Source organism: Janthinobacterium fluminis, from assembly GCF_028595325.1.
Classification (GTDB): domain Bacteria; phylum Pseudomonadota; class Gammaproteobacteria; order Burkholderiales; family Burkholderiaceae_D; genus Janthinobacterium; species Janthinobacterium fluminis.
This window is the reverse complement of sequence record NZ_JAQQXR010000009.1, coordinates 114,858-202,451: the sequence shown is the minus strand read 5'-3', so window position 1 is coordinate 202,451 and position 87,594 is coordinate 114,858. Positions and strand designations below refer to the sequence as shown.

Genomic DNA, 87,594 nt, shown 5'->3' with positions numbered 1-87,594 from the left:
GCGGCCGACGGCGCGGCCGCGCCTGCCGCCGAGGCGGGCGCGCCGGCGCCCGGCGCCGCCGTCGGCCGTCCGCGCGTCGCCAGCGGCCGCCCGCCCGAGGTCGCCCCCCTGTTCGAGCAGCCGGGCGTGCTGACGCCGAAGGGGAAATATGTGCTGGAGCCGTCCGCCCAGTTCGGCTACTCGTCGAGCAACCGGGTGGCGCTGGTCGGCTACACCATCATCCCGGCCCTGCTGATCGGCCTGGTCGACGTGCGCGAAGTCAAGCGCAACACCTTTACGGCGGCCCTGACGGGACGTTTCGGCGTCAGCGGGCGCCTGGAGATCGAGGCGAAACTGCCGTATGTCTACCGCTCCGACGCCACCGTCAGCCGGGAAATCTTCACCGGCACCGCCGTCGAGCGCGTCTTCGACACCAGTGGCAAAGCGCTCGGCGACGTCGAGCTGGCGGCGCGCTATCAGCTCAACAACGGCGGCGCCGACCAATCGTATTATGTGGCCGGCCTGCGCTTCAAGTCGCGCACCGGGCGCGACCCCTTCGATGTCGTCACCGACTGCGCCCGCCGCTGCATCGGCGAAAACGCCACCGGCACCGGCTTGCCGCTGTCCTTGCCGACCGGTTCCGGCTTCTACTCGCTGCAGCCCAGTCTGACCTGGTTATACCCGTCCGATCCGGCCGTCTTCTTCGGCAGCGTCAGCTATTTGTACAATTTCAAGCGCCGCAACGTCAGCCGCACCGTGCTGAACGGCGAAACGGAGGCGCTGGGCACGGTCGAACCGGGCGCGGTGCTGGGCTTTAACTTCGGCATGGGCCTGGCGCTGAACGAAAAAGCCTCACTCAGCATAGGCTACGACCACAACACGATAGGGCGCACCAGGCAGAATGGCGCCGTCGTGCCCGGTTCCGTCCGCACGCAACTGGGCACGCTGCTGATCGGCTATTCCTACCGCCTGAGCAACAACAAGACACTGAACATTGCCGTGGGCGCCGGCCTGACGCGGGACACGCCCGACGTCACGCTGTCCGTGCGCCTGCCGATGACCTTTTAACCGCAATCATCCACGGAGTGCCAACTATGCAGATACACAGCACAGCATCGCGATTCGACGGGAGCAACGCCAGAAGCGACACGGCCACGGCCGAACTGGTCGAACGCGGCGTCGAATTCCACAAAACCTTGGGCAAGACGGTCGCCACCGCCTATTTCAAGAAGCAAAACCTGCCCGTGTCCGTCATCGAACGCATCCTCAATGTGTCGGCGCCGCGGCGGGCGGCGCAGGCGGGGCCGCCCGCCAGCGGCCCCGGGCCGGCGCCGCGGCCGTTTTCCTGAGTGAAAAAGTGCGGCGCTGCACGGCGGCGGATTCGGCGATATAGTGTCATTTCTTTCAATAATTCAGATAAGGAAAAAAATGAGCGCATTCATCTACAGGCCGGCGCGCACCGCCGCCTTCCTTGCCGCCCTTGTCGCCGCCACGCTGACGGCAACGCCCGTGCTGGCCGCCGCCCCCATGGCAAAAACCAATGCGCCCGGCTATTTCCGCCTCATGCTGGGCGATGTCGAGGTGACGGCGCTCAGCGACGGCACCGTTGTCTTGCCGGTGAATAAGCTGTTGACCCACACGACGACGGCGCATGTGGACCAGAAGCTGGCGCAATCCTTCCTGGCCAGCCCGCTGGAAACGTCCGTCAACGCCTACCTGATCAACACCGGCGACAAGCTGGTGCTCATCGACGGCGGCGCCGGCACGCTGTTCGGGCCGACGCTGGGCAAGCTGGTGGCGAATCTGAAGGCTTCCGGCTACCAGCCCGAGCAAGTCGATGAAATCTACGTCACCCATATGCATTCCGACCACGTGGGCGGCTTGGCCGCGGGCGAGCAGCGCGCCTTCCCGAACGCCGTCGTGCGCGCCGACAAGCGCGAATCGGACTACTGGCTCGACCCGGCGAATCTGGCCAAGGCCAGCGCCGACAAGAAGGGATTTTTCCAGGGCGCCGTGGCGTCGCTGGGGCCGTATGTGAAGGCGGGTAAATACCTGCCCTTCGAGGGGAATGTCGAGCTGGTGCCGGGCGTGCGCGCGTATGCCAGCAAAGGCCACACGGTCGGGCACAGTAGTTATATGGTTGAGAGCAAGGGACAGAAGTTGCTGCTGATCGGCGACCTGATCCACGTCGGCGCCGTGCAATTCGACGAGCCGGACGTCACCATCAGCTTCGACGGCGACGAACAAGCCGCCGCCGCCGAGCGTAATAAAACCTTTGCGGCCGCCGCCGGCGCGGGCTACCTGCTGGGCGCGACGCACCTGTCTTTCCCCGGCATCGGCCATGTGCGGGCGCAGGGCAAGTCTTACCGCTGGGTGCCGCTCAACTACACGCAACTGCCCTGAAGCGGGCGCCGCCGCCCGGAGCGGGCATCCGGGTCGGCGGCCCGGCCTAGGCCAGCGCGGGGTAGTCGGTGTAGCCCTCGGCCGTCGGATGGTAGAACGTGGCCGGGTTCGGCTGGTTCAGCGGCGCATCCGTTTCCAGCCGGCGCGGCAAGTCCGGATTGGCGATGAACAAGAGCCCGAACGCGATGGCGTCCGCCTCGCCGGCCGCCAGCACCTGCTCGGCGGTGCGCTTGTCCATTTTCTCGTTGGCGATGTAGACGCCGCCGAATTCCCGTTTCAGCAGCGGACCGAGGCGGTTGTCGCCGACGGCTTCGCGGGCGCAGATGAAGGCGATGCCGCGCTTGCCCAACTCGCGCGCGACGTAGCCGAAGGTGGCCAGGGGGTCGGAGTCGCCCATGTCGTGGTCGTCGCGGCGCGGCGCCAGGTGCATGCCGACGCGCTCGGCGCCCCAGACTTCGATGCAGGCATCGGTTACTTCCAGCATCAGGCGGGCGCGGTTTTCAAGCGAGCCGCCGTAGGCGTCCGTGCGCAGGTTCGTGCTGTCCTGCAGGAACTGGTCGAGCAGGTAGCCGTTGGCGCCGTGGATCTCGACGCCGTCGAAGCCGGCCTTCTTGGCGTTTTCCGCGCCCTTGCGGAAGGCGGCGACGATGCCCGGCACTTCCTCCGTGTCCAGTGCGCGCGGCGTCACATAGGCGCGCCGCGGACGCACCAGGCTGACGTGGCCGCGCGGACCGATCGCGCTGGGCGCCACGGGCAGGGCGCCGTCGAGGAAGATCGGGTCGGACACGCGGCCGACGTGCCACAGTTGCAGGAAGATCAGGCCGCCTTCCTCATGCACGGCCTGCGTCACCGCCTTCCAGCCCTCGACCTGCGCGTCGGACCAGATGCCCGGCGTGTCCGCGTAGCCGACACCTTGCGGGGTGACGGAGGTGGCCTCGCTGAGGATCAGGCCGGCCGAGGCGCGCTGGCGGTAATACTGCGCCATCAGCGCGTTCGGCACGCGGCCGGCGCCGGTGGCGCGCGAGCGCGTCAGCGGCGCCATGATCACGCGGTTTTTCAGTTGCAGGTCGCCCACGGCGATCGGATCGAATAAGTTTGCCATCATGTTCCCTTTTTAAGATGCTACAGCCCGTTGTTCATATGTGCGAGGAAGGCCTGGATGGTTTCCTCGTTGCGCTTGAAAAAATTCCATTGCCCGACCTTGCGCGACGTCACCAGGCCGGCTTTTTGCAAAATCGCCAGATGGGCCGACACGGTCGATTGCGACAGCCCGACGCGCTTGTCGAGCAGGCCGGCGCACACGCCGAACTCCAGCGGGTGGTCCTGCTCGGCAAAATACCGCTCCGGCTCCTTCAGCCATTGCAACACCTGGCGCCGGACCGGATTGGCCAGGGCTTTGTGGATTGCATCAATTTCCATTTGGTTTAGCTCAATTCGTCGTTTGACGATGTATTTATCGGGTTTGTTCAATTTCAGTATCGTCATATTACGATATAAATGGAAGGCGTGCACGGGCTGGCGATTTCTTGAAGGAGGCGCGGGGGGCGGACTTATCAAATATGGAATTACTTATTGACAAACATTTGCACATTGGTAATATTGCGGGTGTCGGCGGAAGCGCACTGATGGCCGCCGCCGACGTCAATCCATGCATCATTAACCATTATAGAAGAGACAATATATGCACCCATTTTCCTTGAATGAAGAGCAAGTAAAACAAGTTAGCGGCGGCGGCTTGCATGGCCAAACGTCGGCCATGGTCGGCGAAGAGGGCGGCACCAGCAGTCTGATGCACGAAGGCGGCGGCATCAGCAATCTGATGCTCGAAGGCGGACAATTGCCACCGGGCCACGCTGGCGGCCCCGACCTGCCGGTGACAGAGTGCCCGGCACCGCCGCTGCCGCAAACCATGTAAGACGCCGTCCTGGATCGCATCGCCAAGCCGCTGTCGCGCTTGGCGATGTCCGCAACTGTCCCGCCAGCTTCCCGCCAGCTAGGCCAGTTGCCGCAGGGCCAGCGCCAGCGCGGCCGGCACGGTCTGGATGAACAAGATGCTTTTCTTCACGGTGATTGCGCCCCACAGCCCGGCGACGGCGACGCAGACGAGGCCGAACAGGCTGAACGCGTCGGCGATGACGGCGTCGGGGTGGAACAGGCCCAGCGCCAGCGCCGCCACCAGAAAGCCGTTGTAGCACCCTTGGTTCGACATGGCCGGACGGACGATCTCGGCCTTTTCCGCCGTCAGTCCGAAGACGCGGCGCCCGCGGCTGTCGAACAGCAGCGTTTCCAGCAAGACGATGTAGACGTGGACCAGCAAGACCAGTCCGGTGACGATTTGTGCCAGCAGTAACATCCAATGCTCCCCTGAGATGAGATAACGATCGTTCGCCGCTGCCAGCTTAGCGCATCGCTGGCGGGCTGGGCGGGATTTTCTTGCCGGTGCTATACTCGGGGCTCTTTTGCTCCTGTGGGGACGACCCCGCTTGATTCGGGGGCCGGGTAGGGACGACCTTGCCATAAAGGGAGCATCCTATGACCTGGGGAATTTTGTTTTTAGCCGGCTTGCTGGAAATCGGCTGGGCCATCGGCCTCAAATACAGCGCCGGCTTCACCCGCCTCGTGCCCTCCGTGCTGACGGCCGCCTCCATGCTGGGCAGCGTCGTCATGCTGGGCCTGGCGCTGCGCACCTTGCCGCTGGGTACGGCCTATGCGATCTGGACCGGCATCGGCACCATCGGCACGGCCATCTTCGGCATCATGGTGCTGGGCGAACCGGCCGGCGTCGCGCGGCTGCTGTGCATCGCCGTCATCGTCGCCGGCATCCTCGGCTTGAAAATACTCTCGCCCCATTGAGGCCGGCGCGGCCTCAGCGGCCGCCGGCCCAGTGCCGGTAGATGCGCGCCAGTTCGCCGTTGGCGTGCAGGCGGTCGATGGCGCGGCCGACGATGGCCGCCGCGGCCGGATCGGTATGCTTGCTGATCCAGAAATAGATCGGCTCCTCCTTCAGCACGCCCGGCAACAGCCGCACCTTGCCGGCGACGGATTCGGAACGCAGCAACCATGTCATGCTCAGCTCGTTCATATAGAAGAAGCGGCCATGTCCGGCGGCCACCTTCTTCAAATTGACGAGGTTGTCGCCGGTGCTGTCGTCCACTTCCAGGCCCAGCACCCGCAATTGCTCGGAATAACTGGCGCCGCGCGCCGTGTTGATCAGCGGCTTGAGCTTGAGCAGCTCGTCGAAGTTGCGCGGCATGGCCTTGTCGCCGATGGCGGCGGCCAGGCGGTGCCGCACCGTATACAGGGGCTGGCCGACGAGGCGGGCGATGTTCCGCCGCCGCGGCGTGTCCAGCAGCGCGCAGGCGGCGTCGATGACGCCGTTTTCCAGCGACTGTTCGATCACCGGCAGCGAGCGGTAGTCGGTGTGGCCGGTGAAGCGCAGGCGCGGCTCGGTTTTTTCGATGGCCGCCAGAATGTCCGGGCACAGGCCGTCCATGCGGCCGTTGCGTATCACCCATTTCGGCGGAATGCTTTCCTGGGCCAGCACGCGCAGCAGCAGGGGCGCGGGGGCGGCCACGGCGATGCCCGCCAGCGCCAGGGACGCGAGAAAGAGGTTCGCCAGCTTGTTCATATTATTGTCTCCTGGTAGTGATTGTAGCCCCCGGGAACGCGCCGCGCCAGCGCACCCTTTTATCGAGAGAAAGGAAACACCATGACCGCCGCAATGAGCTACCTCTACCTTGGCGTCGCCATCGTCGCCGAAGTCATCGCCACCAGCGCCCTGAAAGCGTCCGACGGATTCAGCCGCCCGCTGCCGAGTATTGTTACAATCGGCGGCTATGCGCTTGCGTTCTGGTGCCTGTCGCTGACGATGCGGACGTTGCCCACTGGAATCGTGTACGCGATCTGGTCCGGCGTCGGCATCGTGCTGATCTCGGCGGTCGGCTGGATCTGGTTCAAGCAGACGCTGGACCTGGCGGCCCTGCTCGGCATGGGCTTGATCATCGCCGGCGTCCTCGTCATCAACCTGTTTTCCGGCTCGGCCGGCCATTAAGAAATATGAAACTCTATCCCCTGTTCGTCCTCATGGCCACGGCCACCGTCTTCAGCCCCGGCCCGGGCGTCGTGATGACGCTCACCAACGCGCTGCGCTACGGCTTGCGCGGCAGCATAGGCGGCATCCTCGGCATCGCCTGCGGCGCGCTGCTCGTCGCGCTGATCTCGGCCACCAGCCTGGGCGTCGTGCTGGCCACCTCGGCGCTGGCCTTCACGGCCCTTAAATTCGCCGGCGCCGCCTACCTGGTCTACCTCGGCATCCGCCTGTGGCGCGCGCCGGCGTTCCAGTTCGCCGAGCAGCTGGCGCAGCCGGCCGGCTTCGGCCGCCGCTTCGCCGAGGGCATCTCCCTGCAACTGACCAACCCGAAGGCCATCTTCTTTTTCCTCTCCGTGTTCCCGCAGTTTATCGACGCTTCGGCGCACTACGCCGCCCAGTTCAGCGCCCTCGTGCTGACCTACGCCGCGCTGGTCGTGTTGATCCACTGCCTGTACGCCCTGTTCGCCCAGCGCGCCCGGGGTTGGCTCGTGTCGGAGCGGGGCGGGCGCCTCTTCAACCGGGCCGGCGGCGCCACCTTCGTCTGCTTCGGCGCGCTGCTGGCCACGGCCAGGCGCTGACGCGGCCCGGCGGCCGGCTACCGCGCCGGATTCGCCCGCGCCAGATAAAACCACTCGGCGCCGGCCGCCGCCGCGCTGTCGGGGAACAGGATGCGGCCGTCCGCCTCGGCCAGCACGGCCGTGCCGTCGGCGCGCCGGCCGATCAGCTGGCCCCGGCGCAACGCGTCGAAACTGCGCCAGTCGCGGCAAAACGCGTCGCCCGCGTCCACCTTGTCATACACGGCGACCATGCTCAGCGCCTCGATGGCGGCGGCATCGACCGGCGGCGCCGCCGTCTCCCCGAGCAAGCCGAGAAAGGCCAGGGCGTTCCTGAGCGCCCGGTACGCCACCTGCGGCGCGGCCGGGTCGGCGTGCTGGCCGCACTCCAGCGTCAGCGCGTAACCGCCGCTCGCACGCATATACTCGGTCGTGCCGACGCCGTGGCGCAGCGCCAGGCCGACATCGGCGCCCGCGCCGGCGCGGCGCCGCACGCCGGCGCCGTAGGTGGCCAGCCAGCCGTCGACAAAGCGGCGCACGCCGAGCCGGCGCGCCAGCGCGCGCTCCTGCGCCGCCTGCGCGAACGGCTCGTCCGGGCCGGCGTTGTCGGGCGGGCCGAGCATGACGAAAGGCTCGCCCGGCGCGTTAAACGAATGCAGATCGAGCAGCACATCGTGGCGCGCCAGCAAGGGGCACAGCCAGTTGGCGACGCGGTCCTCGAAATCGCCGGGCGCTTCGGAGGGAAACAGATTGCGGTTCAGGTTGCGCTCGCCAATGCGCTCGCCCCTGGCATAGGCCAGCGGGTTGGCGACCGGCACCAGCGTCAGACTGCCGGCGGCGATACTGAGCGCGCCGCCGTCGAGCTCCGCCATCAAACGCCGTATCGCCTGCGTGCCGCAGGTTTCGTTGCCGTGCACGGCGCCCAGCACAATCAGGCGCGGACCCTGGCCCTGGCCGGAATAATTGACTGAGGTGAAATGCAAGGCGCTGCTGGCTGACATAGGGGCGATCGGAACAGGGGAGGGGATGAGAGAACATTTTAGCGGCAATGCGCGCGGCGCATGAAACAACTGGCCAAGCCGGCGCCGTCGTGGCATCATCGGCCTCCGCCGACCCGGCATGGCGACAGCGCCCGAACCCGACATGACAGACAGCAGCGCCACCCGCCCCCGCATCCACGGACTCGACACACTGCGCGCGTTGGCCATCGTGCTGGTCTTCCTGAACCACTACCAGCTCTTCGTCAGCGCCGCCGCCTTCGGTCCGCTGGGTGCCGTCGGCTGGATGGGCGTCGACCTGTTCTTCGGCCTCAGCGGCTACCTGATCGGCGACCAGATCCTCGCCGCGCTGCGCGGCGGCCGGCCGTTCTCGCTGACGCACTTCTACGCCCGCCGCCTGCTGCGCACGCTGCCCAATTTCTACTGCGTGCTGGCGCTGTACGCCTGCTGGCCCGCCTTCCGCGGCGACGCCGCCATGCTGCCGCTGTGGAAATACCTGACCTTCACGCAAAACATCAACCTGAGCCCCGGCACCGCCTTCTCGCACGCCTGGTCGCTGTGCGTCGAAGAACAATTCTACATGCTGCTGCCGGCCCTGGCGCTCCTGATCGCCGCGCGCCGACGCTCGCTGCGCTGGGCCTGGGGTGCCATCGCCGCCGGCATCGTCGCCGGCATGCTGGCGCGCGCCTACCTCTGGGACGAGCAGGTCGGCCACGCCCGCGGCGGCCTGAGCTACTACAAATACATCTACTACTCGACGCTGTGCCGCTTCGACGAACTGCTGGCCGGCGTCGCGCTGGCCCTGCTGAAAAACCACCACGCGCGCCTGTGGAGCCGCCTGAGCGCGCACGGCAACGCCGCGCTGCTGGCGGGCGCGGCCGGCGCGGCGCTGAGCGCCTGGCTATTCCACGCCGACCGGTACGGCTACGCCGTCACCGTCTTCGGCTACCCGCTGCTGGCGGCCAGCGTGAGCCTGGTGATTGCCGCCGCGCTCAGCCCCGCGACTGTGCTGTGCGCCGCCCGCGTACCGGGGGCGGCGCAACTGGCGGCGTGGTCCTACGCCATCTACCTGACGCACAAACAACTGTGCATCCTGCTGAAACCGCAATTGCTGGCATTGGGCGTGGCGCCGGACACGGCGGCGGCCCAACTGATCTCGGCGGCGGCCAGCGTCGGCGCCGGCTGCCTGCTCTACCGGCTCATCGAAACCCCGTTCATGCGCCTGCGCCGGCGCTACCTGCCGGGGCGCGGCGCGGCGCCGGCGCTGCCGGCCTAGGACGGCAACTCAATCACATCGAAGGGCGACTGCATCTGCGCCAGGAAAACGAGCAGACTGCGCGCCCGCTCGGCGCCATCCTCATCCTGCGTGCTATCGATGGCGGCGCGCAGACCGGGCAGCGCCTCCTGCGTATGCGGGCTGCGGAAAGCGGCGACCAACAACAGCGCCAACTCGGCGGCGTTGCCGTTGCGGCGCACACGCTCCTCCAGCACAGCGAACAGCGCGCGCTGCATGCGCGGCGTCGGATGGCGGATAAAGGCAAACACCGTCGGCGTATTCGCGATGGCCGCGCACAGGCGGCGCTCCACCTCGTCCGGCTTAACGTCCGAAGCGATATCAAAATAAGCGGCGTTCCAGCGCGTGCGCGCATACGGATGGCCGGGCGGAAACGAGTCAACGGTATCGAAACCGCACACCCGGCTCAAATGCTTGAGCCACGCAAAAAGAGAAGAAGGCATAGCGAGATTCTAGCCGCAAACCAACAATGGGGTCAGGTCTAGACATGGCGGTTTTACTGTGGTTTTTTTGGTAAAACCGCCATGTCTAGACCTGACCCCAGGGGGTGAAGCAATTTATTCGCCGAGGCGGCCGGCGCGGTAGTCGTCGATCGCTTCGAGTAGTTGCGCTTCGGTGTTCATGACGAAGGGGCCGTGCTGGGCGATCGCTTCGTTCAGCGGCCGCCCCGCTATCAGGATCAGCCGGCTCGCTTCGTCGGCGTGGATGTGCACGCCGTCCGCCCCCGCCGTGTTGGCCAGGATCGCCATGCGCGCCGCCGGCACCGCCTTGTCGCCGACGCGGACGCTGCCCCGGTAGGTGTAGAAGAAGGCGTTGTGGCCTTCCGGCAGCGCCTGGCTGAAGCTGGCGCCCGCCGGCAGTTCGATGTCGAGGTAGAGCGGCTCCGTGACGTCGCGCTGCACGGCGCCGGCCACGCCGTGGCTGTTGCCGGCGATGACTTGCACGGTGACGCCCTCGGCGCTGGTGTAGCGCGGCAGTTCCGCGTTCGGGAAGTCGCGGTACCAGGGTTGGCACATTTTGTCGCGCGCCGGCAGGTTGAGCCACAGTTGGAAGCCTTCCATCGCGCCTTCTTCCTGTTCCGGCATTTCCGAGTGGATCACGCCGCGCCCCGCCGTCATCCATTGCACGCCGCCGCTGCTGAGCAGGCCCTCGTGGCCGGCGCTGTCTTTGTGGCGCATGCGCCCGGCGATCATGTAGGAGACGGTTTCGAAGCCGCGGTGCGGGTGGGCGGGGAAGCCGGCCAGGTAGTCGTTCGGTTTGTCGCTGGCGAAGGCGTCGAGCATCAGGAAGGGGTCGAGGCGGCGTTGCAGCGCTTGCGTCAGCACCCGGTTGATTTTGACGCCGGCGCCGTCCATGACGGCTTGGCCGGCGACGACGCGTTCGATGCCGCGCCCGTGTTGCACGTGTTCTCTTGTCTGTGTCAGTTGTGTCATGCCGTTCTCCAGTGTGTTGAGCCGCGCAGCGCCCGTCCCCCGCAGGGGTTTATACGAGCACGGCGTTGATGTCGGCGTCCGCCTGCGCCTGGGCGCGCGCCACCGCTTCCGGTCCCATGCCCATGCCTTCGGCGTAGATGAATTGCACGTCGTCGAGGCCGACGAAGCTGAGGAAGGCTTTCAGGTGCGGCACCTGGGCGTCGCGGGCGGCGTCGCGGTGCATGCCGCCGCGGGCCAGGGCGACGTAGACTTTTTTGCCCGTCAGCAGGCCGACCGGGCCGTTTTCCGTGTATCGGAAGGTGACGTTGGCGCGGGCGATGGCGTCGAACCAGCTTTTCAGTTGCACGGTGATGCCGAAGTTGTACATCGGCGAGCCGATGACGATGGCGTCGGCCGCCTGCACCTGGGCGATCAGGGCGTCGTCGAGGGCGACGCGGGCCGCCTGCTCGGCGTTGCGCTGGGCGGCCGGCGTGAACAGGGCTTGCAGCGTCGCCTCGTCGATGACCGGATGGGGCTGGGCGGCCAGGTCGCGCCGCGTCACGCTGGCGCCGGGCGCCGCGGCGCCAAGGCGGGCGACGATGGCGTCGGCCAGGCGGGTCGATTCGGAACCGTTGCTGCGGGCGCTGGAATTGATTTGCAGGATGTTCATGGTGTGTTCTCCGTCGTTGGGGGTGTGGATTCGATGGGAGAACTTTAACAGTTCCAAATTCCATGGGGAAGCCGTTAAAATGGATAACATTAAACCGTATATGGAACAATGTGATGGATCTGGACCCCAGTGATTTGTTGTTATTCGCCCGTATCGTCGAGTGCGGCAGTTTCAGCCGCGCCGCCGTCCGCGTCGATTTGCCGAAGTCGACGGTGTCGCGCCGCATCGCGCTGCTGGAGGCGAAGCTGGGCGAGCGCCTGCTGCAGCGCACCACGCGCAAGCTGGTGTTGACGGAGTTCGGCGCCAGCCTGCTGGAGCACGCCAGCAAGGTGGCCGAGGAGACTGAGGCGGCCGTCGCGCTGGCGCGGCACCGCCAGCTGGCGCCCAGCGGCCGCCTGCGCATCTCGATGCCGGCCGATTTCGCCAATTTGTCGATGGGCCAGGTGCTGGCCGCGTTCATCAGCCGCTATCCGGCCATTTCGCTGGAGCTGGACTTGTCGCCGCGGCGCGTCGATCTATTGGCGGAAAATTTCGACCTGGCGATACGCATGGGCGAGCTGCCCGACGACGCCAGCCTGGCGGCGCGGCGCGTCGCCTTCAGCACGCTGGGCCTGTACGCGGCGCCGTCCTACCTCGGCGTGCGCGGCTTGCCGGAGCATCCGGACGAGTTGTTCCGCCATGATCTGTTGAGTTTGCCGCCGACGACGAACGGCCTGTCGCGCTGGGTTTTATTGCGCGGTAAGACGCGCTGGACGCGCGATTTGCCAACCCGCCTGCTGGCCAATTCGCCCGAGCTGCTGGTGCGCATGGCGTGCACCGGCGTCGGCATCGCCGCCAGCACCGAGCGTTTCGCCGCCGCCTACCTGGCCAGCGGCGAGCTGGTGCGGGTCTTGCCCGAATGGTGTTTTCCGACCGTTAACGGCTGGGCCGTCTTTCCCGGGCGCCGGCTGATGCCGGCCAAGACCCGCGCCTTCCTCGACATCATGGAAGAAATGTACGACGCCGGCGCCGGCGCCTGAGGCCCCGGCCGGCGCCGGGATCAGCCCAGCGCCGCCATCGCCTCGCCCAGGCGCACCGGCCCGGCCGGCTGCCAGGCCGGGTTGAAGCGCAGCGTGTCCTTGGGGAACAGCATGACGACGGTCGAGCCCAGCAGGAAGCGGCCCATCTCCTCGCCTTGCTTGAGGGTGATATTGCGCTCCGCGTAGCTCCAGCTTTGGATGGCCGGCGCGCGCGGCGGGTTGACGACGCCGTGCCAGACGGTGGCCATGCTGCCGACGATGGTCGCGCCGACCAGCGTCATGACGAAGGGGCCGGCGGCCGTGTCGAAGACGCAGACGACGCGCTCGTTGCGGGCGAACAGGCCGGGGATGCCGCGCGCCGTCGTCGGGTTCACCGAGAACAGCTCGCCGGGAATGTAGATCATGCGCGTCAGGCGGCCGTCGCAGGGCATGTGGATGCGGTGGTAGTCGCGCGGGCTCAGGTAGAGGTTGGCGAAGCTGCCGTGCTGGAACTGGGCGGCCAGCGCGCTGTCGCCGCCGAGCAGCGCCGTGGTCGTGAAATCGTGGCCCTTGGCCTGGAAAATCTGCTCGTCGCGGATGGCGCCGAACTGGCTGATGCGCCCGTCCACGGGGCACAGGTAGTCGGCGCGGGCCAGCGGGCGGGCGTCCGGGCGCAGCGCGCGCGTGAAGAAGTCGTTGAAGCTGGCGTAGTTGGCGATGTCCGGATCGAGCGCCTCGTCCATGTTGACGTCGTAGCGGCCGACGAACCAGCGGATCAGCCGGGTCGTCATGGCGCCGCCCTTGGCGCCGGCGATGCGGCCGGCGAAGCGGGTCAACGCCCCTTTGGGGAGCAGGTACTGGGGCAGAACGGCAAGACGGTCGGACACGATAGGGGGCCTTAGACATGGACGAAGCCGAATTATAACGGCGCCGGCGGGGGCCTGGATGAAATCGCTGCCGGCGCGGCGTTTCATTTTTACGAATATTTCCCCGATAGCAAGACAAAGCGGGAAAACTCAAGCACAATACGGCCCTTTCTCTTTTGCCTCCCTTGCCCCCATGCCTTATCGCTATTTTTCCGCCCGTTTGACGCTCGCCGCCGCAGCCGTCCTGACCGCCTGGAGTGCCCAGGCCCAGCAGGCGCCGGGCGCGATCCAGCCCGAGGCGCCGGCGGTGCCGCTGGCACCGCAGCCGGCGCCGCAGCCGGCCGCCGCGCCGGCCATGCAGCAGGTCGAGGTCAGGGGCAGCAGCGCCAGTTACGACCCGCGCCGCGACGACACGGCCAGCAAGATCGTCGTCGGCAGCGAGGAAATCCTGCGCTACGGCGACACCTCGGTGATGGACGTGTTCAAGCGCTTGCCGGGCGTGACCGTGGCCGGCGGCGCCATCCGCATGCGCGGCCTGGGCAGCTACACGCAGATCCTGCTCAACGGCGAACGGGCGCCGGCCGGTTTTTCCATCGACACGCTGGCGCCCGACCTCATCGAGCGCATCGAGATCATGCGCGCGGCCAGCGCCGAATTCAGCACCCAGGCCATCGCCGGCACGATCAACATCGTGCTCAAGAAGGCCGTCAAGGCGCGCCAGCGCGAAGCGAAGCTGTCCTTGGCCGAGGGCGGCGTCTACCAGACCGCCTACGGCAACGTGCAACTGTCCGACCGCGACGGCGGCTTTTCCTATTCGCTGTCCGGCGGCGGCTACCGCAACCACTACGACCAGACCAGCCGGACCGTCGAGTCGGGCGATGCGCCGGACGGCACGCCCACGCTGCTGCGCCGTGACACGGGGCGCGGCGTCGGCCGCAACGACGGCATCAACGTGGCGCCGCGGCTGAACTGGGCGCTGGCGAACGGCGACACGCTGACCTGGCAAAGCTTCCTCAACGTCAACCGCTCGCAGGGCCGCTCCGACGACCAGGCCGATACCGTGCTGGGCCGGGCCGCCACCTACGGCCGCGAGGAACAGCGGCGCCACAACCACAGCGGCTTCGGCCGCAGCGACCTGAGCTGGGTGCACAAGCTGGCCGGCGGCGCCAGGCTCGACCTCAAAATTGGCGGCCAGCTCAGCCGCAGCACCGTCGACACGCACAATCTCGGCTGGCACGACGACGGCGGCGCCGTCACGCTGGAGCGCCGCGTCGCCACCGTCTCGACGGAAAAAGGCTTCAGCAGCACCGGCAAGTACGCCACGCCGCTGGCCGAGGGGCACGCGCTGGCCCTCGGCTGGGACGGCGGCAGCAGCACGCGCGACGACACCCGGCGCCAGCGCGAGCGCGACCTGCCGGGCAGCACGCCCGTCAACAGCGACGAAGGCTTCACGGCGACGGTGCGGCGGCTGGCGCTGTACGGCCAGGACGAATGGACCATCACGCCGCGCTGGTCGGTCTACGCCGGGCTGCGCTGGGAGGGGCTGGACACGCGCAGCGACAGCCAGGCCTACGACAGCGTGCAGCAGCGCAGCAGCGTCTGGAGCCCCCTGCTGCAAACGCTGCTGAAACTACCCAACGGCAAAGACCAACTGCGCTTCGCGCTGACGCGCACCTACAAGGCGCCGTCGACGTCCAGCCTGATCCCGCGCCGCTTCACCTCGAACAACAACAGCCAGAACGAACCCGACCGCCGCGGCAATCCCAACCTCAAGCCGGAACTGGCGCTGGGGCTGGACGGCTCCTACGAGCACTACTGGGCCGACGGCGCGCTGCTCAGCGCGAGCGCGTCCGTGCGCCGCATCGACGGCTACACGCGCCAGGGCCTGGTGCTGGAAAACGGCCGCTGGCTGTCGTTGCCCGTCAACGACGGCCGCGCCCTCAGCCGCAGCATCGAACTGGAAGCCAAATTTCCCCTGAGCGCGCTCGTCGCCGGCGCGCCGGCCGTCGACCTGCGCGCCAGCGTCAGCCGCAACTGGTCGCGCGTCGACGCGGTGCCGGGGCCGGACAACCGGCTCGACCAGCAAACCCCGCTCAGCGTCGTCGCCGGCCTCGACTACAAAGGGGCGGGCGGCGTCTTCAGCGCCGGCGGCAGCTTCATCTTCAAAAACGGCGGGCCGGTGCGCATTGGCGAACACGAGCGCGCCTACGCCCAGGTGCGGCGCGACCTCGACATCTACGCGCTATGGAAATTCGACGCCAAACAGCAACTGCGCGTGGCGCTGCTGAACCTGCTGGGCCAGGACGACTACAGCCGAAGCAGTTACACGGACGTCGACGGCACACAGACGCGCGCGACGGCGACGCCGGGCCGGACCCAAGTGCGCGCCACGCTGGAAATCAAGTTCTAAACAGGGGAGGGGGCTCGCCCGCCGCAAACCGCCATGTCTAGACCTGACCCCAGCATCAGGACAAACTGGGGTCAGGTCTAGACATGACGGTTTTGCCGTCGGCTGCGCGGGCTGCGTCGTCGGCGATGGTGGTTTTTTTGCCACAAACCGCCATGTCTAGACCTGACCCCAGGGGTGGGGCAACTATTGGCTGGCGCCTTGGCCGCTGTGTTGCCGCTGCGCCCACGCCTGGACGATCATGTCGGCCGCTTTTTCGGCGATCATGACGGTCGCCGCTTGGGTGTTGCCGCCGATGAGGGTCGGCATGATCGAGGCGTCGCCCACGCGCAGTCCGTCCAGCCCGTGTACTTTGAGTTGCGCGTCGACGACGGCTTGCCCGTCTTGCCCCATTTTGCAGGTGCCCGCCGGCTGGTGCAGGGTGTCGGCTTTGGCGCGGATGAAGGCGCGCAGGGCGTCGTCGCTTTGGACTTCGGCCCCGGGGTAGAGTTCGCCGCCGCGGAAGCGCTCAAACGCTTTTTGCGCCAGGATGCGGCGCGCCGCCTTGACGCCGTGCAGCAGCGTGTCGAGGTCGTCGGGGTGGGAGAAGTAGTTCGGGTCGATCAGCGCCGCGCCGCCGGGATCGGCGCTGTTGAGGTCGATGTGGCCGCGGCTTTTCGGCCGCAGCCCGGACACGTGCAGGGCGTAGCCGTGGCCGAACAGCAGGAAGGCGGCGCGCGCCAGTGCGCGCCCTTGCTCGTCCGGCTGGGCCGGCGTGAAGTGTAGTTGTAGGTCGGGCAGGGCCTGGCCGGCTGCGCTTTTGATGAAGCCGCCGGCTTCGGCGCCGTGGGCGGTTAGCGGGCCGTTGCGAAACAGGAGGTAGTTCAGCAGGTGTTTGCCTTGCATTAGCGCCTTGCGCAGCGCGCCGCCCAGCGATTGCGCCGCCGCGCAGTGGTGCACGATGAGGATGTCGAGGCGGTCTTGCAGGTTTTGCCCGACGCCGGGCAGTTCGTGCCGCGGCGCGATGCCGTGGCGCCGCAGTTGCGCCGCCGCGCCTATCCCCGAGAGCATCAGTAGTTGCGGCGAGTGGACCGCGCCGCCGCACAGGATCACTTCGCGCGCGGCGCCGAGGTCGCGGCGCTTGCCCCCCTGGATGTAGGCGACGCCGCTGGCGCGCTTGCCGTCGAGTAGCACCTGGCTGGCGCGCGCCCCCGTCAGCACCGTCAGGTTGGCGCGCCCGCGCACCGGTTCCAGGTAGGCGCGCGCGACGCCGCAGCGCGCGCCGTTTTTCTGCGTCACCTGGTACAGGCCGGCGCCTTCCTGGCAGGCGCCGTTGAAGTCCTTGTTGCGCGCGTAGCCGGCGTCGGCCGCGGCCTGCAGGTAGACGGCCGATAACAGGCTGGGCAGGCGAAGGTCGGCGACGCCGAGGGGGCCGCCGACGCCGTGGTAGTCGCCGCCGCCCCGTTCCTGGTGCTGGGCGCGCTTGAACAGGGGCAGCACGTCGGCGTAGCCCCAGCCGGCGTTGCCCAGCGCGGCCCAGTGGTCGTAGTCGTGGGCGTGGCCGCGCGTGTAGACGGCGGCGTTGCTGGCGCCGCCGCCGCCCAGGCTCTGGCCGCGCGGCCAGTACAGGCGGCGCCGGTTCAGCTGGGCCTGCGGCTGCGTGTAGTGGCGCCAACTGAATACTTTGCTGAGCAGCATGAACATCAGGCCGACCGGCGTGCGGATGACGGGATTGCGGTCGGCCGGGCCGGCTTCCAGCAGGCAGACCGACACCGCCGGGTCCGCCGACAGGCGGTTGGCCAGCACGCAGCCGGCAGAGCCTGCGCCAACGATAATGTAGTCATATCTTGTCATGCGCGTCGCCTCCATTGGTGTGCGCTGTTCGTTCGATTGCATGGCTTTGTAGTTAATAATACAAGCTTTTCGCGCCCGCGCCTGGCATGTAGTGGTATTGGCCGGCCCGGCCGTGCCGGAGGGGCGCGGCGGGCATCGCTTATAATCGCGCTAGAGCGGCGCCGCGGCGTCGCGCCAGTTCCCACACCGCAGTTTTGTTTTCAAGGTAGTCCCATTCAATGACGTTTCTCTCCCTCGGCCTGATCGATCCCCTGCTGCGCACCCTGGACGAACTCGCTTACAGCACGCCGACGCCGGTGCAGGCCAAGGCCATTCCGGCCGTGCTGGCCGGCCGCGACCTGATGGCCGCCGCCCAGACCGGCACGGGCAAGACGGCCGGCTTCGCCTTGCCTTTGCTGCAAAGCCTGACCTTGGCCGGCCAGGTGGCGCCGCAGTCGGTGCGCGTGCTGGTGCTGGTGCCCACGCGCGAGTTGGCCGAGCAAGTCTATGACAGCTTCCGCCGCTATGGCAGCAAGCTGCCGCTGCGCTCCTATGTCGCCTATGGCGGCGTGCCCATCGAGCCGCAGTTGAGTAAATTGCGCAAGGGTTTGGATGTGCTCGTCGCCACGCCCGGCCGCCTGCTCGACCTGTATGGCCAGAATGCCGTCAAGTTCGACCAGGTGCAGACGCTGGTGCTCGACGAGGCCGACCGTATGCTCGACCTGGGCTTCGCGCGCGAGCTCGACGTCGTCTTCGCGGCGCTGCCGGCGCAGCGCCAGACCCTGTTGTTCTCGGCCACGTTCTCGGCGCCGATCCGCGCCTTGGCCGGCAAGCTGCTGCGCGATCCGCTCAGCATCGAGGTCAGTCCGCGCAACAGCACCGTCAAGAGCGTCAAGCAGTGGGCCATCCCGTGCGACAAGAAGCGCAAGCCGGAATTGTTTTGCCATCTGCTCAAGAGCCGGCGCTGGGGCCAGGTGCTGGTCTTCGTGAAAACCCGCAAGGGCGTCGAGCATCTGCTGGCCCATCTGCTGGAGCAGGGCGTGCGCGCCGATGCCATCCACGGCGACAAATCGCAGCCGCAGCGTCTGCGCGCGCTGGCCCGCTTCAAGGCGGCCGAGGTGCAGGTGCTGGTGGCCACCGACGTCGCTGCGCGCGGCCTCGACATCGACGCTTTGCCGCAGGTCGTCAATTTCGATTTGCCGACCGTCGCCGAGGACTATATCCACCGCATCGGCCGCACCGGCCGCGCCGGCGCCAGCGGCGAGGCCGTTTCGCTGCTGTGCGCCGACGAGGTCGACTTGCTGGCCGCCGTCGAGGCCCTGACCCGGCAGACCCTGCGCCGCGTCGAGGAGCCGGACTTCGAGGCCGAGCACCGGGTGCCGGCGACGGCCGCCGGCGGCGCCGTCGTCAAAAAGGCTGTCAAGGTGCAGACGCCGAAGGCGGCGGAGCGCGCCAGCAAGCGCCGCTTCTACCGCTAAGCAAGCGTGCCGCATAGCGCCGCGCTACGCGGCACGCTATGCGACACGTTCGTTAACGCCAACGGCGCACAGGCGGGATGGACCCGCATGTGCGCCGAAGTTGGTGTGGCGTGGGAAGGGTGCGGCGCGGCCGCCGCGTTCAGGCGGCGCGGATGTGCTGCACCTTGCCTGCGTCGGGCGTCGACGCCGCTTCCACGGTGCTGCCCGGATGGGCCAGTTCGCGTTGCAGTTGTTCCTTGTCGAGCTCGTTTTCCCACTTCGACACGACCACCGTCGCCACGCCGTTGCCGATGAAGTTGGTGATGGCGCGGCATTCGCTCATGAAGCGGTCGATGCCGAGGATCAGCGCCATGCCCGCCACGGGTATCGTCGGCACCACGGCCAGCGTCGCCGCCAGCGTGATGAAGCCGGCCCCGGTGATGCCGGAGGCGCCCTTCGACGTCAGCATCGCCACGCCGAGTATGGTCAGTTGCTGCGTCAAGCTCAGGTCGGTATTGGTGGCCTGGGCGACGAACAGGGCCGCCATCGTCATATAGATATTGGTGCCGTCCAGGTTGAAGGAGTAGCCGGTGGGCACGACGAGGCCGACGACCGATTTCGAGCAACCGAGTTTTTCCAGTTTGCGCATCAGCGCCGGCAGCGCGCTTTCCGAGGAGCTGGTGCCCAGCACGATCAGCAACTCTTCTTTAATGTAGAGCAGGAAGCGGCCGATCGAGAAGCCGGTCAGTTTGGCGATCAAGCCCAGCACGACGAAGACGAAGAGGAAGCAGGTCAGGTAGAAGGAACCCATCAGCTTGGCCAGCGGCAGCAGCGAGGCCAGGCCGTATTTGCCGATGGTGAAGGCCATCGCGCCGAACGCGCCTATCGGGGCCGCCTTCATGATGATGTTGACGATGGCGAAGAAGGCGTGGGCCACGTCGTCGATCAGTTTTGCGACGGGGCGGCCTTTTTCGCCGAGCACCGACAGCGCGAAGCCGAACAGCACGGAGATGAGCAGCACTTGCAGGATGTCGCCCTTGGCGAAGGCATCGACGACGGTGTTCGGGATGATGTTCATCACGAATTCGGTGCTGCTCTGGGATTTGGCTTTCTCGGTGAACTGGGCGATGGCCTTGGTGTCGAGCGTGGCCGGGTCGGCGTTGAAGCCGGCGCCCGGTTGCAGCAGGTTGGCGACGATCAGGCCGATGGCCAGCGCGAAGGTCGACACGACCTCGAAGTAGAGCAGGGCCTTGCCGCCGACGCGGCCGATTTTTTTGACGTCTTGCATGCCGGCGATGCCGGAGACGACGGTGCAGAAAATCACCGGCGCGATGATCATCTTGATCAGTTTGATGAAACCGTCGCCGAGCGGCTTCATGTCGACTGCGTTGGCGGGGTAGAACACGCCCAGCAGCGCACCGCAGACGATGGCGAACAGAACTTGGATGTAGAGGATTTTATAGAATGGTTTTTTCATGATGTCTCCCGGCTAGAGACGCCATGATCACGCCGCGCGCGCGGCGGCACAATTGTGGATAACCGCAGCGTTGCGGCGCGGCCGGCACCCCCCGGGGGCCGGCGGCCGGCCCTTCAGTGCCCGGGGTCTGCCGCCGGCTGCGCGTTTACTGCGCCACCCAGCCGCCGTCCATATTCCACGCCACGCCGCGCACCTGCTGGGCGGCGTCGCTGCACATGAACACGGCCAGCGCGCCCAATTCCTCCGGCGACACGAACTCGCCCGACGGCTGCTTCTCCGACAGCAGCGCCTTCTTCGCCGCGTCGTTGCTGATGCCGTCCTTGGCGGCGCGCTCGTCGATCTGCTTCTGCACCAGCGGCGTCAGCACGAAGCCGGGGCAGATCGCGTTCACCGTCACGCCGCTCTGCGCCGTTTCCAGCGCCGTGACCTTGGTCAGGCCGACCAAGCCGTGCTTGGCGGCCACATAGGCGGCCTTCTGCACGGACGCCACCAAGCCGTGCGTCGAGGCCAGATTGATGATGCGGCCCCAGTTGCGCGCCTTCATCTGCGGCAGCAGCAGGCGCGAGGTGTGGAAGGCCGAGCTCAGGTTGATGGCGAGAATCGCGTCCCATTTCTCGACGGGGAAATCCTCGACGTTGGCGACGAACTGGATGCCGGCGTTGTTGACCAGCACGTCGACGCCGCCGAAGGTGCTGTCGGCGAACTTGACCAGGGCCTCGATCTCCGCCGGCTTCGACATGTCGGCGTTGTGGTAGGCGGTGCGCACGCCGAATTCCTTGGCGACGGCCGCCTGCAGGCGCTCGATCTCGGCGGCGTCGCCGAAACCGTTGAACAAGATGTTGGCGCCCTGGCCGGCCAGGGCGCGGGCGATGCCCAGTCCGATGCCGGAAGTCGAGCCGGTTACCAGTGCGGTCTTGCCGCTTAACATAGTGCTTGTCATAAAGTCCTCGGTGAGTGGAAGATGTTGGATTGCAACCCAAAGTCACGCTGCCCTATGATTTTAAGGGCAACGCCCGGTAAAATGCTGTGCGTGGCCCGCAAGGAACCGACTAACCTGCATTATCTGGTGATTAATACGAATCTCACAAGGAAGCGGCATGATCGAAGCGAAAATAAAGTCTGTCCAATGCCTGTCCCCGTCCGGACTGCACCACATGGCCTACAAGGAATGGGGCGCGGCGGACAACCCTGATGTGCTCGTGTGCGTGCACGGCGTCACCCGCGTGTCGGACGATTTCGACAATCTGGCGCGGGCGCTGGCCGCCGACTACCGCGTGATCTGCCCCGACGTGGTCGGGCGCGGCCGCTCCGGCTGGCTGCGCAATCCGCAACTGTACCGGATTCCCCAATACGTCGGCGACATGGTGACCTTGCTGGCGCGCGTGCTGGCCGACAGCGAGCGCCAGAGCGTGGCCTGGTTCGGCACCTCGATGGGCGGCTTGATCGGCCTGGGCCTGGCGGCGCTGCCCGACTCGCCAATAAACAAGTTGATTTTGAACGACATCGGCCCCACCTTGGCCCCAGAGGCCCTGCAGCGCATCGGCGACTACATCGGCCAGGACCTGCGCTTCCCCAGCTTCGAGGCGGCGGCCCAGTTCATCCGCGATGTCTCGCTGACCTTCGGCCCGCACACGGAGCAGGAGTGGCACAAACTGGCCAGCGACGTATTGCGCCAGGATAAGGACGGCCAGTGGATACGGCACTACGATATGGGGCTGGCGCTGCCGTTCCGTTCGGCAACACCGGAGTCGGTGGCGGCCGACGAGGCGACGCTGTGGGCCGCCTACGACGCCGTGCGCTGCCCGACCTTGCTGGTGCGCGGCGCCGACTCCGACCTGCTGTCGCGCGAAACGGCGGCCGTCATGGCCGGGCGCGGGCCGAAGGCGGCCCTGGTCGAAATCGCCGGCGTCGGCCACGCGCCGACGTTCACGCACGCCGACCAGATCGCCATCGCCAGGGCGTTTTTGCTGGGCCGATAAGCAGCACCGCTTTAAAACCGTAACAATGAAGAGAAATGAATAGCATGGAAATCAAACGACTGTATGTAGGCAAACGCTTGTCCGAAGTGGCAATCCACAACAACACGGTGTACCTGGCCGGCCAGATCGCCGAGGACACGGCCCAGGACATCGTCGGCCAGACCGGCGAAGTGCTGGGCCACGTCGACCGCCTGCTGGCCGAGGCGGGCAGCGACAAGACCTGCATCCTCAGCTGCCAGATCTACATCGCCGACATGGCCCACTTCGCCGGCATGAACGCCGTGTGGGACGACTGGGTGGCGTCCGGCCACACGCCGCCGCGCGCGACGGTGGAGGCGAAACTGGCCGATCCGGCCTGCCTGGTCGAAATCGTCGTCGTCGCCGCGCAGCGTTAGGGCCGGCATGGTTTCCATCGCGGCACTCAATAGCGCCACCACCGAACAACTGGTGCAGGGCTTGGGCGAGGCCGACAGCGCGCGCGTGCTGGCGGCCTTCGACTACGCCACCGAGGTGTATGGCAAGCGCATCGGCGACAGCGGCCAGGCGGCGCTGGAGTTTTCCGCCGGCGTCGCCAACACGCTGGCCTTCCTGCGCAGCGACGCCGAAACCCGCATCGCCGGGCTGATGTTCGAGCTGACCCTGCTCGACCCGGCGCACGCGGCGTCCATCGCGCCGCGCTTCGGCCAGCAGGTGTGCGACCTGGTCACCGGCGTGCGCCAGCTGATACGGCTGCGCGCGCTGACCCAGGGCCAGCAGGGCGCGGGCGGGCGCGGCAAGAACGCCGCGCTGCTGGCCGTGGCCCAGGTGGAAACCCTGCGCAAGATGCTGCTGGCGATGGCCACCGACATGCGCGTCGTGCTGGTGCGCCTGGCCTCGTGCGTGACGACCCTGCGCTATTACGCCGACATCAAGCAGTTCGACGACGTCACGCGCGCCTACGGCAAGGAGACGCTGGACCTGTACGCGCCGCTGGCGAACCGCCTCGGCATCTGGCAGCTGAAGTGGGAGCTGGAAGACCTGTCGTTCCGCTTCATCGAACCGGACGCCTACAAGCGCATCGCCAAGATGCTGGAGGAAAAGCGCATGATGCGCGAGGGCTTTGTCTCCTCGGCCATCCTGCGCCTGCAGACGGAACTGGCCGGCGCCGGCATCCAGGCCGAGGTGTTCGGCCGGCCCAAGCACATCTACAGCATCTGGAACAAGATGCGCGGCAAGGAGCTCGACTTCACCGAGCTGTACGACGTGCGCGCCTTCCGCGTCATCGTCGCCGACGTCAAGACCTGCTACACGGTGCTGGGCGTGGTGCACAACATCTGGACGCCGATCCCGAAAGAATTCGACGACTATATCTCGCGGCCCAAGCCGAACGGCTACCAGTCGCTGCACACGGTGGTGACGGCGGACGACGGCCGGCCGCTCGAGGTGCAGATACGCACCAACGAAATGCACAGCTTCGCCGAGTACGGCGTGGCGGCGCACTGGCGCTACAAGGAAGAGGGCGGCTCGAACTTCGCCGGCCAGAAGTACGACGAAAAAATCGCCTGGCTGCGGCAACTGCTGGCGTGGAAGTCCGACGTCGCCGACGCCGTCGTCGGCCAGGAGGATATCCAGCGCGAATGGGTCGAGAAGCTCAAGTCGGCCACGCTGGACGACCGCATCTTCGTGCTGACGCCGCAGGCGCGCGTCCTCGAACTGCCGGTGGGCGCCACGCCGATCGACTTCGCCTACCACCTGCACAGCGACGTCGGCCACCGCTGCCGCGGCGCGCGCGTCGACGGCGTCATGGTGCCGCTGAACACCCAGCTGAAAAACGGCCAGACCTGCGAAATCATCACCGCCAAGGGCGCGCCCGGCAGCGCCGGCCCGTCGCGCGACTGGCTCGGCGCCGGCTACTGCGCCAGCAGCCGCACGCGCTCCAAGGTGCGCGCCTGGTTCCACGCCATCGACATGCAGGAAACGCTGGCGCACGGCCGCGCGCTGGTGGAGAAATCCCTGCAGCGCGAGGGCAAGACGGCCGTCAACCTGGAGGCGCTGGCGCAAAAACTGGGCTTCGCCAAGGTCGACGAGTTGTTCCTGTCGGTCGGCAAGGAGGAGTTCAGCCTGCGCCACGTCGAGCAGGCGCTGCACGACACGGGCGAGGCGGCCGAGCCGGAAGACGCGGTGGTGCTGGGCAAGAGCCGCGCCTCCAGCGTCGAGCAGGGCGCCAAATCGGGCGTGCTGGTGGTCGGCACCGAGGGCTTGATGACGGCGCTGGCGAAATGCTGCAAACCGGCGCCGCCGGACGGCATCGTCGGCTTCGTCACGCGCGGCAAGGGCGTCTCCATCCACCGCGCCACCTGCAAGAACTTCGCCGAAATGCGCGCCCAGGCGCCGGAGCGCGTCATCGTCACCGAATGGGGAAGCGCCGGGCGCGACACCGTCTACCCGGTCGACATTTTCGTGCTGGCGGGCGACCGCCAGGGACTGCTGCGCGACATCTCGGAGATATTCTCGCGCGAGAAAATCAACGTCATCGGCGTCAACACGCAAAGCGCGAAAGGGCAGGCGCGCATGACCTTCACGGCCGAAATCGGCTCCACGGCGCAGTTGCAGAAGGCGCTGACGGTGATCCGCGACGTCAGCGGCGTGCTGGAGGCGCGCCGCAACTAGCGGCGCCGGGGTCGGCCCCGCTCTTGGGGTCCGACCCCGGCTTTTTTTCGCGCCGCCGGCTCAGGCAAACCCGGCCGCGCCAAGACCGCGGTAAAACGCGCCCATCCTGGCGGCGTCGGCGGCGAACCACGCCGCCAGCCAGTCGCGGTAGGCCAGCGCCGTCTGCGCCGCCGGCGCCTGCCCGGCCAGCACGGCCGCACCCAGATGCGCCGCCGCCATGCCCGACATCAAAGCCTTCATCACGCCGCGCGCCGAGCTGGGGTCGAGCAGGGCCGCCGCGTCGCCCACCATGAACCAGCCCGGCCCGGCCGGCTGCGCCGCCAAACGCCACGTCACGTCGGCGCCGCGGGCGCGGCCCAGCGGCAGCAGGCCGCGCAACTCCTCGGGCAGCCAGTCCGCGGCGGGCTTGCCGCCGTCCAGCGCCAGATGGGTCCACTGGTAGGTGTCGGGCCGCACCAGCGCCGTCCAGGTCCAGCCCGCGGCGTCGCCCGCCATCAGCGGCGCGCCGTCGCGCTGCGGGCAGCTTCCCCGCACATAGCCGTAGCGCGCCAGCAGCGGCGGCGAGCTGGCCGGGCTGTCTATGCCCAGCGCCCGGCCCAGCCAGCGGCTGCGCCCGGTGGCGTCGATCACCAGGCGCGCCGGTACCGGCCCGGCGTCCGTCTCCAGGCCGCAGACGGCGCCGTCGCGCAGCAGCGGCGGCCCGACCGCGACGGGCTGGCGCAGCACCACGCCCAGCGCCTGGGCGCGGCTGCGCAGCATCGCGTCGAACTCGCCGCGCTTGACCTGAAAGCCGCGCCACGGCCCGCCGGCGTCGGCGCCGAAGGGCTCGAACTTGCGCGGCCCGCCCCACTCGGTCCAGATGCCGGGGTGGCGGGCGCCGGTGACGGCGGCCAGGCCGGCGCCGACGCCGAGCTGGGCCAGCAGCGGCTCGATGCCCGGGTGTAGCGTCTCGCCGGGGCTGTCGCGGCCGCTCGCGCCGCGCTCGAACAGCGTCACGCGCAGGCCGCGCAGCGCGCAGGCGATCGCGGCGGCGGCCCCGGCCGGGCCGCCGCCAACGACGGCTACGTCGGCAGCGCTGTGCCGGGCACCCATCGGCCGTCTCCCTTATGCGTCCAGACTTGCGTGCCGACGATGCGGAAGTAGACTTCTTCGAGCATCGTGACGAGAACCTTGTCCAGGTCGGTGGGATGGGGCAGCTCGGGATTCAAGGGGTCCCAGCGAAACACGTGGAAATGGTAAGTGCGCGGCGTGCCGGCCTTGCCGCCCCGGCCCGGCTTCGCCGCCGCGCGCGCGCCCTGGTGGCCGGCCTCGAAGGACAGCACGGCCCAGGCGGCCTTGCAGCGCAGGATGCGGTTCACCTGGTCCTGCTGGGCGCTGAGCTTTCTCCGCCGCGGCTTGCGCGACACCTGTTCGCCGACGTGGCAGGACAGGCCGATGGCGTCGTCCCGTATGCCCAGGTTCCAGTACACCGTTTCCATCGCCAGCACGCGGGCCTTGTATTCGTCGCCGTCGATTTGCGCGGTCAGCGCGGCCGTCATCGTGCCGATCAGGTCGATGTAATCGGTGCGGAAAATATTCGGGTAAACGGCCGTCCTGACGCCCTTGATCGTCTGCAGCGTCGGCCCGCGCACGCCGTCCCACGGCATGTAGTTGCCGTTGGCCAGAGGCGCGCTGCCGATTTCCTGGTCCGTCAGCGGCACCACGGTCGGCCACGGGTAGGGCTTGCCGCCGATGCGCTTGCCCGGCTGGAAGGTGCGCGTCGCGTCGGGGGCGACGCCGGGCCAGTAACTGCCCAGGGCCGCACACAGCTTGGCGTCCTCGATGAAGGGCGAGCCCAGCGAATAGCCGGCAAGGAATTTTTCCAGCGTCGATGCCGGACTGGCCGGGTCGCCCATCACCGTGTACTGGATGCCCTGGCTGGTATCCCAGCCCGGGTCGAACAGGCCGGGCGAGCCGTCCGGCAAGCCGACCTTGCCGCGCATCAGCGGGCCGTTGGGCGTCTGCACGGGGCCGGCGGCGGCGCTGCCGAACTGGCCGACGATGGCGGTGATGGTCACGTCCTTGATGCTGAAGCCGACCGGCAGCGTGACGTTGGCGGCGATGCGGGTTTGCGACAGCGTCAGCGGGCGTATCACCCACAGGGCCTTGCTCACTTGCGGCGGCAGCGAGCGCTCCGACCACAGCATCAGGTCGCGCTGGGTGATGTTGGGGAAGAAGTCCGGCAAGCCGACCATGCAATAGGCCGGCTGCTGGTGCTGGATCAGCCCCTGCAGTTGCGGACAGTGCGCGGCGACCCAGCCGTCGCCGGTGAAGTCGATGTAGTGCAGCGCCTGGTAACCGCCCTTGTGGATGATCTCCGTCATGTCCTCCAGGAGATTCAGATTGTCGACCGTGCCGTTGTCGTTGACGCGGTGGCGCACATTCGTGTATTCCGGCTGCTGGCGCTGCGCCTCCTGCTCGGCGTCATCCTCGTAGGCCGGCACGTTGGGAATCGTCACGCCGGGTATCACGAACAGCGAGGACATCTGCAAGTCCTTGGCCTGGTTCGGATAGACGGGGAAGGTCAGCAGATTGTCCTGGTAGCGGGCCACCTCGGTCATGGCCGTGTGGCGCGGCGCCAGCACGACGGGGCCGTGTTCGCCGCGCTCTTGCAGCGAGCCTATCTTTTCATTCTTGATCGTGAACGGGAATTGCTCCAGATGTTCGCCGCGCCAGTTGTTCTGGTGGCCCTGCAGGTCGAGGAATTTGTGGAACTGCGCCAGCTCCTCGTTTTGCAGGCCGCGCGAGTAGTTCAAGTCGAGGTTCATGCCCATCAGGCATTCCGCGCCGCTGAACAGCTTGTGCAGCGGCACCCAGAACTGCAACTGCTCGTCGCCGGGCAGGGCATCCTGCGGGCCGAAGCCGGCCGGCTCGCCCGGCATCCGCACCGCCAGGTAGGCGGCGAAGCGCTGCGGCGTCACGCGGAACTCGAAGGGGCGGATCGGGTCGACGTTGACGAACATGCGCTTGCGCGCGTCATACAGGGGCTCGATCGAGCCGACGCGGGCCACGCCCGAGCGGGCGAAGCACAGTTCGGCATGGCGGCCGTGCACGGAATCGGGCGTGTTGCGGTAATGCAGGGCGAAGACGACCAGGCCCAGGGGCTTGCCGTTGGCGCGCTGGCGCAGCTCGTCCAGCGTCGGCGCGGCCACGCCATAAATGAAATTTTCCAGCGACTCGATCTCGGCCAGCGTGGGGAAGCCGCCCAGCTCGCGGGCGTCGGGGCGGGCCACCACGGTGGCGGAGGCGAAAGCATGGTAGAGCAGACTCAGATCGGGCTGGCCCGGCGTGACGGCGCGCGTGCCGGCGGTGGAAAAATCGCCGAAGCCGGCCAGGCCGCGCTGGATCGCCGTGAGCGGTTTCAGCAGTTCCTGGCGCAGATCGGCGGCGCCGATATCGAGCTCGCCGCCCGTCGCCGCCAGCAGCAGATCGCGCCAGCCCAGGGGCGCCAGCCGCGCGCAACTGGCCTTGACGGCGTCCAGCAGCGGCAGCGCGTTGGCGCCATACGCCTCTCGACCCAGACTGCCGATGAAGGCGGCGCCGACGCCGGCCGTGGCATACCTGAGAAAGGTTCTGCGTGCAATGTTCTGGCTCATGTGCTCTCGCTTGTGGAAGTGTGGTTCGGAATGTCCTTGGCGTGAAAGTGAAGACAGAGACTACGTCAAAACAAGCCGCGGTGCGGCTTGATAGGTATCAAAAAGATAAGTAAGTAAATCATATGCCGGACGATGTTGCAACAAAAAAAACTCCCGTCATTTTTAATGATGACGGGAGCTGATCCTGGCTGCGCGTGGCGCTTCGGGGCGGCGGGGCGCGCGTCAGTGCGGCGGGGCGGCGTCGTGGGGGGCGGCCATGCCCGCCACCTCGGCCTGCAAGGTCACATGGTCGATGCCGTGGCGCGCCAGCAGCATCGCCTTCACCGCCCGCAGCACCTGCGGCCACTGGCGCAAATCGCCGATTTCCAGGTGGCCGATCAAGGCCGGCTGGCCGGGCGACATATCCCAGACATGCAAATCGTGCACCGACAACACGCCGTCGACCTTGGCCAAATCGGCGCCGACGGCCAGATAATCGATCTGGTGCGGCACACCCTCCATGAGGAAATGATAAGACTCGCGCAACACGCCGAGCGTCGACTTCAAAATCAATAGCGACACCAGAATCGACAACAGCGGATCGATCTGCATCCAGCCCGTCAGATAAATGACGGCGCCGGCGGCCAGCGCCGCCAGCGAGCCGAGCAAATCGCCCATCACATGCACCAGGGCGGCGCGCGTATTCAGGCTCTCCTTATCCTTCGACAAGACCCAGGCGACCAGCAAATTGATCGCCAGGCCGATCGCGGCGACGACAAACACCGTGCCGCCTTGCACCGCCTGCGGCTTGGCGAAGCGCTGCGTCGCCTCAAACACGATCCAGGCCACCACGGCCAGCATCGCCAGGCCGTTAACGAAAGCGGCCAGGGCCTCGGCGCGGCCGAAGCCGAAAGAATGCTTGGCCGACGGCGGGCGCTTGGCGATCAACTGCGCCAGCAAAGCCAGACCGAGCGCGGCGGCGTCGGTGACCATATGCCCGGCGTCCGAAATCAGCGCCAAGGAATTCGACAAAAAGCCGGCGGCCACCTCGACGCCGGCGAAACTGAGCGTCAAACAGAGGGCCCAGGCCAGCACCTTCTGGCTGCGATTCTCAAAAAAATGGGCGTGCTGGGCGTCGCCGGCGAGATGGGCGTGCAAATGGGCGGAAGACGAAGATTTTACTGGCATCAGAAAGTTCAATGAAACAATAGTGACGCCAGTGTAAAGGAAGTGCGCCGCCCGCGCAGCGAAGCAACATTGGGGTCAGGTCTAGACATGGCGGTTTACGGGCCAAAAACCGCCATGTCTAGACCTGACCCCATTTGGGATTTGCAACAAAACCGTCATGTCTAGACCTGACCCCAGCGGTGTTTGGTTTCACATTGTAAGTTCCGTTGACGCTGCTTGGGGCCGGGGCAATGATGGTAGTGGCAGCGTCGTCGCTTTGCTGCCTGGTGTCGCAAGTATAATGTTTTGCAAATTTTTTTGGTTTTTTGCCCGCTTATGTTTTCAAGGATTCCATTTTGTTGATTCCGCGCCCTTTGTCCTTCTTTTTGTTGCTGGCCCCGCTGTGGGCCCAGGCGGCATCGACGCTGGAAAATGCTTTGTGGCGCGTCGAGGTGGAGCCGGCCACGCTGGCTTTGCGCGTGCAGCCGGCCGGCGGCCCGGTCGTCGCCTTGTCCGGCGGCGTCGCCAAGCGGACGGTGAGTGTGTTGCAGCAGAGTGCATCGCGTTTGCAGTGGCAGTGGAATGCCGGCGCTTATCGCCTTGAGTTGGAGTTGAAGGAGCGCGATCTGTTGTTGTCGGTGCATGCCAAGGCGGCCGGCGAGTTGCAGTTGTTGCGTCAGCCCGCCGCGGCCTTGGGCCGGGGGATGATTTTGCCGCTCGCGGAGGGCCATTATGTGCCGGCCGGCGATGCGGTCTGGCGCAAGTTTTTGCTCGATCTCGATGAGTTTAATACGTCGCAGGATATGAGTTTGCCGATGTGGGGCCTGGATCATGGCGCTTTTTCGCTGTCCTGGCTGATGGTGAATCCGTTTAATAACCGGGTGAAGGTGGCGCGCGACGGTGACGGCGTCGGCTTGACCCTTAGCCATGAGTTCGTCAGTCTGGCGCCGGCCACGCCGATGTCGCTGATTTTGCATCTGGGCGGCGCCGATCCGCTGGCCGGCGCCAAGCGCTATCGTGACTGGCTGGTGGCAGAAGGCCGCTTCGAGTCGCTCAAGGAGAAGATCGCCCGCTCGCCCGAGGGGGCCAAGTTGCTCGGCGCCTCGCATGCGTATTTGTGGGGCGGCGGTTTGCTGGCGCCCGCCGATGTCAAGGATTGGCCCGGTTTTCTCGCCGTGCTGCGCGGCGACGGCGCGCTGCCGGCGCGGCTGCGCGGCTATTTCGACCGCGAGGCGGGCGCCGCGCTGGCCGATGTCCGCGCCGTGCCGGAGCGTTATCAGCAGCGTTTGCTGGTCGACGCCGTGAATGCCGCCTTGACGGCCGTCGCCCGCGAGAGTTGGCAGACGGCGGCGCCCGACGCCGTCGTGATGGCCGGCCGCTATGGCGAGTTGCGCGGCGAGGTGGCGCGCACTTTCGGGCGCAGCTTGACGCCGGAGCCGGGCGCCTGGGGCGGCGGGGTGTCGGTGGCGACGATGAAGAAGATCCGCAAGGCCGGGCTGCCGCGCCTGTGGCTCGGCCTGGGCGAGGGCTGGGAGGGCGGCTTGTGGCATCCGGAGGCCGTGGGCGCCGGTGTCGAGGCCGGTTATCTGGTGGCGCCCTACGATTCGTACGAGACGGCGCTCAAGCCGGGCAGTAATCCGGACTGGGCCACGGCGCATTTGGGCGAGAAGGTGTACCGCGATTGCGCCATTGTGCTCAAGGGCGGTTTGTTCAAGGCCGGGTTCCAGAAGTCGGGCCGGTATACGGACCCGCATTGCGTGCGTCCGGTGTTGCAGGCGCGCGTGCGCGCGGTCGCGGCGAAGGCGGGTTTCAATAGCTGGTTCCTGGATGCGTATGCGACCGGCATGGTGTACGACAGTTATCGCGCCGAGGCGCCGCTGACGCAGTCGCAGAACGCGGCCGGCAGCATGGAGGCGTCGCGCTGGATTTCGGACGCGCTGAAGTTGCCGACCGGTTCGGAGGATGGCAATGGTCCGACCGCGCAGGGTATTCTGTTCGCGCACGGCATGCAGACGCCCGTGGTCGGCTGGGGCGACAAGGATATGCAGAAGGATAAGAACTCGCCGTACTTCCTCGGCAGTTGGTTCCCCGCCCCGCAGCCGACGGTGTTCTTCAGGCAGGTGCCGCTGAAGGAGGCGCTGCGCGCCATCCATTTCAATCCGGCCACGCGGCTGCCCTTGTATCAGGCCGTGTTCCACGGTTCCGTGGTGACGACGAACCACTGGCTGTTCGATAGTTTGAAGTTCGCCAATGTGCGCGGCGACAGCGAGCTGGCCCAGTTGCTCTACAACGTGCCGCCGCTGTATCACTTGAGCGGCGATACGCTGGAGCAGCGCCTGCCGATCATGAAGCGCCAGGATGCGTTTTTCCGCCCGCTGCACCAGCGCCTGGCGACCGAGCCGATGACGGCCTTCAATTGGCTGTCGTCCGACCGCCTGTTGCAGGAGACGCGCTTCGGCGACGGCACGCGGCTGATTGCGAACTTCGGTGACAAGGATCAACAACTGGATGGACGGCGTTTGTTGAAGCGCAGTGTGACGGCGATCAACGGCGACGGTTCCAGCACGGTATATGTGGCGGCGGGGGAGTGAATTGCTGCTTTGCCGGCATTTTTTCACATAGGTAAAAGTTTCCTGCAAACGGCTCTTGTGTTTGCGGAAAAGCCTCTCTATAATGCTGGTCTTCGGGCGGTTAGTTCAGCTGGTTAGAATACTTGGTCGACATCCAAGGGGTCGGGGATTCGAATTCCTCACCGCCCACCAGGACATGGCAGTACAATGTAAGGCAAGTCGGTTTACGCCGCGAACGACTGAGGTTAGTTGTTGATGTAAAAGTTTTTCGGGCGGTTAGTTCAGCTGGTTAGAATACTTGGTCGACATCCAAGGGGTCGGGGATTCGAATTCCTCACCGCCCACCAGAATATGTGTAAGAGCTAGAAAGGCGAATCGGTTATGACACCGCGAACTACTACCAGGATTTGGGAGTGACGCTAGTCGAATGGATTTTCTTTGCTTGCTAAAAAGAGAAAAGCGCGGCTAGTCCGCGTTTTTTTTCGTCCGCATTTTCCTTGCGCTACATTTGCGAATTCCACTTTAATACCCTTTGTTTTTATCCGGAGATCAATATGCTTACAGTCCGACTTCCCGATGGTTCCGCGCGTCAGTTCGACGGCCCGGTAACCGTGGCCCAGGTGGCCGCCAATATCGGCACTGGCCTGGCGAAGGCCGCGCTGGCCGGCAAGGTCGACGGCAAGCTGGTCGATACTTCTTTCCTGATCGAGAAAGATGCCGACGTGGCCATCGTCACCGACAAGGATGCGGACGGTCTGGAAGTGATACGTCACTCGACCGCCCACTTGCTCGCTTATGCCGTCAAGGAATTGTTCCCCGACGCGCAGGTGACGATCGGTCCGGTGATTGAAAACGGCTTCTATTACGACTTCGCGTACAAGCGTCCGTTCACGCCCGAAGATCTGGCGACGATCGAAAAGAAAATGCTCGAACTGGCCAAGAAGGACGAGCCGGTCACCCGCACGGTGCTGGGCCGCGACGAGGCCGTCGCCTACTTCGAGGGCATCGGCGAGCATTACAAGGCCGAGATCATCGGCTCGATTCCGGCCGACCAGGAAGTGTCGCTGTACGCCGAAGGCAAGTTCACCGATTTGTGCCGCGGCCCGCACGTGCCCTCGACCGGCAAGCTGAAGGTGTTCAAGCTGATGAAGCTGGCCGGCGCCTACTGGCGCGGCGACGCGAAGAACGCGATGCTGCAGCGCGTCTATGGCACGGCCTGGGCCAAGAAGGAAGACCAGGAACAATACCTGTTCATGCTGGAGGAGGCGGAAAAGCGCGACCACCGCAAGCTGGGCAAGCAGCTCGATTTCTTCCATTTCCAGGACGAGGCGCCGGGCCTGATCTTCTGGCATCCGAAGGGCTGGTCGATCTGGCAGCAGGTCGAGCAATACATGCGCAATGTTTATCAGGTCAACGGCTACCAGGAAGTGAAGGCGCCGCAGATTCTCGACCGCGGCCTGTGGGAGAAGACGGGCCACTGGGATAACTACCGCGAAAACATGTTCGTCACGGAGTCGGAAAACCGCTCCTACGCGCTGAAGCCGATGAACTGCCCCGGCCACATCCAGATTTTCAATAATGGCATGCGCAGCTACCGCGACCTGCCTTTGCGTTACGGCGAGTTCGGCCAGTGTCACCGCAACGAGCCGTCCGGCGCGCTGCACGGCATGATGCGCGTGCGCGGCTTCACCCAGGACGACGGCCACATTTTCTGCACGGACGAGCAGATTCCGGCCGAAGTGGCGGCCTTCCACCAGCAGGCGATGGAGGTCTACACGGCCTTCGGCTTCCAGAACATCGACGTCAAGCTGGCGTTGCGTCCGGAGAGCCGCATCGGCAGCGAAGAGGGTTGGGATATCGCCGAGGAGTCGCTGCGTTCGGCGCTGCGCAGCTGCGGCGTGAGCTGGACCGAGTTGCCGGGCGAGGGCGCGTTCTACGGCCCGAAAATCGAATACCACTTGAAGGATAGCCTGGGCCGCGCCTGGCAGGTCGGCACGATGCAGATCGATCCGTCGATGCCGGGCCGCCTCGGCGCCGAGTATGTCGCCGACGACAACACCCGCAAGGTGCCTGTCATGCTGCACCGGGCGATCGTCGGTTCGCTGGAACGTTTTATCGGGATCTTGATCGAAAACTATGCCGGCGCGCTGCCGATGTGGCTGGCGCCGGTGCAGGTGGCGGTGCTGAACATTTCCGACGCCCAGTCCGAGTATGCGCAGAATTTGGCCACAGAATTGCGCAAAAAGGGCTTCCGCGTGCACGCTGATTTGCGTAACGAGAAGATTACCTATAAAATACGCGAACATTCCGTACAAAAACTGCCTTACATCCTTGTAATCGGCGACAAAGAACGGGATGCCAACACCGTGGCCGTGCGGGCGCGGGGCAATGTCGATCTGGGCGTCATGTCCATCGAAGCCCTGGTTGAGCGACTCCAGCTGGAAGTGGCCAACAAAGCCTGACGAGGAGACTCGCAGCACTGCCGTTATACAAGATTTTTAAAGGAAACTACAATAGCTACTGACAAGTCGCATCGCATCAATGGCGAAATCACTGCCCCTGAAATGCGTTTAAGTGGGGTCGATAACGAGCCTCTCGGTATCGTGACTTTGGCCGAAGCCTTCCGCCTGGCGGAAGAGGCGAACGTCGACCTGGTGGAAATTGCGCCGACCGCGCAGCCACCGGTCTGCCGTTTGATGGACTACGGCAAATTCAAGTATTCGGAGCAGAAGAAGGCTCACGAAGCGAAATTGAAGCAGAAAATCATCCTCGTGAAGGAAGTCAAATTCCGTCCGGGCACCGATGATGGCGACTACAATATCAAGCTGCGTAACCTCATCAAGTTCCTCGATGACGGTGACAAGACCAAGATCACGCTGCGCTTCCGCGGCCGCGAGATGGCGCATCAGGATATTGGTTTCCGTATGCTGGAGCGCTTGAAGGCCGACCTGGAGCCGTATGGCCAGGTCGAGCAGTTTCCCAAGATGGAAGGGCGCCAGATGATCATGGTGCTGTCGCCGAAGAAGAAAAAGTAAGGCTGTAAACGGAGGCGGCCGCGTGCCATGCTTGGCGCGGCGCCGAAGTTTCAGGTATCATTTGCCGCCGCCGCCCGGAAACGGGCGGTGGTAGCGAACTGTAGTGGACTCGCATCCGCTGCACAACAAGTGAAAGCAGGCATCTAAGCGCGACACCTCGTTGCCACCTGCAATCCTGTTATAAATGGAGCTGTCCGTAAGAGGACAGATTGCTATGCCTAAGATGAAAACCAAAAGCTCCGCGAAAAAACGTTTTCGCGTGCGTCCAGGTGGAACAGTCAAGTCGGGTCACGCGTTCAAACGCCACATCCTGACCAAGAAAACCACCAAAAACAAGCGTCAATTGCGCGGTACCCGTAACATCAACGCATCGGATGTCACGTCCGTCATGCGCATGATGCCGACAGCTTAATCTCACACTCAATTTAAGGAGTTACTATGCCTAGAGTAAAACGTGGGGTTACAGCTCGTGCCCGTCATAAAAAAATCCTTAACATGGCCAAGGGTTACCGCGGTCGTCGCAGCAAGGTTTACCGTGTTGCCAAGCAAGCAGTCATGCGCGCTGGCCAATACGCTTACCGCGACCGTCGTAACAAGAAGCGCGTTTTCCGCCGCCTGTGGATCGCCCGTATCAACGCCGCTTCCCGTGAGCATGGCGTGACGTACAGCGTGTTCATGAACGGCTTGAAAAAAGCATCTATCGAACTGGACCGTAAGGTACTGGCCGATATGGCTGTGATGGACAAGCCGGCGTTCGCCGCGATTGTCAACGCAGTAAAAGCAAAAATCGCCGCTGCGTAATCAGCGACGACATTGCCAACGCCGCCCCCGGGCGGCGTGAAAAGAGCGGGGCAGAGGTGCATAACCTTGTGCCCCGTTTTTGATTGTTGGGCCTCCAGGAATTGTTTTCCAAAACAGGAAAAGCCGCATGAACTCCCTAGAACAACTCGTCGTCTCGGCCCAGGCTGATTTTATCGCCGCCGCAGACGCTGCAGCACTCGAAAACGCCAAAGCCAAATATCTTGGCAAGACTGGCCAAATTACCGAATTGATGAAGGCGCTGGGCAAGCTGGACCCGGACGCCCGCAAGGCGCAGGGCGCGCTGATCAACGCCGTCAAGGTGCAGATCGAAGACGCGCTGACGGCCCGGCGCGACGCGCTGGCCGACGCGCAGATGCAGGAACGCCTGAACGGCGAAGTGATCGACGTGTCGCTGCCCGGCCGCGGCCGCGCCACCGGCGGCATCCATCCCGTCATGCGCAGCTGGGAGCGCATCGAGGAAATCTTCCGCTCGATCGGCTTCGACGTCGCCGACGGCCCGGAAATCGAAAACGACTGGACCAATTTCACGGCCCTGAACAGCCCGGAAAACCATCCGGCCCGTTCGATGCAGGACACCTTCTACGTCGACGGCAGCGACAGCCAGGGCAAGCCCCTGCTGTTGCGCACCCACACCAGCCCGATGCAGGTGCGCTACGCGCGCACGCACACGCCGCCCATCAAGGTGATCGCGCCGGGCCGCACCTACCGCGTCGACAGCGACGCCACCCACTCGCCGATGTTCCACCAGGTCGAGGGCCTGTGGATCGCCGAGGACATCAGCTTCGCCGACCTGAAGGGCGTGTACCTGAATTTCGTCAAGGCATTCTTTGAGACGGACGACCTGCAAGTGCGTTTCCGTCCCTCCTACTTCCCGTTCACGGAACCGTCGGCCGAGATCGACATCGCCTTCGGCAGCGGGCCGCTGAAGGGCCGCTGGCTGGAAGTGTCGGGCGCCGGCCAGGTGCACCCGACCGTGGTGCGCAACTTCGGCCTGGACCCGGAAAAGTTCATCGGCTTCGCCTTCGGCTCCGGCATCGAGCGCCTGACGATGCTGCGCTACGGCATCAGCGATCTGCGCCTGTTCTACGAGGGCGACCTGCGTTTCCTCAAGCAGTTCAACTAAACCCCCACTTGTGCGTTCGAGCGCCTTGCTGCGCGCTCGCGCTTTGACTATTCTTTGCCGCTGAAGGCTTGATTATGCAATTTTCCGAAAACTGGCTCCGTACCATGGTCGATCCGAAGATGACTTCGGATGAACTGTCCCATCTGCTGACCATGTCCGGTCTCGAAGTCGAGGCCGTCGACGCCGTCGCGCCGCCGTTCTCCAACGTCGTCGTCGGCCTGGTGCGCGAAATGAATAAGCACCCGAACGCGGACCGCCTGAACGTCTGCCAGGTCGATGTCGGCACCGGCACCTTGCTCAACATCGTCTGCGGCGCGCCGAACGTGCGCCCGGGCCTGAAGGTGGTCTGCGCCGTGGCCGGCGCGGTGCTGCCGCCCGGCGCGGACGGCAAGCCTTTCGAGATCAAGGTCGGCGAGCTGCGCGGCGTCGAGTCGCAGGGCATGCTGTGCTCGGCGCGTGAGTTGAAGCTGTCGGAAGAAAACGCCGGCTTGCTGGAGTTGCCCGACGACGCGCCGGTCGGCCAGAATTTCCGCGACTATTACGCGCTCAACGACTTGAAGTTCACCATCAAGCTGACGCCCAACAAGGCCGACTGCCTGTCCGTGCTGGGCGTGGCGCGCGAAGTGTCGGCGCTGACCGGCACGCCGCTGCTGCAGCCGCAGTTCCGCGCCGTGGCCGTCAACAGCAGCGAAGTGCTGCCGGTGACGATCAGCGCGCCGGACCTGTGCGGCCGCTTCTCCGGCCGCGTGATCCGCAACCTGAACGCCAAGGCCAGCACGCCGGACTGGATCAAGCAGCGCCTTGAGCGCAGCGGCCAGCGTCCCGTGTCGGTGCTGGTCGACATTTCCAACTACGTGATGCTGGAACTGGGCCGTCCCAGCCATGTGTTCGACCTGGCGAAGATCCACGGCGGCTTGAATGTGCGCTGGGGTAAGCCGGGCGAATCGCTGAAGCTGTTGAATGGCAACACCGTGGCGATCGACGAGTGGATCGGCGTCATCGCCGACGAGCGCGCGATCGAGTCGCTGGCCGGCATCATGGGCGGCGACGCCACGGCCGTCTCCGACGACACCGACAGCATTTACCTGGAAGCGGCGTTCTGGTGGCCGGACGCGATCCAGGGCCGGGCGCGCCGCTTCAACTTCTCGACCGACGCGGCGCACCGCTTCGAGCGCGGCGTCGACTTCGCCACGACGGTCGAGCACATCGAGCGCATCACCTCGCTGATCGTGGAAATCTGCGGCACCCAGCAAACCCAGGTCGGCCCCGTCGACGACCACATCGCCAAGCTGCCGCAGCGCCTGCCGGTGGCGCTGCGCACGGCGCGCGCCCAGAAAGTCATCGGCGTGCCGCTGACGGACGCCGTCATCGCCGACATCTTCACGCGCCTGGCGCTGCCGTTCACGCTGGAAGAGGGCGTGTTCCACGTGACGGCGCCGTCCTACCGCTTCGACATCGAGATCGAGGAAGACTTGATCGAGGAAGTGGCGCGCGTGTACGGCTTCGAGCACATCCCGGCCTTGCCGCCCGTGGCCGCCAGCAAGATGCAGATCGCGCCGGAAAACACCCGCTCATTGTTCGCCGTGCGCCACCAGTTGGCCGACCTGGGCTTCCAGGAAGTGGTCAACATGAGCTTCGTCGACGCCGCCTGGGAGCGCGATTTCTCGGCCAACGACGATCCCGTCAAGCTGCAAAACCCCATCGCCAGCCAGATGAGCGTGATGCGTTCCTCGCTGATCGGCGGGCTGATCGCCAACGTGCGCTACAACCTGAACCGCAAGGTCGGGCGCGTGCGCCTGTTTGAAGTCGGCGCCATCTTCCGGCGCGACGCCGCCGTCGCCGACGGCGCGCTGAGCGTGGCCGGCTACGCCCAGCCGAAACGCGTCGCGGCGCTGGCCTACGGCCCGGTGGTCGACGAGCAGTGGGGCCAGGCTGGCCGCGCCGTCGACTTCTTCGACGTCAAGGCCGACCTGGAGGCCTTGTTCGCGCCGCAGGCCCTGCGCTTCGTCAAGGCCGCCCACCCGGCGCTGCATCCGGGCCGCTCGGCCAACATCGAAATCGACGGCCAGGTGATCGGTTTCATCGGCGAACTGCACCCGCGCTGGATGCAGAAGTATGACCTGGCACAAGCGCCGGTCTTGTTTGAAGTAGATGCAGTTGCATTGCAGCAACGTTCTGTGCCAAAATACGCGGAGATCTCAAAGTTCCCCGGCGCCAGCCGCGACCTCGCCCTGGTCGTCAAGCAGGGTGTGCCGGCGCAGGATTTGCTCGACGCCTTTGGCGCGGAAATCGCCGCCAATCCGCTCGGCAAGATTGTGCAAGCCATTGTTTTGTTTGATGAATATCGTGGCAAGGGACTGGAGTCGGACGAAAAAAGCCTTGCTTTCCGCTTTAGCTTGCAAGATACTCAAAACACCTTGCAGGACGATGTGGTCGATGCCGTCATGACGGCGTTGACGGCGGCGGCAGTGCAAAAGCACAACGCGAAATTGCGTTCGTAATCACCATCGGGGCCCGGCTTGCGCCGGCCCCGCGTGCATAAAGAAGGCAGGGCTGCAAAATTAATAACAACGACGTTGATTCCGCCGTACTCCAGTCGGCATTGGCCGCCGATTTGCATCGGGCCATGCTGGTGGCGAAGGTGCGCCAGGAAGCGGAAAAAGATTTGCCGACCTTGACCAAGGCGGAACTGGCCGAGCTGTTGTTCGAGCAAGTCGGCTTGAACAAGCGCGAAGCGAAGGATATGGTTGAAACCTTCTTCGACGAAATCCGCAACGCGCTGGAGCGCGGCGAGGCCGTCAAGCTGTCCGGCTTCGGGAATTTCCAGTTGCGCGACAAGCCGCAGCGGCCCGGCCGCAACCCGAAAACGGGCGAGGAAATCCCGATCACGGCGCGCCGTGTCGTGACCTTCCACGCCAGCCAGAAGTTGAAGGGCATGGTCGAGGAAACCAATCCGCTGGCGCGCGCCGCCTGAGTGAGCCGCAATGAACGAGCGCATCACTAAGTCCGAGCTTGTCGTGCTGCCGCCGATCCCGGCCAAGCGTTATTTCACGATAGGCGAGGTCAGCGAGCTGTGCGGCGTGAAACCGCATGTGCTGCGTTACTGGGAGCAGGAATTCACCCAGTTGAAGCCGGTCAAGCGGCGCGGCAACCGGCGCTATTACCAGCACCACGAGGTGCTGCTGATACGCCGCATCCGGGAATTGTTGTACGAGCAGGGTTTCACCATCAGCGGCGCGCGCAACAAGCTTGACAGCAGGAACGCCGACGGCGCCGAATTCCACGAGCAGGCCGCCGTGCCGCCCCCGCTGGACCGCGACATGATACGTAACGAACTTCGTGCAATTCTCAACTTGCTAAAGTGAGTTACGCTCCAATATAGGGGGAGGCGTTAGATCGCCTCTTTTTTTTGCCGGAGCGAGTTGCCGCGCCGGACCGGGCGCGCCAGGGCGGCCGCGGGTATACACTATTAGTAACAATACTGCTTAATTGTTAATTAAAATGCAAACGCTGAACCGGGGCGGCGTTCATGGCCCGGTCTTCTTTCCCATGCCAGGAAAATTTAAGGGGAAACAATGATACGCGTTGCCATTTGTGATGACCACCAAATTGTAAGAGCCGGATTCAAACAGATTTTTTCGTCGTCGGACGATTTTAGCGTCGTCGCGGAAGCGGGGACGGGGCGCGAGGCGCTCGACATCGCCCGGCGCGAAATATGCGATGTGCTGTTGCTCGACATCGCCATGCCGGACCAAAGCGGCATCGACACGCTGCGCACGATACGCCAGGGCCAGCCGGATTTGCCGGTGCTGATCTTGAGCGGCTATCCGGCCCAGCAGTACGCCCTGAACCTGTTCAAGATGGGCGCGAACGGCTACCTGAACAAGGAATGCGAGGCCGACGAATTGATGACGGCGGTACGCACCGTGCACCAGGGGCGCCGCTACGTCAGCTCGACGGTGGGCGAATTGCTGGCGCAGTCGTTCGACCGCGACCCCAACACGGCCCTGCACACGGAGCTGTCGGACCGCGAGTTCCAGGTGTTTTTGCGCCTGGCGCGGGGCGCGACCGTGTCCGACATCGGCGTGGCCCTGTCGCTGAGCATCAAGACGGTCAGCACCTACCGCACCCGCATCATGGAAAAGATGGGCTTGCAATCGAATAGCGACCTGACCTACTACGCCATGAAAAATAATCTGCTCGACTGAGGTCGCAGATAGGCATCGGGGCCAGAGCTGGCCCCGATTTTGCTCGCACGCTTGAATCCTTGCAAGGCAGCAATTTACGACGCGGTCTATAATTGGCGGGCCCGGCGCTGCCGGCGCTGAACTTTGCTAAGGATGCCCATCAGGATGTATTTCACCGTCGATCAGGCCCCCGAACCCCGCCTGCCCCTTTATAAGACCGTCCTGTGCATCACGTGCGCGCTGCTGCTGGTCGTTAATGGGTTCAGCCTGTTCCATAATCTGCAGGCATTGAAGGGCTCGAACTTTCAGCTGGGCCAGAGCGCCCGCGTCGCCGATCGCCTGCAGTATTTGAATGTGCTGGTGCTGGACGCGGAAAGCAGCTTGCGCGGTTACTTCATTTCCGATTCCGAAACCTTCCTCGGGCCGTCCAAGACCGCCACCGCCGAGGTCGAAAGCGAGTTCGCCGACCTGGAAGTGTTGCTGGCCGACAGTCCGTCCCAGTTGAAGAATCTGGCCCAGTTGCACGCGCTGGTGCGTCGCAAGTTGTCGATCCTGAATGAGTCTATCGACGTCTACAAGCAGGGCGGCCTGGAGGACATCGTCAAGATCGCCAAGGTCAGCGACGGCCGCGCCGCAATGGACGAAATCCGCCTGCTGGTGGTGATTATGGTGCAGGAGCAAAATGAAATTCTCGCCGCCCGCAGCGCCAGTTTTTACCATGAGTATCAAAAAGCCGTGATGCTGGGCATAGGCATCAATCTGCTGGCCATCCTCGTGCTGGTGATGTTTTACCAGCTGGTGCGGCGCAGTTTCAAGACCCGCGCCGCGGTCGAGTTTGCGCTGCAGAACGCCAACGACAATCTGGAGTCGACGGTCGTCAAGCGCACCGAGCAGCTATCCGTGCTGTCGCGCCATCTGATCAGTGTCAGCGAGGAAGAGAAAGCACGCCTGGCGCGCGAATTGCACGACGAGCTGGGCGCGAACCTGACGGCGATCAGCATGGATCTGGGCGCCGTCACGCAGCAATTGCTGAAGACGGCGCCTGAGCTGGCCGCGCAATTGCGCCGCGCCAAGGGGACGCTGCTGGAAACGGTGGAATTGAAGCGCCGCATCGTCGAAGACCTGCGCCCCAGCCTGCTGGACAACCTGGGCCTGTGCGCGGCCATCGAGAGTTATTGCGAGGAGTTTACGCGCATGACGAAGGTGAAGTGCGACACGGAAATCGAAGTCGATATCGACCACAGCGAGGCAACCTTGAGCATTGCCCTGTTCCGTATCGTCCAGGAGTCGCTGACCAACATCACCAAATATGCGCGAGCGGGCAATGTCAGCGTGACGCTGAAGCAGGTCGAACCGAACCTGACGCTGCGCATCATCGACGATGGCGTCGGCATCACCGACGAGGCGTTGGTGAAGCCGATGTCGCACGGCTTGCTGGGCATGCGCGAGCGCGCCTTGCTGCTGGGCGGCACCTTGACGATACGCCGCGGCAGAAGCGAGCGCGGCACCTGCATCGAGGCGATGATACCCTTGTCGGCGGCGGGAGCGAAGGCAACGCAGCCGGGCCAGTCCGATCTGAAGGAAATCGGACTGATTGCCGGCGGACCCGTTTAGCAGCGCGCCACGTCCACCAGCAGGCGGTCGTATTCCGTCTTGGCGACCTTGTAGCATTCGCCGGCATACTGTTCCAGGCCGTGGCGGTCGAGCACCGTGATGTTGCCGCGGCGGTAGTGGATCAAGCCTTCGTCCTGCAGCTTGCCGGCGGCGGCCGTGATGCTTTCGCGCCGCACGCCGAGCATGATGGAAATGAGTTCCTGTGTCACTTTCAGCTCGTTCGACGGCGAGCGGTCGAGGCGGTCCAACAGCCAGCGGCACAGCTTCTGCTCGATCGAGCTGTGGCGTCCGCCGACGGCGTTCTGCGCCATCTGGGCGAACAGCGCGTTGTTGTAGCGCATCAGCAATTGGGGCAGGGCGCCGCCCTGGTTGAAGGCGTCGCGCAGGCATTGGGTTTTCAGGCGGTAGCCGTAGCCGGCGCTTTGCACGACGGCGGCGCACATCGCCCGCTCGCCGGCCAGCAGCGAGGCGCCGGCGACGCCCTCGTGGCCGACCACGGCGATTTCCGTCGTGGCGCCGTCTTCCATCACGTACAGCAGCGAGACGATGGCCGTGGTCGGGAAGTAGGCGTATTCCAGGGTGTGGCCGTAGTCGAAGAGTTCTTTGCCGAACGGCAGCTCCACCAACTCCAGATGTTCAAACAGCGATTCCAGCGCCTCGCGCGGCAGGGCGGCCAGCAACTCATTTTGCTGGGTGCCGCTGTAGCTGATGACGGGACGGGGTGCAACGGTGAATTTGCCAGGGCCGGTTGGAATCGCGCGGTTCAGCGAACGGGCTTTGGGGGCAACAGCGCTAAGTTGAGTATTGTTCATTTTCTTCCTCACAGGCTTAATGCGATACATCAGAATGCGATCTGCTGCCGGCTCCGTAGAGGATGGCGCGGGCGGCCTGCCAGCCGGCCCTGCGCGATGAGCAGATCTCGATGTCGCTACTTTAAGACCTTATGTAGGTAACGAACATAAGATTAGCAGTCGCTTCTGTGTAGGCTCTTTGCATGACATTTTGTCAGCCTAGTCCTACTTATGGTCATGTATATTTAAAAACATGCCGGCCTGCATTTATTTGCGACGAACCAGCAATAACGGCAACTGCGCGCTCAAGGGCAATTGCGGACGTTTGCTAAGCTTCACCGGCGCCTATCGTCACCTTGGAGTTAGGTGAAGGAACAGTCCAGTCGAGAGTGGAATATAAGGCGCGGCCGTCTGCGGTCGCCACGAGGACTCGCTGCGCCGCGTTGGATTGTTGCCTCGAAGCCAGCGCTGCCATCATGGCTCCGCCCAAACCGCGACGCCGGTGCGCAGCCTCGGTGACGATGCGGTCAAAGATAAAGACCCCGCCGTATTCCACGGCATAGCCGCTGGCGGCGAGGGAGCCGTCCTCGGCGGAAATGCGTCCAACTGTGGCCGGGTAGCCGATTGATACCTCGCGGCGATATCCGGAGGGGAGCGGCGGTGCCACGTCGCACGCTCCATCGTGGGTCATCAAATAAGCGGCTGGCTGGAGTTGCTACCTTGGCGGCACGAGGGCAAGCAATTAGTCAGGTACTGGTTGACAGTGCTGCGCGTCAGCACGCCTTTGGGAGTGCGCACCAGCCCTTGCGCTGTCTCGACGCCATATTCTTCCAGCTCTTCCCTCTTCCAGCAGCTCGATGACGTGCTTTGTGGACAGGTGGTGGCCCTGCTTGTTGGTGGTGCGAAGCTTGAGGGCGGTGACTAACTCGCAGTAGCGCTCCAGACTTTTGTGAGGCAGACAGTCAAGCCGCTGCCGCAATTGCAGCAGCGATTCGACCGATATCTGCTTACGGCACCCGGCCGCCATCACTGTCATTGGGAGCGAAGTCGCCGCAATCGATGACATTTAACCGGAAGGCATTATTCAAAAAGGCTTTCGGCTGGTGTCTCCAGGATACGATTAAATGTTGTACTTCATCGACGACTTCAATTAGTATCAAAATATTAATTCCGCCTTGAGGATGAAACGAGATGAAAGCTCCACTGCAAACATCGGTGCAAGAAGAGCAGACCCGCCAATCTGAGGTTGCCCAGAGAGCGCAGGCCACGCAAACATTGCGAGATGTGGGTTTTGTAGACAATCGCCCGACAGCAGTAGCGCAACGCAAACTCCAAGAAATGATCAGCAACAGTCCGCGCGTGCTGCAACAAAAAGTGCAAATGGACGCCATCCAAAATAGCCCTCGAATGGTGGCGCAGCGTCAACAAAGGGAGGCGTTATTTGGTGGCGCGATGCAGCGGCAGGAAGATGAGGCATCGCCCGACAAGCGGCAGCCTGCGCAAGCAATGGAAGAGCCGCTACAGGCTAAATTTGCCTCTGAAGCGCCGGTGCAATTAGCCCAGGCACCAGCCACAAAATTCAACAATACAAGTCTGCCCGACCAACTCAAATCAGGCATCGAATCGATGTCTGGCATGTCGATGGATCACGTCAAAGTTCACTACAACTCATCGCAGCCGGCGCAGTTGAATGCGCATGCGTATGCGCAGGGTAGTGATATTCATTTGGCGCCTGGACAGGAGAAACATTTGCCGCATGAGGCTTGGCATGTGGTGCAACAGGCGCAAGGACGGGTCAGGCCGACGACGCAGATGGGGGTTGGGGTCCTGATGAATGACGATGAAGGACTGGAAACTGAGGCAGATGTGATGGGAGGGAAGGCGATGCAGTTGAATTCGATGCAGATCAAGGAATCGACATCCTCAGCAGGAATGTCCACCACCAAGCAACTAGTCGAAAAAAGGCAGCGATCGAGCCATGTAATCCAAGCAGGAGGTCAGTTGGGTAAGGGTTACCGCTTAGCTAAGGAAGGCGTATCTCGCCTCAAGCCAGTTCCCTCGGGAGGTATGTGGTTAGCTGAGACTGACGCGGCTGGCGGGTTTCATCAGCAGGTGCGAATAGGAGCGACTTACCATGAAGCGACAGCAGTTAGTTTTGGTCATGATGGCAGGACTCCGGTGGCAAAAATTGGCATTCCGTCGAGGCCTTTGGCTGAAAAAGATGGGGGCGGTGACGGAATAGTGTATCGCGATAAGTCAAAGCCAAAAAAACAGATTATGCACTGCCCTATGACGAATGAACAACGTGAAGCTGCGGAAGTGCTCTTGTTGGGGGAAATAGGCAAGAAAGCACCCTACGCGCTGCTTACGAATAATTGTGTACATTGGTCCATGCGTGTATTCGATAAATTAAAAGCCGAAGTCAAAAAATAACCGCATGGGAATTGACGTTTTGTCCTTGCGCGTTCAGCAGGCGCTCGGCAAGTCTTCTTATGATGGCTCCGCCTATGCCTTTCATGCGGGGCGTGCCAACCGACTCAAATTATTGATATGGGACGGCACCGGGGTCTTGTTGTACCAGCGCCGCCTGCATCAACCCATGCTGACGGTTTGGCGTAGTACCCAGCCAGCGGCGAGCGTCAGGCAGGTCATCGGCCACTGGTTGGGCGTGCTCGCCGACATCGAGGCTGATACCAAGGCAGTGTTGAACACCCTGGTCAGTTGCAGATAATGCTGGTTTGCGGCGATGGAATGCAGGTCGGCGCGGCTAAATGCAGGTTCATTTGCTGCGAATGTTGGTTCGAGGGGGCCTTCAGTTGCAGTTATTCCTGGCCGAGATTCCATTGGAATGTTGGTCCGGTCCGTTTCAATTGCAGGTCGTTACACTTAGGCTTTGCGCGCCAGCGCTGCAGGTTCTGCATCGCGCGCCGACAACACGCGCGGCTTGTTGGCGCTCCATGAGCCGGCCGGGCGCACCTGTGGCAGCGGCGCGGCGCCGGCGCCGTTGTCGCGGGCCGGCGGCGGCAGCGCCGCGTCGTCGAGGTGGAAGCGGCTGACGGCGCGCGACAGCGTGTCCGTTTCGTCGCGCAGCCGGCCCGATCCGACACTGGCTTCCGCCACCAGCGCGGCATTTTGGCGCGTCATGTCGTCGATGCGCGCCAGCGCCCGTTCGATGTGTTCGATCTCCGCGCTCTGCCCGGCGCCGGCGGCGCTGATGTCGCCGATCACGGCGGCCACTTGGCGCACGGCGTCGACGACTTCGCCGATGGTGGCGCCGGCCGCGTTCACCAGCTCGCTGCCGGCGTCGACCTGTTGCACCGAGGCGCCGATCAGGGCCTTGATTTCCTTGGCGGCGCCGGCGCTGCGCTGCGCCAGGTTGCGCACTTCGGCGGCGACGACGGCGAAGCCGCGCCCCTGCTCGCCGGCCCTGGCCGCTTCGACGGCCGCGTTCAAGGCCAGGATGTTGGTCTGGAAGGCGATGCCGTCGATGACGCCGATGATGTCGACGACCTGGCGCGAGCTGGCCTTGATCGAGGCCATCGTGGCGACGACGGCGGCGACGCTCTGGCCGCCGCGCCTGGCCACGCCGGAGGCTGAGTCGACCAGCGCGCGGCCGTTGCTGACGTGGGCCTCGTTGCGCTTGACGGTGGCGGTCAGCTCGCGCATCGAGCCGACCGTCGCGCCCAGCGCCTCGGACTGGGTGGCCGTGTGGCCGGACAGGGCGGCGTTGCCGCCGGCAATTTCCCGCGTCGCGGCGGCGATCACGGCGGCGCCGCCGCGGATGTCGGCCACCAGCGTCACCAGCGCCCGCGTCATCGCGCCGAAGTCGTTGACGAGGGCGCCGATTTCATCGCGGCCGTCGGAGTCGATGTGGCTGGCCAGGTCGCCGGCGGCGGCGTCTTGCACGGCCAGTTTGAGGCGGCCGATGTCGCGCGAAAACGAGGCGTAGAAGCCGGCGAACAGGTAGGCGGCCACCAGCACGGCCAGCAGCACGGCGGCCAGCATCAGCGTGCGGCGCGCCGCGTCGCGCGCGATGCGTTCGGCCAGCAAATGGTCCAGTGTCCTGGCCGAGGCGGCGGCCAGCCCGTACAGGCCGTCGACGGCGCGCGTGCCGGCGGCGTAGTATTCCTTGCCCGAGGTTTGGTTGTAGGAGTTGCTGACTTCGTCCTTGGTGCGGTCGAGGAAGGCCAGCGCGGCCGGCAGGGCCGGCAGCTGCGCCTGCAGCGCCGTCTTGATGGCCGGGGTGTCGGCGAAGATGGCCTGGAACTGCGCCGGCGCCCGTTCCAGTTCGTGGCGGGCGATCAGCGCGCTGGCATTGACCAGCTGGTCTTCATTGGCGGCGAACAGGCCGGTGTCGATGAAGGCGGCGCCGCGGCCGGCGATTTCCGACAGGTTTTCCGCCAGCTTGGGCAGCGTCGCCAGGAAGGCGGCGCCGAGGTGGTTCGCCGCGACGTCGGGGTCCAGGCTGAGGCGGGAGCGGTCGGCCACCAGCGCGCCCAGTTCGCCCATGCGGGCGATCAGCGCCGTGTGCTGGCTGAAGCTGTCCTTGGCGGACAGGCCGCCGGCGCGCGCGCCCAGCGCCTTCCACTGGGCCGCCGTCTCGCCCCACTGCGGCAGCGCCGCCAGGTCGCCGGCGTCGCGCTGCAGCAGGTCGAGGCGGGCGACGGCGGCGTTGATTTGCAGGCTCAGGGCGGCGCCGTCACCGCCTTGCTTGCCGTTCAGGCGCAGGTGCTCAAGGCCGCGCCGTTGCTGGGTCAGGCGTGTGATTTCATGCAGTTCCGTCAGATAGGCGACGCCGCGCCGCTCGGCCTGGGCGAAGGCGATGGATTTTTCCAGTTCCGCCATCAGCAGGGCCGTCACCAGCAGCAGCGGCAACAAGAACACCAGGCTGACCAGGATGAATTTCGGCAGCAGGCGCAGGCGCTGCATCAGTCCGATTGCGGGCTTGAGGATGGTTTTCATGGGATTTCCGTTGTTGGCGACGCATTAAATATTTCTATTTTGCAATAATGCGCGTGAATTGTGACGGCTTGATGAATCGGCGCGGCGCCCGCCGGCGCGGCGCTGTTGTTTTGCGTGCTCCGGCGCCTTTCCTAGCCTGCAGGAAATGCCGCATAATGGCAGCGGCCCCATCTTGGAGAAAGGGTTCGCCCATGCACGTATTACTGGTGGAAGACGATGCGGTGCTGGCCGACGGCCTGACGCGCGTGCTCAGCGGCCACGGCATGGCGGTCGACGTCGTCAACAACGGCAGCCAGGCCGACGCCATGCTGCAACGCATGGAGGTGGCGGTGCTGGTGCTCGACATCGGCCTGCCCGGCATCGACGGCTTCGAGGTGGTGCGGCGCCTGCGCGCGCGCGGCAGCAACCTGCCGGTGCTGTTGCTGACGGCACGCGACGCCATCGAGGACCGGGTGCGCGGGCTGGAGCTGGGCGCCGACGACTACCTCGTGAAGCCCTTCGCCACGGCCGAGCTGGTGGCGCGCCTGAAGGCGCTGGTGCGCCGCAACGCGCCGCAGCCGGCCGTGCTGGCGCTGGGCGCGCTGACGCTGGACACCTTCAGCAGGCGCGCCCGCGTCGGCGAGCGCGCCATCGACCTGTCGGTGCGCGAATGGGCGGTGCTGGAATACCTGCTGCAGCACGGCACGCGGGTGGTGTCGAAGCAGCAGATCATCGACGCCATCCTGCCGTGGGGCGAGGAGCTGACGCTGAATGCCGTCGAAGTGTATATTTCGCGGCTGCGCCTGAAACTGGGCGACGCCGGCGTGAATATCCGCACGATACGCGGCTTCGGCTATATGCTGGAAGCGCTGCATGGCTAGCATCCGGCTGCGCCTGCTGAAGTACCTGATCGCGCCCATCCTGCTGCTGAACCTGGCCGGCGGCGCGCTGACCTATGCGCTGGCCTGGATACCGGCGCAAAGCGCCTTCGACCAGGGCCTGCAGGACGCCGCCGGGGCGCTGGCCGCGCGCCTGGGCGGCGGCGCGGACGGCGTGCGCCTCGACCTGCCGCGCCAGGCCGAGCAGGTGCTGCGCGCCGACGCCGTCGACGCCATCTACTACGTGGTGCGCGGCCCGTCCGGCCAGCCGCTCGCCGGCGACGCCGACTTCCCGGCGCTGCGGCTGCCGGGCGGGGCGGGCGCGGCGCCGGCCTACGACGGCATGGTGCGCGGCGAGCCGGTGCGCATCCTCGCGCTGGCCGCCGACGTGGACGGCCAGCGTATCGGCATCGGCGTCGCCAAGACCCTGCGCAAGCGCCTGCAAATCCGCGCCGCCACGGTGCGCGCGCTGCTGCTGCTGGAGGCGCTGTTCACGCTGGCCTCGGTCGGCCTGATCTGGTTTTCCGTCACCAACGGCCTGGTGCCGCTGCAGCGCATGCGCGCCGAATTGAACGGCCGCGGCGGTGACGAACTGGCCCCGCTCGACGTCGAGAAGCTGCCCGCCGAGCTGGCGCCCGTGCTGCACGCCTTCAATGGCTTGCTGGAGCGGGTGCGCGACGGCGCCACGGCCCAGCACGACTTCCTGGCCAACGTCGCGCACCAGTTGCGCACGCCGCTGGCGGGCTTGCGCACCCAGCTCGAATGGCTGGAAAAACGCCCGGGCGCCGAGCCGGACGCGGCCCAGTCGATCCGCCTGATGCGCTCCTCGACCGAGCGCATGATACGCCAGACCAATCAGTTGCTGGCGCTGGCGCGGGCCGAGCCCAGCCACTTTGAAAAGACCCGGCTGGAGCCGCTCGCGCTGAACCGCCTGGTCGAGGAAGCCATCCAGCATTTTGTCGAGGAGGCGGCGAAGAAGGTTATCGACCTCGGCTTCGACCTCCAGGAAACGACGGTGAGCGGCGACCGCTTCCTGCTGCGCGACCTGATCGACAACCTGATCGACAACGCGATCCGCTACACGCCGGCGGGCGGCGTCGTCACCGTCAGTTGCCGGCCGGACGGCGCAGGCGGCTTGCTGCTGGTCGAAGACTCCGGCCCCGGCATTGCGCCGGCCCTGCGCGAGCTGGTGTTCCAGCGCTTCGTCCGTCTCGACGACAAGACCGTCGGCAGCGGCCTCGGGCTGGCGATCGTGCGCGACATCGCGCTGGCGCACGGCGCAACCATCACAAGCGGCGCGGCGGCGAACGGGCAGGGCACGCTGTTTACGCTGCGCTTCGCCGCCTCGCCGCCGGCCCATCGGCTGTAAAATCGCCGATTCCCCAGCAAACCCACATTCAAAGAGGACGATCATCGACCATTCCAGCGCGCCATCCGCCATCCTGCAGGCCCGGGGGCTGTGCTTCAGCTACCCGCAGCGCCCGCTGTTCGCCGACCTGTCGTTCGACCTTGCTCCGGGCGTCACGCTGGTGCGCGGCGGCGACGGCTGCGGCAAGACCGCGCTGCTGCGCCTGCTGGCCGGCGAGCTGGCCGCCGACGCCGGGCAATTGCAGATAGGCGGCGTCCGGTTCGACGCCGAGCCGCCGGCTTACCGCCAGCAAGTGTTCTGGCTCGATCCCCGCACGGACGCCTTCGACCAGATGACGGCGGCCGGCTACTTCGACTCGCTGCGCGCACGCTATCCGCGCTTCGACGCGCAGGCGCTCGGCCGCCTGGTCGACGGCCTGGCGCTGGCGCCGCACCTGGACAAGGGGCTGTACATGCTGTCGACGGGAAGCAAGCGCAAAGTCTGGCTGGCGGCCGCATGGGCGTCGGGCGCGGCCGTCGTGCTGCTGGACGAACCATTCGCCGCGCTCGACAAGGCGTCCGCCGGATTCGTGGCGGGGCTGCTGGCGCAGGAGGCGGGGCAAACGGCGCGCGCCTGGGTGCTGGCCGACTATGTGGCGCCCGCGCAAGTGCCGCTGGCGGCGAGCATCGATCTGGGCGATTGACGCCGTAGCGTTGCCGGCAAGGGGGAGGCAAGGCCGGGAAGGCGCCGGTGCAAGGCTTGCGCGCCGAAATGTTGTGTTTGTCAGGAAATTGTCAGCGTTTCCTCAGGGTAATGCAAGGCTGGCTCGCTACTATGCTGGAAAGGCCCTGCGTCGGCGTGGCCGGCGTCCCACCCACACCCCACCGGGAGCAACAGCAATGAAATACGGCGAACGCGGCTTCACGCTCATGGAAGTGCTGATCACCCTGGCCATCGTCGGCATCATGACGGCGGTGGCGCTGCCGATGTACACCGATTACGTGCTGCGCGGCCGCCTGACGGAAGCCTTCAGCGCGCTGGCCGCGGCCCAGCCCAGCGCCGAGCAGTACTGGTCGAACGGCCGCACCTTCGTCGGCTTCGGCGTGGTGAACGGGCTGCCGCCGAACACCGACAACTTCGGCTACGCGCTCAGCGCGGCCAGCGCGTCCGCCTACACGATCACGGCGACCGGCACCAATTCCGCGCGCGGCTTCGTCTTCACCATCGACCAGAACGGCGCCCGCGCCACCACGGCGGCGCCGACCGGCTGGGTCACCAACGCCGCTTGCTGGGTCGACCACAAGGAAGGCACATGCTCGCATTGACACAGCGCGGGGCGGGGCGGGGCGCGGGCGGCTTCACGCTGCTTGAGCTGATGGTCGTGCTGGTGATTTTCGGCGTGCTGCTGGCCGTCGGCGTGCCGCGCATGACCAGTTGGACGCTGGCGACCAAGGCCGGCGCCGCCACCGAGCTGTACGCCGAGGGCTTCAAGCTGGCGCGCCAGCAGGCGCTCAGCCACAACGCCGCCAGCCGCATCGTGCTGACGCCGAATCTGCTCAACGGCCAGTACGACTGGCAGGTCGACATCTGCTTCCCGCAGCCGGGCCTGCCGTGCTCGAACTCGACCGGCGTCTGGTCGACCATCAGCGCGCCGGCCGGCGCCGACCCGGAGGGCGCCGCCGGCTATGTGTCGGTGTTCCGCAGCGCCGCCGCGCTGCCGCAATCGGAGGTGCTGCTGCCGGCCCTGCTGCCGGAGGGGGCGTCGAGCATCTATTTCACGGCCCTGGGCTGGGTCGACACCACGTTCCCCCAGCGCCTGACGCAGATCCGTTTCGACCCCACCCCCGCCTACGCGGCCAATCTGCGGGCTTCGGCCGTGACCGTCAACCTGGCCGGCACGGCCGCCAAATGCGACCCGCTCGTCGCCGTCACCGATTCGAGGGCCTGTCCACCATGAAAATCCGTCAACAAAGCGGCATCGCGCTGCTGGAAGCCCTGCTGGCCACGCTGATCCTGGCCATCGGCCTGCTCGGCACCATCGGCTTGCAGGCGCGCGCGCAGTCGGCCATCGCGGAGGCGGGCATGCGCGCGGAGGCGACGATCGCCACCGAAAAGCTGCTGGGCATCATGGTCAACGACCAGGCCAATCTGGCCAACTACGCGCTCGGCGTCAACGAATCCCCGCGCACGCAACTGGCGCTGTGGTACGCCGAGACGCAGGCGGCCATCCCCGGCGCCGCCATTCTCATCAGCGTCGTGCCGAGCGCCGACCTGAGCCGCACCGCCGTCGTCGTGTCGATCAGCTGGGTGCGCAAGGCGGGCGGGCCTAGCAACAACCACGTCGTCACTTCCTACATCGCCCAATCATGACACGCGCCCCCATCCCGCACCGCCGCGGCGGCGGTTTCTCGGTCGTCGAACTGATGGTCAGCGTCGTCATCGGCCTGCTGGCGCTGATGTTCGCCACGCGCCTGGTGGTCAGCTCCGAGCAGAACAAGCAGGCCGCGCTGGGCGGCTCCGACTCGATGCAGAACGGCATGCTCGCGCTGTTTTCGATCAGCAGCGACGCCGGCCAGGCCGGCTGGGGCTTGAACGACCCGCTGGTGGCCGGCTGCGACACCGTCTTCAACGACGTCCAGGGCTATGCGCTGGCGCCGGCCGCCCGCGGCGCGGCGGTCGTGCGGCCGCTGGCGGCGGCCGTGATCGAGTCGAACGGCGCCGCGCCGGACCGGCTGACCCTGTATTCGGGCAGCTCGATGAGCGGCACCGGCGTGCTGCGCGTGACCAGGGATTACGCCGGCGAGGCCGACATCGTCGTCGAGCGCGTACCCTACGGCTTCGCGCTCGGCGACGTGATCCTGGCGGCGCCGCTGACGGCGGGCGCCGCCCGGTGCGCCCTGGCCCAGGTGGCGCTCGATCCGCGCCTGCAGGCCGGCCCGCCGGCCGCGCAGGCGCTCAACATCGCCACCGGCACGGCCTTCCGCTTCAACGCGGCCGGCGGCCTGGGCGTGAACTACACCAACGGCCAGGCCGCGCTGTTCAACCTGGGGCCGGCGGCCACGCTGTCCTTCCACACCTGGTCGATCCGCAGCGGCTTCCTGCAGCTGCGCGCGGCCGACCTGGCCGGTGCCGCCTCCACCGCCTCGACGGTGGTCGACAACGTCGTCTCGCTGAAGGCGCAATACGGCTTCGACACCCGCGTCGGCGCCGCGTTCACGCCGACCTCCGGCCTGCAGGTGGGGCGCTGGTCGGCGACGATGATCGACGCCGACGCCGACGGCGTCGTCGGCGGCGCCGGCGACTACCAGCATGTGGCGGCGCTGCGCCTGGCGGTGGTGGCGCGCAGCAAGAATCCGGACAAAGCCAACGCCAGCGGCGTGTGCACCAGCAGCACCGTCGCGCCCACCGTGTTCGCCAGCGCCGAGCCGGCCGGCGTGACGCCCGCGCCCATCCTGCTCAATGTCGCCGTCAGCGGCGACGCCGTGGACTGGCGGTGCTACCGCTACCGCGTCTTTGAAACCATCGTGCCGATCCGCAACGCCGGCTGGAGGCCAATATGAATCCCGTCCACCCGCGCCAGCGCGGCATCGCCTTGCCGGTGATGCTGATCATGTTGGCGGTGCTGCTGGTGAGCAGCATCTACCTGCTCAAGGCCAGCATGTCGACGACGCTGATGAGCGCCAACCTGGCCTATGACGCCAGCCTGAGCAAGGCCGCCGACCTCGGCCTGCTGACCGGCTTCCAGTGGCTCAAGGACACGGCCGCGGCGAACAAGGGGCAACTCGACAACAGCTTTGCCGATGCCGCCTACGTGGCCACGCTCGACACCACGCAGAGCGTCGCCAATCCGGGTTTCTGGGTCGGCTCGAAGGTCATCGACGACCGCGCCAACAGCGGCAACCGCATCGAATACGTGATCCACCGCATGTGCGCGCTCAGCGGCGCCTACGACAAGGCCGCCAACACCTGCATGCAGACGGCGCCGAACACGGCCATCGTCAACAACACGGTGGCGCTGGGCGACAGCCTGGCCAGCGACAGCACCAGCCTGGCCGGCGCGCCGCAGGTGCACTACATCGTGACGGCGCGCATCTTCGGCGTGCGCGGCGGCAACGTGGTGAACCAGCTCGTCGTCATGATAGGCGCCTGAGGCGTCCCCCAGCATTTGCAACAATTTTCAGCGGCACCGCCGACAGTGACAGGAACCGACATGAACATCCAATTGCCCGCCTTGCCGGCCGCCGCCTTGCTGGCCCTGTCCCTGCTGGCGCTGCCCGGCGGCGCCGCCACCACCAATATCGCCCAGGTGCCGCTGCTCAACATCGACGGCACCGGCTCGGTCAAGCCGAACCTGATGCTCTTGTTCGACAACTCCGGCTCGATGGACCAGGCCTACACGCCCGACTACGTCAACGACAACCTGTGCCGCAGCCGCGCCGACCTGGCCAGCGGCGTCACCGGCTGCAACGTCGGCCACCCGCCGTTCATGAGCCCCGACTTCAACAAGCAATACTACAACCCGGCCATCCGCTACGCGCCGCCGATCAAGGCCGACGGCAGTTACTACGACGAGATGAACGCCGCCAACACCAGCAACTGGACCGTCGTCACCGGCGACGGCTTCGGCGCCCACAAGACCGATATGTACGGCAGCGGCATCAGCAACACCAACCTCGTCACCGGCTTCCCCGACCTGAAATGGTGCGACCCGTCCGACAGCTCGAACTGCCGCCTGAACACGGCCACCTACACCTATCCGAACAACAGCTTTTACAGCTCGGCGACGAAAAGCGGCAACCCCTATTACTACACGATCAGCGTGGCCGAGTACTGTACCGACGACACGATGAAGACCTGCAAGTCGACCTCGGTGGGGGCGGCGGCGCCGGCCGGCTACCCGGTGCCGGCCAAGGTGCGCTGGTGTAACAGCACGGCGCTGACGACTTGCCAGGCCAAGCGCGTCGGCACCTATATCTACCCGCGCTATTCGACCGTGCTGGGCACCACCGCCTCCTACGGCACCATCGCCATCGGCGCCTCGGCGACGACGACCTCGCTGAGCATCACCAGCGTGACGATCCCCGATCCGAGCACGGCGCGCACCATCACCAACGGCACCGTGACGGCATCCACCGGCACCAACACCCTGGCCAAGCAACAGGCGCTGGCCAGCGCGCTGGCCGCCTCCATCATCGCCAAGACGGGGCTGACCACCCAGTACTGGGCCTGCGTCAACACGCCCGTGTCGCAGCCCAGCGTGGCGGCCTGCTCGTCCTACGGCATCGTGCTGGGCGGCGACAACATCGTCGCCGTGCTGCCCGTCGTCTGCAGCGGCAGCAAGTCGGCGGCCAACTGCACCGTCGTCGACGACGCCAGCCGCGCCGGCTGGGGCATCACCGTCAACTCGCCGACCGTCACGATCAGCGCCGCCGTCAACTACGTGCCGCCCACGGCCGTGCTGAGCGTCAGCGGCACCAGCTCCAGCACCAGCCCGACGCCGGTGCTGGCCAGCGTCAACTACAAGGGCGCAGCCCTGGCCACCAGCATTTCGCTGGGCAAGAGCGCCAGCGCGGCCACCGTCGCCGGCCTGATCGTCAGCAAGATCGGCGTGGCCGGCACGGTGCGCGCCTACGCCGGCGGCAACGCCATCACGCCGGCCTGCGCAGCCCTGAGCTCGCCCACCACCAAGGTCTGCATCGTCGAATCGAACGGCAGCGCCAACGGCGGCGCCATCACCGTCGGCACGCTCAACAACACCGCCAACGGCAACCTGGCCTTCGCCACCACGGCCGCCGCCGGCTACGTGGCGGCGGCGAACGCCGTCACCGACGCCATTCCCATCGCCACGACGGCGCTGGCGGCGCCCAGCACCTTCTCGCGCGTCGACATCGTCAGCACGCGCGACAACTACCCGATCGCGGTGGACCGCAGCGACTGCGTGACGGCGGCCGGCAGCTGCAGCTATGCCGAGGAAATGACGAATTTCGCCAACTGGTACGCCTACTACAAGACCCGTCTGCAAATGATGAAAACCTCGGTCGGCATCGCCTTCGCGCCGCTGACGGCGAACTACCGGGTCGGCTACGCCAAGCTGTCGGTGATGGGCGCGGCCGGCGCCGTCGACATCAAGCCGGGCGAATTCAACGCCACCGCCCGCGCCACCTGGTACACCACCCTGTACAACACCACCACCAGCGGCTCGACGCCGACGCGGCCGGCGATGCACAACATCGGCAAGATGTTCGCCAACCTGTCGCCGTACAACTACGACCCCGGCGCCGAAGTCGTGCAATTCCCCTGCCAGCAAAACTTCATGATACTGACCACGGACGGCTACTGGAACGGCGGCTCGGCGGCCGAAGTGCTCAACAACGACAACGTGGAAAACGCGGCGCGCTTCTGCACCAAGGCCGGCGGCTGCGTCGACACCCGCACCCAGAGCCAGCCGTCGATCTCCGACGTCGCCCTGTACTGGTACAACGGCGGCTCGAACACGGGCACCGTGTCGCTGCGCCCGGCGCTGGAGCCGGACATGACGAAACCCGGCCTGGTCAGCGCCGGCGCCGGCGAAAACACCCACCTGCACATGACCACCTACACGCTGGGGCTGGGCGTGGACGGCATCATGTCCTACGACCCGGACTACGACAACGCCAAGATCAAGGTCGGCGGCGACTTCTACAAACTGATCAGCGGCGTCAGCAGCGGCTGCGCCTGGAACAGCAACAACGCCTACGTCTGGCCGAACCCCGACACCACCAACACGGCCAGCACCGTCCAGGAGCGCGTCGACGACCTGTGGCACGCCGCCATCAACGGCCACGGCAAATACTTCAGCGCCTCCGACCCGAAAGAAGTCGTGGCCGGCCTCAGCGAAGCGATCACCAAGCTGCAGGTCAAGGTGGGCGCGGCCGCCGCGGCGGCCACCTCGACGCCCAACATCTCCCAGGAAGACAAGGACATCTTCTCGGCCACATTCACGACGGTGCGCTGGTTCGGCGAACTGAGCGACCGCTACATCGACACGGTGACGGGCGTGGTGGTGCCGGAGGTCAAATGGAGCACCTCGGCGCAACTCGGCAAACAAGTCGGCAGCGCCACCGACACGCGCACGATACTCTGGCTGGACCCGGTCACCAACACCCTGAAAAACTTCCTGTTCAGCGAAATGCTGGTGGCCGGCCACGCCCTCGAACAATCCTGGTTCGCCAACCAGTGCGGCGCGCTGGCCCAATGCACCCTGCTGTCGGCGGACAACAAGAGCATCGCCAACAGCGGCGCCAACATGGTCAACTGGCTGCGCGGCCAGCAGCAATACGCCAACGACACCATCTATCGCTCCTACTACACGCCGGCGGCCGACCCGTCCAGCAGCGTCACGCCGGTGCCGGTGGTGCTGGGCGACGTCGCCAGCGCCAAGCCGGCCTACCTGTACGACGCCCGCAAAGCCTACCTGCTGGACGGATACGCCGCCTTCAAGGCCGCCTCGCTGGCGCGCACGCGCACCCTGTTCGCCGCCGCCAACGACGGCATGCTGCACGCCTTCTACGCGCCCAACGCCGCCCTCGCCACGGTGCCGGCGGGGCAGGAGGGCGGCAAGGAAATCTGGGCCTACGCGCCGCGCATCACCATGAAAAAGCTGGCGCTGCAAGCGAGCACCGGCTACGGCACCAACCACCAGTTCAGCGTCGACGGCTCGCCCGAACTGGCCGACGTACAGATAGGCGGCGTCTGGAAGACCGTACTCGTGGCCGGCCTGAACGGCGGCGGGCGCGGCTACTACGCCATCGACGTCACCAACCCGACCAGCCCGCAGGCGCTGTGGGAACTGTGCGCCGACAGCGTCGTCTGCGCCAAAAACGACCCGGACCTGGGCCTGAGCTTCGGCAACCCCCAATTCGGCAAATGGAACAACAAATGGGTGGTCTACCTGACCTCGGGCTACAACAACGTGCCCGGCGTCGACGGCGTGGCCAGCGGCAGCGGCCTGGGCTACCTCTACATCGTCGACGTCGCCACCGGCACCGTGCTGAAAAAAATCTCGACCGGCTCGGGCAGCCTGGCGACGCCGTCGGGCCTGGCGAAAATCACCGCCATCACGGCCAACCCGGCCAGCGACCCCGTCACCACCTACATCTACGGCGGCGACAACCAGGGGCAAATGTGGCGCTTCGACCTCAGCGACGCCAGCGGCGCCAGCGTGCCGGTGCTCAAAATGGGCGACGCCGGCACGGCCAAGCCCATCACCACGCGGCCCGACGTCACCACCTGCAAGGTCGACACCCGCTCGGCGGAAGGCACCGTCACCTCGACGGCGCAGCGCGTCGTCGTCTTCGGCACCGGGCGCCTGCTCGACATCCCCGACGTCACCGACATCTCGACACAAAGCCTGTACCTGCTCAAAGACAGCGGCGCCACCATCGCCGACCTGCGCGGCAGCAGCATGGTCGAACAAACGCTGAGCCGCATCGGCACGGGCGGCAGCTACACCGTCACCGACAACGACGTCGACCTGTCGCTGAAAAACGGCTGGTACCTGGATTGGAAAGTCAACGCCGGCGAACGCATGAACCTCGACCCGAAAATCGTCTCGGGCGCCATCAACGTCGTCACCAACATCCCCAGCGCCGAATCGACCTGCACCGTAGGCGGCACCAGCAACGTCTACCAATACGACGCCTGCAGCGGCAGCTACGTCAGCACCGACCAAGTAGTGGGCGGCACCCTATCGAACAACTCGGCGGCGGTTGGCTTCATCATCATCCGGCTGCCGTCGGGCGCCTACAAAATGGTGACCACCCTGGCCGACGGCAAAATGATCACCAACTCCCTGGCGGCGCCGAACGCCATCGGCGCCCACAAAGTCGGCTGGCGCCGCGTCAAAGAATAGTTGCCAACCCCTGGGGTCAGGTCTAGACATGACGGTTTTCGCCAGCGTAACAATGGGGTCAGGTCTAGACATGGCGGTTTTTCCGGCCCAAAACCGCCATGTCTAGACCTGACCCCATTGTTGCTTTGTGTTTCTGTTCACACGAAGGGCGCAAGAGTCTGTAAAATCGAGGGTTTTTCGCATGGGCCATATTATGGTCACGAATATGGCTAACGATACCGAAGTTTCTACTCCCGATAATTCCCCTTCCGCCGCGAAGGCGCCCGCCGCGATCGCCCGTGAGGTGCAGCGCCGCCGCACTTTCGGCATCATTTCCCACCCGGATGCGGGTAAGACGACGCTGACCGAGAAGCTGTTGCTGTTCTCGGGCGCGATTCAGCTGGCCGGCACCGTCAAGGCGCGCAAGAGCGGCCGCCACGCCACCTCCGACTGGATGGAGATCGAGAAGCAGCGCGGCATTTCCGTGGCCAGTTCGGTGATGCAGTTCGAGCACCGCGAGCATGTCATCAATCTGCTCGACACGCCGGGCCACCAGGACTTCTCGGAGGATACCTACCGCGTGCTGACCGCCGTCGATTCGGCCTTGATGGTGATCGACGCCGCCAAGGGCGTCGAGGCGCAGACGATCAAGCTGCTGGCGGTGTGCCGCATGCGCAATACGCCCATCGTCACGTTCATGAACAAGATGGACCGCGAGACGCGCGATCCGCTCGACCTGCTCGACGAGCTGGAGTCGGTGCTGAAGATCCAGTGCGCGCCGGTGACCTGGCCCATCGGCATGGGCAAGAATTTCCGCGGCGTGTACCACCTGCTGCGCGACGAGATCATGTTGTTCAAGGCCGGCGACGAGAAGGCCGACCAGACTTTCGAGGTCATCAAGGGCATCGACAATCCGCGCCTGGTCGAGATGTTCCCGCTTGAGATCGAGCAGTTGAAGATGGAGGTCGAGCTGGTGCACGGCGCCTCGCATCCCTTCGATCTGCAGCAGTTCCTGGCCGGCGTGCAGACGCCGGTGTTCTTCGGCTCGGCCATCAACAACTTCGGCGTGCGCGAGATCCTGTCGGCGCTGGTCGATTGGGCCCCGGCGCCGCGCGAGCGCGACGCCACCGTGCGCGTGGTGGCGCCGGCCGAGCAGCCGTTCTCCGGCTTCGTCTTCAAGATCCAGGCGAATATGGACCCGGCCCACCGCGACCGCATCGCCTTCCTGCGCGTGTGCTCGGGCCGCTTCGAGCGCGGCATGAAGGTCAAGCATCTGCGCCTGGGCCGCGAGATCAAGGTGTCGAACGTGGTCACCTTCATGGCGTCCTCGCGCGAGCAGGTCGAGGAGGCTTACGCCGGCGATATCATCGGCCTGCCGAACCACGGCAATATGCAGATCGGCGACAGCTTTTCCGAGGGCGAGATGCTGCAGTTCACCGGCATCCCGTACTTCGCGCCGGACTTCTTCCGCTCGGTGCGCATCCGCAATCCGCTGAAGATCAAGCAGCTGCACAAGGGCTTGCAGCAGCTCGGCGAGGAGGGCGCGGTGCAGGTCTTCAAGCCGGTGCAGGGCGGCGAGCTGGTGCTGGGCGCCGTCGGCGTGCTGCAGTTCGAGGTGGTCGCCAGCCGCCTGATGAACGAGTACGGCGTCGACGCCGTGTTCGAGGGCACCAGCATCAGCAGCGCGCGCTGGGTCAGTTGCGACGACAAGCGCATCCTGCAGGATTTCGAGGCGGCGCTGGGACACAACGTCGCCTACGACGCGGCCGGCAACATGGCCTACCTGGCCACGTCGGGCGTCAACCTGCGCCTGACCGAGGAGCGCTGGCCGAAGCTGACCTTCCACGCCACGCGCGAGCACGCCGTCAAGCTGGCCTAAGCCGGCGCGGGCGCCCGCCCGCCATGAAAAAAGCCGCCCCGGCCAGCAATGGCCGGGGCGGCTTTTTTTCGTCCCGCCGCGATGTCTACGGCGCCGCCTGCGCGCCCGGGCGCCAGTCCTGGCGCTCGCGCAGCAGCGCCGTCAGCTGCGCCGCCGCCATCGGCCGCGCGTAATGGTAGCCCTGCACGATGTCGCAGCCGGCGCGGCGCAAAAAGTCCGCCTGTTGCGCCGTTTCGACGCCCTCGGCGACGACCCGCAGGTTCAGGCTGTGCGCCATCGCGATGATGGCGGTGGCGATCGGCTCGCCGTCGCCGGGCAGGTCGTGCACGAAGCTGCGGTCGATCTTCAATTGGTCGATCGGGAAGCGCTTCAGGTAGGACATCGACGAGTAGCCGGTGCCGAAGTCGTCGATCGACAGGTGGATGCCGGCGTCCTGGAGGCGCTGCATCAGTTCGACGTTGGCGTGCACGTTCTCCATCAGGACGCCCTCGGTGATCTCCAGTTCCAGCAGGCCGACCGGCAGCGCCGTTTCGTCCAGGACGGCGCGGATGTCGGCCATCAGGCCGCTGTCGCGGGTCTGGCAGGCCGACAGGTTGACGGCCACGTGCTCGACCGAGTCGAGCAGGCCGTCGCGGCGCCACGCGGCCGCCTGGCGGCAGGCCGTCTGCAGCACCCAGCGTCCGAGCGGCACGATGATGCCGCTTTCCTCGGCGACGGGAATGAATTCGGCCGGGCTGAGCGGCCCCAGTTCCGGGCAGGTCCAGCGCGTCAGCGCCTCGATGCCGACGATGCGCCCGCTGCGCAGGTCGATCTGCGGCTGGTAGTGCAGGTACAGCTCGTCGTTGCTGAGCGCCTTGCGCAGGTTGCTCTCCATCGCCAGGCGTTTTTGCGCGCGCAGCTCCATCTCCGGGACGAAGGCGGAGTAGCAGTTCTTGCCCTTGTTCTTGGCGTGGTACATGGCCGTGTCGGCGCTGCGCGTGAGCGTTTGCGCGTCGCGCGCGTCGACCGGGTAGAGGCTCACGCCGATGCTGGCGCTGACGTACAGCTGGTGGCTGTCGAGCGTGAACGGGGCCGCCAGCGCGGCCAGGATCTTGCGCGCCACGCAGGCAACCTCGGAGGCGTCGTCGGCCGGTTCGACCAGCACGACGAATTCGTCGCCGCCGATGCGGCAGATGATGTCGCTGGCGCGCAGTATCGCCACCAGCCGCTGCGCCACCAGTTTCAGCAGGACGTCGCCGCAGTTGTGGCCCAGCGTGTCGTTGACGACCTTGAAGTTGTCCAGGTCCAGCAGCAGCAGGCCGACGCTGCTTTCCTGGCGGTCGGCGCGGGCCAGCGCGAACGCCAGGCGCTCGTTGAACTCGTGCCGGTTCGGCAGTTCCGTGACGGGGTCGACGTGGGCCAGGTAGTGCAGATGGGCTTCGGCGTGGCGCACCGTCTGGCGGGTGCGCGTGACCATCAGGTAGGCCAGCAGGAAGGAGCACAGCGCGACGGCCAGCGTGAAGCCGGCGTAGGTGCTCAGGCGCTGGTACAACTGGGCCATGCCGGCCCGTATCATGACCGAACCGATCGGCCCGCCGTTGGCCTCGATCGGTTCCAGCACTTCGACGAAGTTGGCGCGGTAGCGGAATTTTTCGCTCAGCAGCTGGGTCGACGGCATGCCCAGGATGGGCGCGTCGGCGCGCCGGTAGTGGGCGAACAGGGCGCCGCCGGCGCCGAAGATGCCGGCGTTGTGCACGCTCGGCGAGGCCGCCAGGCCGGCCAGGATTTCCTCGCCGGCGCGCTGGTCGGCGAACAGCAGGGCGGCGCCGCTGTTGTTGCCGACCATGCGCGCCTGGATGCGCAAGTCTTCCACCAGCGCGCTGCGCAGCGCGATGAACTGGAACAGGATCAGCATGATGCTGGCCACCGCCATCATCACGCCCGAGGTGATCAGGTTCAGGCGCGCCATTTTGCTGCCGATCAGGCGCGCCGGGCCGTTCAGCTTCAGGGCCTCGATCATTGCACGCTCCTGGCCAGGCGCAGCAGCTTCGAGCTCAAGGTCAGGCGCGCCTGGCGCAGCACGGCCAGGTCGACGTCGAAGCCGATGCGCTTGTTTTCGACGCTGAGCGCGATCGCCATGCCGTCGGCGCGGTCGTCGGAGACGGTCAGCACGCTGGCGCCGGCCAGCTCGCGGCGCACCTGGCTCCAGCGCTCGCGGTCCTGGCTGTCGAGCACGAGGATCTGGCAGCCGCGCAGGCTGGCCGCGCCGCCCAGCGCGCGCACGCCGACCTTGTGGCCGTTGACCAGCTTGTCGCTCAGCGCCGTCAGCGCCGGCTGCAGGGTGTTGCCCTGGTAGACGCAGATGGTCATCGCGGCGCCGCTGGGCAGCGCGTCCGGCGGCCAGTCGGTGAACACGGCGAAGTTGAAGACGAAGGCGGCCTTCAAATCGTATTCCGGCACGGCCTGGGCCAGCGCCGGCGCCGGCCATTGCAGGCATAGCAGCGCCAGCAGCGCGCCGGCGCAGTTGCCGGGGGTGCGCTTAAAACGCATGGTTGACCGTCACGCGCGCGCAGCGGCCGTCCTGTTCGAGCTTGTCCTGGCGCTGCGAGCGGGGGGCGGGGTCGACGTAGCGGCGGTCGAAGACGTTGTAGAGTCCGAAGGCGACGTCGACATGGCGCGTCAGCGCGGCCGAGAAGATGTTCAGGTTGGCCAGCCAGTAGCCGCCGGTGCGCGCGCGCAGCGTGTCGCGCGGGCCGACATACTGGAGCTCGGCGCCGGCGCGCCAGGGCGAGTTCCACAGCGGCGTCGCCAGATTGATCTTGGCCAGCTGGCCGGGCGAATTGACGGCGCTGGCGCCGGCGTCGTCCTGGCGCAGCTGCTGCCAACTGTAGCTGGCGCGCAGCGTGGCCGCCCGCCAGCGCCGCTCGTATTCGATTTCGACGCCGCGCGCCCGGTTGCCGGAGGCGTTGCTGAAGTAGGGCAGGCCGGTGCCGGCGTCGAGCGCCTGCGAGATCAGGCCGCTGACCTGGTTCTGGAAGACGCTGACGGTGACGCGCTCGTTGCGGCGCAACTGCTGGATCAGCGCCAGTTCGCTGCTGCGGATGCGCTCGCGCCGCAGCTCCGGATTGGCGCTTTGCCCGCCGCGGCCGGGCAGGGCGTAGTACAGCTCGTAGTTGTTCGGCTCGCGGTAGGCGGTGCCGTGCATGGCCTTCAGCGTGGTGCCGGGGCCGGCCTGCCAGATCAGCGCCAGGCGCGGGCTGTAGGCGGCGCCGCTGCGCGCGTGGTGGTCGTAGCGCAGGCCGGCGTTCAGCAGCAGGTCGGCGCGCAGGCTCACCTCGTCCTGCAGGTACAGGCCGAAGCGCTTGCTGTGGCGCTCGTCGCGCAGGTAGTCGACGTGGGGCGCGACGTCGAAGCTGAACTGTCCCAGGCGGTAGTCGCGGCGGTACTCGGCGCCGGCCACCAGCTTGTGGCCGGGGAGCGGCGCGGCGACGACGCTCAGGTCGAAGCCCCACCAGCGGCTGGAGCTGCCGTCGTGGTTCACGCGCTCCCTGGGGACGTCGTAGATATAGTCGCCGACCGAGTCGAAGCGGCCCCAGTACAGGCGGGCGGCCAGCGCGGCGCCGGACGGCAGGACGCTGCGGTAGCCCAGGTCCAGATAGGTCTGCGTGTCGATGGTGCGCGAGCGCTCGTCGCCGAAGCTTTGCTCGAACGAGGCGGTGGGGATGCCCTTGCTGCGCTCGGCGTGCTGCAGCGACAGCTCGAACGGGCCGCCGCCGCCCTTGGCGAAGAAGCGCTGGCCGCTTTCGTAGTCGAGCCGGCGCGCCACGCCGTTGCCGTTTTCCGGCTGGTCGAATTCGGCGAAGTACAGGTCCCGGCCGTCGCTCTTGTAGCGGCTGGCCGAGAGCAGCACGGCGCGGCCCTGCTGGTCGCTCCAGCCGTAGCTGGCGCTGCCCTTGCGGGCGCCGGACTGGCCGGCCGCGACGCCGAGGCGGGCGCCGGCCAGGTCCTGCGGCCGCTTGGTGATGACGTTGATGACGCCGAAAAAGGCGTTCGCGCCGTAGATCGACGAGCCGGGGCCGGGCACGTACTCGATGCGCTCGATCAGCTCCAGGTCGAGCGGGAACTCGCCGCCCATCGGGGCCTGGTCGTAGACGGCGTCGTTGATGCGCTTGCCGTCGATTTGCAGCAGGAAGCGGGTGTTGTAGTCGCCCGGGCGCAGGAAGCTGCGGGCGCCCAGATAGCTGTAGTTGCGGTCATAGCTGATGTACAGGCCGCGCACGCTGCGCAGCACGTCGGCCAGCGTGCGCCAGCCGAAGTCGCGGATGTCGGCGGCGCTGATGACGGACACGGTGGACGGCGCCTGGCTGGCCGGCTGGAGGAATTTCGAGGCGCTGTACACTTCCATCGACAGCAGTTGTTCGATCGGCAGCGTGGTCAGGTCGCGGGCGCCGTCCTGCGCCTGCGCCGGCGCATCGGCCAGCGCCGCGCGCGGCACCTGCAGCAGTAGCAGCGCGGCGGCGCCGCGCCAATGCGGCGCGGCCCAGCGCGGCCCCGCGCGCCGCAGCGCGGCGCCATCCTTTGAAACACCGTCCGCAGCCATGCTTTTCACGTTCCAGTCTGGTGAAATACGATGTGAGCCGGAACTCCCAACGTCATCTGTTAGTCACGGCGACATCTTGTCATTTCACAGCGGGAAAGTACAGGGCTTGTGGTTTTTTTCGCCCTCCGCCTTACTCGGCCGGGCTGCCCAGCGGCTTGCCCTTTTCGACGACATACACGCCGACCACGCGCAGCGTCGCCGCGCCGGTGTTTTTGGCGTCGTGGACGGTGCCGGCGGGGACCACAAACGCGTCGCCGGCTTTCAGCGGGCGCGGCGCGGCGCCGTCGATCAGCAGTTCGCCTTCGCCTTCGAGCACATAGCTGATCTCGTCGCCCGGATGCGTGTGGCGCCCGGCCACGCCGCCGGGCGCCAGCTCGACCCGCGCCACGACGGCTTCGCGGTGCGGCACGGAGACGTCGGCCCGTTCGATGACAGTGCGTTTGATGGCGCCGCTTTGCGCGGTGGCGACGGCGCCGGCGGCGCACAGCAGCAGCGCCAGCGCGGCGCGGGGCAGGGAAGTCAGTCTCATGTCGGTGTCAGCGGCGCCGACGGCCGGGGAGCCGGCGCCAGGCGGCCGCAGCCTTTCTGGAAGAAGGTGGGGGTGTGTGAATTCTGGCACAAAACCCGGCCGGGAAATCACGCTCTTACGGTTTGTCCTATAATCCATTTGCCAATGTTGCAGTTTTTGATTTCGCATGCGAAGGGACGGACCGTTGGAACTGAATAGCAGGGAAGTGATTGAAGCGTATTGGTTGCACGCAAACGCGCGCAACTGGCCGGCCTTTGCCACCCTGCTGGCCGCCGATATCGTCTATGAGCTGCCGCAGACGCGCCAGCGCATCCGCGGCCGGGACGCTTGCGCGGCATTTAATGCCAGCCACCTGGACCAGTGGCAGATTGAACTGCTGCGCCTGCTTGTCGACGGCGCCCGCGCCGTGTCGGAGGTGGCCTTGACGCGCGACGGCGAGACGGCCACCGGCATTGCCTTCTTCGACATTGCAGGCGGCCAGATCAGCCGCGTCGTCGAGCACTGGCCGCTGCCCCGCGCGGCGCCGGCGCGGCCGGCGGCCGGCGTCGAACATGACTAGCCGCGGGCGAGGCGGCGGGTATTTCCGTATTTGCGACGCGCTTTGTCCAAATCCGGCGCGCGCCGGCGCGCGCCCTGGCCTTCGTCCGGCGCTTCGTCCATAATCCGCTGACGACGGGCGAACGGCTCGGCCGTCTTGCCGCCGGCGCGCCGCGCGCCCGGCCCATGCAGAGCATCTGCACCACCTAATTATCGATATGAGCGAGGAACCCTTGGATAAGAGCCCAAAAATCATTTTGTCATCGCAGGATCTGGACCGGCTGGAAACGCTGCTTTACTCCTTCGGCAACAAGCTGTCGCCCGACAAGGCGGCGCTGCTGGAAGAGCTGGGCCGCGCCGAAGTGCTGGAGCCGCAGGAGATCCCGCCGACGGTGGTGACGATGAATTCGACGGTGCGCTTCACGATGGAGGACTCGCAGGAAGCGTTTTGCATGACGCTGGTCTACCCGAAAGACCTGGAGGGCGGCGCCGACCGCATCTCGGTGCTGGCGCCGGTGGGCAGCGCGCTGCTCGGCCTGTCGGTCGGCGACAGCATCGCCTGGCCGCGCCCGGGCGGGGGCGCGATCAAGGTCCAGATCGTCGAGATCGTCTACCAGCCGGAGCGGGCCGGCGAGTTCCACCGCTAACCCGGCGCGCTTACTGCCAGCCGAATTTGCGCAGGTAGAAGCGCTTCATCAGCGTCGTCAGCGCGACGTAGCCGGCCAGGATGGCCAGCAGCCACGCGAAGTAGGCCGGCGGCAGCGCCTGCAGCTTGAAGTAGCCGGCCAGCGCCCCCATCGGCAGGTAGAGGCCGATGGCCATGATCAGCGCCGTCGCGGCCAGCAGCGGCAGCGCGGCGATGCTGGCGATGAAGGGCAGCTTCGGCGTGCGGATCAGGTGCACGATCAGCGTTTGCGTCAGCAGGCCGACGACGAACCAGCCGGACTGGAACAGCGTCTGCTGCGCCGCCGTGTCGGCGCCGAACACATGCCACATCAGCGCGTAGGTGGCGATGTCGAACACCGAGCTGATCGGCCCGAAATACACCATGAAGCGGCCGATGTCGCGCGGATTCCAGCTGAGCGGCTGCTGCACCAGCTCGGCGTCGACGTTGTCGAAGGGGATGGCGATCTGCGACACGTCGTACAGCAGGTTTTGCACCAGCAGGTGCAGCGGCAGCATCGGCAGGAAGGGCAGGAAGGCGCTCGCCACCAGCACGGAAAAGACGTTGCCGAAGTTCGAGCTGGCCGTCATGCGGATGTACTTGAGCATATTGCTGAAGGTGCGGCGGCCCTCGATGACGCCTTCCTCCAGCACCATCAGGCTCTTTTCCAGCAGGATGATGTCGGCCGCCTCCTTGGCGATGTCGACGGCCGAGTCGACCGAAATGCCGATGTCGGCCGCGCGCAGGGCCGGCGCGTCGTTGATGCCGTCGCCCATGAAACCGACGATGTGGCCGCGGCTGCGCAGCGCCAGCACCAGGCGCTCCTTGTGCAGCGGGCTGAGCTTGGCAAACACGCTGTTGCGCTCGGCCGCGTCGGCCAGCGCGGCGTCGTCGAGCGCGTCGAGCGCGCCGCCCAGCAGCACGCCGTCGACGGCCAGTCCCACGTCGCGGCAAATCTTCGCCGTCACCAGCTCGTTGTCGCCGGTCAGCACCTTGACGGCGACGCCATGCGCGGCCAGCGCGCGCAGCGCCGGCGCCGTCGACTCCTTCGGCGGGTCGAGGAAGGCGACATAGCCGATCAGCGTCAGCTCCACCTCGTCGGCGACGCCGTATTCGCTCTTGTGCGGCGGCGCTTCCTTGACGGCCACGGCGACGACGCGCAAGCCCTCCGCGTTCAGCGCGTGGGTCAGGCCCAGCACGCGCGCCAGCATCGGCGCGTCGAGCGGCAGGTCGCGGCCGTCGTGGCGCACGTGGCTGCAGGCGGCGAGGATTTCCTCGACGGCGCCCTTGCAGATCAGCTCGTGGTGGTCGTCGCGCTCGGAGACGACCACCGACATGCGCCGGCGCACGAAGTCGAAGGGGATCTCGTCGACCTTGCGGTAGTCCCGCGCCAGGTTCAGTTCCGTTTGCAGCTCGACGTGGTCGAGCACGGCGCGGTCGAGCAGGTTTTTCAGGCCGGTCTGGTAATGGCTGTTGAGGAAGGCGAAGCGCAGCACCTCGTCCGACTCGGCGCCGAATGCGTCGGTGTGGCGCTCCAGCAGGATTTTATCCTGGGTCAGCGTGCCGGTCTTGTCGGTGCACAGCACGTTCATCGCGCCGAAGTTCTGGATCGCGTCGAGGCGCTTGACGACCACCTTTTTCTTCGCCAGCAGCACGGCGCCCTTGGCCAGCGTGCTGGTGACGATCATCGGCAGCATCTCCGGCGTCAGGCCGACGGCGACCGACAGCGCGAACAGGAAGGCGTCGCTCCAGTCGCCCTTGGTGAAGCCGTTGACGAGGAAAACCAGCGGCGCCATCACCATGGCGAAGCGGATCAGCAGCCAGCTGACGCTGTTCACGCCCGCCTCGAAAGCCGTCGGCGCGCGTTCCGTGGCGCCGACGCGGCTGGCGATGACGCCGAAATAGGTGCGCTTGCCGGTGCTCAGCACCAGCGCCGTGGCCGCGCCCGAGATCACGTTCGTCCCCATGAACAGCAGATTGGCCAGCTCCAGCGGATTGTTGTCGGCCGGGCCGGGCAGCTCGGCGCTTTTCTCCACCGGCAGCGATTCGCCCGTCATCGCCGCCTGGCTGACGAACAAATCCTTGGCCGCGAGCAGGCGGCAGTCGGCCGGGATCATGTCGCCGGCCGACAGCACGATGACGTCGCCGGGCACCAGCAGCTTGATCGGCAGCTCGCGCTGCACGCCGCCGCGCAACACCGTGGCCGTGTTGCTGACCATCGCCTTCAGGCGTTCGGCGGCGCGGTTCGAGCGGCCCTCCTGGACGAAGCGCAGCAAGGTCGACAGCAGCACCATCGTGCCGATCACGACCGTCGCCTTGGGATCTTCGGTCAGCCAGGAGACGACGGCGAGCACCGTCAGCAGCAGGTTGAAGGGATTCTTGTAGCACAGCCACAAGTGCTGCTGCCAGGCCAGCGGCTTCTCGTGCTCGACCTCGTTCGGGCCGCTGAGCGCGGCGGCGCCGCGCGCCTCGGCGTCGCTCAGGCCCGCCTCGCGCGAAGCCAGGCGCAGCAGCGCGGCGGCGGCGGTTTCGTGGGCGGCCAGCGCCAGTTCGTGCGCCAGTTGATCGGGCACGGCGCGCGGCGCGGCGGGCGCCAGCGGCATCGCGCGGCGGCGGAACTGGCTGACCGTGTGGCGCTTGCGCAGGAAGGATGCGAACAGCTGCTTGAAGAGATTCATGGCTCTTCCTTTCAAAAAAATGTGACTGGTGCGGCGTGGCCGCGCTTAGTGCAGGAAGGTGTCGCTGCTCAGCACGAGGCCGATGGAAAACACGGTTTCCTTGTTGTGGCGGCCGAAGCGCTCGCCGAAGGCGGCGTCGATTTGCAGCCGCTCCGGAACCAGGTAATGGCGCAGGCCCAGTTGAATATGCGGGCGGCCGCGGTGCTGGCCGAACAGTTCGGCGCTCAGCGTCGAGCGCGCGCCCAGTGCGGTTTCCGCGGCCAGGCCCCAGCTGACGGCGTGGCGCCGGCCGTCGTACTCGCGCAGCCAGCCGAGGTTGGCGTGCAGGAGCAGGGCGTCGCCGCGCAGCGACACGCTGAGCGGCACGTTTGCCGACAGATCGCCGGCCGGGCCGGCGCCGCGGCGGAACTGGTTCGCCAGCACCAGGCCGACGCCCCAATCGTCGCGGGCGAGGGCGCGAAACACGGTTTTCGCCTGCATCTGCACGGCGCCGGGCGCCGCGGCGCCGGCGGCGCGGGAGGCGCCCAGTGCCAGTTCCCAGTCGCCGCCGAAGTTGCAGGCCGGCACGGCCCAGAGCTCGGCGCGGCCGTCCGTGCGCTGGGCCCAGGTTTCCAGTTGGCAGCCGCCAGCGGGCAATATGCTGGCATCGTCCACCGTCATCGGGCGGGCCGCCCGGACGTCGGGCGCAGCCAGCGCCAGTGTCAGCGCCAGGGCGCCGACGGTTTGCATGGGCGCAGCCATGCGATGCAAGGGCTTGCGCCTTGCGAAGTCATACCAGATCATCACCGTCTCCTGAATGAACAGGGAGTACAGGCGAGACTTGAACCTAAATGGTTAGCGCGATGCCATTGCCATTCAATCCGGTCAGTAGCCGAAAAAACAATACGAAATAGGGAGGATGCATGCGACGTGGCCTGCTGGCCGCGCGAGACACCGAACCTTGCTCAGCAAGGAACGGAGAAGAGGAAGTCCGTGTTCTTGCTGAGATTAATCGCCGATTGAAGATCGACTACTGTCACTAGAACAAGTACCCACGTGGGACTCCGAAAATTAATAATGCCCGCATAGTAGATTCGATGCGGCACCGTTGTCAAGCGAAAAAGCCGGGGCAGGCCCCGCTCCCCAGGCAATGCGTGCCTGGAAATTGCGGCCTGTCCCCGGCTGTCGGGGGCTTACTCGTAGTCGCTCATCGGCGCGCAGCCGCAGAACAGGTTGCGGTCGCCGTAGACGTTGTCGGCGCGGCCCACCGGCGGCCAGTACTTTTGCTTGCGCAGCGAGGGCACGGGGAAGGCCGCCACTTCGCGGCTGTACTTGTGCGCCCAGACGTCGGCCGTCAGCACTTCCGCCGTGTGCGGCGCGCCTTTCAGCGGGTTGTCTTCGCGGTCGAATTCGCCGTTCTGCACTTGCGCGATTTCCGAGCGGATGACGATCATCGCATCGATGAAGCGGTCGATTTCCACTTTCGATTCGCTTTCGGTCGGCTCGATCATCAGCGTGCCCGGAACCGGGAAGCTCATCGTCGGCGCGTGGAAGCCGAAGTCCATCAGGCGCTTGGCGACGTCTTCGTTGCTGATGCCGGTGGCGTCGGTCAGCGGACGCAGGTCGATGATGCATTCGTGCGCGACCAGGCCGTCGTGGCCCGAGTACAGCACCGGGTAGTGCGGCGACAGGCGGCGGGCGATGTAGTTCGCCGCCAGGATCGCCGTTTCGGTGGCGGCGGTCAGGCCCTCGGCGCCCATCATCGCGATGTACATCCACGAGATCGGCAGGATGCTGGCCGAGCCGAACGGCGCCGCGCTGACCGCGCCGATGCCGGAGGCGTCGCGCTGGTAGCCGCTGGAGCGCTGGTTCGGCAGGAACTTGGCCAGGTGGGCGCCAACGCCGATCGGGCCGACGCCCGGGCCGCCGCCGCCGTGCGGGATGCAGAAGGTCTTGTGCAGGTTGAGGTGGCTGACGTCGCCGCCGAAGCTGCCCGGCGCGGCCACGCCGACCAGCGCGTTCATGTTGGCGCCGTCGATGTAGACCTGGCCGCCGTGCGCGTGGATGATCTCGCATAGTTGCTGGATACCTTCCTCGAACACGCCGTGGGTGGACGGGTAGGTGACCATCACGCAGGCCAGGTTGGCGCTGTGCTGTTCGGCTTTCGCCTGCAAGTCGGCCAGGTCGACGTTGCCGCTGGCGTCGCAGGCGGTGACGACGACCTGCATGCCGACCATGTTGGCCGAGGCCGGGTTGGTGCCGTGCGCCGACGAGGGGATCAGGCAGATGTTGCGGTGGCCTTCGCCGCGCGATTCATGGTAGGCCTTGATGACCAGCAGGCCGGCGTACTCGCCCTGCGAACCGGCGTTGGGCTGCAGCGAGACGGCGGCGTAGCCGGTCAGCGCGCACAGCATCTCTTCCAGCTGGGCGATCATTTCGCGGTAGCCCACGGTCTGCGCGTCCGGCGCGAACGGGTGGATGCTGGAGAACTCCGGCCAGGTGACGGGGATCATTTCGCTGGTGGCGTTCAGCTTCATCGTGCACGAGCCGAGCGGGATCATGGTGCGGTCCAGCGCCAGATCCTTGTCGGCCAGGCTGCGCAGGTAGCGCAGCATTTCGTGTTCCGAGTGGTGGGTGTTGAACACCGGGTGGTCCAGGTAGCTGCTGGTGCGGGCCAGCGCGGCGGGGAAGGCGTTTTGCACGCCCGCTTCGACGGCGTCGAAGTCCGGCGCCGGCACGCTGCCGTTGGCGAAGATGTTCCACAGCACGGCCAGGTCGTCGCGGGTGATGGTTTCGTCGAGCGAGACGCCGACGTGCTTGGCGTCGACCTTGCGCAGATTGACGCCGGCCGCCACGGCCGCCGCGTGCAGTTGCTCGGCGCGGTCGGTTTCGATGGTCAGCGTGTCGAAGAAGCTGGCGTTGGCGATGCCGTAGCCGAGCGTGCGCAGGTTGGCGGCCAGGATGCCGGTGTAGCGGTGCACGCGCCGGGCGATCTGCAGCAGGCCGGCGGGGCCGTGGTAGACGGCGTACATCGAGGCCATGACGGCCAGCAGCACTTGCGCGGTGCAGATGTTCGAGGTGGCTTTTTCGCGGCGGATGTGCTGCTCGCGCGTTTGCAGGGCCAGGCGGTAGGCCTTGTTGCCTTGTGCGTCGATGGTGACGCCGACCAGGCGGCCGGACATGCTGCGCTTGAATTCGTCGCGGGTCGACAGGTAGCCGGCGTGCGGGCCGCCGAAGCCGAGCGGCACGCCGAAGCGCTGGCTGTTGCCGACGACCACGTCGGCGCCCCATTCGCCCGGCGGCGCCAGCATGGTCAGCGCCAGCAGGTCGGCGGCGACGATGACCATCGCGCCGTTGGCGTGCAGGTGCTCAACGCCGGCGCGGTAGTCGCGCACGACGCCGTTCACGCCAGGGTATTGCAGCAGGGCGCCGAAGCAGCTGTCGAGCCTTTCCAGTTCGCTCGGGGCGAAGGTGCGCACTTCGATGTTCAGCGGCTTGGCGCGGGTCTGCACCACTTCCAGCGTTTGCGGCAGCACGTCGTCGGCGACGTACAGCACGTTCGACTTGGACTTGCCGACGCGCTGGATCAGCGTCATCGCCTCGGCCGCGGCGGTGCCTTCGTCGAGCATCGAGGCGTTCGAGATGCCCATGCCGGTCAGGTCGGTGATCACTTGCTGGAAGTTCAGGATGGCTTCCAGGCGGCCCTGGGAAATCTCCGGCTGGTAAGGCGTGTAGGCGGTGTACCAGGCCGGGTTTTCGAAGATATTGCGCAGGATGACGGCCGGCGTGTGGCTGTTGTAGTAGCCCTGGCCGATCAGCGACTTCAGCACGCGGTTTTTCGAGGCCAGCGATTTGAGCTGCGCCAGCGCGGCCGTTTCCGGCATCGGCGCGGAGTACTGGCCGAGCGGCAGCGCGCCCTTGTTGCGGATGTTGGCCGGCACCAGCGCGTCGATCAGCGCGGCGCGCGAGGCGTAGCCGAGGGTCGAGAGCATGGCTTCCTGCTCGGAGGCGGAAGGGCCGATGTGGCGGGCGATGAAGGCATCGCGGGCTTCAAGTTGGGTCAGGCTGGTGCGGGTCATTTTGTAGGGGCCAATAAGAGACTGAGTCGCCGGCGGCAAGGGGCTGGCGGCAGGTGTAGGGAAGGGCGGCGCGGGAAAACAGGCGGGCCGCAAAAGCGGCCCGCATTACAGCTCTGCTTACTCGGCGGTGTTCTTGCCGTAGGCGGCGGCGTCGAGCAGGCCGTCGAGCGCCGACACGTCGCTCGGCTTGATCTTGAACAGCCAGGCGGCGAAGGCGTCGGCGTTGATCGATTCCGGCGCGTCGGCGACGGCGTCGTTGACGGCCACGACTTCGCCGGCGATTGGCGCGTAGATGTCGCTGGCGGCCTTGACCGACTCAACGACGGCGGCGTCGTCGCCGGCGCCGTAGGTTTTGCCGACGCTTGGCAGTTCGACGAAGACGATGTCGCCCAGCGCGTCCTGCGCGTATTCGGTGATGCCGATGGTGACGGTGCCGTCAGCTTCCAGGCGCGCCCATTCGTGGGACTCGGTGTACTTCAGGTCTGCGGGGATGTTCATGTGTCGCTCCAGTCAAAAATGTCGGGGGTATTGTTATTTTTTAAAAATCAGGCAAGCAGGATTTTGCCGTTGCGCACGAACGGCAGTTTGACCACGGTGGCGGCCAGTTTCTTGTTGCGGATTTCGACGTGCACGGTGTCGCCCAGGGCCACGCCGTTCGGCACGCGCGCCAGAGCGATGGCCTGCTGCATGGTCGGGCTGAAGGTGCCGCTGGTGATTTCGCCGACGCTGTCGCTGCCGGCGACGACGACTTTCTGGTGGGCGCGCAGCACGCCGCCCTTTTCGCGCAGGATCAGGCCGACGAACTGGGCGTTCTGGCCCATCGCCCGCAGGGCCGCCTTGCCGATGAAGTCGCGCTCGCTGACCAGGTCGATGGTCCACGCCAGGCCGGCGTCGAGCGGATTGACCGTCTCGTCCATGTCCTGGCCGTACAGATTCATGCCCGCCTCCAGGCGCAGCGTGTCGCGCGCGCCCAGGCCGGCCGGCTTGACGCCGGCCGCCAGCAGCGCGTTCCACAGCGCCTCGACCTGGCTGGCCGGCACGCCCAGCTCGAAGCCGTCTTCGCCGGTGTAGCCGGTGCGCGCCACCATCACCTCGCCGAAGGCGGTGTCCTTGACGATGACGGCGTTAAATGGCTTCAAGCCCTCCGATGGCGCCTGGGTGTCCGGCAGCACCTGCCAGACCTTGGCGCGGGCGTTCGGGCCTTGCACGGCCAGCAGCGCCATCGGATCGGCGCCGTCGCGGCGCTCGGTGATCGTGACGCCGCTGTTGCTGGCCTCGTTCTGCGCCTTGATCCAGGCGATGTCCTTGGTGGCGGTGCCGGCGTTGACGACCAGGCGGAACCAGCTTTCGTTCATGAAGTAGACGATCAGGTCGTCGATGACGAAGCCTTGCGGGTTCAGCATGCAGGAGTACAGCGCCTTGCCGCTCACTTGCAGCTTGTCGACGTTATTCGCCAGCAGGCCGCGCAGGAAAGGGCGGACCTGGTCGCCTTCCAGGTCGACGACGCACATGTGCGAGACGTCGAACATGCCGACGTCGCTGCGCACCGCGTGGTGTTCCTCGATTTGCGAGCCGTAGTTGACGGGCATGTCCCAGCCGCCGAAATCAACCATGCGGGCGCCGGCGGCACGGTGGGCCTTGTTAAGTGGGGTCGCTTGAAGCGTCATGAAATCCTCGGGGCCAGTGGTAAAGGGGTTAACGGAGCAAACAAGGAATGGCGTTGCAGCCAATTCCGCATGTGATCGCTGACCCCTCTGTCCTTGGTACCTGAGAGATTGCGGGAAAGGGTCTTCCCGTCGCACCTTCGGTGGATCGCCGGCGTTGTGCCGCGACCGCTCTCCAGAGTTGAGCCGGTGCGCTCCAGTGAGCGCCGCCGGTCCCTTGATCGGTCCTTTTGCCTGAGAGTTTTTGGGTGGTGCCCCTTCGGCGGCAGCGCAAGGCTGCCCTCTCCCGATCAAGAGTGCAGAATATATGCCAGCGGCCCCTTCCTGTCAATCTGTTCGGCTGCGCGGCAGTGGCGGAAAAGCAGCGCTCGCGGTTGCTTGACGGCGTTGTTGCGGCGCGTAAAATCGGTTCCTGTGCCGCGCGCGCCTGCTGCGCTTGTGTCAAACTTGGCGCTTGCCTATTTGCTAAAATCAATCATTCCCACTTTTTTAAAGTGACTGCCATGAGCGATGATCAAGAAAAGATGGAGGGACATGCCTACTTTACGCTGTCTGGCGACGTCAACAGCGATATGGTCAGGCGGGTGTTCGATGCGGTGGCGGACATGAGCGAGGACAAGGTTACCACGGCCCATGTCCTGATCCAGTCGAACGGCGGCTATGTCAGCGACGGCATCTGTCTGTACAATTTCCTGAGCCAGTTGCCGATCACTTTCGTCACCTACAACGCCGGCGCCGTGGCGTCGATCGCCGTCACGCTGTTCCTGGCCGGGAAGCGGCGCTACGCCAGCGACACGGCGCGTTTCATGGTGCATAAATCGCATGCCACGGCCTCGCCCGGCGCCCGTCCCGACGCGCTGAAAATCATCGTCGACGGCTTGCGCGCGGACGACCTGCGCACCGAGCAAATCCTGAAAAAACACGTCGAACTGACGCAGGAGCACTGGCTGGTGCACGCCTATTCGGATCTGCACCTGACGTCGCAGGAAGCCTTGGGCGTCGGCTTGATCAACGGCGTGGCCAATTTCGCGCCGCCCAAGGGGCAGCGCCTGAGCAATATCTGAGGGTGGAGCGGCTTGCCGTGGCGGCGAGCCCGCGGCGGCGGGCTCGACCAAGTTTTCGGTATAGGGTCACATCCGGCACGCCTGTAGGGGAAATGTTGACGCCTGTTGCCAGGAAAAACACATCCGGGTTCGGGCTGGGGTGCCCGAACCGCTTTCCTGCCGGCGCCGGACTGGCGCGCCTCAACGCTCGGTTTTATTGCCTGGGCGGTGAAGCAGATGGTCCAGCTGCTCGGAGGCGTTGCCGCCGGACTGTTTGCTGTTGCCCGCGTTGCCGCCCGATTGCTTGTTGGCGTCGTTCTTGTGGCTTTGGCGGCCGGCCTCGACGTGCTGCTCGTGGGTGCCGCCGCGCGTGCGCGTGCCTGCGCCGTCCTTGCGGTTCTCTTGTGCATCGGACTGCTTGTTGCCCTGGCTGCCTTTCTGGTTCGCGTTCATATTGTTTCCTTTCGTGTGGGTGGGGAATGCACTGTCCGGAGCTCAGTGCTGGCCGGGAGCACGGCGCCCCCGTGGCAAATGCGTTTCCGGTGACGCAATGGTGCGATCCTGGGTCAGGAGCGCAAGATCCGGGTGTGCGGCGGCCGGGACCGGCCCCGCTTGCTGGGTGTGGCGCGCCGCCGCGCGGCGCGCCTGGGGGCTGTCGGCCGGCGTCACCGTGAAGGTGTCGACGACCTCGCCGAGCAGGCCGGTTTGTGCGCGCATCGCGGCCGCGGCCGTGGCGGCCTGTTCCACCAGCGCCGCGTTTTGCCGCGTCGTCTCGTTCAGCGCCGCGACGGCCGCGCCGACCTGGCGCAGCGCGACCGTCTGGGCGCCGCTGGCGTCGGCGATGGCGCCGATGAGGGCGTTGACACCGTGCACGCTGCCGACCACCTGCTGCATCGTGCGGCCGGCCTGCTCGGCCATGTCCGCGCCGCGCGCGACCTGGTCGACGGAGGCGCTGATGAGCACCTTGATTTCGCGCGCCGCCGCCGCGCTGCGCTGGGCCAGGTTGCGCACCTCGGCGGCGACGACGGCGAAGCCGCGGCCCTGCTCGCCGGCCCTGGCCGCCTCGACGGCCGCGTTCAGGGCCAGGATATTGGTCTGGAAGGCGATGCCGTCGATCACGCCGATGATGTCGGCGATCTTGCTCGACGCCTCGTGCAGCGCGGACATCGTGTGCACGACGCTGGCGACGTCGGCGCCGCCTTTGGCCGCCACCTCCGAGGCCGACAGCGCCAACTCCCGGGCGCGCACGGCGTCGGCGGCGTTGTGCTCGACGGTGGCGCCCAGTTGCTCCATGGCCGCCGCCGTTTGCGCCAGCGCCGCCGCCTGCCCCTCGGTGCGCCGCGCCAGGTCGCGGTTGCCGGCGGCGATGTCGGCGGCGGCGCCGGCCAGCGCCGCCGTGCCCGCGCGCACCTTGCCGATGGCCGCGCGCAGGCTGGCGTTCATGTCCTGCATGGCTTGCAGCAACTGGCCCGTTTCGTCGCGCCAGCGGGCGCCGATGTGCTCCGTCAGGTCGCCGCCGGCGATGCGCCGCGCCGCCTGCACGGCCTGGTGCAGCGGCGTGGCGATGGCCCGCGCCAGCCACAGCGCCAGCAGCGCGCCGATCGCCGTGGCGGCCGCCAGCAGCGCGGCCACCCACAGGCGCGCGCCCGCATAGGCGGCGTCGGCGCCGGCGCCGGCGCGCACGCCGCCGTCGACGTTGATCGCCACCAATTCGTCGATCTGCGCGTTCATCGCCTCGAACAGCCGTTGCGACGGCCCCAGCAAGGCGGCCTGGGCCTCGTCCTTGCGGCCGGCCTTCGACAGCGCCAGCAGCGCCGCGTGCTCGACGCCATAGCCTTGCCAGTGCCGGTCCAACTGGGCGAACACGGCGCGCTGGCGCACTTCGCCCAGGCGCCTGGCGAAACGCTGGCGGTTGTGCTGGTAACTGGCCCAGGCCAGCGCCGCCTTCCTGTCGATGGCGACGATGGCCTCGGCCTCGCCGTCGGCGGCGAGGATGTGCTGCAACTCCCAGCGGCGCACTTCCTGCAGGTCGTTCCTGAGCGCCAGCACCTCGATCGTCGCCGGCAGCCAGGTCGCCGACAGCAGCGCCGCCGCCTGGCGCATGTCGCCCATGCGCAGCAGCGCCGCCACGCCCAGCAGCACCGTCAGCGCGAGCACGCAGGCGAAGCCGCCGAGCAGCTTGGGCGCCGTGTTGAGGTTGCGGAAATAGCTCATCGTGGTCCTTCGGGCGAAGTTTGGGCCCGGCTTTGTTATGGTATGGAAACGACCACGGCCATTGTTGACTACCGTCAAGAGAGCGCCTGAGCGGACGCAGTGTTCTTTTCGGATGGAAAATTTGCGCTGCGACAGTTGTTTGTTTCATTTTGGCCATTGCCTTATGGCAATAGCATGCAAGAATGGCGTATTGCGGCAGATTCCGTATGCCGCCCCTAGCGTTTCCTGGCAGGTCATCATGCTTTCACATTCGACAACTGGCGCAGTGCCGAAAAAGGCGGTGACGCCGCGGCATGCCTTGTTGGAAAGCCTGATCGGCATCGCCTCCCAGCACGTCAACGAACAATTGCTGGCGCTGGCCGGGCGTCTGGCCGCCGCCTTGCTCGACGCCGGCGGGGCCGGCGACGCGCGCGCCGTGCACCGGCGTTTCAAGGCCGGCAATCTGCTCAAAAGCAATAGCTACGCCTTCCTGCACCTGGCCTCGGCCAAGCTGGAGCGGGCGGTGCGGCTGGAGCTGGCGCGGCTGGCGCCGGGGCAGGCGGCGCGCACGCCGGCCCAGGCCATGACGCTGGTGCCCTACGAGGAAATGGATAGCCAGGTCGCCTTCGGCGTGCTGGCCCGGCCGTTCGAGCTGCTCTACGCCGACCAGCTGGCCACGCTCAATGTGCGCCTGGCCTTCCTGCTCGACCGCGGCATTTTGCGGCCCGGCCAAAACCCTTTCCGTCCCGAGGTCTTCCTCTCGGCGCTGCACGACGCGTGGTGCGCGTTCGACGCGGACGCGGAATCGCAGCCCCTGCTGCTGCCGCTGTTCAGGCCGGGCCTGTTTCTCGATCTGGGGCCCATGCTCGACGCGCTCAACCTGACGCTGATGCAAAAAGGCGCGACGCCCGGCGCGGCGCCCCAGCACGGCCGCCGCGCCGACAGCCACGACGCCACGCCGAAGGCGGCGAGGGCGCCGGCCCAGGTTGCGCTGGCACAACAGCTGCGCCAGTATTTTTCCCGGGGCGAGATGGCCATGCCGGAGCTGTCGCTGCCCGGCTTGCCGGCCGCCGCCGGCTGGCAGCAGGGCGCGGCCGAGGGCTTCCACGGCGCCGTCGACAACGAATTGCTGCACAGGCTGAGCCAGGTCGGCGCGAAACAGCCGCTGCTGTCCTATCTGGCGCGCCTGCAGGCGGCGCCCGGCGAGGCCGGCGAGGCCGCGCCGGCGCTCCCGCACAATGTCATCTACCTGCCGAAAATCAAGGAAAGCGCGCCCCAGGGCAGCCTGAGCCGCGCCGACGAAAGCACCATCGACTTGCTGTCGGCCATATTCGAGACTGTGTTCCAGGACAAGAACATCTCGCAGGAAATCCGCGACCTGATCCGCTTTCTGCAGATTCCCGTGCTCAAGGCGGCGCTGGTCGACAAGGATTTCTTTTTCCAGGAGGCGCATCCGGCGCGGCGCCTCATCGACTTGCTCTCGCGCACAGGCTGGGAGCAGCGCAAGGGGCCGGAAGACCCCCTGTTCCAGGCCATGCAGCGCAGCGTCGAGCGGGTCGGGCGCGACTTCGACCACGAGCTGTCGGTCTTTGCCGAGGCCGTGACGGAGCTGGAGGCGTCCATCCAGGCCGAGGAGCAGGCGGCCGCGACGGCCATCGCCGAGCCCATCGCCAGCGCCCTCAAGCAGGAAAAGCTGGCGCTGGCGGCGCGCGAGGCGAAGCAGGCCGTGGCGCTGCGCATAGGCAGCGGCGAGGTGCTGGCCGTCGTCGAAACCTTCCTGGAAAACAAATGGGTGTCGGTGATGACGATCGCCTACAGCGTCGAAGCGGAACGGACCGGCGCCGTCGGCAACGCCACGCGGACCATGGATGAATTGATCTGGAGCGTCAAGCCGAAGCCGGCGGCCGAGGAGCGGCGCCTGTTGATCGGCAAGCTGCCGGCGCTGCTGGCGGGCTTGAACAAATGGCTGGACATCATCAAATGGCAGGACGCCGAGCGCCTGCAATTTTTCGCCGAATTGGCCGAATGCCACGCCTCCATCGTCCGCGCGCCGCTGGAGCTGTCGCCCGAGCGGCAAGTCGAAATCGCGCTGGAAGTGGCGCAGCAGGCGGCGCAGCGCCGCCTGGCCCGGCACAGCCAAGGCGCCGCCGAGGCGGAGGCGCCGGCCGACGCCGCCGTCGCCACAGTCGCCGCCCTGCAGCGCAATATGTGGATGGCCTTCGCGCAAGAGGGCGGCGCCGCGCGCAAGGTCAAGCTGGTCTGGATCAGTCCCCTGCGCACCCTGTTCATCTTTTCCGCCGACGCCAGGCGCGAAGCGTTTTCGCTGTCGGGGGAGGCGTTGGCCCAGCAGTTCCGCGCCGGGCGCGTCGACGTCATCGAGGCCGACGGGGCCGTCGGCCGGGCGCTGCAGCAAGCCCTTGAACAGGCGGCCGCCGGCGACGCCGGACTGCAGGGAACGAAGTTCGACTTTCAGGAAATAAGTTCTTGAAAACCGGCGGCCGTTTGCGCCGCCGCGCACGTTTGTGGAAGCGTTCCCGGCTGTATCGTGGCATAGTAGAGCCTCTTTGTCGCGTGGAAGTTGTCGAATAATGATGTGGTGGACAGGATTGAGTTTGGTGGGCAGCATGGCTGTCATGGCCCCCGCGGGCTTGGCGATCGCGCTGTGGTTGGCCGGCGGCAAGACATGGCGCCTGGCGCTGGAGTGGTGCCTGCTGTTCGGCGTCGGCATGGCGCTGGTGGTGGTGACCAAGGTCTTGTTCATCGGCTGGGGCATCGGCAGCGCCACGCTGGAGTTCGCCGGCATCAGCGGCCACGCGATGCGCGCCGGCGCCATCCTGCCGGTGGCGTTTTTCGTGATCCTGAAAGGCGCCCGGCCCGGCCTGCGCGGCCTGGGCGTCGTCGCCGGCGTCGCGCTGGCCCTGCTGATTTCCGTTTCGCGGGTGCAGGTGAACGCCCATTCCTCGTCCGAGGCGATCAGCGGCTCCCTGCTGGGCTTGCTGTTGGCCGGCATCTTCCTGTACCGGGCCGGCGCCATGCGCGAGCTGGTCCTGAGCCGCACGCTGGTGGCGCTGAGCCTGTGCGGCCTGCTGTTGACGCCGAACGTAGAGCCCGTGCCGACGGAACAATGGCTCACCGAGCTGGCCCTGCATTTGTCGGGGCGCGAGCGGCCTTTCGAGCGCAGCGACTGGAAACTGGCGCAACGCCATCCCCTGTTCCGCTAGGAGCGCGGGGCGCGCACGCCGCAGGCGTTTTTCGGCCAGAATGAGGCCGTGAAATGGTATGATGAGCCACTTTTCACAGGCGTAAATTTGCGGGCCCGACTTGGCCCGCAAGGCTGAATCCACTTCTGCCGCCTTTTCCCTTGAGAAAACAATGCCAGTCGAGGCGAGGAACTTTACAATAACGTGCGTCTATCTTCCATTAAATTGTCGGGGTTTAAGTCCTTCGTCGATCCCACCAATTTCCAGGTGCCTGGACAACTGGTCGGCGTCGTCGGCCCGAATGGCTGCGGCAAGTCGAACATCATCGACGCCGTGCGCTGGGTGCTGGGCGAGTCGAGAGCCTCGGAGTTGCGCGGCGAGTCGATGCAGGACGTTATTTTCAACGGTTCCACGCACCGCAAGCCGGCCGGCCGCGCCTCGGTCGAGCTGGTGTTCGACAACAACGACGGCAAGGCTTCGGGCCAGTGGGGCCAGTACGCGGAAATCGCCGTCAAGCGCACGCTGACGCGCGACGGTACCTCGACCTATTACATCAACGGCCAGCCGGTGCGGCGGCGCGACATCCAGGACATCTTCCTCGGCACCGGCCTCGGCCCGCGCGCCTACGCCATCATCGGCCAGGGCATGATCGCCCGCATCATCGAATCGCGCCCCGAGGAGTTGCGCGTCTTCCTGGAGGAGGCCGCCGGCGTGTCGAAATACAAGGAGCGCCGCCGCGAGACGGAAAACCGCCTGCACGACACCCGCGAGAACCTGCTGCGCGTCGAGGACATCTTGCGCGAGCTCAACGCCAACCTGGAAAAGCTGGAGGCCCAGGCCGTCGTCGCCAACAAATTCCACTCGCTGCAAAGCGACCAGGACGAGAAGCAAAAACTGCTCTGGCTGCTGCGCAAGAACGAGGCGCACAACGAGCAGACGCGCTATTTCCGCGAAGTCGAGCAGGCCCAGACGGACCTGGAAGAGCAGACGGCGAAGCTGCGCAACGTCGAACTGACGCTGGAGCAGATGCGCCAGGCCCATTTCGCCGTCGGCGACCGCCTGCACCAGGCGCAGGGCCATCTGTACCAGACCAATGCCGAGATCGGCAGCCTGGAGGCGCAGATCAAGTTCGTCATCGAGTCGCGCGCGCGCCTGCAGGCGCAGTTGGCGTCGCTGACGGCGCAGCGCGACCAGTGGCAGAACCAGGCCCTGGAGCAGCAGGAGCAGATCGAGGAGGCCGAGTTCCGCCTCGAAGAGCTGGCCGCCCGCGTCGAGCAGTCGCAGATGATGGCCGAGCAAAAGAACGAGCAATTGCCGGCGCTGGACCTGGCCTGGCGCGAGGCGCAGCGCAAGAGCACCGAGTCGCGCGCCAAGATCATGCAGGCGCAGCAGCAGCTGGAGCTGGAGTCCGCGCACCAGCGCAACGCCTCGAACATCCTGGCCGGCCTGCTGTCGCGCCGCGAACGCCTGCAGCAGGAAAAGAACGGCCTGAGCCTGCCCGACAGCAGCCATTTGGCGAACCTGAAGCTGCAGCTGGAGGAAAAGCAGCAGGCGCTGGAAGAGCAGGGCTTCCTTCTGGAAGAGTCCCTGGAACAGCAGCCGCTGCTGGAGCAGGAGCGGCAGCAGGCGCAGGCGCAGGTGAACGCCGAGACGGCCGCCAACGCCCAGCTGGAGGCGCGCCTGAGCGCGCTGCGCCAGTTGCAGGAGCGCGTGCAAACCCAGGGCAAGGTGCAGCCGTGGCTGCAGAAGCACGAGCTGGACGGCTTGCCGCGGCTGTGGCAGAAGCTGCAGATCGAGCAGGGCTGGGAAACGGCGATGGAAGCGATCCTGCGCGAGCGCACCAGCGCCCTGCAAGTGTCGAACATCGACTGGGCCAAGGCCTTCTTCAACGACGCGCCGCCGGCCAAGCTGGCGCTGTTCGCGCCCTCGACCGCCGCCCCGGCGGCGGGCGCCGACGTGGCCGGCCTGAAACCCTTCCTGAATCTGCTCAAGCTGAACGACCCCGGCCTGCGCGGCCTGCTGCAGGACTGGCTGCACAACGCCTACGCCATCGACGACGCGGCCGAGGCGCTGCAGGAGCGCGGCAAGCTGCCGGCCGGCGGCTATTTCGTCACGCGCCAGGGCCATGTGATCACGCAGTCTAGCGTGCGCTTCTATGCCGCCGATTCGGAGCAGGAAGGCATGCTGGGCCGCCAGCAGGAAATCGAGAATATCGACAAGCAGTTGCGCGCCCAGCAGTTGCTGGCCGATGAGGCGCGCGCCCGCTCGGTGCGGGCCGACGCCGCCGTCGCCAATCTGACGCGCCAGCTGGCCGAGCTGCGCCAGCGCGTGCAAAGCCTGACGCAGTCGGTGCACACGCTGCAGCTCGACGTCGTCAAGCTGTCCGAGGTCGAGGCCCGCTTCAACCAGCGCAGCACGCAGATCCAGGCCGACCTGGCAGAGATCGCCGCGCAGGAAGCCGAGCAGATGCAGGTGAAGCTGGAGTCGGAGGAAAAGTTCGAGCAGCTCGATTGCGACCTGGGCGATCTGCAGCAGCAGCACGAGGACGGCCACAGCGACTTCCTGCTGAAGGAGCAGCGCCTGACGGACGCGCGCGCGCAGCTGCGCGACCTGGAAAGGGCGGCGCAGGAGGCGGAATTCGCCGACAAGTCGCAGCGCGCCAAGATCGAGGAGCTGCGCCGCAACATCGCCACGGCGACGACGCAGGCGGCCCAGGTCATCGGCAGCCTGCAGGCCGGCCAGCTGGAGCTGGAAAACCTCGAATCGGGCGCGGCCAGCGACGGCTTGCAGGATTTGCTGGAGCGCCGCACGACGCAGGAGCGGGCGCTGGCGGACGCGCGCCACGAGCTCGACCAGATCACCCAGCAGTTGCGCCTGTCCGAGGACGCCCGCACCCAGTCCGAGCGCAGCCTGCAGCCGCAGCGCGACAAGATCATGGAAATGCAGCTCAAGGAACAGGCCGCGCGCCTGAACCAGGAGCAGTTCGCCCAGCAGTTGCTGGAAGTGGCGGCCGACGAGGCGGCGCTGACGGAAAAGCTGCACCCGGACATGCGGCCGTCCTACCTGCAGGGCGAGGTGACGCGCCTGGGCAACGCCATCGCGGCGCTGGGCGCCGTCAACCTGGCCGCCCTCGACGAGCTGGCCCAGGCGTCCGAGCGCAAGAACTTCCTCGACGCCCAGAACGCCGACCTGACCGAGGCGATCAACACGCTGGAAGACGCCATCGCCAAGATCGACAAGGAAACCCGCGAGCTGCTGCAGGACACCTTCGACAAGGTCAACTTCCACTTCTCCGAGCTGTTCCCCATCCTGTTCGGCGGCGGCCAGGCGAAGTTGACGATGACGGGCGACGAAATCCTCGATTCCGGCGTGCAGGTCATGGCCCAGCCGCCGGGCAAGAAGAACGCCACCATCCACCTGCTGTCCGGCGGCGAAAAGGCGCTGACGGCGACGGCGCTGGTGTTCTCGATGTTCCGCCTGAACCCGGCGCCGTTCTGCCTGCTCGACGAGGTCGACGCGCCGCTGGACGACGCCAACACAGAACGTTTTTGTAGAATGGTCAAACGGATGTCCGACCAGACCCAATTCCTTTTCATCTCGCATAATAAAATTGCGATGGAAATGGCCCATCAATTGATCGGTGTGACGATGCAGGAACAAGGTGTGTCGCGCATCGTGGCGGTGGATATGGAATCCGCCGCAAACTTCGCTTCCGAGGCCCAAGCAGCATGACAGACTTACAAATGACCTTATTCGGAGCCGGCGGCGTCTTCATCGTCGGCGTTTTCTCGTACAACAAATGGCAGGAGCACAAGGCCAAGAAAAGCGTCGAACGGGCCTTTTCCAGCGACCACGACGACGTGCTGATGCGCGCCGGCGCGGCGCCGGCCTCGGCGCCGGCGGCCCGGCACGAGCCCAGCTTCGACCTGGGCGCCGCGCCGGAAGCGGCGGCCCACGCGGCCGCCGCCACGGACGCCGCGGACCCGGCGGCCGAGCCGGCGGCGCGCGGCGCCGACGCCGCCACCCCGGCGGCCGAGCTGGCCACCAGCCTGGTCGACCCGCTGATCGACTGCCTGCTGCCGCTGGCGCTGGAAGCCCCGGTGCGCGGCGACAAAATCCTGCCGGTGCTGCAGACCCTGCGCCTGGTTGGCAACAAGCCGGTCCACTACATCGGCCTGCACGTCAACGGCGACTGGGAAGCGATCACCCACGGCGGGGTGTATACCCAGCTGCAGGGCGGCGTGCAACTGGCCAGCCGGACGACGGCGCTGAACGAACTGGAATACTCGGAACTGGTCACGCGCCTGCGCGTCGTCGCCGACGACATCGGCGCCGAGCCGGAAATCCCGGACATGATCGAGGTCATGGCCGAGGCGCGCACCTTGCACCGCTTCGTCGCCGGCCACGACGCCCAGCTGGGCGTGAACCTGCACAGCAACGGCGCGCCGTGGGCCATCAGCACGCTGATCGGCGCGCTGGAAAAGCAGGGCTTCGACGTGCGTCCGGACGGCCGCTTCGTCATGCCGGACGGCGAGGGCGGCTTCCTGTTCTCGCTGTCGACCAACG

At 66.2% G+C, this 87,594-nt stretch carries 73 protein-coding genes, 2 tRNA genes, 1 pseudogene and 2 riboswitches (1 of these 78 cut by a window edge); of the genes and pseudogenes, 46 read left to right on the top strand and 30 right to left on the bottom strand.

Annotated elements, in window-relative coordinates; translation table 11 throughout:
• The 3 genes from OIK44_RS20815 to OIK44_RS20805 all read left to right on the top strand — a co-directional run.
• A partial coding sequence (locus OIK44_RS20815; RefSeq protein WP_273673575.1) for an acetate kinase occupies window positions 1-1,047 on the top strand: 1,047 nt, incomplete at its 5' end.
• Between the two features lie 26 nt (window positions 1,048-1,073).
• Complete coding sequence (locus tag OIK44_RS20810; protein ID WP_273673574.1) at window positions 1,074-1,328, top strand: hypothetical protein; 255 nt, start codon at window positions 1,074-1,076, stop codon at window positions 1,326-1,328.
• 79 nt (window positions 1,329-1,407) lie between these two features.
• Entirely contained in the window at window positions 1,408-2,382 is a 975-nt protein-coding gene (locus OIK44_RS20805) for an MBL fold metallo-hydrolase (RefSeq protein ID WP_273673572.1), read from the top strand.
• 46 nt (window positions 2,383-2,428) lie between these two features.
• Here OIK44_RS20805 and OIK44_RS20800 read toward each other — a convergent pair whose 3' ends face one another.
• Together OIK44_RS20800 and OIK44_RS20795 are read right to left on the bottom strand one after the other, a co-directional pair.
• Window positions 2,429-3,484 (bottom strand): alkene reductase, encoded by a 1,056-nt coding sequence (locus OIK44_RS20800; RefSeq protein ID WP_273673582.1) that lies wholly within the window; start codon window positions 3,482-3,484, stop codon window positions 2,429-2,431.
• 20 nt (window positions 3,485-3,504) lie between these two features.
• Window positions 3,505-3,801: an ArsR/SmtB family transcription factor gene (locus OIK44_RS20795; RefSeq protein ID WP_273673571.1), complete on the bottom strand. Its 297-nt coding sequence runs from the start codon at window positions 3,799-3,801 to the stop codon at window positions 3,505-3,507.
• Between the two features lie 262 nt (window positions 3,802-4,063).
• Between OIK44_RS20795 and OIK44_RS20790 the strand changes: the two genes are divergently transcribed.
• Window positions 4,064-4,297: a hypothetical protein gene (locus tag OIK44_RS20790; protein ID WP_273673570.1), complete on the top strand. Its 234-nt coding sequence runs from the start codon at window positions 4,064-4,066 to the stop codon at window positions 4,295-4,297.
• 78 nt (window positions 4,298-4,375) lie between these two features.
• Here the strand turns inward: OIK44_RS20790 and OIK44_RS20785 are convergent, their stop codons facing one another.
• Window positions 4,376-4,735: a DUF1304 domain-containing protein gene (locus OIK44_RS20785; RefSeq protein ID WP_273673568.1), complete on the bottom strand. Its 360-nt coding sequence runs from the start codon at window positions 4,733-4,735 to the stop codon at window positions 4,376-4,378.
• A 179-nt stretch (window positions 4,736-4,914) separates the two neighbouring features.
• Here OIK44_RS20785 and sugE point away from each other — a divergent pair, with 179 nt between their 5' ends.
• On the top strand, window positions 4,915-5,235 hold the full coding sequence (gene sugE / locus OIK44_RS20780) for a quaternary ammonium compound efflux SMR transporter SugE (RefSeq protein ID WP_273673566.1): 321 nt from the start codon (window positions 4,915-4,917) through the stop codon (window positions 5,233-5,235).
• A gap of 13 nt (window positions 5,236-5,248) precedes the next feature.
• Here the strand turns inward: sugE and OIK44_RS20775 are convergent, their stop codons facing one another.
• Entirely contained in the window at window positions 5,249-6,010 is a 762-nt protein-coding gene (locus tag OIK44_RS20775) for a substrate-binding periplasmic protein (RefSeq protein WP_273673563.1), read from the bottom strand.
• 93 nt (window positions 6,011-6,103) lie between these two features.
• Between OIK44_RS20775 and OIK44_RS20770 the strand changes: the two genes are divergently transcribed.
• On the top strand, window positions 6,104-6,433 hold the full coding sequence (locus OIK44_RS20770) for a DMT family transporter (protein ID WP_420213873.1): 330 nt from the start codon (window positions 6,104-6,106) through the stop codon (window positions 6,431-6,433).
• 5 nt (window positions 6,434-6,438) lie between these two features.
• Window positions 6,439-7,050, top strand: a complete 612-nt coding sequence (locus tag OIK44_RS20765) for a LysE family translocator (RefSeq protein WP_273673559.1) — start codon at window positions 6,439-6,441, stop codon at window positions 7,048-7,050.
• 17 nt (window positions 7,051-7,067) lie between these two features.
• Here OIK44_RS20765 and OIK44_RS20760 read toward each other — a convergent pair whose 3' ends face one another.
• Window positions 7,068-8,027 carry a M14 family metallopeptidase gene (locus tag OIK44_RS20760; RefSeq protein WP_273673557.1) on the bottom strand — a complete coding sequence of 320 codons (960 nt, stop codon included), beginning with the start codon at window positions 8,025-8,027 and terminating at the stop codon, window positions 7,068-7,070.
• Between the two features lie 142 nt (window positions 8,028-8,169).
• Here OIK44_RS20760 and OIK44_RS20755 point away from each other — a divergent pair, with 142 nt between their 5' ends.
• On the top strand, window positions 8,170-9,300 hold the full coding sequence (locus OIK44_RS20755) for an acyltransferase family protein (protein ID WP_273673556.1): 1,131 nt from the start codon (window positions 8,170-8,172) through the stop codon (window positions 9,298-9,300).
• Here the strand turns inward: OIK44_RS20755 and OIK44_RS20750 are convergent.
• The 3 genes from OIK44_RS20750 to OIK44_RS20740 all read right to left on the bottom strand — a co-directional run bounded on the left by OIK44_RS20750 (window position 9,297) and on the right by OIK44_RS20740 (window position 11,400).
• Entirely contained in the window at window positions 9,297-9,761 is a 465-nt protein-coding gene (locus OIK44_RS20750; RefSeq protein ID WP_273673554.1) for a hypothetical protein, read from the bottom strand. The two genes, OIK44_RS20755 and OIK44_RS20750, sit on opposite strands and share 4 nt — an antisense overlap.
• Window positions 9,762-9,875: 114 nt before the next feature.
• On the bottom strand, window positions 9,876-10,751 hold the full coding sequence (locus OIK44_RS20745; protein ID WP_273673552.1) for a pirin family protein: 876 nt from the start codon (window positions 10,749-10,751) through the stop codon (window positions 9,876-9,878).
• 49 nt (window positions 10,752-10,800) lie between these two features.
• Entirely contained in the window at window positions 10,801-11,400 is a 600-nt protein-coding gene (locus OIK44_RS20740; protein ID WP_273673550.1) for an FMN-dependent NADH-azoreductase, read from the bottom strand.
• A gap of 113 nt (window positions 11,401-11,513) precedes the next feature.
• Here OIK44_RS20740 and OIK44_RS20735 point away from each other — a divergent pair, with 113 nt between their 5' ends.
• Window positions 11,514-12,419 carry a LysR family transcriptional regulator gene (locus OIK44_RS20735; protein ID WP_273673548.1) on the top strand — a complete coding sequence of 302 codons (906 nt, stop codon included), beginning with the start codon at window positions 11,514-11,516 and terminating at the stop codon, window positions 12,417-12,419.
• A gap of 20 nt (window positions 12,420-12,439) precedes the next feature.
• Here the strand turns inward: OIK44_RS20735 and asd are convergent, their stop codons facing one another.
• The gene (gene asd, locus OIK44_RS20730) at window positions 12,440-13,285 is read right to left on the bottom strand and encodes an archaetidylserine decarboxylase (protein WP_273673547.1); all 846 of its coding nucleotides are present in this window, start codon (window positions 13,283-13,285) and stop codon (window positions 12,440-12,442) included.
• 172 nt (window positions 13,286-13,457) lie between these two features.
• Between asd and OIK44_RS20725 the strand changes: the two genes are divergently transcribed.
• Entirely contained in the window at window positions 13,458-15,674 is a 2,217-nt protein-coding gene (locus OIK44_RS20725; RefSeq protein WP_273673545.1) for a TonB-dependent receptor plug domain-containing protein, read from the top strand.
• Window positions 15,675-15,857: 183 nt separating this feature from the next.
• Here OIK44_RS20725 and OIK44_RS20720 read toward each other — a convergent pair whose 3' ends face one another.
• The gene (locus OIK44_RS20720; protein ID WP_273673543.1) at window positions 15,858-17,504 is read right to left on the bottom strand and encodes a GMC family oxidoreductase; all 1,647 of its coding nucleotides are present in this window, start codon (window positions 17,502-17,504) and stop codon (window positions 15,858-15,860) included.
• 218 nt (window positions 17,505-17,722) lie between these two features.
• Here OIK44_RS20720 and OIK44_RS20715 point away from each other — a divergent pair, with 218 nt between their 5' ends.
• Window positions 17,723-18,961, top strand: a complete 1,239-nt coding sequence (locus tag OIK44_RS20715) for a DEAD/DEAH box helicase (protein WP_273673541.1) — start codon at window positions 17,723-17,725, stop codon at window positions 18,959-18,961.
• A gap of 139 nt (window positions 18,962-19,100) precedes the next feature.
• On the opposite strand, the gene OIK44_RS20710 is transcribed toward OIK44_RS20715, so the two are convergent.
• Both OIK44_RS20710 and OIK44_RS20705 read right to left on the bottom strand, forming a co-directional pair.
• The gene (locus OIK44_RS20710; protein ID WP_273673540.1) at window positions 19,101-20,417 is read right to left on the bottom strand and encodes a dicarboxylate/amino acid:cation symporter; all 1,317 of its coding nucleotides are present in this window, start codon (window positions 20,415-20,417) and stop codon (window positions 19,101-19,103) included.
• A gap of 145 nt (window positions 20,418-20,562) precedes the next feature.
• Complete coding sequence (locus OIK44_RS20705) at window positions 20,563-21,345, bottom strand: 3-hydroxybutyrate dehydrogenase (RefSeq protein ID WP_273673581.1); 783 nt, start codon at window positions 21,343-21,345, stop codon at window positions 20,563-20,565.
• Between the two features lie 169 nt (window positions 21,346-21,514).
• Between OIK44_RS20705 and OIK44_RS20700 the strand changes: the two genes are divergently transcribed.
• From OIK44_RS20700 to OIK44_RS20690, 3 genes are read left to right on the top strand one after another with little or no spacing between them, the layout of a single operon-like run.
• The gene (locus OIK44_RS20700; protein ID WP_273673538.1) at window positions 21,515-22,396 is read left to right on the top strand and encodes an alpha/beta fold hydrolase; all 882 of its coding nucleotides are present in this window, start codon (window positions 21,515-21,517) and stop codon (window positions 22,394-22,396) included.
• Window positions 22,397-22,440: 44 nt separating this feature from the next.
• A complete protein-coding gene (locus OIK44_RS20695; protein WP_273673537.1) occupies window positions 22,441-22,791 on the top strand; it encodes a RidA family protein in 351 nt (116 codons plus the stop codon).
• Between the two features lie 7 nt (window positions 22,792-22,798).
• Window positions 22,799-25,045, top strand: coding sequence for a RelA/SpoT family protein (locus OIK44_RS20690; protein WP_273673536.1), 2,247 nt, complete (start codon window positions 22,799-22,801; stop codon window positions 25,043-25,045).
• Between the two features lie 60 nt (window positions 25,046-25,105).
• Here OIK44_RS20690 and OIK44_RS20685 read toward each other — a convergent pair whose 3' ends face one another.
• The 3 genes from OIK44_RS20685 to OIK44_RS20675 form a co-directional block, all read right to left on the bottom strand.
• A complete protein-coding gene (locus tag OIK44_RS20685) occupies window positions 25,106-26,137 on the bottom strand; it encodes an NAD(P)/FAD-dependent oxidoreductase (RefSeq protein WP_273673535.1) in 1,032 nt (343 codons plus the stop codon).
• Complete coding sequence (locus tag OIK44_RS20680) at window positions 26,107-28,680, bottom strand: hypothetical protein (RefSeq protein ID WP_273673534.1); 2,574 nt, start codon at window positions 28,678-28,680, stop codon at window positions 26,107-26,109. Before OIK44_RS20680 ends, OIK44_RS20685 begins: the two co-directional genes overlap by 31 nt.
• A 222-nt stretch (window positions 28,681-28,902) precedes the next feature.
• The gene (locus tag OIK44_RS20675) at window positions 28,903-29,847 is read right to left on the bottom strand and encodes a cation diffusion facilitator family transporter (protein ID WP_273673532.1); all 945 of its coding nucleotides are present in this window, start codon (window positions 29,845-29,847) and stop codon (window positions 28,903-28,905) included.
• A 335-nt stretch (window positions 29,848-30,182) separates the two neighbouring features.
• Here OIK44_RS20675 and OIK44_RS20670 point away from each other — a divergent pair, with 335 nt between their 5' ends.
• The 13 genes from OIK44_RS20670 to OIK44_RS20610 all read left to right on the top strand — a co-directional run bounded on the left by OIK44_RS20670 (window position 30,183) and on the right by OIK44_RS20610 (window position 43,177).
• On the top strand, window positions 30,183-32,417 hold the full coding sequence (locus OIK44_RS20670) for a glycoside hydrolase (protein WP_273673530.1): 2,235 nt from the start codon (window positions 30,183-30,185) through the stop codon (window positions 32,415-32,417).
• Window positions 32,418-32,511: 94 nt separating this feature from the next.
• Window positions 32,512-32,588 (top strand) — tRNA-Val (locus OIK44_RS20665).
• A 78-nt stretch (window positions 32,589-32,666) separates the two neighbouring features.
• Window positions 32,667-32,743: transfer RNA gene (locus tag OIK44_RS20660), tRNA-Val, on the top strand.
• Window positions 32,744-32,950: 207 nt separating this feature from the next.
• Entirely contained in the window at window positions 32,951-34,858 is a 1,908-nt protein-coding gene (gene thrS / locus OIK44_RS20655; protein WP_273673528.1) for a threonine--tRNA ligase, read from the top strand.
• Between the two features lie 51 nt (window positions 34,859-34,909).
• Complete coding sequence (gene infC / locus OIK44_RS20650) at window positions 34,910-35,431, top strand: translation initiation factor IF-3 (protein ID WP_273673580.1); 522 nt, start codon at window positions 34,910-34,912, stop codon at window positions 35,429-35,431.
• Window positions 35,432-35,645: 214 nt separating this feature from the next.
• Window positions 35,646-35,843 carry a 50S ribosomal protein L35 gene (gene rpmI / locus OIK44_RS20645; protein WP_038493025.1) on the top strand — a complete coding sequence of 66 codons (198 nt, stop codon included), beginning with the start codon at window positions 35,646-35,648 and terminating at the stop codon, window positions 35,841-35,843.
• Between the two features lie 26 nt (window positions 35,844-35,869).
• A complete protein-coding gene (rplT, locus tag OIK44_RS20640) occupies window positions 35,870-36,232 on the top strand; it encodes a 50S ribosomal protein L20 (protein ID WP_026132485.1) in 363 nt (120 codons plus the stop codon).
• A gap of 127 nt (window positions 36,233-36,359) precedes the next feature.
• A complete protein-coding gene (pheS, locus tag OIK44_RS20635) occupies window positions 36,360-37,376 on the top strand; it encodes a phenylalanine--tRNA ligase subunit alpha (RefSeq protein WP_273673519.1) in 1,017 nt (338 codons plus the stop codon).
• A gap of 74 nt (window positions 37,377-37,450) precedes the next feature.
• Window positions 37,451-39,877 (top strand): phenylalanine--tRNA ligase subunit beta, encoded by a 2,427-nt coding sequence (gene pheT / locus OIK44_RS20630; protein WP_273673517.1) that lies wholly within the window; start codon window positions 37,451-37,453, stop codon window positions 39,875-39,877.
• A gap of 125 nt (window positions 39,878-40,002) precedes the next feature.
• Window positions 40,003-40,350 carry an integration host factor subunit alpha gene (locus OIK44_RS20625; RefSeq protein ID WP_017875098.1) on the top strand — a complete coding sequence of 116 codons (348 nt, stop codon included), beginning with the start codon at window positions 40,003-40,005 and terminating at the stop codon, window positions 40,348-40,350.
• A gap of 10 nt (window positions 40,351-40,360) precedes the next feature.
• Window positions 40,361-40,741, top strand: coding sequence for a MerR family transcriptional regulator (locus OIK44_RS20620; RefSeq protein ID WP_273673515.1), 381 nt, complete (start codon window positions 40,361-40,363; stop codon window positions 40,739-40,741).
• A 210-nt stretch (window positions 40,742-40,951) separates the two neighbouring features.
• A complete protein-coding gene (locus tag OIK44_RS20615; RefSeq protein WP_026132487.1) occupies window positions 40,952-41,584 on the top strand; it encodes a response regulator in 633 nt (210 codons plus the stop codon).
• A gap of 144 nt (window positions 41,585-41,728) precedes the next feature.
• Window positions 41,729-43,177, top strand: a complete 1,449-nt coding sequence (locus OIK44_RS20610) for a sensor histidine kinase (RefSeq protein ID WP_273673513.1) — start codon at window positions 41,729-41,731, stop codon at window positions 43,175-43,177.
• Here the strand turns inward: OIK44_RS20610 and OIK44_RS20605 are convergent.
• The 3 genes and pseudogenes from OIK44_RS20605 to OIK44_RS25720 form a co-directional block, all read right to left on the bottom strand.
• A complete protein-coding gene (locus OIK44_RS20605) occupies window positions 43,174-43,989 on the bottom strand; it encodes a Crp/Fnr family transcriptional regulator (protein WP_273673512.1) in 816 nt (271 codons plus the stop codon). The genes OIK44_RS20610 and OIK44_RS20605 overlap by 4 nt on opposite strands.
• Before the next feature lie 307 nt (window positions 43,990-44,296).
• Complete coding sequence (locus OIK44_RS20600; RefSeq protein ID WP_273673511.1) at window positions 44,297-44,635, bottom strand: GNAT family N-acetyltransferase; 339 nt, start codon at window positions 44,633-44,635, stop codon at window positions 44,297-44,299.
• A gap of 80 nt (window positions 44,636-44,715) precedes the next feature.
• Window positions 44,716-44,911, bottom strand: a pseudogene (locus tag OIK44_RS25720) (IS481 family transposase); the annotation flags it as partial.
• A 248-nt stretch (window positions 44,912-45,159) separates the two neighbouring features.
• Between OIK44_RS25720 and OIK44_RS20595 the strand changes: the two are divergent.
• Both OIK44_RS20595 and tnpB read left to right on the top strand, forming a co-directional pair.
• On the top strand, window positions 45,160-46,401 hold the full coding sequence (locus OIK44_RS20595; RefSeq protein WP_273673509.1) for an eCIS core domain-containing protein: 1,242 nt from the start codon (window positions 45,160-45,162) through the stop codon (window positions 46,399-46,401).
• A 4-nt stretch (window positions 46,402-46,405) separates the two neighbouring features.
• Window positions 46,406-46,699 carry an IS66 family insertion sequence element accessory protein TnpB gene (gene tnpB / locus OIK44_RS20590; protein WP_273673508.1) on the top strand — a complete coding sequence of 98 codons (294 nt, stop codon included), beginning with the start codon at window positions 46,406-46,408 and terminating at the stop codon, window positions 46,697-46,699.
• Window positions 46,700-46,854: 155 nt separating this feature from the next.
• On the opposite strand, the gene OIK44_RS20585 is transcribed toward tnpB, so the two are convergent.
• A complete protein-coding gene (locus OIK44_RS20585; protein WP_273673507.1) occupies window positions 46,855-48,930 on the bottom strand; it encodes a methyl-accepting chemotaxis protein in 2,076 nt (691 codons plus the stop codon).
• Between the two features lie 191 nt (window positions 48,931-49,121).
• Here OIK44_RS20585 and OIK44_RS20580 point away from each other — a divergent pair, with 191 nt between their 5' ends.
• The 10 genes from OIK44_RS20580 to OIK44_RS20535 all read left to right on the top strand — a co-directional run bounded on the left by OIK44_RS20580 (window position 49,122) and on the right by OIK44_RS20535 (window position 61,883).
• The gene (locus OIK44_RS20580) at window positions 49,122-49,790 is read left to right on the top strand and encodes a response regulator transcription factor (protein ID WP_273673505.1); all 669 of its coding nucleotides are present in this window, start codon (window positions 49,122-49,124) and stop codon (window positions 49,788-49,790) included.
• Window positions 49,783-51,156, top strand: coding sequence for a sensor histidine kinase (locus OIK44_RS20575; RefSeq protein ID WP_273673504.1), 1,374 nt, complete (start codon window positions 49,783-49,785; stop codon window positions 51,154-51,156). Before OIK44_RS20580 ends, OIK44_RS20575 begins: the two co-directional genes overlap by 8 nt.
• Before the next feature lie 43 nt (window positions 51,157-51,199).
• On the top strand, window positions 51,200-51,838 hold the full coding sequence (locus tag OIK44_RS20570; protein ID WP_273673579.1) for an ABC transporter ATP-binding protein: 639 nt from the start codon (window positions 51,200-51,202) through the stop codon (window positions 51,836-51,838).
• Between the two features lie 196 nt (window positions 51,839-52,034).
• Window positions 52,035-52,460: a type IV pilin protein gene (locus tag OIK44_RS20565; RefSeq protein ID WP_273673503.1), complete on the top strand. Its 426-nt coding sequence runs from the start codon at window positions 52,035-52,037 to the stop codon at window positions 52,458-52,460.
• Window positions 52,448-53,092 carry a pilus assembly FimT family protein gene (locus OIK44_RS20560; RefSeq protein WP_273673502.1) on the top strand — a complete coding sequence of 215 codons (645 nt, stop codon included), beginning with the start codon at window positions 52,448-52,450 and terminating at the stop codon, window positions 53,090-53,092. The genes OIK44_RS20565 and OIK44_RS20560 overlap by 13 nt, the downstream gene beginning before the upstream one ends.
• On the top strand, window positions 53,089-53,505 hold the full coding sequence (locus OIK44_RS20555) for a PilV family protein (protein ID WP_273673500.1): 417 nt from the start codon (window positions 53,089-53,091) through the stop codon (window positions 53,503-53,505). Before OIK44_RS20560 ends, OIK44_RS20555 begins: the two co-directional genes overlap by 4 nt.
• Window positions 53,502-54,695, top strand: coding sequence for a PilW family protein (locus OIK44_RS20550; RefSeq protein ID WP_273673499.1), 1,194 nt, complete (start codon window positions 53,502-53,504; stop codon window positions 54,693-54,695). Before OIK44_RS20555 ends, OIK44_RS20550 begins: the two co-directional genes overlap by 4 nt.
• Window positions 54,692-55,285, top strand: a complete 594-nt coding sequence (locus OIK44_RS20545) for a pilus assembly PilX family protein (RefSeq protein WP_273673497.1) — start codon at window positions 54,692-54,694, stop codon at window positions 55,283-55,285. Before OIK44_RS20550 ends, OIK44_RS20545 begins: the two co-directional genes overlap by 4 nt.
• A gap of 60 nt (window positions 55,286-55,345) precedes the next feature.
• Window positions 55,346-60,025: a pilus assembly protein gene (locus OIK44_RS20540; protein ID WP_273673495.1), complete on the top strand. Its 4,680-nt coding sequence runs from the start codon at window positions 55,346-55,348 to the stop codon at window positions 60,023-60,025.
• 205 nt (window positions 60,026-60,230) lie between these two features.
• Window positions 60,231-61,883 (top strand): peptide chain release factor 3, encoded by a 1,653-nt coding sequence (locus tag OIK44_RS20535; RefSeq protein WP_273673494.1) that lies wholly within the window; start codon window positions 60,231-60,233, stop codon window positions 61,881-61,883.
• A gap of 85 nt (window positions 61,884-61,968) precedes the next feature.
• Here OIK44_RS20535 and OIK44_RS20530 read toward each other — a convergent pair whose 3' ends face one another.
• From OIK44_RS20530 to OIK44_RS20515, 4 genes are all read right to left on the bottom strand, one after another.
• A complete protein-coding gene (locus tag OIK44_RS20530) occupies window positions 61,969-63,882 on the bottom strand; it encodes a putative bifunctional diguanylate cyclase/phosphodiesterase (protein WP_273673492.1) in 1,914 nt (637 codons plus the stop codon).
• Window positions 63,879-64,412, bottom strand: coding sequence for a YfiR family protein (locus OIK44_RS20525; protein WP_273673491.1), 534 nt, complete (start codon window positions 64,410-64,412; stop codon window positions 63,879-63,881). The genes OIK44_RS20530 and OIK44_RS20525 overlap by 4 nt, the downstream gene beginning before the upstream one ends.
• Window positions 64,402-66,462 (bottom strand): TonB-dependent receptor plug domain-containing protein, encoded by a 2,061-nt coding sequence (locus OIK44_RS20520; RefSeq protein ID WP_273673489.1) that lies wholly within the window; start codon window positions 66,460-66,462, stop codon window positions 64,402-64,404. Before OIK44_RS20520 ends, OIK44_RS20525 begins: the two co-directional genes overlap by 11 nt.
• Before the next feature lie 130 nt (window positions 66,463-66,592).
• Window positions 66,593-66,991 (bottom strand): cupin domain-containing protein, encoded by a 399-nt coding sequence (locus tag OIK44_RS20515; RefSeq protein WP_273673488.1) that lies wholly within the window; start codon window positions 66,989-66,991, stop codon window positions 66,593-66,595.
• A gap of 184 nt (window positions 66,992-67,175) precedes the next feature.
• Here OIK44_RS20515 and OIK44_RS20510 point away from each other — a divergent pair, with 184 nt between their 5' ends.
• Together OIK44_RS20510 and rnk are read left to right on the top strand one after the other, a co-directional pair.
• Window positions 67,176-67,550: a nuclear transport factor 2 family protein gene (locus OIK44_RS20510; protein WP_273673486.1), complete on the top strand. Its 375-nt coding sequence runs from the start codon at window positions 67,176-67,178 to the stop codon at window positions 67,548-67,550.
• Between the two features lie 211 nt (window positions 67,551-67,761).
• Window positions 67,762-68,175, top strand: coding sequence for a nucleoside diphosphate kinase regulator (gene rnk, locus OIK44_RS20505; RefSeq protein ID WP_273673485.1), 414 nt, complete (start codon window positions 67,762-67,764; stop codon window positions 68,173-68,175).
• Window positions 68,176-68,185: 10 nt separating this feature from the next.
• Here the strand turns inward: rnk and mgtA are convergent, their stop codons facing one another.
• The 5 genes from mgtA to gcvT all read right to left on the bottom strand — a co-directional run bounded on the left by mgtA (window position 68,186) and on the right by gcvT (window position 76,595).
• The gene (gene mgtA / locus OIK44_RS20500; protein WP_273673483.1) at window positions 68,186-70,870 is read right to left on the bottom strand and encodes a magnesium-translocating P-type ATPase; all 2,685 of its coding nucleotides are present in this window, start codon (window positions 70,868-70,870) and stop codon (window positions 68,186-68,188) included.
• 45 nt (window positions 70,871-70,915) lie between these two features.
• Window positions 70,916-71,599 carry a hypothetical protein gene (locus OIK44_RS20495; protein WP_273673481.1) on the bottom strand — a complete coding sequence of 228 codons (684 nt, stop codon included), beginning with the start codon at window positions 71,597-71,599 and terminating at the stop codon, window positions 70,916-70,918.
• A gap of 443 nt (window positions 71,600-72,042) precedes the next feature.
• Window positions 72,043-74,928 (bottom strand): aminomethyl-transferring glycine dehydrogenase, encoded by a 2,886-nt coding sequence (gene gcvP, locus OIK44_RS20490; RefSeq protein WP_273673479.1) that lies wholly within the window; start codon window positions 74,926-74,928, stop codon window positions 72,043-72,045.
• 117 nt (window positions 74,929-75,045) lie between these two features.
• Entirely contained in the window at window positions 75,046-75,426 is a 381-nt protein-coding gene (gene gcvH / locus OIK44_RS20485) for a glycine cleavage system protein GcvH (protein ID WP_273673477.1), read from the bottom strand.
• Between the two features lie 47 nt (window positions 75,427-75,473).
• Entirely contained in the window at window positions 75,474-76,595 is a 1,122-nt protein-coding gene (gene gcvT / locus OIK44_RS20480) for a glycine cleavage system aminomethyltransferase GcvT (RefSeq protein ID WP_273673475.1), read from the bottom strand.
• Window positions 76,596-76,672: 77 nt separating this feature from the next.
• A riboswitch (glycine riboswitch) is annotated at window positions 76,673-76,781 on the bottom strand.
• 23 nt (window positions 76,782-76,804) lie between these two features.
• Window positions 76,805-76,891, bottom strand: a riboswitch (glycine riboswitch).
• 204 nt (window positions 76,892-77,095) lie between these two features.
• Here gcvT and OIK44_RS20475 point away from each other — a divergent pair.
• Window positions 77,096-77,656, top strand: a complete 561-nt coding sequence (locus OIK44_RS20475; protein WP_273673472.1) for an ATP-dependent Clp protease proteolytic subunit — start codon at window positions 77,096-77,098, stop codon at window positions 77,654-77,656.
• A gap of 180 nt (window positions 77,657-77,836) precedes the next feature.
• Here the strand turns inward: OIK44_RS20475 and OIK44_RS20470 are convergent, their stop codons facing one another.
• Together OIK44_RS20470 and OIK44_RS20465 are read right to left on the bottom strand one after the other, a co-directional pair.
• A complete protein-coding gene (locus OIK44_RS20470; protein ID WP_273673470.1) occupies window positions 77,837-78,088 on the bottom strand; it encodes a hypothetical protein in 252 nt (83 codons plus the stop codon).
• Between the two features lie 42 nt (window positions 78,089-78,130).
• On the bottom strand, window positions 78,131-79,849 hold the full coding sequence (locus OIK44_RS20465) for a methyl-accepting chemotaxis protein (protein WP_273673468.1): 1,719 nt from the start codon (window positions 79,847-79,849) through the stop codon (window positions 78,131-78,133).
• A gap of 280 nt (window positions 79,850-80,129) precedes the next feature.
• Here OIK44_RS20465 and OIK44_RS20460 point away from each other — a divergent pair, with 280 nt between their 5' ends.
• The 4 genes from OIK44_RS20460 to OIK44_RS20445 all read left to right on the top strand — a co-directional run.
• Window positions 80,130-82,316: a DUF1631 family protein gene (locus OIK44_RS20460; protein ID WP_273673467.1), complete on the top strand. Its 2,187-nt coding sequence runs from the start codon at window positions 80,130-80,132 to the stop codon at window positions 82,314-82,316.
• Between the two features lie 136 nt (window positions 82,317-82,452).
• On the top strand, window positions 82,453-83,049 hold the full coding sequence (locus OIK44_RS20455; RefSeq protein ID WP_273673466.1) for a phosphatase PAP2 family protein: 597 nt from the start codon (window positions 82,453-82,455) through the stop codon (window positions 83,047-83,049).
• Window positions 83,050-83,232: 183 nt separating this feature from the next.
• A complete protein-coding gene (smc, locus tag OIK44_RS20450; RefSeq protein ID WP_273673465.1) occupies window positions 83,233-86,760 on the top strand; it encodes a chromosome segregation protein SMC in 3,528 nt (1,175 codons plus the stop codon).
• On the top strand, window positions 86,757-87,594 hold the 5' portion of the coding sequence (locus tag OIK44_RS20445; RefSeq protein ID WP_273673463.1) for a cell division protein ZipA C-terminal FtsZ-binding domain-containing protein. 269 nt of this gene lie beyond the right edge of the window; 838 of the gene's 1,107 nt are visible here — the first part of the coding sequence; the start codon lies at window positions 86,757-86,759; the stop codon falls past the right edge of the window. Before smc ends, OIK44_RS20445 begins: the two co-directional genes overlap by 4 nt.

Coding starts and splice junctions, on each gene's coding strand:
- OIK44_RS20770 (WP_420213873.1), top strand. CDS start 6,104: ATGAGCTACCTCTACCTTGGCGTCGCCATCGTCGCCGAAGTCATCGCC.
- gcvH (WP_273673477.1), bottom strand. CDS start 75,426: ATGAACATCCCCGCAGACCTGAAGTACACCGAGTCCCACGAATGGGCG.
- OIK44_RS20580 (WP_273673505.1), top strand. CDS start 49,122: ATGCACGTATTACTGGTGGAAGACGATGCGGTGCTGGCCGACGGCCTG.
- OIK44_RS20735 (WP_273673548.1), top strand. CDS start 11,514: ATGGATCTGGACCCCAGTGATTTGTTGTTATTCGCCCGTATCGTCGAG.
- OIK44_RS20715 (WP_273673541.1), top strand. CDS start 17,723: ATGACGTTTCTCTCCCTCGGCCTGATCGATCCCCTGCTGCGCACCCTG.
- OIK44_RS20550 (WP_273673499.1), top strand. CDS start 53,502: ATGACACGCGCCCCCATCCCGCACCGCCGCGGCGGCGGTTTCTCGGTC.
- OIK44_RS20775 (WP_273673563.1), bottom strand. CDS start 6,010: ATGAACAAGCTGGCGAACCTCTTTCTCGCGTCCCTGGCGCTGGCGGGC.
- mgtA (WP_273673483.1), bottom strand. CDS start 70,870: ATGAATCTCTTCAAGCAGCTGTTCGCATCCTTCCTGCGCAAGCGCCAC.
- OIK44_RS20810 (WP_273673574.1), top strand. CDS start 1,074: ATGCAGATACACAGCACAGCATCGCGATTCGACGGGAGCAACGCCAGA.
- gcvP (WP_273673479.1), bottom strand. CDS start 74,928: ATGACCCGCACCAGCCTGACCCAACTTGAAGCCCGCGATGCCTTCATC.
- OIK44_RS20695 (WP_273673537.1), top strand. CDS start 22,441: ATGGAAATCAAACGACTGTATGTAGGCAAACGCTTGTCCGAAGTGGCA.
- OIK44_RS20595 (WP_273673509.1), top strand. CDS start 45,160: ATGAAAGCTCCACTGCAAACATCGGTGCAAGAAGAGCAGACCCGCCAA.
- OIK44_RS20455 (WP_273673466.1), top strand. CDS start 82,453: ATGGCTGTCATGGCCCCCGCGGGCTTGGCGATCGCGCTGTGGTTGGCC.
- pheT (WP_273673517.1), top strand. CDS start 37,451: ATGCAATTTTCCGAAAACTGGCTCCGTACCATGGTCGATCCGAAGATG.
- OIK44_RS20495 (WP_273673481.1), bottom strand. CDS start 71,599: ATGCAAACCGTCGGCGCCCTGGCGCTGACACTGGCGCTGGCTGCGCCC.
- OIK44_RS20755 (WP_273673556.1), top strand. CDS start 8,170: ATGACAGACAGCAGCGCCACCCGCCCCCGCATCCACGGACTCGACACA.
- OIK44_RS20530 (WP_273673492.1), bottom strand. CDS start 63,882: ATGATCGAGGCCCTGAAGCTGAACGGCCCGGCGCGCCTGATCGGCAGC.
- OIK44_RS20560 (WP_273673502.1), top strand. CDS start 52,448: ATGCTCGCATTGACACAGCGCGGGGCGGGGCGGGGCGCGGGCGGCTTC.
- OIK44_RS20515 (WP_273673488.1), bottom strand. CDS start 66,991: ATGAGACTGACTTCCCTGCCCCGCGCCGCGCTGGCGCTGCTGCTGTGC.
- OIK44_RS20795 (WP_273673571.1), bottom strand. CDS start 3,801: ATGGAAATTGATGCAATCCACAAAGCCCTGGCCAATCCGGTCCGGCGC.
- OIK44_RS20520 (WP_273673489.1), bottom strand. CDS start 66,462: ATGGCTGCGGACGGTGTTTCAAAGGATGGCGCCGCGCTGCGGCGCGCG.
- rpmI (WP_038493025.1), top strand. CDS start 35,646: ATGCCTAAGATGAAAACCAAAAGCTCCGCGAAAAAACGTTTTCGCGTG.
- OIK44_RS20800 (WP_273673582.1), bottom strand. CDS start 3,484: ATGGCAAACTTATTCGATCCGATCGCCGTGGGCGACCTGCAACTGAAA.
- OIK44_RS20465 (WP_273673468.1), bottom strand. CDS start 79,849: ATGAGCTATTTCCGCAACCTCAACACGGCGCCCAAGCTGCTCGGCGGC.
- OIK44_RS20740 (WP_273673550.1), bottom strand. CDS start 11,400: ATGAACATCCTGCAAATCAATTCCAGCGCCCGCAGCAACGGTTCCGAA.
- OIK44_RS20610 (WP_273673513.1), top strand. CDS start 41,729: ATGTATTTCACCGTCGATCAGGCCCCCGAACCCCGCCTGCCCCTTTAT.
- OIK44_RS20765 (WP_273673559.1), top strand. CDS start 6,439: ATGAAACTCTATCCCCTGTTCGTCCTCATGGCCACGGCCACCGTCTTC.
- OIK44_RS20535 (WP_273673494.1), top strand. CDS start 60,231: ATGGCTAACGATACCGAAGTTTCTACTCCCGATAATTCCCCTTCCGCC.
- OIK44_RS20750 (WP_273673554.1), bottom strand. CDS start 9,761: ATGCCTTCTTCTCTTTTTGCGTGGCTCAAGCATTTGAGCCGGGTGTGC.
- OIK44_RS20720 (WP_273673543.1), bottom strand. CDS start 17,504: ATGACAAGATATGACTACATTATCGTTGGCGCAGGCTCTGCCGGCTGC.
- OIK44_RS20565 (WP_273673503.1), top strand. CDS start 52,035: ATGAAATACGGCGAACGCGGCTTCACGCTCATGGAAGTGCTGATCACC.
- pheS (WP_273673519.1), top strand. CDS start 36,360: ATGAACTCCCTAGAACAACTCGTCGTCTCGGCCCAGGCTGATTTTATC.
- OIK44_RS20705 (WP_273673581.1), bottom strand. CDS start 21,345: ATGTTAAGCGGCAAGACCGCACTGGTAACCGGCTCGACTTCCGGCATC.
- rplT (WP_026132485.1), top strand. CDS start 35,870: ATGCCTAGAGTAAAACGTGGGGTTACAGCTCGTGCCCGTCATAAAAAA.
- OIK44_RS20525 (WP_273673491.1), bottom strand. CDS start 64,412: ATGCGTTTTAAGCGCACCCCCGGCAACTGCGCCGGCGCGCTGCTGGCG.
- gcvT (WP_273673475.1), bottom strand. CDS start 76,595: ATGACGCTTCAAGCGACCCCACTTAACAAGGCCCACCGTGCCGCCGGC.
- OIK44_RS20690 (WP_273673536.1), top strand. CDS start 22,799: ATGGTTTCCATCGCGGCACTCAATAGCGCCACCACCGAACAACTGGTG.
- OIK44_RS20675 (WP_273673532.1), bottom strand. CDS start 29,847: ATGCCAGTAAAATCTTCGTCTTCCGCCCATTTGCACGCCCATCTCGCC.
- OIK44_RS20685 (WP_273673535.1), bottom strand. CDS start 26,137: ATGGGTGCCCGGCACAGCGCTGCCGACGTAGCCGTCGTTGGCGGCGGC.
- OIK44_RS20555 (WP_273673500.1), top strand. CDS start 53,089: ATGAAAATCCGTCAACAAAGCGGCATCGCGCTGCTGGAAGCCCTGCTG.
- OIK44_RS20585 (WP_273673507.1), bottom strand. CDS start 48,930: ATGAAAACCATCCTCAAGCCCGCAATCGGACTGATGCAGCGCCTGCGC.
- OIK44_RS20605 (WP_273673512.1), bottom strand. CDS start 43,989: ATGAACAATACTCAACTTAGCGCTGTTGCCCCCAAAGCCCGTTCGCTG.
- OIK44_RS20625 (WP_017875098.1), top strand. CDS start 40,003: ATGCTGGTGGCGAAGGTGCGCCAGGAAGCGGAAAAAGATTTGCCGACC.
- OIK44_RS20575 (WP_273673504.1), top strand. CDS start 49,783: ATGGCTAGCATCCGGCTGCGCCTGCTGAAGTACCTGATCGCGCCCATC.
- OIK44_RS20470 (WP_273673470.1), bottom strand. CDS start 78,088: ATGAACGCGAACCAGAAAGGCAGCCAGGGCAACAAGCAGTCCGATGCA.
- OIK44_RS20615 (WP_026132487.1), top strand. CDS start 40,952: ATGATACGCGTTGCCATTTGTGATGACCACCAAATTGTAAGAGCCGGA.
- OIK44_RS20680 (WP_273673534.1), bottom strand. CDS start 28,680: ATGAGCCAGAACATTGCACGCAGAACCTTTCTCAGGTATGCCACGGCC.
- OIK44_RS20475 (WP_273673472.1), top strand. CDS start 77,096: ATGAGCGATGATCAAGAAAAGATGGAGGGACATGCCTACTTTACGCTG.
- OIK44_RS20540 (WP_273673495.1), top strand. CDS start 55,346: ATGAACATCCAATTGCCCGCCTTGCCGGCCGCCGCCTTGCTGGCCCTG.
- OIK44_RS20725 (WP_273673545.1), top strand. CDS start 13,458: ATGCCTTATCGCTATTTTTCCGCCCGTTTGACGCTCGCCGCCGCAGCC.
- OIK44_RS20700 (WP_273673538.1), top strand. CDS start 21,515: ATGATCGAAGCGAAAATAAAGTCTGTCCAATGCCTGTCCCCGTCCGGA.
- OIK44_RS20545 (WP_273673497.1), top strand. CDS start 54,692: ATGAATCCCGTCCACCCGCGCCAGCGCGGCATCGCCTTGCCGGTGATG.
- OIK44_RS20760 (WP_273673557.1), bottom strand. CDS start 8,027: ATGTCAGCCAGCAGCGCCTTGCATTTCACCTCAGTCAATTATTCCGGC.
- OIK44_RS20710 (WP_273673540.1), bottom strand. CDS start 20,417: ATGAAAAAACCATTCTATAAAATCCTCTACATCCAAGTTCTGTTCGCC.
- sugE (WP_273673566.1), top strand. CDS start 4,915: ATGACCTGGGGAATTTTGTTTTTAGCCGGCTTGCTGGAAATCGGCTGG.
- OIK44_RS20805 (WP_273673572.1), top strand. CDS start 1,408: ATGAGCGCATTCATCTACAGGCCGGCGCGCACCGCCGCCTTCCTTGCC.
- OIK44_RS20790 (WP_273673570.1), top strand. CDS start 4,064: ATGCACCCATTTTCCTTGAATGAAGAGCAAGTAAAACAAGTTAGCGGC.
- OIK44_RS20620 (WP_273673515.1), top strand. CDS start 40,361: ATGAACGAGCGCATCACTAAGTCCGAGCTTGTCGTGCTGCCGCCGATC.
- OIK44_RS20785 (WP_273673568.1), bottom strand. CDS start 4,735: ATGTTACTGCTGGCACAAATCGTCACCGGACTGGTCTTGCTGGTCCAC.
- thrS (WP_273673528.1), top strand. CDS start 32,951: ATGCTTACAGTCCGACTTCCCGATGGTTCCGCGCGTCAGTTCGACGGC.
- OIK44_RS20745 (WP_273673552.1), bottom strand. CDS start 10,751: ATGACACAACTGACACAGACAAGAGAACACGTGCAACACGGGCGCGGC.
- tnpB (WP_273673508.1), top strand. CDS start 46,406: ATGGGAATTGACGTTTTGTCCTTGCGCGTTCAGCAGGCGCTCGGCAAG.